This window comes from Bradyrhizobium sp. UFLA05-109 (assembly GCF_054185165.1).
Map to the genome: position 1 here is coordinate 113949 of NZ_JBBIAR010000001.1, position 109093 is coordinate 223041.

General features: G+C 63.2%; 111 protein-coding genes, 1 tRNA gene and 2 pseudogenes (2 of these 114 only partly in view). 62 read left to right on the forward strand and 52 right to left on the reverse strand.

Annotated features, from left to right (window positions below):
* The 3 genes from Q3C01_RS00530 to Q3C01_RS00540 all read right to left on the reverse strand — a co-directional run.
* Nucleotides 1-194, reverse strand: partial view of a DUF6892 domain-containing protein gene (locus tag Q3C01_RS00530; protein WP_458143015.1) — the start only. The gene continues 913 nt to the left of window position 1, outside the view; 194 of the gene's 1107 nt are visible here — the first part of the coding sequence; it begins with the start codon at nucleotides 192-194; its stop codon lies beyond the left edge, outside the window.
* A 415-nt stretch (nucleotides 195-609) separates the two neighbouring features.
* A complete protein-coding gene (locus tag Q3C01_RS00535; RefSeq protein ID WP_458143016.1) occupies nucleotides 610-1155 on the reverse strand; it encodes a hypothetical protein in 546 nt (181 codons plus the stop codon).
* A gap of 38 nt (nucleotides 1156-1193) precedes the next feature.
* The gene (locus tag Q3C01_RS00540) at nucleotides 1194-2498 is read right to left on the reverse strand and encodes a YadA-like family protein (RefSeq protein ID WP_458143017.1); all 1305 of its coding nucleotides are present in this window, start codon (nucleotides 2496-2498) and stop codon (nucleotides 1194-1196) included.
* A 294-nt stretch (nucleotides 2499-2792) separates the two neighbouring features.
* Here Q3C01_RS00540 and Q3C01_RS00545 point away from each other — a divergent pair, with 294 nt between their 5' ends.
* On the forward strand, nucleotides 2793-3803 hold the full coding sequence (locus Q3C01_RS00545) for an AraC family transcriptional regulator (RefSeq protein ID WP_458143018.1): 1011 nt from the start codon (nucleotides 2793-2795) through the stop codon (nucleotides 3801-3803).
* 140 nt (nucleotides 3804-3943) lie between these two features.
* Here Q3C01_RS00545 and Q3C01_RS00550 read toward each other — a convergent pair whose 3' ends face one another.
* Nucleotides 3944-5503: a hypothetical protein gene (locus Q3C01_RS00550; RefSeq protein ID WP_458143019.1), complete on the reverse strand. Its 1560-nt coding sequence runs from the start codon at nucleotides 5501-5503 to the stop codon at nucleotides 3944-3946.
* Between the two features lie 182 nt (nucleotides 5504-5685).
* On the opposite strand from Q3C01_RS00550, the gene Q3C01_RS00555 reads away from it, so the two are divergent.
* The gene (locus Q3C01_RS00555) at nucleotides 5686-6531 is read left to right on the forward strand and encodes an FkbM family methyltransferase (RefSeq protein ID WP_458143020.1); all 846 of its coding nucleotides are present in this window, start codon (nucleotides 5686-5688) and stop codon (nucleotides 6529-6531) included.
* 3 nt (nucleotides 6532-6534) lie between these two features.
* Nucleotides 6535-7320 carry a class I SAM-dependent methyltransferase gene (locus Q3C01_RS00560; RefSeq protein WP_458143021.1) on the forward strand — a complete coding sequence of 262 codons (786 nt, stop codon included), beginning with the start codon at nucleotides 6535-6537 and terminating at the stop codon, nucleotides 7318-7320.
* A gap of 227 nt (nucleotides 7321-7547) precedes the next feature.
* Here Q3C01_RS00560 and Q3C01_RS00565 read toward each other — a convergent pair whose 3' ends face one another.
* Nucleotides 7548-10460, reverse strand: coding sequence for a tetratricopeptide repeat protein (locus Q3C01_RS00565; protein ID WP_458143022.1), 2913 nt, complete (start codon nucleotides 10458-10460; stop codon nucleotides 7548-7550).
* A 398-nt stretch (nucleotides 10461-10858) separates the two neighbouring features.
* Nucleotides 10859-11596 (reverse strand): DUF599 domain-containing protein, encoded by a 738-nt coding sequence (locus Q3C01_RS00570; protein ID WP_458143205.1) that lies wholly within the window; start codon nucleotides 11594-11596, stop codon nucleotides 10859-10861.
* 125 nt (nucleotides 11597-11721) lie between these two features.
* Here Q3C01_RS00570 and Q3C01_RS00575 point away from each other — a divergent pair, with 125 nt between their 5' ends.
* The 5 genes from Q3C01_RS00575 to Q3C01_RS00595 all read left to right on the forward strand — a co-directional run bounded on the left by Q3C01_RS00575 (nucleotide 11722) and on the right by Q3C01_RS00595 (nucleotide 14888).
* Nucleotides 11722-12381 carry a glutathione S-transferase family protein gene (locus tag Q3C01_RS00575; RefSeq protein WP_458143024.1) on the forward strand — a complete coding sequence of 220 codons (660 nt, stop codon included), beginning with the start codon at nucleotides 11722-11724 and terminating at the stop codon, nucleotides 12379-12381.
* 121 nt (nucleotides 12382-12502) lie between these two features.
* Nucleotides 12503-12871, forward strand: a complete 369-nt coding sequence (locus Q3C01_RS00580; RefSeq protein WP_458143025.1) for a YidB family protein — start codon at nucleotides 12503-12505, stop codon at nucleotides 12869-12871.
* 194 nt (nucleotides 12872-13065) lie between these two features.
* Nucleotides 13066-13269 (forward strand): hypothetical protein, encoded by a 204-nt coding sequence (locus Q3C01_RS00585; protein WP_156944292.1) that lies wholly within the window; start codon nucleotides 13066-13068, stop codon nucleotides 13267-13269.
* Nucleotides 13270-13418: 149 nt separating this feature from the next.
* Nucleotides 13419-14405, forward strand: coding sequence for a hypothetical protein (locus Q3C01_RS00590; protein WP_458143027.1), 987 nt, complete (start codon nucleotides 13419-13421; stop codon nucleotides 14403-14405).
* A 42-nt stretch (nucleotides 14406-14447) separates the two neighbouring features.
* Nucleotides 14448-14888, forward strand: coding sequence for a DUF1489 family protein (locus Q3C01_RS00595; protein WP_458143029.1), 441 nt, complete (start codon nucleotides 14448-14450; stop codon nucleotides 14886-14888).
* 7 nt (nucleotides 14889-14895) lie between these two features.
* Here Q3C01_RS00595 and Q3C01_RS00600 read toward each other — a convergent pair whose 3' ends face one another.
* Complete coding sequence (locus Q3C01_RS00600) at nucleotides 14896-15645, reverse strand: hypothetical protein (protein WP_458143031.1); 750 nt, start codon at nucleotides 15643-15645, stop codon at nucleotides 14896-14898.
* Between the two features lie 70 nt (nucleotides 15646-15715).
* Nucleotides 15716-16567: a pantoate--beta-alanine ligase gene (gene panC, locus Q3C01_RS00605; RefSeq protein WP_458143033.1), complete on the reverse strand. Its 852-nt coding sequence runs from the start codon at nucleotides 16565-16567 to the stop codon at nucleotides 15716-15718.
* Nucleotides 16568-16868: 301 nt separating this feature from the next.
* Between panC and Q3C01_RS00610 the strand changes: the two genes are divergently transcribed.
* The 3 genes from Q3C01_RS00610 to Q3C01_RS00620 all read left to right on the forward strand — a co-directional run bounded on the left by Q3C01_RS00610 (nucleotide 16869) and on the right by Q3C01_RS00620 (nucleotide 19883).
* Nucleotides 16869-17792 carry a division plane positioning ATPase MipZ gene (locus tag Q3C01_RS00610; protein WP_458143035.1) on the forward strand — a complete coding sequence of 308 codons (924 nt, stop codon included), beginning with the start codon at nucleotides 16869-16871 and terminating at the stop codon, nucleotides 17790-17792.
* A gap of 344 nt (nucleotides 17793-18136) precedes the next feature.
* Complete coding sequence (locus Q3C01_RS00615; RefSeq protein ID WP_458143037.1) at nucleotides 18137-18997, forward strand: alpha/beta fold hydrolase; 861 nt, start codon at nucleotides 18137-18139, stop codon at nucleotides 18995-18997.
* Between the two features lie 130 nt (nucleotides 18998-19127).
* Complete coding sequence (locus Q3C01_RS00620) at nucleotides 19128-19883, forward strand: VWA domain-containing protein (protein WP_458143038.1); 756 nt, start codon at nucleotides 19128-19130, stop codon at nucleotides 19881-19883.
* Here the strand turns inward: Q3C01_RS00620 and Q3C01_RS00625 are convergent, their stop codons facing one another.
* Nucleotides 19884-20282, reverse strand: coding sequence for a DUF302 domain-containing protein (locus Q3C01_RS00625; protein ID WP_458143039.1), 399 nt, complete (start codon nucleotides 20280-20282; stop codon nucleotides 19884-19886).
* A gap of 125 nt (nucleotides 20283-20407) precedes the next feature.
* On the opposite strand from Q3C01_RS00625, the gene Q3C01_RS00630 reads away from it, so the two are divergent.
* Nucleotides 20408-21133 carry a DnaJ domain-containing protein gene (locus Q3C01_RS00630; protein WP_458143040.1) on the forward strand — a complete coding sequence of 242 codons (726 nt, stop codon included), beginning with the start codon at nucleotides 20408-20410 and terminating at the stop codon, nucleotides 21131-21133.
* Nucleotides 21134-21360: 227 nt separating this feature from the next.
* On the opposite strand, the gene Q3C01_RS00635 is transcribed toward Q3C01_RS00630, so the two are convergent.
* Nucleotides 21361-23178 carry a serine hydrolase gene (locus tag Q3C01_RS00635; RefSeq protein WP_458143041.1) on the reverse strand — a complete coding sequence of 606 codons (1818 nt, stop codon included), beginning with the start codon at nucleotides 23176-23178 and terminating at the stop codon, nucleotides 21361-21363.
* 435 nt (nucleotides 23179-23613) lie between these two features.
* Here Q3C01_RS00635 and Q3C01_RS00640 point away from each other — a divergent pair, with 435 nt between their 5' ends.
* Nucleotides 23614-23952 carry a phasin family protein gene (locus Q3C01_RS00640; RefSeq protein ID WP_458143042.1) on the forward strand — a complete coding sequence of 113 codons (339 nt, stop codon included), beginning with the start codon at nucleotides 23614-23616 and terminating at the stop codon, nucleotides 23950-23952.
* Between the two features lie 7 nt (nucleotides 23953-23959).
* On the opposite strand, the gene Q3C01_RS00645 is transcribed toward Q3C01_RS00640, so the two are convergent.
* The gene (locus Q3C01_RS00645; protein ID WP_458143044.1) at nucleotides 23960-24244 is read right to left on the reverse strand and encodes a hypothetical protein; all 285 of its coding nucleotides are present in this window, start codon (nucleotides 24242-24244) and stop codon (nucleotides 23960-23962) included.
* A 422-nt stretch (nucleotides 24245-24666) separates the two neighbouring features.
* On the opposite strand from Q3C01_RS00645, the gene clpS reads away from it, so the two are divergent.
* Entirely contained in the window at nucleotides 24667-24999 is a 333-nt protein-coding gene (clpS, locus tag Q3C01_RS00650; RefSeq protein WP_458143206.1) for an ATP-dependent Clp protease adapter ClpS, read from the forward strand.
* Nucleotides 25000-25267: 268 nt separating this feature from the next.
* Nucleotides 25268-27682, forward strand: a complete 2415-nt coding sequence (gene clpA, locus Q3C01_RS00655) for an ATP-dependent Clp protease ATP-binding subunit ClpA (protein WP_458143045.1) — start codon at nucleotides 25268-25270, stop codon at nucleotides 27680-27682.
* A gap of 74 nt (nucleotides 27683-27756) precedes the next feature.
* Here the strand turns inward: clpA and Q3C01_RS00660 are convergent, their stop codons facing one another.
* The 7 genes from Q3C01_RS00660 to Q3C01_RS00690 form a co-directional block, all read right to left on the reverse strand.
* Nucleotides 27757-27936 (reverse strand): hypothetical protein, encoded by a 180-nt coding sequence (locus Q3C01_RS00660; protein WP_458143046.1) that lies wholly within the window; start codon nucleotides 27934-27936, stop codon nucleotides 27757-27759.
* A 204-nt stretch (nucleotides 27937-28140) separates the two neighbouring features.
* The gene (locus Q3C01_RS00665; RefSeq protein ID WP_458143048.1) at nucleotides 28141-29562 is read right to left on the reverse strand and encodes an MFS transporter; all 1422 of its coding nucleotides are present in this window, start codon (nucleotides 29560-29562) and stop codon (nucleotides 28141-28143) included.
* Nucleotides 29563-29665: 103 nt separating this feature from the next.
* A complete protein-coding gene (locus tag Q3C01_RS00670; protein WP_458143050.1) occupies nucleotides 29666-30004 on the reverse strand; it encodes a c-type cytochrome in 339 nt (112 codons plus the stop codon).
* Between the two features lie 5 nt (nucleotides 30005-30009).
* Nucleotides 30010-30171 carry a hypothetical protein gene (locus Q3C01_RS00675; protein ID WP_458143051.1) on the reverse strand — a complete coding sequence of 54 codons (162 nt, stop codon included), beginning with the start codon at nucleotides 30169-30171 and terminating at the stop codon, nucleotides 30010-30012.
* Nucleotides 30172-30280: 109 nt separating this feature from the next.
* Nucleotides 30281-30514 (reverse strand): hypothetical protein, encoded by a 234-nt coding sequence (locus tag Q3C01_RS00680; RefSeq protein ID WP_458143052.1) that lies wholly within the window; start codon nucleotides 30512-30514, stop codon nucleotides 30281-30283.
* 125 nt (nucleotides 30515-30639) lie between these two features.
* The gene (locus tag Q3C01_RS00685; RefSeq protein WP_458143054.1) at nucleotides 30640-31794 is read right to left on the reverse strand and encodes a transporter substrate-binding domain-containing protein; all 1155 of its coding nucleotides are present in this window, start codon (nucleotides 31792-31794) and stop codon (nucleotides 30640-30642) included.
* A gap of 15 nt (nucleotides 31795-31809) precedes the next feature.
* Nucleotides 31810-32766, reverse strand: a complete 957-nt coding sequence (locus Q3C01_RS00690; protein ID WP_458143055.1) for an AraC-like ligand-binding domain-containing protein — start codon at nucleotides 32764-32766, stop codon at nucleotides 31810-31812.
* A gap of 194 nt (nucleotides 32767-32960) precedes the next feature.
* Between Q3C01_RS00690 and Q3C01_RS00695 the strand changes: the two genes are divergently transcribed.
* A complete protein-coding gene (locus Q3C01_RS00695) occupies nucleotides 32961-33977 on the forward strand; it encodes a carbon-nitrogen hydrolase family protein (RefSeq protein WP_458143056.1) in 1017 nt (338 codons plus the stop codon).
* 30 nt (nucleotides 33978-34007) lie between these two features.
* On the opposite strand, the gene Q3C01_RS00700 is transcribed toward Q3C01_RS00695, so the two are convergent.
* Nucleotides 34008-34655, reverse strand: coding sequence for an HAD family hydrolase (locus tag Q3C01_RS00700; protein WP_458143057.1), 648 nt, complete (start codon nucleotides 34653-34655; stop codon nucleotides 34008-34010).
* A gap of 111 nt (nucleotides 34656-34766) precedes the next feature.
* On the opposite strand from Q3C01_RS00700, the gene Q3C01_RS00705 reads away from it, so the two are divergent.
* The 4 genes from Q3C01_RS00705 (at nucleotide 34767) to tsaA (ending at nucleotide 37577) form a co-directional block, all read left to right on the forward strand.
* On the forward strand, nucleotides 34767-35738 hold the full coding sequence (locus Q3C01_RS00705) for a transglycosylase SLT domain-containing protein (protein WP_458143058.1): 972 nt from the start codon (nucleotides 34767-34769) through the stop codon (nucleotides 35736-35738).
* A gap of 234 nt (nucleotides 35739-35972) precedes the next feature.
* On the forward strand, nucleotides 35973-36713 hold the full coding sequence (locus Q3C01_RS00710; protein ID WP_458143060.1) for an AzlC family ABC transporter permease: 741 nt from the start codon (nucleotides 35973-35975) through the stop codon (nucleotides 36711-36713).
* The gene (locus Q3C01_RS00715) at nucleotides 36710-37054 is read left to right on the forward strand and encodes an AzlD domain-containing protein (protein ID WP_458143062.1); all 345 of its coding nucleotides are present in this window, start codon (nucleotides 36710-36712) and stop codon (nucleotides 37052-37054) included. The genes Q3C01_RS00710 and Q3C01_RS00715 overlap by 4 nt, the downstream gene beginning before the upstream one ends.
* Nucleotides 37055-37085: 31 nt before the next feature.
* On the forward strand, nucleotides 37086-37577 hold the full coding sequence (gene tsaA / locus Q3C01_RS00720; RefSeq protein WP_458143063.1) for a tRNA (N6-threonylcarbamoyladenosine(37)-N6)-methyltransferase TrmO: 492 nt from the start codon (nucleotides 37086-37088) through the stop codon (nucleotides 37575-37577).
* A 132-nt stretch (nucleotides 37578-37709) separates the two neighbouring features.
* Here the strand turns inward: tsaA and Q3C01_RS00725 are convergent, their stop codons facing one another.
* From Q3C01_RS00725 to Q3C01_RS00740, 4 genes are all read right to left on the reverse strand, one after another.
* Complete coding sequence (locus tag Q3C01_RS00725; protein WP_458143064.1) at nucleotides 37710-38138, reverse strand: HIT family protein; 429 nt, start codon at nucleotides 38136-38138, stop codon at nucleotides 37710-37712.
* A gap of 50 nt (nucleotides 38139-38188) precedes the next feature.
* Nucleotides 38189-39430: a GNAT family N-acetyltransferase gene (locus Q3C01_RS00730; RefSeq protein WP_458143066.1), complete on the reverse strand. Its 1242-nt coding sequence runs from the start codon at nucleotides 39428-39430 to the stop codon at nucleotides 38189-38191.
* A gap of 122 nt (nucleotides 39431-39552) precedes the next feature.
* Entirely contained in the window at nucleotides 39553-40299 is a 747-nt protein-coding gene (locus tag Q3C01_RS00735) for a glycerophosphodiester phosphodiesterase (RefSeq protein ID WP_458143067.1), read from the reverse strand.
* Between the two features lie 16 nt (nucleotides 40300-40315).
* The gene (locus Q3C01_RS00740) at nucleotides 40316-40783 is read right to left on the reverse strand and encodes a RidA family protein (RefSeq protein WP_254095771.1); all 468 of its coding nucleotides are present in this window, start codon (nucleotides 40781-40783) and stop codon (nucleotides 40316-40318) included.
* A gap of 248 nt (nucleotides 40784-41031) precedes the next feature.
* Between Q3C01_RS00740 and Q3C01_RS00745 the strand changes: the two genes are divergently transcribed.
* Together Q3C01_RS00745 and Q3C01_RS00750 are read left to right on the forward strand one after the other, a co-directional pair.
* Nucleotides 41032-41880, forward strand: a complete 849-nt coding sequence (locus Q3C01_RS00745) for a cell envelope integrity EipB family protein (protein ID WP_458143069.1) — start codon at nucleotides 41032-41034, stop codon at nucleotides 41878-41880.
* Nucleotides 41881-42131: 251 nt separating this feature from the next.
* Nucleotides 42132-42533 carry a RidA family protein gene (locus tag Q3C01_RS00750; protein WP_458143070.1) on the forward strand — a complete coding sequence of 134 codons (402 nt, stop codon included), beginning with the start codon at nucleotides 42132-42134 and terminating at the stop codon, nucleotides 42531-42533.
* Nucleotides 42534-42720: 187 nt separating this feature from the next.
* Here the strand turns inward: Q3C01_RS00750 and Q3C01_RS00755 are convergent, their stop codons facing one another.
* Together Q3C01_RS00755 and Q3C01_RS00760 are read right to left on the reverse strand one after the other, a co-directional pair.
* Entirely contained in the window at nucleotides 42721-44013 is a 1293-nt protein-coding gene (locus Q3C01_RS00755; RefSeq protein WP_458143071.1) for a DNA polymerase IV, read from the reverse strand.
* Entirely contained in the window at nucleotides 44010-44309 is a 300-nt protein-coding gene (locus tag Q3C01_RS00760) for a DUF3572 domain-containing protein (RefSeq protein WP_254095767.1), read from the reverse strand. The genes Q3C01_RS00755 and Q3C01_RS00760 overlap by 4 nt, the downstream gene beginning before the upstream one ends.
* A gap of 231 nt (nucleotides 44310-44540) precedes the next feature.
* On the opposite strand from Q3C01_RS00760, the gene Q3C01_RS00765 reads away from it, so the two are divergent.
* Nucleotides 44541-44906, forward strand: coding sequence for a response regulator (locus tag Q3C01_RS00765; protein ID WP_027523000.1), 366 nt, complete (start codon nucleotides 44541-44543; stop codon nucleotides 44904-44906).
* Nucleotides 44907-44918: 12 nt separating this feature from the next.
* Nucleotides 44919-46292: a PleD family two-component system response regulator gene (locus tag Q3C01_RS00770; protein ID WP_458143072.1), complete on the forward strand. Its 1374-nt coding sequence runs from the start codon at nucleotides 44919-44921 to the stop codon at nucleotides 46290-46292.
* A 134-nt stretch (nucleotides 46293-46426) separates the two neighbouring features.
* On the opposite strand, the gene Q3C01_RS00775 is transcribed toward Q3C01_RS00770, so the two are convergent.
* Nucleotides 46427-47053 carry a TetR/AcrR family transcriptional regulator gene (locus Q3C01_RS00775; protein ID WP_458143073.1) on the reverse strand — a complete coding sequence of 209 codons (627 nt, stop codon included), beginning with the start codon at nucleotides 47051-47053 and terminating at the stop codon, nucleotides 46427-46429.
* A 169-nt stretch (nucleotides 47054-47222) separates the two neighbouring features.
* On the opposite strand from Q3C01_RS00775, the gene Q3C01_RS00780 reads away from it, so the two are divergent.
* A complete protein-coding gene (locus Q3C01_RS00780; RefSeq protein WP_458143075.1) occupies nucleotides 47223-48449 on the forward strand; it encodes an MFS transporter in 1227 nt (408 codons plus the stop codon).
* A gap of 139 nt (nucleotides 48450-48588) precedes the next feature.
* Nucleotides 48589-48885, forward strand: a complete 297-nt coding sequence (locus Q3C01_RS00785; RefSeq protein ID WP_458143076.1) for an HU family DNA-binding protein — start codon at nucleotides 48589-48591, stop codon at nucleotides 48883-48885.
* A gap of 302 nt (nucleotides 48886-49187) precedes the next feature.
* Here Q3C01_RS00785 and rpmG read toward each other — a convergent pair whose 3' ends face one another.
* Together rpmG and Q3C01_RS00795 are read right to left on the reverse strand one after the other, a co-directional pair.
* Nucleotides 49188-49355 carry a 50S ribosomal protein L33 gene (gene rpmG, locus Q3C01_RS00790; protein ID WP_027522986.1) on the reverse strand — a complete coding sequence of 56 codons (168 nt, stop codon included), beginning with the start codon at nucleotides 49353-49355 and terminating at the stop codon, nucleotides 49188-49190.
* 124 nt (nucleotides 49356-49479) lie between these two features.
* On the reverse strand, nucleotides 49480-50805 hold the full coding sequence (locus Q3C01_RS00795) for an LLM class flavin-dependent oxidoreductase (protein ID WP_458143207.1): 1326 nt from the start codon (nucleotides 50803-50805) through the stop codon (nucleotides 49480-49482).
* A gap of 228 nt (nucleotides 50806-51033) precedes the next feature.
* Between Q3C01_RS00795 and Q3C01_RS00800 the strand changes: the two genes are divergently transcribed.
* Nucleotides 51034-51582, forward strand: a complete 549-nt coding sequence (locus Q3C01_RS00800; protein WP_458143077.1) for a hypothetical protein — start codon at nucleotides 51034-51036, stop codon at nucleotides 51580-51582.
* A gap of 11 nt (nucleotides 51583-51593) precedes the next feature.
* Here Q3C01_RS00800 and Q3C01_RS00805 read toward each other — a convergent pair whose 3' ends face one another.
* Genes Q3C01_RS00805 through topA form a run of 4 tightly spaced genes read right to left on the reverse strand, consistent with a single transcriptional unit; the run spans nucleotide 51594 to nucleotide 57912 of the window.
* Nucleotides 51594-52343: an NUDIX hydrolase gene (locus Q3C01_RS00805; RefSeq protein ID WP_458143079.1), complete on the reverse strand. Its 750-nt coding sequence runs from the start codon at nucleotides 52341-52343 to the stop codon at nucleotides 51594-51596.
* 31 nt (nucleotides 52344-52374) lie between these two features.
* Nucleotides 52375-52815 carry a DUF983 domain-containing protein gene (locus Q3C01_RS00810; RefSeq protein ID WP_458143081.1) on the reverse strand — a complete coding sequence of 147 codons (441 nt, stop codon included), beginning with the start codon at nucleotides 52813-52815 and terminating at the stop codon, nucleotides 52375-52377.
* Nucleotides 52803-55151: a ribonuclease R gene (gene rnr / locus Q3C01_RS00815; RefSeq protein WP_458143083.1), complete on the reverse strand. Its 2349-nt coding sequence runs from the start codon at nucleotides 55149-55151 to the stop codon at nucleotides 52803-52805. Before rnr ends, Q3C01_RS00810 begins: the two co-directional genes overlap by 13 nt.
* Nucleotides 55152-55158: 7 nt before the next feature.
* Nucleotides 55159-57912: a type I DNA topoisomerase gene (gene topA / locus Q3C01_RS00820; RefSeq protein WP_458143084.1), complete on the reverse strand. Its 2754-nt coding sequence runs from the start codon at nucleotides 57910-57912 to the stop codon at nucleotides 55159-55161.
* Nucleotides 57913-58139: 227 nt separating this feature from the next.
* On the opposite strand from topA, the gene Q3C01_RS00825 reads away from it, so the two are divergent.
* The gene (locus tag Q3C01_RS00825; protein WP_458143085.1) at nucleotides 58140-58379 is read left to right on the forward strand and encodes a hypothetical protein; all 240 of its coding nucleotides are present in this window, start codon (nucleotides 58140-58142) and stop codon (nucleotides 58377-58379) included.
* Nucleotides 58380-58416: 37 nt separating this feature from the next.
* Here Q3C01_RS00825 and Q3C01_RS00830 read toward each other — a convergent pair whose 3' ends face one another.
* The 6 genes and pseudogenes from Q3C01_RS00830 to Q3C01_RS00855 form a co-directional block, all read right to left on the reverse strand.
* Nucleotides 58417-59406, reverse strand: a complete 990-nt coding sequence (locus Q3C01_RS00830) for a ketopantoate reductase family protein (protein WP_458143087.1) — start codon at nucleotides 59404-59406, stop codon at nucleotides 58417-58419.
* A gap of 271 nt (nucleotides 59407-59677) precedes the next feature.
* Entirely contained in the window at nucleotides 59678-61123 is a 1446-nt protein-coding gene (locus Q3C01_RS00835; protein ID WP_458143088.1) for an adenylate/guanylate cyclase domain-containing protein, read from the reverse strand.
* Nucleotides 61124-62182: 1059 nt separating this feature from the next.
* Nucleotides 62183-62296 (reverse strand): annotated as a pseudogene (locus Q3C01_RS00840) (DUF5939 domain-containing protein); the annotation flags it as partial.
* 13 nt (nucleotides 62297-62309) lie between these two features.
* Nucleotides 62310-62684 carry a VOC family protein gene (locus Q3C01_RS00845; protein WP_458143089.1) on the reverse strand — a complete coding sequence of 125 codons (375 nt, stop codon included), beginning with the start codon at nucleotides 62682-62684 and terminating at the stop codon, nucleotides 62310-62312.
* Between the two features lie 433 nt (nucleotides 62685-63117).
* Complete coding sequence (locus Q3C01_RS00850) at nucleotides 63118-63759, reverse strand: DUF6151 family protein (RefSeq protein WP_458143091.1); 642 nt, start codon at nucleotides 63757-63759, stop codon at nucleotides 63118-63120.
* Nucleotides 63760-64283: 524 nt separating this feature from the next.
* Nucleotides 64284-65288: an ABC transporter substrate-binding protein gene (locus Q3C01_RS00855; RefSeq protein ID WP_458143092.1), complete on the reverse strand. Its 1005-nt coding sequence runs from the start codon at nucleotides 65286-65288 to the stop codon at nucleotides 64284-64286.
* 460 nt (nucleotides 65289-65748) lie between these two features.
* Here Q3C01_RS00855 and Q3C01_RS00860 point away from each other — a divergent pair, with 460 nt between their 5' ends.
* Entirely contained in the window at nucleotides 65749-67152 is a 1404-nt protein-coding gene (locus Q3C01_RS00860) for an invasion associated locus B family protein (protein WP_458143093.1), read from the forward strand.
* 332 nt (nucleotides 67153-67484) lie between these two features.
* On the forward strand, nucleotides 67485-68663 hold the full coding sequence (locus Q3C01_RS00865) for an OpgC domain-containing protein (RefSeq protein ID WP_458143095.1): 1179 nt from the start codon (nucleotides 67485-67487) through the stop codon (nucleotides 68661-68663).
* 158 nt (nucleotides 68664-68821) lie between these two features.
* Here Q3C01_RS00865 and Q3C01_RS00870 read toward each other — a convergent pair whose 3' ends face one another.
* Complete coding sequence (locus Q3C01_RS00870; protein WP_458143096.1) at nucleotides 68822-69784, reverse strand: alpha/beta fold hydrolase; 963 nt, start codon at nucleotides 69782-69784, stop codon at nucleotides 68822-68824.
* A gap of 344 nt (nucleotides 69785-70128) precedes the next feature.
* On the opposite strand from Q3C01_RS00870, the pseudogene Q3C01_RS00875 reads away from it, so the two are divergent.
* A pseudogene (locus tag Q3C01_RS00875) lies at nucleotides 70129-70945 on the forward strand (IS5 family transposase).
* A 33-nt stretch (nucleotides 70946-70978) separates the two neighbouring features.
* Here the strand turns inward: Q3C01_RS00875 and Q3C01_RS00880 are convergent.
* On the reverse strand, nucleotides 70979-71446 hold the full coding sequence (locus tag Q3C01_RS00880; protein ID WP_458143097.1) for a winged helix-turn-helix transcriptional regulator: 468 nt from the start codon (nucleotides 71444-71446) through the stop codon (nucleotides 70979-70981).
* Between the two features lie 106 nt (nucleotides 71447-71552).
* Here Q3C01_RS00880 and Q3C01_RS00885 point away from each other — a divergent pair, with 106 nt between their 5' ends.
* A complete protein-coding gene (locus tag Q3C01_RS00885; RefSeq protein WP_458143099.1) occupies nucleotides 71553-72326 on the forward strand; it encodes an SDR family NAD(P)-dependent oxidoreductase in 774 nt (257 codons plus the stop codon).
* 163 nt (nucleotides 72327-72489) lie between these two features.
* Entirely contained in the window at nucleotides 72490-72672 is a 183-nt protein-coding gene (locus tag Q3C01_RS00890) for a hypothetical protein (protein WP_458143101.1), read from the forward strand.
* A gap of 72 nt (nucleotides 72673-72744) precedes the next feature.
* On the opposite strand, the gene Q3C01_RS00895 is transcribed toward Q3C01_RS00890, so the two are convergent.
* Complete coding sequence (locus tag Q3C01_RS00895; protein ID WP_458143102.1) at nucleotides 72745-73350, reverse strand: FMN-dependent NADH-azoreductase; 606 nt, start codon at nucleotides 73348-73350, stop codon at nucleotides 72745-72747.
* Nucleotides 73351-73445: 95 nt separating this feature from the next.
* Between Q3C01_RS00895 and Q3C01_RS00900 the strand changes: the two genes are divergently transcribed.
* On the forward strand, nucleotides 73446-73844 hold the full coding sequence (locus Q3C01_RS00900) for a winged helix-turn-helix transcriptional regulator (RefSeq protein ID WP_458143104.1): 399 nt from the start codon (nucleotides 73446-73448) through the stop codon (nucleotides 73842-73844).
* Nucleotides 73845-74088: 244 nt separating this feature from the next.
* Here the strand turns inward: Q3C01_RS00900 and dprA are convergent, their stop codons facing one another.
* On the reverse strand, nucleotides 74089-75231 hold the full coding sequence (gene dprA / locus Q3C01_RS00905; protein WP_458143105.1) for a DNA-processing protein DprA: 1143 nt from the start codon (nucleotides 75229-75231) through the stop codon (nucleotides 74089-74091).
* A gap of 90 nt (nucleotides 75232-75321) precedes the next feature.
* Between dprA and Q3C01_RS00910 the strand changes: the two genes are divergently transcribed.
* Nucleotides 75322-76563 (forward strand): amidase, encoded by a 1242-nt coding sequence (locus tag Q3C01_RS00910; RefSeq protein ID WP_458143106.1) that lies wholly within the window; start codon nucleotides 75322-75324, stop codon nucleotides 76561-76563.
* Here the strand turns inward: Q3C01_RS00910 and Q3C01_RS00915 are convergent.
* The 4 genes from Q3C01_RS00915 to Q3C01_RS00930 form a co-directional block, all read right to left on the reverse strand.
* Nucleotides 76555-77742 (reverse strand): patatin-like phospholipase family protein, encoded by a 1188-nt coding sequence (locus Q3C01_RS00915; protein ID WP_458143107.1) that lies wholly within the window; start codon nucleotides 77740-77742, stop codon nucleotides 76555-76557. The two genes, Q3C01_RS00910 and Q3C01_RS00915, sit on opposite strands and share 9 nt — an antisense overlap.
* A gap of 148 nt (nucleotides 77743-77890) precedes the next feature.
* On the reverse strand, nucleotides 77891-78487 hold the full coding sequence (gene plsY / locus Q3C01_RS00920) for a glycerol-3-phosphate 1-O-acyltransferase PlsY (protein ID WP_458143108.1): 597 nt from the start codon (nucleotides 78485-78487) through the stop codon (nucleotides 77891-77893).
* A gap of 98 nt (nucleotides 78488-78585) precedes the next feature.
* Nucleotides 78586-79887, reverse strand: coding sequence for a dihydroorotase (locus Q3C01_RS00925; RefSeq protein WP_458143208.1), 1302 nt, complete (start codon nucleotides 79885-79887; stop codon nucleotides 78586-78588).
* A gap of 5 nt (nucleotides 79888-79892) precedes the next feature.
* A complete protein-coding gene (locus tag Q3C01_RS00930) occupies nucleotides 79893-80846 on the reverse strand; it encodes an aspartate carbamoyltransferase catalytic subunit (protein WP_027522965.1) in 954 nt (317 codons plus the stop codon).
* A gap of 188 nt (nucleotides 80847-81034) precedes the next feature.
* Here Q3C01_RS00930 and Q3C01_RS00935 point away from each other — a divergent pair, with 188 nt between their 5' ends.
* From Q3C01_RS00935 to Q3C01_RS00950, 4 genes are all read left to right on the forward strand, one after another.
* Entirely contained in the window at nucleotides 81035-81784 is a 750-nt protein-coding gene (locus Q3C01_RS00935; protein ID WP_458143109.1) for a M15 family metallopeptidase, read from the forward strand.
* 20 nt (nucleotides 81785-81804) lie between these two features.
* Complete coding sequence (locus Q3C01_RS00940; RefSeq protein WP_458143110.1) at nucleotides 81805-83448, forward strand: acyl-CoA dehydrogenase family protein; 1644 nt, start codon at nucleotides 81805-81807, stop codon at nucleotides 83446-83448.
* Between the two features lie 146 nt (nucleotides 83449-83594).
* Complete coding sequence (locus Q3C01_RS00945) at nucleotides 83595-84365, forward strand: CPBP family intramembrane glutamic endopeptidase (RefSeq protein WP_458143111.1); 771 nt, start codon at nucleotides 83595-83597, stop codon at nucleotides 84363-84365.
* Nucleotides 84366-84881: 516 nt separating this feature from the next.
* Entirely contained in the window at nucleotides 84882-85271 is a 390-nt protein-coding gene (locus Q3C01_RS00950) for a CPBP family intramembrane glutamic endopeptidase (RefSeq protein ID WP_458143113.1), read from the forward strand.
* On the opposite strand, the gene Q3C01_RS00955 is transcribed toward Q3C01_RS00950, so the two are convergent.
* Together Q3C01_RS00955 and ruvX are read right to left on the reverse strand one after the other, a co-directional pair.
* Nucleotides 85268-86197 carry an AEC family transporter gene (locus Q3C01_RS00955; RefSeq protein ID WP_458143115.1) on the reverse strand — a complete coding sequence of 310 codons (930 nt, stop codon included), beginning with the start codon at nucleotides 86195-86197 and terminating at the stop codon, nucleotides 85268-85270. The two genes, Q3C01_RS00950 and Q3C01_RS00955, sit on opposite strands and share 4 nt — an antisense overlap.
* Before the next feature lie 3 nt (nucleotides 86198-86200).
* Nucleotides 86201-86692 (reverse strand): Holliday junction resolvase RuvX, encoded by a 492-nt coding sequence (ruvX, locus tag Q3C01_RS00960; RefSeq protein ID WP_458143116.1) that lies wholly within the window; start codon nucleotides 86690-86692, stop codon nucleotides 86201-86203.
* A 47-nt stretch (nucleotides 86693-86739) separates the two neighbouring features.
* Here ruvX and Q3C01_RS00965 point away from each other — a divergent pair, with 47 nt between their 5' ends.
* Nucleotides 86740-86955, forward strand: a complete 216-nt coding sequence (locus Q3C01_RS00965; RefSeq protein WP_458143117.1) for a hypothetical protein — start codon at nucleotides 86740-86742, stop codon at nucleotides 86953-86955.
* Here Q3C01_RS00965 and Q3C01_RS00970 read toward each other — a convergent pair.
* Entirely contained in the window at nucleotides 86942-87832 is an 891-nt protein-coding gene (locus tag Q3C01_RS00970) for a LysR family transcriptional regulator (RefSeq protein ID WP_458143118.1), read from the reverse strand. The two genes, Q3C01_RS00965 and Q3C01_RS00970, sit on opposite strands and share 14 nt — an antisense overlap.
* A gap of 53 nt (nucleotides 87833-87885) precedes the next feature.
* Between Q3C01_RS00970 and Q3C01_RS00975 the strand changes: the two genes are divergently transcribed.
* The 8 genes from Q3C01_RS00975 (at nucleotide 87886) to Q3C01_RS01010 (ending at nucleotide 95688) form a co-directional block, all read left to right on the forward strand.
* Complete coding sequence (locus Q3C01_RS00975) at nucleotides 87886-88908, forward strand: NAD(P)H-dependent flavin oxidoreductase (protein ID WP_458143120.1); 1023 nt, start codon at nucleotides 87886-87888, stop codon at nucleotides 88906-88908.
* 16 nt (nucleotides 88909-88924) lie between these two features.
* Nucleotides 88925-90001, forward strand: coding sequence for an NAD(P)H-dependent flavin oxidoreductase (locus Q3C01_RS00980; RefSeq protein ID WP_458143122.1), 1077 nt, complete (start codon nucleotides 88925-88927; stop codon nucleotides 89999-90001).
* A gap of 171 nt (nucleotides 90002-90172) precedes the next feature.
* Nucleotides 90173-90460: an Asp-tRNA(Asn)/Glu-tRNA(Gln) amidotransferase subunit GatC gene (gatC, locus tag Q3C01_RS00985; RefSeq protein ID WP_458143123.1), complete on the forward strand. Its 288-nt coding sequence runs from the start codon at nucleotides 90173-90175 to the stop codon at nucleotides 90458-90460.
* Nucleotides 90461-90484: 24 nt separating this feature from the next.
* A complete protein-coding gene (locus Q3C01_RS00990) occupies nucleotides 90485-90697 on the forward strand; it encodes a hypothetical protein (protein ID WP_458143125.1) in 213 nt (70 codons plus the stop codon).
* Entirely contained in the window at nucleotides 90694-92169 is a 1476-nt protein-coding gene (gene gatA, locus Q3C01_RS00995; protein WP_458143126.1) for an Asp-tRNA(Asn)/Glu-tRNA(Gln) amidotransferase subunit GatA, read from the forward strand. Before Q3C01_RS00990 ends, gatA begins: the two co-directional genes overlap by 4 nt.
* 2 nt (nucleotides 92170-92171) lie before the next feature.
* A complete protein-coding gene (locus Q3C01_RS01000) occupies nucleotides 92172-92462 on the forward strand; it encodes a hypothetical protein (protein WP_458143127.1) in 291 nt (96 codons plus the stop codon).
* On the forward strand, nucleotides 92459-93937 hold the full coding sequence (gene gatB / locus Q3C01_RS01005; RefSeq protein WP_458143128.1) for an Asp-tRNA(Asn)/Glu-tRNA(Gln) amidotransferase subunit GatB: 1479 nt from the start codon (nucleotides 92459-92461) through the stop codon (nucleotides 93935-93937). The genes Q3C01_RS01000 and gatB overlap by 4 nt, the downstream gene beginning before the upstream one ends.
* A gap of 1484 nt (nucleotides 93938-95421) precedes the next feature.
* The gene (locus Q3C01_RS01010) at nucleotides 95422-95688 is read left to right on the forward strand and encodes a hypothetical protein (protein ID WP_458143129.1); all 267 of its coding nucleotides are present in this window, start codon (nucleotides 95422-95424) and stop codon (nucleotides 95686-95688) included.
* Between the two features lie 64 nt (nucleotides 95689-95752).
* Here the strand turns inward: Q3C01_RS01010 and Q3C01_RS01015 are convergent, their stop codons facing one another.
* Nucleotides 95753-97762: an O-linked N-acetylglucosamine transferase, SPINDLY family protein gene (locus Q3C01_RS01015; RefSeq protein WP_458143130.1), complete on the reverse strand. Its 2010-nt coding sequence runs from the start codon at nucleotides 97760-97762 to the stop codon at nucleotides 95753-95755.
* 344 nt (nucleotides 97763-98106) lie between these two features.
* On the opposite strand from Q3C01_RS01015, the gene Q3C01_RS01020 reads away from it, so the two are divergent.
* The 4 genes from Q3C01_RS01020 to Q3C01_RS01035 all read left to right on the forward strand — a co-directional run bounded on the left by Q3C01_RS01020 (nucleotide 98107) and on the right by Q3C01_RS01035 (nucleotide 100664).
* Nucleotides 98107-98200 (forward strand) — tRNA-Ser (locus Q3C01_RS01020).
* A 135-nt stretch (nucleotides 98201-98335) separates the two neighbouring features.
* Nucleotides 98336-99637, forward strand: coding sequence for a tyrosine-type recombinase/integrase (locus Q3C01_RS01025; protein ID WP_458143131.1), 1302 nt, complete (start codon nucleotides 98336-98338; stop codon nucleotides 99635-99637).
* Between the two features lie 142 nt (nucleotides 99638-99779).
* Nucleotides 99780-100262, forward strand: a complete 483-nt coding sequence (locus Q3C01_RS01030) for a Panacea domain-containing protein (protein ID WP_458143132.1) — start codon at nucleotides 99780-99782, stop codon at nucleotides 100260-100262.
* Between the two features lie 141 nt (nucleotides 100263-100403).
* Nucleotides 100404-100664, forward strand: a complete 261-nt coding sequence (locus Q3C01_RS01035) for a hypothetical protein (RefSeq protein ID WP_458143133.1) — start codon at nucleotides 100404-100406, stop codon at nucleotides 100662-100664.
* 13 nt (nucleotides 100665-100677) lie between these two features.
* Here the strand turns inward: Q3C01_RS01035 and Q3C01_RS01040 are convergent, their stop codons facing one another.
* Together Q3C01_RS01040 and Q3C01_RS01045 are read right to left on the reverse strand one after the other, a co-directional pair.
* Entirely contained in the window at nucleotides 100678-101718 is a 1041-nt protein-coding gene (locus tag Q3C01_RS01040; protein ID WP_458143134.1) for a ParA family protein, read from the reverse strand.
* 852 nt (nucleotides 101719-102570) lie between these two features.
* On the reverse strand, nucleotides 102571-102954 hold the full coding sequence (locus Q3C01_RS01045) for a hypothetical protein (RefSeq protein WP_458143136.1): 384 nt from the start codon (nucleotides 102952-102954) through the stop codon (nucleotides 102571-102573).
* Between the two features lie 586 nt (nucleotides 102955-103540).
* Between Q3C01_RS01045 and Q3C01_RS01050 the strand changes: the two genes are divergently transcribed.
* From Q3C01_RS01050 to Q3C01_RS01095, 10 genes are all read left to right on the forward strand, one after another.
* Entirely contained in the window at nucleotides 103541-103981 is a 441-nt protein-coding gene (locus tag Q3C01_RS01050; RefSeq protein WP_458143137.1) for a hypothetical protein, read from the forward strand.
* A gap of 162 nt (nucleotides 103982-104143) precedes the next feature.
* Nucleotides 104144-104740, forward strand: a complete 597-nt coding sequence (locus tag Q3C01_RS01055; protein WP_458143138.1) for a hypothetical protein — start codon at nucleotides 104144-104146, stop codon at nucleotides 104738-104740.
* 74 nt (nucleotides 104741-104814) lie between these two features.
* Nucleotides 104815-105033, forward strand: a complete 219-nt coding sequence (locus Q3C01_RS01060; RefSeq protein ID WP_458143139.1) for a MerR family transcriptional regulator — start codon at nucleotides 104815-104817, stop codon at nucleotides 105031-105033.
* Nucleotides 105034-105035: 2 nt separating this feature from the next.
* Nucleotides 105036-105314 (forward strand): transcriptional coactivator p15/PC4 family protein, encoded by a 279-nt coding sequence (locus Q3C01_RS01065; protein WP_458143141.1) that lies wholly within the window; start codon nucleotides 105036-105038, stop codon nucleotides 105312-105314.
* Nucleotides 105311-105880, forward strand: coding sequence for a hypothetical protein (locus Q3C01_RS01070; protein ID WP_458143142.1), 570 nt, complete (start codon nucleotides 105311-105313; stop codon nucleotides 105878-105880). Before Q3C01_RS01065 ends, Q3C01_RS01070 begins: the two co-directional genes overlap by 4 nt.
* Before the next feature lie 227 nt (nucleotides 105881-106107).
* Entirely contained in the window at nucleotides 106108-107157 is a 1050-nt protein-coding gene (locus tag Q3C01_RS01075) for an AAA family ATPase (RefSeq protein ID WP_458143144.1), read from the forward strand.
* Nucleotides 107158-107756: 599 nt separating this feature from the next.
* A complete protein-coding gene (locus Q3C01_RS01080; RefSeq protein WP_458143146.1) occupies nucleotides 107757-108500 on the forward strand; it encodes a hypothetical protein in 744 nt (247 codons plus the stop codon).
* Nucleotides 108478-108630, forward strand: coding sequence for a hypothetical protein (locus Q3C01_RS01085; protein ID WP_458143148.1), 153 nt, complete (start codon nucleotides 108478-108480; stop codon nucleotides 108628-108630). Before Q3C01_RS01080 ends, Q3C01_RS01085 begins: the two co-directional genes overlap by 23 nt.
* 12 nt (nucleotides 108631-108642) lie before the next feature.
* Nucleotides 108643-108975, forward strand: coding sequence for a hypothetical protein (locus Q3C01_RS01090; protein ID WP_458143149.1), 333 nt, complete (start codon nucleotides 108643-108645; stop codon nucleotides 108973-108975).
* Nucleotides 108972-109093, forward strand: partial view of a hypothetical protein gene (locus tag Q3C01_RS01095; RefSeq protein ID WP_458143151.1) — the 5' end (the start) only. Its footprint extends 484 nt past the window's final position; 122 of the gene's 606 nt are visible here — the first part of the coding sequence; its start codon is at nucleotides 108972-108974; its stop codon lies off the right edge, out of view. Before Q3C01_RS01090 ends, Q3C01_RS01095 begins: the two co-directional genes overlap by 4 nt.

The following is a 109093-nucleotide window of genomic DNA, read 5'->3' on the forward strand; positions in this document are numbered from 1 at the left end:
TCGACGCGGCCGACCACCCCGCTGACGTCGATCTGGGCGACGAAAGCGTGACTGTGCCGGAGGCACATGACCTTGCCTTGCTCTTGCGGCAGAGGTCCGCGCCATCTGTCGCCCATGAGCTGACGCAGCGATTGCAGGGAATCTCCAGGCCGAACGGCCGCGAGCGATCGCAGAAAATTCAGCTCATCCGACATCAAGCAATTCCAACTGGGTGCGATGCCCCGTTGGTCGTCGGCGGGCTCAACAAGGTTCGAATTACGGTAAATTGCGGGGACAGTGCAGTTAATTGCCATCGCTTCACCTGCCTGGCCTTCGTGCGGCTTCGGTCCGTGCCTTCCGGGGCCCGCGGCGAGATGCCGAACGATGCAAGCTCAAGACCGGGAAAGTGAGCGTAAAATTGCCTCGCAGTGAAAGGGTGCGTTGTAGACCGGCTCCATACCCACTTTCATGAACCTCCGGCAGCAGGGTTCGCGCCACTGCGCGCTCCGGTCGCTCTCCGGCAGGGGGAGAGGAATTCACGAGGTATGCCAGCTTGCGGCAATAGACGCAGCCCAGTCGCATGACAGTGCGAAGGGTTCAGCGCAAATCGCGAGCTTGGACATGGGGCTCTCACTGCGGCCTTGCCGCTGGGACGGGCTGCGCTTTCTGGTTCGCGGCCAGCGGAGGCGGCTTGGCACTGGCGGAAGGAGGCTGATTCACCGGAGCAGGCATGGGCGCGGCGGGAACCGCCGATCCGATCGAGACCGAAATACCGAACAAGCGCCATTGCCCCTCGACTGGCGCATAGATGAGGTCAAAGAAGATTTGCGACGGCACCGAGGGAAAAAAACCAGCCAGGCGCATCAGGCCGTTGGCTTCGATCTGCGGGAGCAGGCTGAGTTGAGGATCGATTGCGACGACACCCGAGAGATCGAGGTGCTCGGCGCGTTGCCTGGCGAAAATCTGGGAAAGTTGTTCAGCGCTGTTGACCCTAAAGCCGGGCGCGCCGAGCTCGCGCAGCACCGTATAGTTGCCGGTCTTGTTGGCTTGATCGAGCGCGATCAGCGCGGTGCGAACCAGGATCAGAACCCCATTTCGATCGATCTGCACTCGCGGCGCCTGTGTCGGCGTCGCAGCCTGCACGCCTGCCCAGCACGTGAGGATGACGACCAGCACTGCGAGGTGTGGCGCGGAACGACAGAGAGCGCCCAATCTCACCACGCGAATGTAACGCCGACCCTACTTCCGATGCCGCCCTGTTGGAATCCCGCGCCGACGCCGGCATTTAACACCGCATAATCATTAAGGCGCATCTGCGCGACGACGCTGGCGGCATTCTGGCCACGAAAATTGCCCCAATTGGTGGAGACGGCGAATTTCTTGTCGGCCGGCAACGCGCTGCCGCCCATTGAAATGGCGATCGCGGTTCCCTCGAACGACTGCTTCATCTCCTGTTGCAGGATGCCGACGCTAGACTGGAGTCCCGAGACGGTAGACTGCAATCCAGAGACGGTGGACTGCAATCCGGAGATATCCGGCACCGTCAGGTTCGTCGTTGCCAAGTGCCCCGCCGCATCTGTCGTCACCAGCGAGACAGGGCCACTTTGCGCGGCAAGGCTCGCGGCCGACGTGAGGCCTGCAAGCTTGTAGGTATTCGATGCCGTGCCGACCGCCACCTGGTTGGTCGCTGTCGCGGTCGCGCCGTAGCCGAACGCGGCGGAATTGGCAAAGCCCGCCGCCGCACCATTACCCACCGCCGTAGCGCCGTAGCCGCTGGCCGTGCTGCTCGCTCCAAAGGCCGAGCTGCCTGTACCGCTCGCTACGCTATTTGCGCCGCTGGCAGTCGCATTCGCTGCATTCGCCTGGGCACTATAGCCGACGGCCGTGGCGTTGGTTTGACCCGCAGCGGTTGAGCCGGCCGCGGCAAACGAGCCAATAGCCGTGGTCCCGTCGTTCGCCCACGAATCACCCGCCGACACAAAGCCGCCGAGCGGCCCGCCGGCCAATGTCCAAGCGCCCAATGCGGTCGAGCCCTTGCCCGTTGCCTGCGAAATAGCGCCTACGGCCGTCGAATTTCTTCCAGAGGCCTGGGCGGAGGCATAGGGGCTGTCTCCGCTGCCAACCGCGGTACTGTTATCACCAGTCGCAGTGGCGAGTACGCCAACGGCCGTCGCTGAGGCTACCTGTCCTGCCAGAGCCGTCGATCCTGCGCCGCAGGCAAATTCGGTGTTGCTGTTAGCGTTCTCTACGCAGGTCGCCGTGGTGCCGGAGCCGGTAACTTGCTGCGCCCGCGCGCCAATGGTCAACGCGGTCGACAAGAGTGCCGCCCCCGCCGCAAGCGCCAAAGCACGCATCAATCCTCCAGAGATGGCGCGGATGCGGAAACCGGTCCAGTTGCATGGCTGCGCAAGCGGTGCCTTGCTGTAGGTGGCCGCGGGCGAGCCTCCGGCGGCTGCTACGCCGATGCCAAGGCTCGCGCCACTGCCGATGTTGGACGCGATAGATCTTGAAATTCGCACGAGAATTCTCCCACCGGCGATAGGTTCGGCTGTGACTTATCGGATGCGGAGACGAAGCTGTCTTGGTGAAACCGGAACAGCCGATAGGCCAATCCGGCCCTCTGGCTGCCTGCGAGCGGCTTGTGGCTCGATCGACACAGGTCAAGCATTGTCCCAAACGGAACGCTGCATGGGCGTTACGGCGAGATGTAGCGATCGATTAGGCGTTGTCGCATGATTGGAAATCATGCGACGACGCGTCGGCGCGTCGGCCATTTGAACCGGCAGCCGCCCGGGTGCGACCGAGGACGACGAGTGCTCTTACAGGCCGGGGGGCCCATGCAGGATCTACAACCGTTTCGGCACGTTCGGATTTCCACGCAGGACATTCCCGAAAAAAAACGCCTCGCCACCTGGCGCGAGATTTATGGGCGAGGGATTGCCAGTGTCGATATCGATCCGATCGGCGATGCGCCGTTCCATGCCGATGTCACCTTCAGCCTGATGCCGGACGTCTACATTGCAGCCGGCTCGCGATCCCCCGCGCACTACCGCATCACGCGCGAGCTTGCGGGGCGGAGCCGCGATGGCATCACGATCAGCATCTTGCGGAGCGGAGCCGCCAGCGCCACGCAATTCGGCAAGGAACTGATAAGCGGAGTTGGCAGCGCCAGCGTGTTGACGTCTGACGCTCCGTCGACGAGCAGTTTGCATTCTGAGGGGAGCTTCATCACTCTTGGCTTGTTGCGCCCGGCTATTGCCGCGCTTGTTCCGAACCTTTCGTCGGCCTTCGGCCGACCGATTCCGAGCGAGAACCGGGCGTTGCGTCTCCTGACCAGGTATCTCGATATCGTCCAGACCGGCGATGAATTGGGGAATCGCGAAATCGCCCATAGCGTGTCGACGCACATTCTTGATCTTGCCGCGCTCGCGCTTGGTGCTCGTGGCGACAGCGCCGATATCGCCAAACAGCGTGGGGCAAGGGCTGCACGCCTTGCGGCGATCAGGTCCGACGTCCTGCGCAGGCTTGGTCATGGCGATCTATCCGCAGAGGGCATCGCTGCGAGCCACAGAATATCATCGCGCTATCTGCGCAAATTATTCGAGGAAGAGGGCTCGTCGTTTTCCTCGTTCGTCCTAGCCGAACGCTTGATTGGAGCCCGGCGCATGCTGATTGATCGGTATTATGCCCATCTCAACATTGCGCAGATCGCTCATGAAAACGGCTTCAACGATATCTCCAATTTCAATCGGGCGTTCCGTCGCCAGTTCGGTGCCACGCCATCTGATTTCCGTGACGCCGCAAAACGGGAATGGCTGACCTGACGCTTCAATTGCGCCATCGAGCTCCACGAACCTGTCAATCGATCGCAGTAGATGATTGGGCTGAGCGTGCCGCGAGTCCAGTGCTGTCACCGTAATTGCGGTCGCGACGCCACACGATGCTTTGATCGGCGGATGACCAGCTACTTCTGCACCTGCACCTCAAACCCGCGAAGCGGCGCGACACATGTCGCACAATACTCCGCCCGCACAATGTCCGCGCCCGTGCAGGGCGGGTCCACCGCCATCAGGAAGCGCATGGGCTGGGTGATGAAGAAGCTGGACGACTCGACCCGGCAATAGCTCCGCGACTTCAGATAATCCGTGAGCGCACCGAGCTTCATGAAATGGCGGGAGGTGTCGGTGTAGCCGGCATAGTTGAACAGCTCGATTGGCGGCCGGTCATCTTCGCGAAGGGCTTCACGGAACGCCGTGACTTGCGCGGCGACAAACCCGACCAGCAGCAACGCGATGACGGGAGCTCGCCAGATCGTGCGAAGGTTGCCGAGACCTGAGGCTATCGAAACGAAGAGGAGGAACTGCGGTATGATGTAGTAGCGATCGGCAACGCTGGCGATCGAGAGCCGCAGCGCGGGGAAATAGGCAATCGTCCACAAGACGAACAGCGGCAGGATCAGTTGCTCCGGCGCGCTTCGTTTGGAGCGGAACGCTCCGAGCGCGGTCGCCGCGAATAGTGCGAGAAGCAATGCCATGCGCGCGTGCAGCGCGATCATCTCGACCGGGCCGGGCAGGTAGGAGACGACGCGCTCGAGCAGGATCACGCCCGATACCGTCCCGATAAAGCTGACATCGCCGATCGGCGAGGCGGCCAGCGAGAGCACCACGAAGCCGACAAGCAGCACATTGACGTATCTCGCGACGCGCCGCTCGGTGATCGCCCTCAGCACGTGCGGAAGAAGGCGGCATTCCAGACGAAGATAGGCATGCGTTGCGTACGCGACCAAAGCGAGGCCCACCAGCATCGCCGGCAGCGCCCGGCACACGAAGTTGCCGTCGCCGATGAAATATCTGGCGGACAGGACGCATTGAACAAGCAGGTTCAACTGCCCGATCAGCAGCAGCCTCGCGCTGCCTTCACCCGGCCATTTGAGCGCGACGAATGTTGCCGCCGCGGCAAAGGACAGCGCGGCAGCGGCAAAGATCGCGTGACTCCAGCATCCCAGCGAGAAGGTAAAGAGAAGAAGAAAGAGCCATTTCGGTCGGCTTCGACCTGGCTCCAGCACATGCGGGAGCGCCAGGAGTACGAGCGATAGCAGAAGGTTCTGCAATGCATTCACTTCCCAGGCGATACGACTGTAGAAGAGGAACAGGAGCGAGGACCCCATCAGCAGCACGAAGTAGATTGCTGCAGCTCCTCTTCTCCCGAGAGCAAGAACGGTGAGGCCCAGGGCCAGACTGTTCAGAACGACGCCCGCCAGCCGCAGGCTGCCGACGCCGGGCGAGATGATCGAGAAGATCACCGTCACGATCTCCGGGAAGAGCGATCCCGTGTAGCCGTTCATGCCCCGGAGCGTGAACATCCCGCGCGCCTCCTGCTCGAACGCGCGCAGGCCGACCCAGGCTTCGTCGCCGTGAAGACCGGGAAACGAATTCAGCCGAACGGACAGGGCGGCCGCGACAACGGCAATGATCACTGCCAGCAGGCCTGCGCAGGCGGTGTGCTTGTAACGACGCGGCTCCACGCCAGGGTGTGCAGAGGCCGGCCAAAGATGAGGATGCATGCGCGCCGGCCGCCGTCTGAATTCGCCGACGGTAGGCATATGTGGGAAAAGATCCCACGTCAAGCTAGCCGATCTCGGGATCAGCTTCGCACAAGCGGGCATTGGAATAGTGGCATCTGATCTAGGTTAAAGGAGATTCTGCAATGCCTATCGCGGGGCAAAAGCTGGCCTTTGTCTTGGCCTCGTCCAACCATGGAACGATGATAGTCAATCGATTCGACTATCGCATGGTCAGTCCTGACCGTGGCTACGGCGTGGGGTTTCAGATCCTGGAAACGGCCGCCTTCGATCCAGGCGAAGTGAGGGCAGCTCTCGACTTGTTGGCATTACGACGGCGGCACCACGGTGACGGAGTGATCGCCATTGATTGTGGCGCGAATATCGGCGTGCACACGATCGAATGGGCCTCGTCGATGACAGGCTGGGGTTCGGTGATTGCGATCGAAGCCCAGGAGCGGATCTACTATGCGCTGGCGGGCAACATTGCCATTAACAACTGCTTTAATGCGTTAGCGGTGCATGCTGCCGTTTCCTCCGAATCCGGCACGATGCAAATTCCAAATCCAAACTATCTTACGCCTTCCAGCTTCGGCAGCCTGGAATTGCGGCAGCGCCCGGGTAACGAATTCATAGGTCAGTCGATCAACTATACCGACAACACGGTGCCCGTACAAAAAATGACGCTGGACGAGCTCAACCTGCCTCGAGTCGATTTCATCAAGATTGATATCGAGGGAATGGAAATGGAAGCCCTTGCGGGTGCTTGGGAGACGATCAAGAAGTATCGCCCGATGCTGTTCATCGAAAAAATCAAGACGGATAACCGGCAACTCGAGCATTGGCTACGGGACAACGGCTACCAGTCGTTGGCTCTCGGCATCAACATTCTGGCAGTACATCAAAGCGATGAGTGTTCGAAGGATATCAACGGACTTCAAGGCTCCGGCCAGCATCCTGAAGCACGCGGCGTCGCGGAAGCAAATGCGTAGAGCATGTCAGTAGCTGAACTGGGACTCAGGCCGGTCTCGAAGGCGCACATGGCCTGCAAGATCTGCGGCGGCCGATCGCCGCTCTATGGCGTCGTCGACATGAACCGCCCTTGTGAGATTTCGAGAGACCAGCACACCCCGCTCTCGGGCATCCCGATCTATTATCGCCGGTGTGCAACCTGCGGCTTCCTGTTCACCGATGCGTTCGACGACTGGGGTCTCGGCGATTTCAAGACCCACATCTACAACGACGACTACCACATCTTCGATCCTGACTATCGCAGCAAGCGTCCGAGCGGAAACGCCGATTGGGTGGCCAACCTGTGGGCTCCTCACAAGGCCGGCATGAGGGTGCTCGACTACGGCGGCGGCAACGACGTGCTTTGTTCCAGATTGAGGGCGCATGGCTTCAAGGAAGCCGTCACCTACGATCCGATGGTCGAGGAGCATGCAGGTCAACCCAGCGGGAGGTTCGACTTGGTGACGTGCTTCGAGACGCTCGAGCACCTGCCTGATCCGGTGGACGGGATCGGCAGGATCGTCGAATTCGTGGGCGAGCCGGGTGCCGTGCTCTATTCCACGCTGACCCAGCCCGAGGACATATGCAATTCCGGTGTCGCCTGGTGGTACGTCGGGCCGCGCAATGGTCACATCTCGATCTTCACCAAACAGGCGCTGGCTGCGGCTTGGGGCAAATACGGCTTCAAGACGGCTTCCCTCAATGCTGGGGTCCATCTGGCCTTTCGCAATCTTCCCGCCAGCTGGGCGCTGAGGACGTCGCAAAGCTAGGCGAGGGCGCTGGTGTGCGGCACACCGTTGGGTCGATCGCGTCGTTGTGACACTGGTAAGACGACTCTGGTCTAGCCATGTCGCAATCGGGTCATAAAGCGAAATCCTCGGCGCAAGCACAAAGCTTCTACTTTGCCCCCGAGAGGGGGCAAAGACGTTGCACAACGAGCTGAGGCAGCATCTCGGGGGGGCTTCCCAATTCCTAAGGCCCCGGCTTTGCCGCGGGATTACTCTGCGCCGATCGTCCTTTTCTCCGGGCTCCAGCCAGCAATGACCTTGCGCAATTCGGTGCGCACCTGCTCGATGACTCCCGACCATTCGCGCGGCGCGTTTTGCCTGAACAGCCTCATGGACCGATACCACGGGCTGTCGTCGCGGTTCAGCAGCCAGCGCCAATCCGGGTTGAAAGGCAACATGGTCCAGACGGGAGCGCCCAGCGCGCCGGCGAGGTGAACGACGCCGGTGTCGACCGAGATCACCAGATCGAGACAGGAAATCAGTGCCGCCGTGTCGCTGAAATCCGTGAGCTGTTCCGTCAGGTCCACTGTGTTGGAACATTCGCCGAGGAACGCCCGGTCCTGATCCCGGACGCCTTTTTGCAGGCTGACGAACTGGACGTCGCAATCCAGGAGAGGAGCGAGCGTGCGCAGTGCCATCGACCGGTTGTGATCGTTCTTGTGATCCGGATTCCCCGACCAGACAAGACCGACACGGAAGCGATTGCGGGGGCCAATCCGGTCTTCAAGCCTGTTTTCCCAGGCCTTCACGCGCGCCCCCGGAGGCGCAGGAAGGTACGGCTCGGCGAACGGGATCGTATCGAGCCGCGTCCCGAACGCCAGCGGCAGGCTTCCAAGAGGACAGTGCAGGCCGAACGGCAGCGACGTCGAAGACGATCGGGCAGTACACGTTGCGACGCCGGGCACCCCGGCCAGGAGCCGCTGGATCGGAGGCTGGACCTCCAGGATGACTCGAGCGCCGAGCGCGGCCACCATGGGCACATAGCGCGCAAACTGAATTGCATCGCCCAATCCCTCGTCGGCATGAAGCAATATGGTCTTGCCTTCGATCGGCTGGTCACCAAGCCAAAGGGGGCGGGAAAAACCGCGACCGGCGAGGCCGAGGGACGATGCTTTCCAACGGGCCTCGCGTCCCAGCCAGCCCCGCGCAAAGTCTCCGGTCAGCAGCTGAAGCAGAGCGAAATTGAAAATCGTCGGCGCGCGGTCTGGGTCGATCGCCAAGGATCTGTGAAAGGTCGCGAAAGCTTCATCCAGCAATTGCAGATCCAACAATATCCATGCCTTGTTGGAAAGCGCTGCGGCAAAATCCGGACGAAGCTCGAGCGCGCGAGCGAAGCTCGCGAGTGCCTGCTCGATCCGGCCAAGTCTCGAATGAAGCAAGCCAAGGTTGTTGTGCGTTTCCGGCAGACCGGAGTCCAGTGCAATAGACTTCCCGTAGTCGGCCTCCGCTTCCTCGAACCGGTTCGCCTCTTGGAGGCAAACGCCGCGCATTTGATACAGAACTGCGGAATTCGGATTCAGTTTCTCTGCTACGTCCAGGTATTCCAGGGCTTCCGCATATCGGCCGAGATCAAACAGCAGCTTGCCGCAGTTATTCGCTGCCTCCAGGTATTGCGGATTCAGTTTCAGCGCCCGCTGGAAATGCAGCACAGCCTCGTCCATGCGCCCGAGTTGCCAGTGCTGATAGCCGAGGTAATTCGAGAGGAGCGCATCCTGGGGTTTGGGGGGCAAGGCCTTGCCCGGGTGTTGCCGCGGTTCCGACTGCCGCGCGGAAACCAGGCCCTCCAGTTCGAGGCGAACGCTGTCCACGACGCTGGCCCAGTCGCCTCTCCTGGGTTGCCTGAACAGCCTCATGGACGAATACCACGGGCTGTCGTCGCGGTTGAGCAGCCAGCGCCAATCCGGGTTGAAAGGCAACATGGTCCAGACGGGAGCGCCCAGCGCGCCGGCGAGATGGACGACGCTGGTGTCGACCGAGATCACCAGATCAAGGCAGGAAATCAGCGCCGCGGTGTCGCTGAAGTCCGTGAGCTGGTCCGTCAGGTCGACGATGTCGGAGCGTTCGCCGAGGAACGGGCGGTCCTGATCCCGGACGCCTTTTTGCAGGCTGACGAACTGGACGTCGCAATCCAGCAGGGGAGCGAGCGTGCGCAGTGCCATCGATCGGTTGTGATCGTTGTTGTGATCCGGATTCCCCGACCAGACAAGACCGACACGGAAGCGATTGCGGGGGCCAATCCGGTCTTCAAGCCTGTCTTCCCAGGCCTCCACGCGCGCCGCCGGAGGCGCAGGAAGGTACGGCTCTGCGAACGGGATCGCATCGAGCCGCGTCCCGAACGCCAGCGGCAGGCTTCCAAGAGGGCAGTGAAGGTCGAACGCCAGTGATGTCGAAGACGATCGGACGGTACACGTTGCGACGCCGGACACCTCAGCCAGGAGCCGCTGGAGCGAAGGGGGGACCTCCAGGATGACCTGAGCGCCGAGCGCGGCCACGATGGGCACATAGCGCGCAAACTGAATTGCATCGCCCAATCCCTCGTCGGCATGAAGCAATATGGTCTTGCCTTCGATCGGCTGGTGACGAAGCCAGAGGGGCTGCGAAAATCCGCGATCGACGAGGCCGAGAGACGCTTTCCAACGGGCCTCGCGTCCCAACCAGCCCCGCTCAAAATCCCCGGTCAGCATCTGAAGCAGCGCGAGATTCCAGATCGTGTGGGCATTGCTCGGATCTACCGCCTGCGATTTGTGGAAGGCCGCGAAAGCCTCATCCAGAAATTGCAGACTCCACAACGCCCGTGCCTTTTCGTTGAGCGCTGCGGAAAAATTCGGACGAAGTTCGAGCGCGCGATCGATGCTCGCTAGTGCCTGCTCCATCCGGCCAAATCTTGAATGGAGCGTGCCAAGGTTCTTGTGCGTCTCCGCCTCGCCGGGGTTCAGCGCAATGGACCTCTCGAAATCGGCCTGCGCCTCCTCGAACCGGCCCAACCGCTGGAAGCAAAGGCCGCGCGTTTGATGCAGAGCTGCGATATTCGGATTGAGCTTCTCGAACAGGTTGAAGCACTCCAGGGCTTCGGCATACCGGCCGAGATCAAACAGCGATTTGCCCTGCTTCGCGGCCTCCAAACTTCGTTTTGCGGCCTCCAGATTTTGCGGTGCGATCTTCTGGGATTGTTTGGCCGCAGCCCGGCGCTCTTGACGGTTCATAAGCTGACCAGGAAAAAGTGGACAACGTCGGATGGCTCGCCGATTTTCAGTCACGCGAGAAGGGGGCGTCCGTCGCACTTGCCTTCTCGTTCCGTCAGTTCGCGTTCAGCAATGCTGGCGGAGTCCACCGAGCGCGACCGTAGCATCCCGTTGAGGTCGTTTACGGCGCGAAGCTGGCGCGAAGCTGGCGCGGTTTCCTCGCAGGTCCTGTCCGCAGCGCAAATGCTGTCTCACGTCGGCAATCGGCCGCGCTGCACCTCGGCCGTTCATCCTTCGAGGCTCCCAGCGCAATGCTTTTGCACTGCGCGGCTCGCACCTCAGGATGACGGTTCACCGCCTTGCCATGACGATTGATCTAGCCCCTTCGGCGCCGCCCGCTCAGGCGCCATCGCCGCCCACGCGCTGGATGCAAACTGCCTTCGCCAGGTCACGATCACGACGGCCGCCGTCGTCACGAACAGCACCCAGGGGCTGACGAACCAGCCGAGATAGCCGAGCGCGAAGAAGAAGGCGCGCTGGCCGCGGTTGAAGTGCCGGCCCGCTGCCTCGAACAGGCGCGTGGTGCGGATGACGTGGGCCTCAGCCTCCGGCGTATCGCGCTGGGAGGCCGGCGGCATGCCGCCGAACAGGATCGCTACATAGTTGAAGAGCCGGTAGGCCCAGGCGAACTTGAAGAAGGCGTAGACGCAGATCAGGACGAGGCCGACGCACTTCAGCTCCCACAGCGCGGGCGAGGGGCTGAGATCGACGGGCAGCGCGCTCAGGATGGTGAGCGCGTCGTTGGTCGCCCGCAAGAGTGCCAGCGCGCCGCCGATCGCGAACAGGCTGGTGGAGGCGAAGAAGGCGGTGCCGTTCTGGAGCGAGGCCATGATCTGCATGTCGACCATGCGCGCCTCGCGGTCGAGCAGCCGGCGCACCCAGACCTCGCGGTAGCGGTTCATGCGCGCCGACAGGCTGTCGCGGCCATAGGCCGAGTGCTCCAGCGTGATGGCGTAGACAAACCATTCCAGCACGAAAAAGCCGACCGCGGCGATGTCGACCCAGTATCCGCTCATTGTGACCCCCTCATTGGCGCGCAGGATTGCCATGCATGTTTCGCCGCGGCAACGATTGATTGCGTGCAGGCGATGGCGTTAAAAGCAGCGGCTTGATGGACCAGCGTTTGAGAAGGACCAGTCACATGGCGCTAAGACTCGCGATCGGCAACAAGAACTATTCGTCATGGTCGATGCGCCCCTGGCTCGCGCTGCGCGCCAACGACATCCCGTTCGAGGAAGTCGTGATCCCGCTCTACACCGACAATCCCGCCGACAAGCAGCGCATCATCTCCTTCAGCCGCGCCGGCAAGGTGCCGGTGCTGGTCGACGGCGACGTCACGGTGTGGGATTCGCTCAGCATCATCGAATACATCGCCGAGCGCTTTCCGGAGAAGAAGCTTTGGCCCGACGACGTCGCGGCGCGCGCGCATGCCCGTTCGGTGTGCGCCGAGATGCATTCCGGCTTCATGGCGCTGCGCGGCGAATGCGGCATGAACCTGCATCGGCCGGTGCGTGCCGTGACGCTGTCGGCGGATGCGCAAGCCAACATCGCGCGTGTGCAGGAGATCTGGCAGCAGTGCCGCGAGCGCTATGGCGCGGGCGGACCGTTCCTGTTCGGCCGCTTCGGCGCGGCGGACGCGATGTATGCGCCAGTTGTGCACCGCTTCCGCACCTATGCGATCGAGGTCACGCCGCAGACGCGTGCCTATATGGACACCATGCTGGCGCAGCCAGCATTCCAGGAATGGACGCGAGACGGGCTCGCCGAAACGCTGGTCATCGAGAAGTTCGAAACCGCGTAGGCGAGGCGGGATCGGCGCGCAGACAGGAATGTGATTGGGCGCGGCTTGACGGCAGGTCGGCAGGCGGCGCTCAATCGGCGACGAGAAACGCGCATCGGGCGCAAGGGGAGAGAGACGGGCCATGGGAATCTTCGACGCGCTTGAGAACAACCCCGCATTCCGTAGCGCGCTCGGCCAGCTTGGCGCAGCGGTGCTGCCGGCCGTGCTCAACGAGGTGCTCGGCAGCAACAACCAGGGCGGCCTGGGCGCCATCGTCGCCAAGCTCGAGCAGGCGGGCTTCGGGGATCAGGTCAAGTCGTGGCTCGGCAACGGCCAGAACCTGCCGATATCGGCCGACCAGCTCCGCCAGGTGCTCGGCAACGACACGGTCAGGCAGCTTGCCGCGCGCTACAACATCCCGGTCGACCAGATCAGCCAGATCCTGGCCCAGGAGCTGCCCAAGGCTGTGGATAATGCGAGCCCCGACGGAAAGCTGCCCCACGGGGCCTGAGGCGGTCGGCGGTTCCAGACGGTACCCCTGGCGGACGATCTGCCCGCTATCGTGCTGAAAATATTACCAAAATCACACATTTGCCATAGTGGCATAGCGCTGGCCAAGAAGGCCGGCCGCGTGCTATACACGCGCCGGGCTTCCGGCCGGCCGCCGCAGCGGGACACGTGGGCGCGGCAGGCGTTGTTTGAGTGATGGAGAGGGTGTTGAAGCACAAATTCCCGGTGGGCGCGCGCGTCCTTTTCACGGCCAGCAATATCGCGCGCCCGGCTGCCAGTGGTACCTACGAGGTCATTCGCCTGCTGCCGACCGAGGGTGACGATTGTCAGTATCGGATCAAGAGCTCGACCGAAGCCTTCGAACGGGTTGCCAAGGAAAGCCAGCTCGCCTTGTCGTGACAGGGTACGCAAGGGTGGGATGACGAATTGGAGGTCGACCCGCCGTCAAAAGGCCCGGTTCAAGTCGACATCGTGAGCGGGCTGCTGCTGCTTTGCGGGCAGCTACCATCACTGAATTTCATCTCGGCTCGCGTGAGGGGACGTCGCGCATGAACTGGGCATGGACCAATTCGCTCGACGAAGTCTGGCGCTCGGCGGGCTTTCCGATGTGGCTGACGCTGGCCGCCGCCGGCTTCTTCGGCCTGATCCTTCTGATCACGCTGCTGCGCGCCGAGCGATCGGTCGCCAATGGAGCGCTGACCGTGATCACGCTGCTCGCGATCGGCATCGCGGTCGCGGCGACCATTCGCGCCTACACACCGAGCGGAGAGGGACCGGCGAGCGAAGCCCGCGCGCGGCCCGTGACGACCGCCGCGCTGCCCGCGCTGTCCTGCATTGACGATCTGGCCGGCGACACCGTTCTGGCGGCCTGCGAGAAGGCGCTGTTCGGCTCGCCCGAAGCGACCGCCGCCGCCGTCTCCTACACCGCGGCCCAGATCGGCCGTCTCACCGCGCTCGGCGATGTTGCGGCCGCCGGCAAAAACCTGAGCCCGGAACTCAAGGCGTTGCGACGGGCCATCGAGCACGACCGCTATGGCCTCGTTGCGCAGGTGTTGGTCGCCCGCGACGGTTGCACGCAATTCGATTGCCCCGCGTTCCGTTCGCTGACGGATCAGCAACGGGTCGCCGCCAACATGGACGCCCATGTCTATGAGGGGCTGGTCGCGCGCTACGCATCGAGCTGGAACACGCCGGTGGCGGCGATGCCGGGTGCGGTCGCCGCGCTGCCGCCTTCCGTGCCGACCGGCAAGCCGACCAATGCAGAGTTCCCGAGCGCCGCGAATACGCCCGCGGTGAGCATCATGGCGCCGGAGCCAGCCACGCGGCCGGCCCCGCCATCGGGAACCGCAGCAGCGCCGGCTGCGCCGCGCGCGCCTGCTGCGGCAACTTCGGCGCAAGCCTCGGGGCCGCCGCCGGCTGCCAAGAAGCCGCCTGCTCCGAAGGCTGCGCGTGCGCCTGCGGCTCCGCCGGTTCAGATCGCGCCGGCTGCGCAGCCCGCTCCGGCTTCGGCTCCCGCGGCTGCGGATAACAATTAGTTCGGCTTTCAAAGCCGCGGCCGGCCCGCTAATGCTGGGGGCATGTCACTACATCTGATCAAGCTCGCCGTCGGTTGCGACTCCGTCAAGGAATTGAAGGAGTGGATCGCCGAGCGGATGCAGGCCGCCAAGAAGAAGGGGCTGCCGCAACACCACGTCCACGTCACCCGCATGGTGCCCAAGCGTGGCGACGAGATCCTCTCGGGCGGATCGCTCTACTGGGTGATCAAGGGCGAGATCGCCGCGCGCGAAAAGATCATCGGCATCGAGCCGTTCCGCGACAAGGACGGCATAGGACGTTGCCGCATCGTGATGCAGCCCAAGGTGATCTCGGTGTCGCCGCGCCCGATGCGGCCGTTCCAAGGGTGGCGCTATCTGACGGAAGATGCCGTGCCGCCCGATCTCGGCAAAGCCGCTGCCGGAACCATCGCGGCGATGCCCGAGCCGATGCGGCGCGAGTTGCGCGATCTCGGATTGCTGTAGGTGGCCGCTAAGGCGGCGTGACGAGATGCAGCCGCGCCCAGTCGGTTGACGGCATCTCGATCCCGCGCCCGCCTTCGCCAAGACTGTCCACGATGTCGATCAGCTCCGGCTCGACCCCCATATCGTGCAGGTATCGGCGGTACTGCTCGCCAAAATGCGCCGTCAGGCTCTCGCGCTGCTCAGCCGAGACGTTGGGCGCAACGCGGTTGCGGATAAAGCGTCCCGTCAGCACCACCTTCGCGCCCTGCGGCAGGCTGCGATGCACGCCGCCAGCGAGCATGAGCAGGCAGGCGAAGTCGCAGGCCGGGTTCGGTACCGTCACCCTGGCGTCGAGCGGTCCGCCCGGGCGCTTCAACACAAAGCATTCGGCCTCGGGCTTGCCGGCGCAGGCCTCGACCTCGGTTGCACCGGCGGTGGCGTCGAGGCCGTGGTCGCGCAGGATGCGGCCGAGGCTGGTCGCGACATTGAGATCGGACTCGCCCCAGCTATGGATGACGAGCGGGAGCTTTCGGCCTTGCTGGCGGTCGAGGATCGCGATCAGTCGCTTGTAGCTGTCCCATTGCACGGTGCCCTCGGCGGCGATCCAGTCCGAGCAGCCGGGTCCGCAGGCGCCGGCGGGACCATGGGCGACATAGAAGATCATGGCGTTCGGCGGCGAGCCGAACACGCCGATCGGCGGCCGCTGCTGCGCTTGTGCGATGCCGCCGGCGGCGAGCGCCAGCACACAGCTCGCGATGATCGTGCGGATGGATGACATGCCCTGGCTTTCCACGCCCGCGCCGATCATCCATGCAGGCGAGGAACCGCGCAAGCGCAACCTGGGCGTCCTACACGGGGATATTGTCGATCAGGCGGGTGGTGCCGAGTCGCGCCGCCACCAGGATGCGCAGTGGCCCGTCCTTGCGCGAGGTGACCGGCGCCAGCGTCTCGGCATGGCGGGCTTCAAAATAGTCGGGCGCAAAGCCGGCCTTTTCGATCATCCCGGCGCCATCCGCCATCACCGACGCGATCGCTTCGCCGGCGCGGATCCGCCCAGCGCTCTCCGTCATGGCTCGGTAGAGGGTGGGGGCGAGCTTGCGCTCCTCGGCCGACAGATAGACGTTGCGCGAGGACATCGCGAGCCCGTCGCGCTCGCGCACCGTGCGCGAGCCAACCACTTTGACGCCGAGGTCGAGATCCCCGGCCATCTGCGTCACCACCCGCAGCTGTTGAAAGTCCTTCTCGCCGAAGATCGCGACATCCGGGCGACACTGCGTGAACAGCTTGGCGACGACGGTGGCGACGCCGCCGAAGAAATGCGGCCGGAAGCGATCCTCCAGTCCGGCGAGCGCCGGTCCCTGCGGCACGATGCGGGTGGCAAAGCCCTCCGGATACATGGCCTCGACAGTCGGGTGCCAGACGAGGTCGACATCCTCCGCCGCGAGTTTGGCGATATCGGCGTTCCAGGTGCGTGGGTAGGCGCCGAAATCCTCGGTCGGCGCGAACTGAGTGGGGTTGACGAAGATCGAGACGACGACCCGGCTCGCGCGTCGCCTGGCGAGGCGCACCAGCGACACATGCCCGTCATGGAGCGCGCCCATCGTCGGCACCAGTGCGACCGTGGCCTTCCGCTTGCGAAGAGCATCGAGGCTGCGCCGCAGGGCAGGGACCGTGCGGGCGATCAAGGGGCTTCTTGGCATCGCAACTCTTGGCTTCTGGAGTCTTGGCTTCCGGAGTCTTGGCTGAAGTCGTGGCCGCCGGGCGACGTTCCGCGGAACAGGGGCTAACCTTAACAAGCGGCACTGGTGGACGCCATGCACCCCGCTGGAGTCAGAGAATGTTTCGCGCGAGCAACAATGCAGCTGGATCACAGACGCGAAATGCGTGTGCGATTCATGATTAAGAACTGCGCGTTGCGATTTGCATTTCCTGTCACGCATTTCACTTGACCGCAGACGCGGTCAAGTGAAGATAATTGTTCGGGGCGTCGAGGATTCCTACATGCTTGTGCAGGCTAGCCAAGGCCAATTGGGCTCGGCGCACGTTGTCGTGCTCGGCAACGAGAAGGGTGGCTCTGGGAAATCCACCACTGCCCTGCACATCGCGGTCGCGCTGCTGAAGGCCGGCCAGCGCGTTGCCACCATCGACCTCGACTGCCGCCAGCAGAGCTTTACGCGCTACATCAACAACCGTTCCGCCTGGGCGCGCCGCACCGGCCTCGCCCTCGAGTTGCCGGTGCATCGTTGCATCAAGCTCGGCGAGACGATGCAGATCGCCGACAACGAGAACTCCGAGTTCCTCCAGTTTATGGAGGCGGTCTCGGCGGTCGAGAGCAACTTCGATTTCATCGTGATCGATACGCCCGGCACCGACAGCTACCTGATGCGGCTCGCGCATTCGATGGCGGATACGCTGGTCACGCCGATCAACGACAGCTTCCTCGACTTCGATGTGCTCGGCACCGTCGATCCCGCCAACTATGCGGTGACCGGCGAGAGCCACTATGCCGAGATGGTTCGCGACACCCGCCGCAAGCGCCGCCAGCTCGACGGCTCGACCTCCGACTGGATCGTCGTGCGCAACCGCCTGTCGATGCTGGGCTCGCGCAACAAGCAGCTCGTCGCCGACGGATTGAAGGAATTGTCGCTTCGGCTCGGCTTCCGCTATGTCGACGGCTTTGCCGAACGTGTCGTCTACCGCGAATTTTTTCCGCGTGGCCTGACGGCCCTCGACGATATCGATGAAGCGACCCTCGGCATGCGGCCCAATCTCGGCCACGTCACCGCCCGCGAGGAGGTGACCAGCCTGCTCCGCCAGCTCAAGCTGCCGCTCGACGAGCGCGGACGCCGCCGCGCCGCGAACCGCGCCGAATGGTTCAGCCAGGTCGACAAGCCGCTCGAACTTCACGACATCCTCGGCGCCTGACCGGGCGCGGTACGCAGCTACTTCCACTGAAGATTATTTCGACGGAGCCGACGGTTCCACGGGAACCGGGTGGGGCAGTCGCGATTGAACCCCGCGCAGACAGGTTGCGTCAAAAGGACCATAGTACCGAACGTAGTGGTCTTTGTGGTCTTGGAATACCGTGCCCGCTAGACGAGTGCAGCGCACAACGAAAGGGCTGCCAGTTCACAATATTTAGCCTTCCCGTCACGTCACTGTGACATATATTAGGGAATAACCGACAAGAGGCCCAAGAGCCTTCAAGCAACACAATTTCAAACGGGAGTTCAGGCCAGAAGAGCCTGAGCGTGAGGCTGAGGACGAACATGAAGCGTGGAATTGCCGTTCTGGTTTCCGTCACCGCCCTGGTAGGCGTTGCCTATTTCACGATGGCGAAGTGGGCCATCAAGCACGAGACGATCACCTTCTACGATGCCTCGCGCGACAACCGCCCGGTGCCGGTTGATATCGCCGTCCGTCGTGACCGCGAGATGCAGGCGGATAGCGGCTTGATCACGCTGCCGGTCGCAGTGATCAACCACGGCAACACCGTCAAGAACACCGAGTACGGCTTCCTCGCCAACGTCTTTGCGATGCGCGGATATCTCGTGGTCAGCCCGCAGCATGATCTGCCGACCGATCCGCCGATGGTGACCAAGCCGGGCGAACTCTATGTCGGCCGCCTGCCGCAGATTTTGCGTGGTGTGGCCAACATCCATCTGGCGCTGCACGAAATGAAAGGCGTCCAGCCCAACGCCAACTACGACAGGGTGACCATGGTCGGCCATTCCATGGGCGGCGACATCACCATGTATTTCGCCAAGCAGTATCCGGACGAGGTCAAGAAGGTCGTGACGCTCGACAATCTGCGCGTTCCGTTCGTCACTGCCGGCAAGTTCAAGATCCTGTCCTTCCGCTCGAAGGATCCGCAGTTCAAGACTGATCCCGGCGTGCTCCCGACGGACGAGGAGTGCGAGAAGGCGGGCATCACCGTCGTGAAGACGGACTTCCAGCACAACGACATGCGCGACACCGGACCGGATGGCGCGAAGAGCTCGATCCAGGGCATGCTCGACAAGTTCCTGGCGGACACCGACAGCGAAGTGGCGCCGGTTGATACCCTCAACGCGCCGCCCAAGGTGCTCGAGCCAGGCCCGGTCGCGCTGATGGGACGCTCCAAGAGCTGACGCTTCCGTCGGCGGCGAATTTTTCTCATTGCCAGGCCTCCGCTGCTGACTGCCGCGGAGGCCTTTGCACATTGACCGATCATGGCGCGCTCGCCACATATTGGCGGTGTAGTCCAGTGTGCGAGCAGGGATGTCCGGCGAACCGACCAAACCACGAAGCGGCGATGCCGTGTCGGCGCGGGCTGAGGCCGACGGCAGCTTGCCGCAGGCCAAGACGTCGACCAGCGACGACATCGCGGCCTTCGTCGCCAAGGCGCGCGCGATGTCGCCACATGCGCCGGGCGCGAAGGGGCGGTTGATTTTCGCGCTTGACGCCACGATGAGCCGGCAGCCGACCTGGGACATGGCCTGTGCGCTCCAGGCCGACATGTTCCGCGAGGCGGCCGCCCTCGGCAGCCTCGACATCCGGCTCGTCTACTACCGCGGTTTCAACGAGTGTCGTGCGACAGGATGGATCTCCGACAGCACCAAGCTCGCGCGCCTGATGAGCAAGATCGATTGCCGCGGCGGCGACACCCAGATCGGCAGGGTGCTTTCGGAGGCGCGACGCGAAGCGGCATCCTCAGGCGTGCGTGCGGTGGTTTTCGTCGGCGATGCCATGGAGGAGAAGGTCGACGAGCTCTGCGCCAAAGCCGGCGAGCTCGGCATGCTCAAGGTCCCCGTCTTCATGTTTCAGGAGGGCCATGATGCGACCGCCGAGCAGGCGTTCCGCGAGATCGCACGGCTGACCGGCGGGGCCTGGTGCAGGTTCGATCCGGGCGCGGCGGCGCAACTGCGCGAGCTCTTGCGCGCGGCAGCGGCCTACGCCGCCGGTGGCCGCGAGGCGCTGCTCAGGCTGGCCAAGACGACGAGCGGCGCGGCCAAGCTGATCGGCCAGGTGAGGTAGTCAGGCGGCCGCCGTATCCACGACCGCTCGGATCGCCGCACTCATCCTGCCGACCGCCTCGGCAGCATCGGCGCCGACCTCGTGCCGTCGGGCGAGCCATGCGGGATCATTGTAGGACAGCCAAGTGTCGCCGGACGCATCCTGCCAGACCAGCGCCTTCAGCGGCAGGTCGATGCCGATGGTCTGAACGGACTGCATCAGCGGCGTGCCGGCCCTGGCGTTGCCGAAGATCAAGACCTCGGTCGGCGGCAGCGACAGCCCGGCCTCCGCGGCGCCGGCGGCGTGGTCGATCCGCGCGAAGATCCGCATGCCCTTCGCCTTCACCTCGGCTTCGAGCCGGTCCATCGTTTCCCTTGGCCCGTGATGGCTCGATCGGGTCACCAATCCCTCGGCGCTCATCGCACGCTCCGTTCTGCGCTGCGTCGGCCCCACTTTCCGGCGGAAGAGCGCCCGCGGCAAACGAACTTCTCGTGTGTCGGAAGGTCGTCCATGCTTTTTGCGAGCGGGCAGACTATATTCGGATCATGCCGACCCTGATTGCCGGCGCTGTCGCCGTTGTCACGCTTTATCTGCTGCTCCAGATGTTCCGTTCCGCCAATCCGGCGGTGCTCGCGCGTGCCATCAAGGTCGGCGGCGGGGTCGTGGCGCTGGCGGTCGCGGCGTTTACGGGGCTGCGGGGCGAACTGGCGGTCGCAATCCCGCTCGGCATCTTCGGTGCAGGCCTGCTTGGCTGGACGCCGCTCGCGAACTCCAGCTTCGGCAATATCGGCGGGCTGTTCGGCGGTGCGACGCGCTCGCCCGGGCAGACCTCGCGCGTCCGCTCGCAATTTCTGGACATGCGGCTGGACCACGAATCCGGCCAGCTTGCGGGCGAGATCGTCGCCGGGCCCTATGCCGGGCGTTCGCTCGACGAGTTCGATCTCGCCGCGCTGCTTGCGATGTGCCCCGCCTTCGATGCGGAGAGCGTCGCGCTACTCGAAAGCTATCTGGACCGCCGGTTTCCCGCCTGGCGTCAGAACGCGCAGGGAGATGCGGCAGGGCGGCAGGGACGCGCGGCGCCGAGCGGCAAAATGACGGCGGAGGAAGCCTATCAGATCCTTGGCCTGCAGCCGGGAGCGGGGCGCGAGGAGATCGGTCGGGCCCACAAGACCTTGATGAAGAAACTGCATCCCGACCAGGGGGGCTCGACGTATCTCGCTGCCCGGGTAAACGAGGCCAAGGATACTCTGCTTCGCACGCATAACGGCTAACTCCGGCAACTAACGCTACAAACGCCCGTACCGCGTCAGCTCCGTACTGCTCTGTCTGCCGTCGCCCCGATGTCGCCCGCCATTGTCGGCGTGGTCGATCCTTTGAGCAAAAACTTAACCGTAAATCGTTGACGAGAGGTTGTTGCGAAACGGCCTTCGCGCTTGCCTGAAACGACGATGCCCGCGCACGAGGCGCGGGCATCGGGATCGGGTCTATTTAGTCACCGTCAGTTGCGGACGGTGATGCAGGAGATGTCGGCGCGCTTCAGCGTCCGGCAGACCGCCTCCGCCTGGTCGCGCTCGAGCCCGGCAAAGCGGGCACGGAACAGCTTGCGATTGTCCTTGGCGACGACCTCGGTGAACGGATCGGCCTTGCTGAGCAGGCCGCGGGCCGAACTGCGGGCGGCTTCGATGCGCTGCTGCGCCTCGTTCTCGCTCTCCAGCGCGCCGACCTGGACGATCCAGCCGCTGTGCGTGACGACCGGCTTGGTCGTTGCGCTCATCTGGATCGGCTGCGGGGCCGGCTCCGCCGAGGCGAGTTTTGCGGCAGGCGCGGGCGCGGGAGCCGCGGCGCTGGACGCCGGCAGGACGCCGAGGATGCCGTTGCCGGTGCCAAAGCCCGGCGGCTGCGGCGGCATCTCGCTGCGGGCGACTTCGGGCTTGGCAATGACGTCCGGCTTGTTGACGATGTCGGCCTTGGCGACGACGGCGCCGGAGGTTTCCGCGACTTCAGCACGCGCGCTGGAGATCGTGTTGGTGATTGGCGGGGCCGGTTGCGACGGGGCGGCGGAAGCGACCTTCACGGCGCCGGCCTTGACCTGAACCGTCTTTACCTTGACCGGCTTCATCGGCTCGGAGGAGCCCGGAATGATCGAGAGCGGCTGGCTCGAGATCACGCCATTGGTCAGCGGCGCGGGTTCGACCTTGGATTCGACTGCCTTGGGCTCCGGCTTGGCGGCCGGCGGCATCGCCGCGGTGGCAGCGGCAAGCGCGGCGAGGCGCGAGGGGCGCGGCGCGGGCGCTTCCGGAGCGGGGGCTGCGGCGGCCTGGACCTGCGGTGCTGCACGCGCTGGCGTGTCGGAGGCGTCGGCGACGTCGGTGCTGGTGTCGGCACCATTGCGCTCGGTGATGGCGGCCACGGTGCGGGTGCCCGCGCCCTTCTCGAGGTTCTCCGCGAGCAGGTTGCGCATGATGGCGTCGCGCGAGCCGCCGCTGCGGCCGCCCAGGACCACGCCGACCAGGAAGCGGTTGCCGCGGTGAATCGAGCTGACGAGATTGAAGCCGGACGCACGGGTGTAGCCGGTCTTGATGCCGTCCACGCCCTCGACGCTGCCGAGCAGGTGATTGTGGCCCGTGATCGTCCGGCCGCGGAAATTGAACGCCGTGGTCGAGAAGTAGCGGTAGTAGCGCGGGAAGCGATCCTGGATCGCACGGCCAAGCGTGGCCTGGTCGCGCGCCGTTGTGTTCTGCTCGTCGTTGGGAAGGCCTGAGGCGTTGCGATAGACCGTCCTGGACATGCCGAGCGCACGCGCCTTGCGCGTCATCATGCTGGCGAAATCGTCCTCGGTGCCGCCGATATATTCGGCGATGACGACCGCGGCGTCGTTGGCGGAACGGGTGACGAGGCCCTTGATCGCGTCCTCGACCCGGATGGTCTGGCCGGGCCGCAAGCCCAGCTTGGTGGGATCCTGATCGGCCGCATGTTCAGACACCGGCATCTCGGTGTCGAGCTTGACCTTGCCGGACTCCAGACGCTCGAACAGCAAATAGAGCGTCATGATCTTGGTGAGCGAAGCGGGGTGACGAATTCCGTCGGGACTCGTCGCTTGCAGCACCGCGCCGGAATTGCCGTCGACGATGATCGACGCGAATTGCGGGCTGTAGCTCTCACCGGAGTCGCGATGCACGCGGTGCGCATAGTGCCGGCTGCGATGGCGCCGCGCCTCGGCAGCATCGGTCGTGAAGATGACCGCGGTGGTGATTGTAAGAAGCCCGAAGACCCCAGCCCGCGCCAAGCGCGAGGAAGACCAGTTCTTACGAAGCATGAAACCCCGTCCCCGTTTCTGACTTGATCACCGGCTCGTGAGGCAAAATTGTGCCCTCCAGATCCGGGACCATGACCTGCTTGATCCGCCAATCCGCCGGCGCTCATCGTCGGCAATTGGGGCTCAAGCCGCTGTTCTGGCTAAGGCGATGTTCTCAAACGGTTTTGACCGCTTGTCGGAAGCTGAACACGTCCAGGGAATCAGGGTAGGGGCGCTCGGTTTCCAAAAGCTTAAGGAACCCTTGCGTAGATATCCGAGAATCACCTCAAGTTGCATGCATTATTGTGCGTCGCACAAGATTCTTGACTTTTTTGTGCGTTGCACTAATTATGGGCAGCGTCGGGCGGCCCCAAGGAGAACTCCAAGGCTTGAGAGATCCAAGGCTTGAAAAATCTAAGGCTTCCGGACGAGAGCCAGGGAAAAAAGGATTCCATGATGTTCAAGGTTGAAGACTTTCAGAGCTACGGGAAAGAGCAGTTCGAGCAGTGCGTCGCCTCCGCGACCTCGGTGCAGCACGGCATCCAGGCGATCGCCAGCGCCTATGGCGACTACACCAAGAAGTCGTTCGAAGACACCAAGTCCTTCGTTGAGAAGCTTTCCGGCGTGAAGTCGCTGGACAAGGCGCTTGAAGCGCAGACCGATTTCGCACGCTCCGCCTACGAGACCTTCGTTGCGGAATCGCAGAAGATCGCCGGCCTTTACAACGACCTCGCCAAGCAGGCGTTCAAGCCGGTCGAGACCATCGTCTCGAAGTTCACCCCGGCCGCTCAGTAACACTTCGTCAAGTCCTGGAATCGGAAAAGCCCGGCTGGTTCAGCCGGGCTTTTTTCGTGGCCGCGTTCGCGAGGCCTATTTGCGAGACCCAGAGCTTGCTGAGCGCAATGCGGACCTTGTTGAAGGTCGTCGCGATCGCGGTCGAACTCGGCAGCATGAAGAACTTGTCTGAGCTGCTCGCGCAGTTCTGCTGCTGCTTGCGCTCGTTGATTTGATGGTCGCTGCAGTTCGTGACACGGGCTGTCGCCGGCGAGGCTTTGCCGGTGAAGAGCGCGATTGGATGGCTGGTCAATTCGACCGTAGAAAACCGGAGGTGCCGGCCTGCGAAATGGTTGCCGCGGGTTGACGTCGGGTTCCTGGAAGAGGGCAGAAAAATCTGCCGATCGATTTTTTTGTCAAATGGGTCCGGATTGATTAACCTTGGTCAGGATCGCCAGGGACCGGGAATCGGGACCGCTGCGGCCGCATAGGTCGGGTCTTTGCAAGCTTGCGGCGGGCCGGAGGCAGGCCCATATTCACCGATGTCGTTCCGGTGAGGACCGGACCGGTCGGGAGCGGCGATCGAACAAGAAGGCTCGCCTATGCGAGGCTCCGACGGCGGAGCAGCGCAGCGGGTTGCCATACGCTTCCGTGGGGATTTTGAACGCCTGTGCCATGCCGCAACTAACTTCCAGCCTCGATCTGCCCGCGTCAGCCGTCGCCTATGCTCCCCGGATGAGCGGTGACGAGAACCGTTCTAATGCTCCGTCCGGCCCGAGCACCTCGGTCATCACCAAGGTCAAGCCCAAGACCAAGCGGCCCAATCTTTACCGGGTGCTGATCCTGAACGACGACTACACGCCGATGGAGTTCGTGGTGCTCGTGCTGGAGAAGTTCTTCAACAAGGACATCGAGGCGGCGACCAAGATCATGCTGCACGTCCACCATCACGGCATCGGCGAATGCGGCGTCTTCACCTACGAGATCGCCGAGACCAAGGTCACACAGGTGATGGACTTTGCCCGCAAGCACCAGCACCCGCTGCAATGCGTGATGGAAAAGAAGTAGGCGCGTCCCGCGTCCTGTGCGCCTTCTGACATCCATGACACCCGGTCGTATCCTCACGGCCGTCATGGCCGGCGAGCTGCCGGAGTAGCGGGGACCGGCGCCACCTCCGCCCAAATCGGAACGGGTTTTGCATCGAAAATACCGCGCGTGAGTCCAGCGTCGCGGAACCGCTCTTTCGCCGCGATCTTGTATAACTATATGTGACAAAGGTTGTTGTTGCCTGACCGGGCGATGGCGATCATGATGGTGGGGGCCACAGAGGACGCGAATGCCGACTTTTTCTCAAAGCCTTGAACAATCCCTGCATCGTGCACTGGCGATCGCAAATGAGCGTCATCACCAATACGCGACGCTCGAACATCTGCTGCTGTCGCTGATCGATGACTCCGACGCAGCAGCCGTCATGCGGGCCTGTAGCGTCGATCTCGACAAGCTGCGCACCAGTCTCGTCAACTATCTTGAGACCGAATTCGAAAATCTGGTGACTGATGGAGCCGACGACGCCAAGCCGACGGCCGGTTTCCAGCGCGTGATCCAGCGCGCGGTGATTCATGTGCAGTCATCCGGCCGCGAGGAAGTGACCGGTGCGAACGTTCTGATCGCGATCTTCGCCGAGCGCGAGAGCCATGCCGCGTATTTCCTGCAGGAGCAGGACATGACGCGCTACGACGCGGTCAACTACATCAGCCACGGCATCGCCAAGCGGCCGGGCGTCTCCGAGGCGCGCCCCGTTCGCGGCGTCGACGAGGAAACCGAGACCAAGGGTAACGAGGACTCCAAGAAAAAGGGCGAGGCGCTCGAGACCTACTGCGTCAACCTCAACAAGAAGGCGCGCGACGGCAAGATCGATCCGGTGATCGGCCGCAATTCCGAGATCAACCGCGCCATCCAGGTGCTGTGCCGGCGGCAGAAGAACAACCCGCTGTTCGTGGGCGAGGCCGGCGTCGGCAAGACCGCGATCGCAGAAGGCCTTGCAAAGCGCATCGTCGACAGCGAGGTGCCGGAGGTTCTGGCGGCTGCAACCGTGTTCTCGCTCGACATGGGCACGCTGCTCGCGGGCACGCGCTATCGCGGCGACTTCGAGGAACGCCTGAAGCAGGTGCTGAAGGAGCTCGAGGCGCATCCCAACGCCATCCTGTTCATCGACGAGATCCACACCGTGATCGGCGCGGGTGCGACGTCGGGCGGCGCCATGGATGCGTCGAACCTGCTCAAGCCGGCGCTCGCCTCGGGCACCATCCGCTGCATGGGTTCGACCACCTACAAGGAATATCGCCAGCATTTCGAGAAGGACCGCGCGCTGGTGCGGCGCTTCCAGAAGATCGACATCAACGAGCCGACGGTCGAGGACGCGATCGCAATCCTCAAGGGGCTGAAGCCTTACTTCGAGGACTACCACCGGTTGAAATATACCAACGAGGCCATTGAAGCGGCGGTACAGCTCTCCTCGCGCTACATCCACGACCGCAAGCTGCCGGACAAGGCGATCGACGTGATCGACGAATCCGGCGCGGCGCAGATGCTGGTTGCCGAGAACAAGCGCAAGAAGACGATCGGCATCAAGGAGATCGAGACCACGATCGCCTCGATGGCGCGGATCCCGCCGAAGAGCGTGTCAAAGGACGATGCCGAGGTGCTCAAGCATCTCGAGCAGACCTTGAAGCGCGTCGTGTTCGGGCAGGACAAGGCGATCGAGTCGCTGTCCGCCTCGATCAAGCTGGCGCGAGCCGGCCTGCGCGAGCCGGAGAAGCCGATCGGCTGCTACCTGTTCTCTGGTCCGACCGGCGTCGGCAAGACCGAGGTCGCAAAGCAGCTTGCGTCCAGCCTCGGCGTCGAGCTGTTGCGCTTCGACATGTCCGAATACATGGAGCGGCACACGGTGTCGCGCCTGATCGGCGCGCCTCCCGGCTATGTCGGCTTCGACCAGGGCGGCCTGCTCACCGACGGCGTCGACCAGCATCCGCACTGCGTGGTGCTGCTCGACGAGATCGAGAAGGCACACCCTGATCTCTACAACGTGCTGCTCCAGATCATGGACCATGGCCGGCTTACCGATCACAACGGCAAGCAGGTCAACTTCCGCAACGTGATCTTGATCATGACCACGAATGCCGGCGCGGCCGATCTTGCCAGGCAGGCCTTCGGCTTCACCCGCTCGAAGCGGGAAGGCGACGACCACGAGGCGATCAACCGGCAATTCGCGCCGGAATTCCGCAACCGCCTCGACGCCATCGTTTCCTTCGCCCATCTCAATGCCGACGTGATCGGCATGGTCGTGGAGAAGTTCGTGCTCCAGCTCGAGGCGCAGCTCGGTGACCGCGACGTCACGATCGAGCTGTCCGAGGAGGCCAAGGCCTGGCTGATCAAGCACGGCTATGATGAGCAGATGGGTGCGCGGCCGATGGCGCGCGTGATCCAGGAGCACATCAAGAAGCCGCTCGCCGACGAGGTCTTGTTCGGCAAGCTCAAGGGCGGCGGCCATGTCCGCGTCGTGCTGGTCAAGGACGAGGCCGACGCCGAGAAGGACAAGATCGGATTCGAGTTCGTCGAGGGCCCGGTCACGCCGAAGCAGGAGAAGCTGCCCGGCGCCCGCAAGCGCCCGCCGTCAGGCAAATCCAGGCCGGGCGGTCCCGGCGGCCCCTCCAAGGGGCCGACCTCCAGAGGCCCGCTGGTCAAGGTTTGACCGGGAGCGTCATGAACTGAAAGGGCCGGCTGCGAAGCCGGCCTTTTTGTTGCGAACGAGCAAACGTCGCGCGCTCATATCTGCGGACGGGCCAGCGCAAGAAAGCCGGCTCGCCGTGCGGTTGCGGCCTCAAGACCATGGCGTGCCTCCGCAGGCAACACGCTCTTCGCCTCGGCCGCCGCAAAGTGCGGCTGAATGAGCGCATGCTCGCGCTCGTCGACGAACAAACCGATCCACCAATATTCGAAGGCCACGCGTCACCCCAATGCAGTCTCGCGGATTGGCGGTGCCAGATGGCCGATGGGCTCTGTTGCCAAGCGCCAGCCGTGTACAGGACTGCGTGTTGGTCGCGGCAGACGAGCGACCGGTTCGCGTCAATCGTCGCGCCTTAGCTCATTGTCTGAGCATGCAGGCGGTCGGCACTTCCAGCCGCACAAGGCTGTGCCACCGGGGTAGCGCTAATCCCCCTTCATCTGCTGCCCGTCCTGAACCCGCACACGCTCCGCCCCGCGGGCGCCGGTGGGCGACAGTCTCAGCATGCTCAGGAAGGCGCCGCAGAGGGCGAAGCCGACGCCGGTGAGGAGCGCGACCCGCGTGCCCTCCTGTGGGTAACGGCCAAGAAACAGCGCGACCAGCCCGGCGCCGGTGGTCTGGCCCAGCAGGCGCGCGGTGCCGAGCATGCCGCTGGCGCCCCCCGTGCGCTCGCGCGGTGCGGCTGCGATCATGGTGCGGTTGTTGGGCGTCTGGAACAAACCGAAGCCGAGACCTGCGAGCGCCATGCGCCAGGCGATATCCAGCGGCCCGGGTACGGCTGGCAGCAGGGCAAGCGAGGCGAGCCCGCCTGCGAACAACACGAGGCCGATGCCTCCGAGCAGGCCGGCCGGATAGTGCTCGACCAGCCGGCCTGCGAGCGGTGCCGCAAACGCCACGGTGATCGGCCAGGGCGTGATCAGGAGCCCCATATGCACGGCGGAATAGCCGAAGCGGCTTTGCAGGTAGAAGGGGATTGCGACGAAAGCCAGCATCTGGGCGCAGAACGAGGCGATCGAGGTCGCGATCGAGAGCGCGAAGATCGGAATGCGCAACAGATCGATCGGCAGGAGCGGCACGGCCATATGCGTCTCGCGCCAGACGAGGACGGCGCCCGCGATGGCGGCAACGCCGAACTCGATCAGGCAAATGAGGAGCGGCTCGCCATGGCCGACGCTGTCGATCGCAAAAATACCGACGCCGAAGGTAACCGCACTGAGGCCCGCGCTCTGCCAATCGAAGCGATGCTCCGCAAGGCGCGTGTGCGGTAAGCATTGCCAGCCGAGCCCGAGCGCTACCATGCCGATCGGAACGTTGATCGCGAACAGCCAGGGCCAGGTCGCGAGCGCCAGAATGCCCGAAGCAAGCGTCGGCCCGACCGCAGCCGACACCGCCACCACCAGCGCGTTGCGGGCGATGCCGCGTCCGAGCAAGGCGTGCGGATAGGTGAAGCGCACCAGCGCAGCGTTGACGCTCATGATGCCGGCCGCGCCAAATCCCTGGACGATGCGCGCAACCGTCAGCATCGCAAGCGCGTGCGAGACGGCGCAGAACACGGAAGCAAGCGTGAAGAGAAGCAATCCGGCGAGATAGACGCGGCGATAGCCGAGGATCTCGCCGAGCGAAGCCAGCGGCAACAGCGAGATCGTGATCGCAAGCTGATAGCCGTTGACGATCCAGATCGAGAATGCCGGGCTCGCGTCGAGATCGGCCGCGATCGTCGGCAGCGCCACATTGGCGATGGCGCCGTCGACCACCGCCATGAGCAGGCCGAGCGCGATGGTGAGGATCGCCCAGCGGCGCTGCGGCAGCGGCAGGCCATCGGCATGCTCGATGGTGGTTGTCGACATCGTGAACGGCGTTTGGTCGCGTGAGCGGCTGTCGCTGTCGCAACTTGGTCCGCCCCGGCATAGTTCCAGTGCAAGCGAGGGCATTTCGCGCGCTGTTTCGGCGCTAGTTTGACTTCCGCGGCTCCTGAATCGCCTTGAGGTAGTTGACCACGGCCTCGGCGTCGGCACGCCCGAAACGGAAGGTCGGCATGAAGCGATGAATGCTGCTATAGCCGTTCTGCAGGCGTTGCACGAAGTCGGTGTCGTAGAGCTTGTTCTCGCCGAGGGTGCGGAACGGCGGGGCCCGTCGGTTCCGGCTCGCGCCGGAGGTGCCCACCGCGTGGCAGCGTGCGCACATTCTTTGCAGGAGGGCTTGGCCGTGCTGCTGCTCGGCATCCAGCGCGTGGCTCGGCGAGCCCGACAGCACGGCGAGGATCGCAAGTAAAGGCAGCAATCGCTTCATGCGTCCTACCAGCGCGACGTTGCCTTGCCGAACACATAGAGCGCGATCAGACCTGCAGTCACCAGCGTCGAGAATACCAGGATGTTGCGATCCCAATCGATCCGCTTCCTGTCCTCTCTGTTGAGGCTGAGGGCGGTGAACAGTGCCTTCATGGCAAATCGGCGCATCAGCAAATCCTCGCCCGTGTACGAATGACACAGGCCGGCGAAGATCGGCTTGATGCACGTCAATGCGTGACTCGCATGCAACCGGGTGACCGGCAGCACGCGATGTCAGCTAGCCGCCCCAGTTCTTGTAGGGACTGTCAACCGTCGGATCGGGTTGATCGCTCGGCACGTACAGATAGGGGGCCGGCGCCCGAGGCGGCGCATAGCCAAAACTCGACATGGGATCCCTATACGCGCGAGGGGCACGGTCAACGGCATAGTGCCGGTGCGTGTGATGCACCGGAGCGGCGCTGGCAGCACTGGATAGCGCGATCAGAAGGCTCAAGAGCAAGACGGGACGCATTGCGTTCTCCCCGGGTGGAACCTGATACCGGCCTTAGGTGAGGTTCGCGTTGCGGTGCCGCAATCGCTCGCGGCTTCACGATCGGTCACATCGGCGGCATCGGGCGGCGCTGTGGCGTCATTGGCCTAGCGCTTGCCGAACCATTCCTCGTGCATCCGCTGATACGCATCGCTCTCGCGCAGCGCGAGAAGCGCTTCGTTCACGTGCTTGCGCAGCGGGCTGCCGGTCGGAAAGACGATGCCGTAGTCTTCCCGATGGAAGACGCTCCCGACGGTTCGTGCCAATCCCCTGCCGTCGTGAGCTGTGTAGTAAAGCAGCGCAGGTGAATCGAAGACGACCGCGTCGATCTCCTGATCGAGCAGAGCCTTGTAGAGGTCATCGACTTTATCGAACTCGCGGACCTCGGCCTTGACCTCGTTCAGATAGAGTGTGGCCGTGCTTCCCCGTGTCGTGCCGACGCGCTTGCCGACGAGATCCTGAGGACTGTTGATCGGTCCCCTGATCTGCTGGACCGTCAGCGATGCCGTCAGTTGTGCCGTATAGAAGGCCACGAAGACCACGCCCGTGAACATCCAGAGCACGGCGACGATGCGAGCGATCCAGTGCCGGGGCATTTGATCCGCCTGGGTCGCCAGCGTGCCTGCGGCCCAAAACATCGCATGGAAGATTCCCGGAAAATACCGGCTCGTTGGAATGATTCCGTTGTGATGATGTCGCTCCACCAGGAAAATCAGATGCGCTGGAATGAGGATCAGGAGCAGCGCAATGCCAAGCCAGATCAGGAGAGTGCGGGAGAAGAACAACTCCACGAACTCGAGCAGCGGATTCGGCTCGACATTCGCAGCGGTACCGCGCACCAGGATCTGTAGTCCCGAATTCAGGATCGGCTGGGAGAAGTCGAACCTGTTCTCGCGATCTGATGTGATCGAGATGGCTGCGATCCCGAGATCTGCCCGCCCGCCTTCCACGGCCGCAAGCAATTCACCGACATCGGGCGTGACGACGTACTCGGTCTCGCGATGCAGTCGCTCCCCAATGCCGTTCCAGAGCTCAATGCTGAAGCCGCTCAGGGTGCCGTTCTTCTCGATGACCAAGGGAGGCACGATGCGGGTCGCGACCCGGAGCTTGGTGGTCCCTTCCTGGGCCATGGAGCCGGAGATGCAGACAAATAGCGCCAACGCCAGCCCAAGGGCTGCGTCGAGCGCCGCGCAGCGCACGAGCATCAGGAAGAGCCGGACGGTCCCTGCAGGAAAACGGACCGCGAGATTGGCGCAAAGCATCAAATCATTTCCAGTCTAGTGCGGCAATTGGCTCTGCCGGAAGTCGCGCGGCGACATTCCGAAATGCTCGCGGAAGACGCGGCCGAAATGCGAGAGGTCGTTGAAGCCCCAGGCGAACGCAATCTCGCCGACATGGCGGTGGGCGAGCATTGGTGAGGCGAGGTCGCGCCTGCATTGGGCGAGGCGTTCGGCGAGCACGTAGCGCTGGAACGACGTATGCTCATCGGCGAGGAGATCATTGACATAGCGCGGCGAGATTCGAAGCGCGGCTGCGGTGTCGGACAGCGACAGATCGGGATCGGCGAGGTGACTGCGGACATGTGCCTTCAGCCGGTAGAGCAGGGCCGAGCGGTGCGTCGAGGAGGGCGGCGTCGTCTTGCCGAGCCGCTCGCTCAGGACCATGGCGACGAGATCGACCGCCTGCTCGGAGAGCGCGACGGCATGCTGCGGATCGATCTGATCGGCGCTGTGGCAAAGCTTGAAGATGAAATCGTAGGCGAGTTTTTGCAGTGGCGCGTCGGAGCCGAACGAGATCGCAGTCAGCGTCTCGGTGGCTCCGAGGCGCCGCTGCAGCATCTCGCGCGGCACCTTGAAGATGGTCTGCGTGAAGGCGTGATCGAACCTCAGCTCATAGGGGCGCGTGGTGTCGTAGAGTGCGAACTCGCCGGGATGGATCACGGTCTCGCGGCCGTCCTGCACGACGCCGCCGGCGCCCTGATTGCCAAGCGCGACGAGAACGAAATCCAGATCCGAACGGGCGATCCGCGACGGCGTGCGGAAGACGTGCTGGCGGTCCGAGCAGACATCCGAACAGACCGCGCGCCCAAGGGAAGCTTGCGTCACCGAGCCGCGGAAGGCGCTGCCGAGATCCGACCTGCAGTCGAGCTCGACGAAGACGTCGCAGACGATGTCCTGCCAGAGCGCGAGGCGCCGGTGGCCGGGGCTGCCGTCCGTCGTGAACTGGATGGTCATGCGCGGGCCTCGCTTTCACACTCCGAACATGGATTGGCCCCGGCGCAGGGAAATTCGGTGCCGCCGTCCGGTCGAATTTTCATGCCGTGGCAGTCGAGCAGGCCTGGTCCAGCCGTGGCTCAATAGACTGCATCGGACGTCTGCCGCGATCAACCGGAAAGCGGCGTGTCCTGGTGGATCACGTGGAGGCGGGAATGGGCATCCAACATCCGAAATACAAAGTCGCGGTGGTGCAGGCGGCGCCGGCCTGGCTCGACCTCGACGCGTCCGTCGACAAGTCGATCGCGCTGATCGAGGAGGCCGCAGGAAAGGATGCGAAGCTGATCGCTTTCCCGGAGGTGTTCATCCCCGGATACCCCTGGCATATCTGGCTGGATTCGCCGGCCTGGTCGATAGGCCGCGGCTTCGTGCAGCGCTATTTCGACAATTCGCTCGCCTACGACAGCCCGCAGGCCGAGAAGCTGCGGCAGGCCGTGCGCAAGGCCGGCCTGACCGCGGTCATCGGGCTCTCCGAGCGCGACGGCGGCAGCCTCTACATCGCGCAATGGCTGATCGGGCCCGATGGCGAGACCATTGCAAAGCGTCGCAAGCTGCGGCCGACCCATGCCGAGCGGACCGTCTATGGCGAGGGCGACGGCAGCGATCTTGCCGTGCACGAGCGCCACGACATCGGACGTATCGGCGCGCTGTGCTGCTGGGAGCATCTCCAGCCGCTGTCGAAATATGCGATGTACGCCCAGAACGAGCAGGTTCATGTGGCGTCCTGGCCGAGCTTCTCGCTCTACGACCCCTTCGCGCCCGCCTTGGGAGCGGAGGTCAACAACGCCGCCTCGCGCGTCTATGCGGTGGAGGGCTCGTGCTTCGTGCTTGCACCCTGCGCGACCGTCTCGGAGGCGATGATCGACGAACTCTGCGACCGCCCGGACAAGCATGCGCTGTTGCATGCCGGCGGCGGCTTTGCCGCGATCTACGGCCCCGACGGCAGTCAGATCGGCGACAAGCTGGCGCCGGATCAGGAGGGGCTTCTGATCGCCGAGATCGATCTTGGCACCATTGGCGTCGCCAAGAACGCGGCCGATCCTGCCGGGCACTATTCGCGGCCCGACGTGACCCGGCTCTTGCTCAACAAGAAGCCCTACAAGCGCGTCGAGCAATTCGCGCTGCCGGTCGACAGCGTCGAGCCGGCGGACATCGCGGCGGCAGCGAGCTAACCAGGGATGGCGACCGTCAGTGCCTGACGTTCAGGCGCTGCGCGTCGCGCAGTGGGCGAGCAGCTCGGGATGCGCGGCGCAGATATGATGCGCGCCGGCGTCCCTGAGCTCGGCTTCGCTGCCATAGCCATAGAGCACGCCGATCGAGGTCATGCCGTTCTTCCGGGCGCCGACCACGTCGTGGCTGCGGTCGCCGATCATGACGGCCGTTTGCGGGTCGACCCTGGCGGTGTCGAGCGCGTAAGCCAGGAGGTCGCCCTTGTCGACGCGCGTGCCGTCGAGCTCGGAGCCGAACACCTGCTCGAAATAATGCTTGAGCCCGAAATGATCGACGATCCGGGTCGCGTACACCGCCGGCTTGCTGGTCGCCACGAACATGCGCGCGCCCGTTGCCGACAGCGCGGACAAGGTTTCCTCGATCCCGTCATACGCCTCGTTCTCGAACAGGCCGACATCGGCAAACCGCTCGCGATACAGCAGCAGCGCACGGCCCGCGAGCTCGTCGGTTCCGGTGAGCTTCTTCAGGCTCGCATGCAGCGGCGGCCCGATGCACCAGGTCAATTCGTCCTCGCTGGGGATGTGCTGTCCGAGCCGTTCCAGCGCATACTGGATCGAGCGGGTGATCCCCGGCTTCGGATCGGTCAGCGTGCCGTCGAGATCAAAATAGATTGTTGCCATTCCGCCCCCGCCTGCGTTGATTATGCCGCCAGTTGCTAGTTGGCTTGGCCTTGGAATTCAAGGGCCTTGGAGTTCAAGGCCGATTTGTCCGATATCGCCGGTATCCTGCCAATGACACGAGCCCGATATGCGCTCTGCCAGGCCGCCGCCGCGCTGTTCTTGGTTGCGCCGGCTGCGGCGTGGGACAATTCGCCGGCGAAGACCGACGTCGCCGTGCCGAGCGTCGAGGAGCTCGCGATGCCGCCGGCAAAGCCTGCCGAGGCGGCGCGCGAGAGCGACACGCGGGAATCGATCTGCCTGATCATCGAGGCGGCGGCGCGCGATGCCAGCCTGCCGCTCGAATTCTTTGCCCGCGTGATCTGGCAGGAGAGCCGGTTTCAGAGCGACGCGGTGGGCCCGGTGACGCGCAGCGGCGACCGCGCGCAGGGCATCGCGCAGTTCATGCCGGGCACCGCCAGCGAGCGCGGACTGCTTGATCCCTTCAATCCGGTGCAGGCTCTGCCGAAATCGGCGGAGTTCCTGAACGAGCTGCGCAACCAGTTCGGCAATCTCGGGCTTGCAGCGGCGGCCTACAATGCAGGTCCGCGCCGCGTGCAGGAATGGCTCGCCGGCACCGGCGGCATGCCGGACCAGACCCGCCACTATGTGGCCGCCATCACCGGCTCGACGGTCGAGGACTGGAAGGCGGCCGGGCGCGGCGGCAAGACGCCGCAAAGCTCACCGCCGACGAGCTGCCGCGAGCTGATGGCGCTGCTCAAGCGTGCGCCCAATCCGTTCGTCGCCGGGCTCGAGCAGCACATCGAGCTTGCCGCTGCAAAGATCTGGGGCGTGCAGCTTGCCGCCGGCTTCGACCGCAACAAGGCGCTCGCGATGTATTCGCGCGCGGTTACGCGGCTGAGCTCGGTGATCGGCGGCCGCGACCCGAGCTTGCTCTCATCGGTGATGCGCAGCCGCGGCACGCACGCCTTCTATCAGGTGCGCATCGGCGCCGACACCCGGCCAGAGGCGGACGATCTCTGCAACCGCATCCGGAAAGCGGGCGGCGCCTGCTTCGTGCTTAGGAACAGGGGCGTGACGGGTTAGGGGTCTTCTGCCTCCCCCTCGTCATTCCGGGGCGCGACGAAGTCGCGAGCCCGGAATCCATCGCGCAGCAACATCTGTGGCCCTATGGATTCCGGGCTCGCGCCCAAGGGGGCGCGCCCCGGAATGACGAAGGGGTGGCGTGCGCGTGCATGCCAGCCCCGCCGCGTGGTTCCTTGACGTGTCGCCTCGCATTGCCCGTTATGCAGGCACGATTCCTCTCCCGGCCAAGACCCCGTGGCGCTTCCTCCGCTCGATTCTCCCGAATGGCACAGTGCCTTTCGCGCTTTTGCGTGGGGGCTGCGCTCGATCACGCAGACCATCCTCACCGTCGTGCTGTTCGTGACCTATCTCGGCATCGGGGCGCTCGCGCATGACACGCATTTCAGCCTGGCCTGGGCGCTGGCCTCCACGCTGTTCGTCTGGGCGGGGCCGGCCCAGATCATCCTGATCACCACGCTCGGCTCCGGCGCGACCGTCATCCAGTCGGCGATCGCAGTGACGGTCAGCGCCATCCGCCTGTTTCCGATGGTGGTGTCGGTCCTGCCCTTGATGCGCACGCCGAAGACAAAACGGCGCGAGCTGATCTTCGCGGCGCATCTCACCGCCGTGACGCTATGGGTCGAATGCCACCGCTTCCTGCCGCAGGTGCCGCGCGAGCGGCGGATCGCCTTCGTCCACGGGCTCGGCTGCGGTCTGGTCTCGGTGTGCCTGACCGCCAACACGGTCGGCTATTTCCTCGCCGCCAACCTCACGCAGACGCTGGGCGCCGCGATCCTGCTGCTCACGCCGCTGTCGTTCCTGTTCTCGACCGCGCGCAACAGTCGCGAGGTCGCCGATGTCGTCGCGCTGGTGCTCGGGCTCGTGCTCTACCCGCTGGCCGCGAAAATGAACAGCGGCCTCGACATCCTGGTCAGCGGTGTCGTGGCGGGCACCATCGCCTATGGCGTCCATTTCTGGCGGGAGGCGCGCACATGAGTGGCTTCATCGGCGACTGGCATGCGCTTGCCGTGCTGTTCGTGGCCGGCGTTATTCCCAACCAGATATGGCGCATGCTGGGCCTGTGGTTCGGTGGCGGCATCGACGAGGGCTCGGAGCTCCTGGTCTGGGTGAGGGCGGTGGCGACCGCGATCCTGGCCGGTGTCATCGCCCAGATCGTGGTCCAGCCGCCGGGCGCGCTCGCCGGCGTGCCCGATGTCTTGCGCTATGGCGCGGTGGTCGCGGGCTTCATCGTCTTCATGCTGACCCGACGCTCGATCTTCGCCGGCGTCGTCGCCGGCGAGCTGTTCATGCTGGCCGGCACGTGGTGGCTGGGCTAAAACCGCCAGCAAACAGCAAGGAACAGGAAAAATGGTTCGCGAAAATGAGCTCCGCGAAGGCGAGGTGGCTATCGAGCTGCCGGCGACGCAGGATGCCGGCCTCGTCTTCATCGGCCGGATCCGCACGCCCTGGACCTCGCGGCTTCAGACGCCGCGGCAAGGACGGCATGACGGACCGGTATGCCGGCTTGAGATCTTCGAGCCCTTCGTGCCGGCGATTAAGGGCGTCGACTTCTACAGCAATCTCGAAGTGCTCTACTGGCTCGACCGCTCGCGCCGCGACATCGTCCTGCAGAGCCCGAAGAACAACCAGAATACCCGCGGCACCTTCTCGCTGCGCTCGCCAGTGCGGCCCAATCCGATCGGCACCTCGATCGTCAAGCTGGTCGGCATCGAGGGCGACACGATCCTGGTGCGCGGCCTCGACTGCATCGACAACACGCCGCTGATCGACATCAAGCCCGACCGTTGCGAGTTCACGCCGCTGGCCGCGCCGCAGCCGGGGGATTTCGAGACGGAGTGAGTCTCTCTCCGATGTCATTCCGGGGCGACGCGCAGCGTCGAGCCCGGAATCCATCGGGCCACAGAGATCGTTGCGAAATGGATTCCGGGCTCGCGCCAAGAGGCGCGCCCCGGAATGACGATGGGGAGAGTCTTAGGCCTTCTTCAACGCCGCCATCAGCTTCGTCGCATGCTCTTCCAGCACCTTGCCGTCTTCCTTGCGGCTCGCGGGCGGCAGCAGCGCGACACCGTCGTGGCGTGGCATCACATGCATGTGCAGGTGAAACACGACCTGCCCACCGGCGGGCTCGTTGAATTGTTGCACCGTGATGCCGTCGGCGTCGAAGGCCTTCATCGCTGCAGCTGCGATCTTGTGCGCGCCGCGCGCGACATGGGCGTAGTCGTCCGGCTTGATGTCGAGGATGTTGCGGGCCGGGGCTTTCGGGATGACAAGCGTATGTCCGGGCGAGCGCGGCATGATGTCGAGGAACGCGAGCACGTGCTCGTCCTCATAGACCTTGTAGCAGGGGAATTCGCCGCGCAGGATTTTCGCGAAGATATTGTTGGGATCGTAGGCGGTCATGCGGCAGCTCCTGAAGTTGCGGCCTTACTGTCATCACCTCTAAGAAGGCGTCAAGGCGCCTCTTCGGCGCCCTTGCGGAACGGGCCCAACTCGGCGAGCTCGCGGCCGGCTTCCGCGACATAGGCACGTTCGCGCTTGAGGTATTCGTCGATGGCGCGGCGCAGGCCCGGATCGGCGATGAAATGCGCCGAATGCGTCGTTCGCGGCAGATAGCCGCGCGCGATCTTGTGCTCGCCTTGGGCGCCGGCCTCGACATATGTCAGGCCGTGTTTGATCGCAAAGTCGATCGCCTGATAGTAGCAGACCTCGAAATGCAGGAACGGATGATGCTCGACCGCGCCCCAGTTGCGGCCGAACAGCGTATCCGAGCCGATGAAGTTGATGGCGCCCGCGATCCAGCGGTGATTGCGGCGGGCCATGACCAGCAGCACGTCGTTGCTCATGGTCTCGCCGATCAGCGAGAAGAATTCTCGCGTCAGGTACGGCCGGCCCCATTTGCGCGAGCCGGTCTCCATGTAGAAATCGAAGAACGCGTCCCAGGCCTCCTCGGTGATGTCGCTGCCGGTGAGCCAGTGGATGGTGATGCCGGCTGCCAGCGCATCGCGCCGCTCGCGCTTGATCGACTTGCGGTGGCGCGAATTCAACGTGGCGAGGAAGTCGTCGAAGGATGCGAAGCCCTCGTTGTGCCAATGGAACTGCTGGTCGGTCCGTTGCAGGAAGCCGTGCTCGGCGAGCAGCCTCCATTCGGCCTCGCGCGCGAAGGTGACGTGCACCGAAGAGGCCTTGCTCACCCCGCACAGCGCGATCAGTCCGCTCGCCAGCGCAGACGCAATGCGCTCATGATCGACGCCATCGCGGATCAGAAGGCGCGGGCCGGTCGCGGGGGTGAAGGGAACCGAGACCTGCAGCTTCGGATAATAGCGCCCGCCGGCGCGCTGATAGGCATCCGCCCAGCCGCGGTCGAACACATACTCGCCTTGCGAATGCGATTTCAGATAGCAGGGCACGACGCCGGCGACGCGGCCATCGAGCTTGGCAACGAGATGCCGCGGCCCCCAGCCGGTCCGCGCCGTGGCCGAACCCGAATTCTCCGCTGCGGACAAAAAGGCATGGGAGACGAAGGGGTTATAGGCGGGTTTTGAGAGCGCGAGGGAGGCGCCGGGCAGCCCGGATGAAGTTCCTGCGTCCTTGCCATTGCAGACACGCGCAGGATTGGCGCAGGCGTCCCAATCCTCAGCGCAAACGTCGCCAATGGAAGGCACGGCCTCGAGCGTGATTTCGGATGATGCCATTGCGTGTCTTGAAGAACCCACTAGCCGAAGATCGTGCATTGCAGCAGCGACTTCAAGGGGCGGGAACTGACGCTCTCGTGCCCGGATGCAGCGCAGCGCGCCCGGGACACGTGACGGGCACGCTACGGCACAAACCCCTCGAAGATCATCTGGTCCGCATATTGCCCGGCCCGCGTCAGCTGCTCGGGCGTGCGCACGGTCCAGCCGAGCAGCGCGCAGCCGAACATGTTGCGCGCGATCCAGGGCGCGGGCGCCGGCAGATGGTCGACCTTGAACGCGACGAAATGCGGCTGGGTTTGAAAGCCGTGCCGCAAGTACAACATGCTGTCGCGCTGGGCTTGCGTCAGCTTCGCCCAATATTCGTCCTCATAGGTCCGCTGCGCGACGATGCCGCGCGGGCGCGAAGGCAACAGCTCGCGCAGCGCCAGCACCTGGTCCGGATCGAAGGACATGCCGACGGCGGGCCCGTCATAGGAGGCCAGCACCTCCGCCATCCGCTTCACGAGCTTGCGGTCGCCGTCAAAATGGCTCTTGACCTCGATCACCAGCGGAACCCGCCCGGCGACCATCGTGCAAAGGTCGGACAACGACATCATCCGCTCGGACGTGTCCTTGAACTTGACGGCCCTGAGCTCGGCCGCGGTCTTTGCGATCAGGTCGCCGTCGCCCTCCGTGAGCCGGCCGAGCGCATGGTCGTGATGCACCATGGCTTCGCCGTCGGCGGAGAGCTGGATGTCCACCTCGATGGCGAAATTGCCCGCGATCGCAGCCTGCACTGCGCCCGGCATGTTCTCGACGATCCCACGTGAAATGTCATGCAGGCCGCGATGGGCGACCGGCCGCGCCGTCAGCCAATCCGGAGCACGCACGCCTCTTGCTCCCGGATCAGGCGACCTCGAACAGGCCCTCGACCTCAACTGCGGCGTCCGCCGGCAGCGAGGCAACGCCGACGGTGGTTCGGGCGTGGCGGCCCTTGTCACCGAAGGCCGCCACCATCAGGTCGGAGGCGCCGTTCAGCACCTTCGGCCCGTCGACGAAATCCGGCGCCGAGTTGATGAAACCGCCGAGCCGCACCACGCGCACGACCTTGTCGAGGTCGCCGAGCGCCGCCTTGACCTGCGCCAGCAGGTTGATGGCGCAGCCGCGCGCCGCCGCCGCACCCTCTTCGATGGAGACGCCGGCGCCCAGCTTGCCCTTGGCGATCAGCTTGCCAGCGGGATCGAAGCAGACCTGGCCCGAGACGAAGAGGAGGTTGCCGGTCCGCACGAACGGCACGTAATTGGCCACGGGAGTGGGGGCCTCGTGCAACTTGATGCCCTGTTCCGCCAGTTTCTGCTCGACCGTGCCCGCCATGTTCCGACCTCGATGTCTTCTGGAAAATTCTGCCCGGCCTCAAGCCGGCCAGCGCGCCTGTTTCGCCGATTGCGCAGTGACATGCAAGGCGGCGAAACGGTGGCCCGGGCGCCCGGCAGTGTTGCATGTTTCCGAGGCAAGGCAGCGATTTTCGGGGGAAAAGCGCAACTTTCCGTGAAGCGGCCGCAGTTGCGACGTAATGCGACGGTCATTAAAATGACGAATCTCGATTTCCCCAAGGAATATTCATGGTGCACCTTTTCCGGACGTCGCTCGGTGTCATGGCGCTCGCGGTTGTCGCTGTTGGCGTTTCTGGCGGGGCTGAGGCCGCGAATGGTCCGTTCCTCTCGCATCAGGCCCTGTACGATTTAAGCCTGGTCAAGTCGCGTTCGAGTTCGATCAACAGCGCGCGCGGGCGCATCCTCTACAGTTTCGCCGGCAATTCCTGCGAGGGCTACACGTCGGAATTCCGCCAGGTCTCCGAGCTCGACAGCGGCGAGGGCAAGGTCACGCTCAGCGACCTCCGCTCCAACTCCTGGGAGGATGCGGCCGGCAAAAGCTATCGTTTCAAGATCGAGACGCGGATGAACGACGCCGACTCGAGCCAGGTCGACGGATCGGCCGAGCGCGATGGCGACCACATCAACGTCAAATTGAAGCTGCCGGTGACGAAGAATTTCACGCTCGACGGCACGACGGTGTTTCCGACCGAGCAGATCCAGCGCATCATTGCCGCCGCCAAGGAGGGCAAGTCGGTGCTCGAGCTCTCCGTCTATGACGGCTCCGACAATGGCGAGAAGGTCTACAACACGCTGACCGTGATCGGCCAGCCGATCCCCGCCGACCGCGCAGCGTCCTCGCCCGATCCGTCGACGTCCGACGAGCACATGAGGTCGCTGACGCGCTGGCCGGTCACCGTCAGCTATTTCGACCGCGAAGCCCAGCAGAAAGAGGGCGAGCAGACTCCGGTCTACGCGATGTCGTTCGAGCTCTACGAAAACGGCGTTTCCCGCGCGCTGGTGCTCGACTACAACGATTTCGTCATCTCGGGTGCACTCGGCAAGTTCGACGTCAAGGATGCCAAGCCTTGTAATTGACAAAGCGTCGTCCTTCCGGGGCGCGCGAGATCGTCCAACCTTGATTCCTCATCCTGAGGAGCGCGGAACGCGCGTCTCGAAGGATGAAGGCTCCGCTGGTGGCCTCGCCCTTCGAGACGCGCGCGAAGAGCGCGCTCCTCAGGCCGAGGGTCCGGCACTTCGTCGCTTTGCTGTGTTCGCAATGACGGTCTGGCTTTGAGCACTGTCCCCCGCTACGCTCCCTCCCAACCACAAACGTCAGGGAGGCACACATGCCGAAGATCGATCATCTCCGCCCGAGCGGCCTGCACCACAATCCGGCCTATTCCCACGTCGTCACGGCCGCCGGCGCGCGCACCATCTACATCTCGGGGCAGGTATCGACTGACGAGGAGGGCAGGATCGTCGGCGAAGGCAATCTCGCCGCGCAGACGACGCAGGTGATGCAGAACCTCGGCCTGGCGCTGAAGGCTGCGGGTGCGAGCTACGCCAACATCGTGAAGATCACCACCTTCGTGGTCGGCTACAAGCCGGAGCTGCGCCCCATCATCGGCAAGGCCCGCTCCGCCTTCTTCGAAGGCATGGAGCCGCCGGCCAGCACGCTCGTCGGCGTCACCGCGCTCGCGGCGCCGGAATGGCTGATCGAAATCGAGGCGGTGGCAGTCGCGGATTGAGGGGTTGCTATTTCGACGTCGTCCTGGCGAAAGCCAGGACCCATTACCCCAGGGAAAAGTTGCGGCGCCGAGCTGTCGACAACGAATCTTCGCCAAACCACGGCCGGTGGAAATGGGTCCTGGCTTTCGCCGGGACGACACCGAGGCACGTGGCGATCGGCCATAACCACAGCAACAGGCGCGCTGCTCACTCCCGCTCCGTCTTCTCCGGTCCGTCATATGCGATGCCGCGGATCACGGCGGCGCTGCCGAACTTCTTCCGCAAACTGTCTACCGCCCGTTCGGCGTGGGCGGCGCGGCGGTCGAGCATGTCGGTGTCGTCGGCGGCCGAGCCCGTGCGCAGGGCGCTGACGCCGGCGCCCATCAGGCGGAAGGCGGTGCCGTCGATCTCCTTGGCCAGCATCTCGCGGCAGATCGAAAAGATTTTTGCGGCGAGCTGCGTCGGCGCGTTGATCGACTGCGAGCGGGTACGCTGGCGGAAGTCGGCGGTCTTCAGCTTCAGCGTGATCGTGGAGCCCGCAAGCTCGCTGCTCTTGAGCCGTGACGAGGTTTTCTCGCAGAGCCGCCACAAGATCTTCTCCAGCGTGGCGAAGTCGCGGATGTCGCTCTCGAACGTGGTTTCGCTGGAAATCGTCTTGGCGCCGCGGTCCGGCTCGACGCGGCGATCGTCGATGCCGCGAGCGAGCCGCCAGAGCCTGCGGCCATCGCTCGGAAACTGTCGCATCAGCTCGATCTCGTCCGCCTTCTGCAGGTCGGCGATGATGCGGAAGCCGCGCTGCACCAGCCGCTCCTGCGTCGCCGGCCCCACGCCGAAGATGAATCCGACCGACCTCGAAGCCAGCATCAGGTGCGCTTCCTCCTGGTCGAGGGGCGCAAAGCCGCGCGGCTTGTCGAGGTCGGAGGCGATCTTGGCCAAAAACTTGTTGCAGGACAGCCCGACCGACACGGTGATGCCGATGTCGCGCTCGACGTCGCGGACGAAGCGCGCCAGCACCTTTGCCGGGATCATGCCGTGAACGCGCTCTGTGCCGGAAAGATCGAGAAAGGCCTCGTCGATCGAGAGCGGCTCGACCAGCGGCGTCAGCGCCTGCATGGCGTGGCGCACCTCGCGGCCGACGCGGACGTATTTCGCCATGTCGGGGCGGATCACGATTGCATGCGGGCAGGCCTCCAGCGCCTTGAACATCGGCATCGCCGAGCGCACGCCGAAGGTGCGCGCGATGTAGCAGGCGGCCGACACCACGCCGCGTTTTCCCCCGCCGATGATCACTGGCTTGTCGGCGATGTCGGGATTGTCGCGCTTCTCGACCGTCGCGTAGAACGCGTCGCAGTCGATATGGGCGATCGTCAGCGCGGCGAGCGCGCGGTGGCGGACGAGGCGCGGGGAGCCGCAGGCGGAACAGCGCCGCGCTGAAATGCCCTGGTCGGCCAGGCAATCCCGGCAAAAGCAGCGGGGCCCGGCCGCCTCGGGCGCGCTCACGGCACGTCGCGCTCCCAATGCGGGTCGCCCAGAACCTGCCGGGCGGCGGCAATGTTGGTCGGATGCAGCTCCGAGGCGCTGGCAAAGGCCTTCACGGTTGCGTCATCGCGCAGCACGAAATCGAGCACGCTGATCAGGAAATTCGGGTCGGAGGCGGCGTTCCGCAGCGTCTCCGGGCCAATGCCTGTCTCGGCCAGAAACAGGCCCAACCGCTCGGGGTCGCCGGCGACGAAGGATAATGCCTGAATCGCAACGATTTCAGCCACTTCGCGGGGGTTTTGAACAGGCTTTTTCAAGCGGACGATTTGCCTTTCCGTTAACTTTCGGGCTCTAATTTGGAATCATCATGCCCGAGTCTGGTGAGCCCAGACAAGCAACTGGAAACCAAATCGCGGAAAGTTGGCCCTCGGGTTTAACGAAACTAGAGCGAATCTGACGCTAGTTTGAATCCAGTTTTCGAAGCGCCGGCGGAAGGCGCCTGAGGCGTTACATGTCGAACAGGTCTCCTGACAATGGGGAGGAACGGGATGGCTAAGACCGTCCTGATCGTGGAAGACAACGAGCTCAACATGAAGCTCTTCCGCGACCTGTTGGAGGCGCACGGCTATCAAACGTCGGGCACCAGCAACGGCTACGAGGCGCTCGATCTCGTTCGCAAGATGCGTCCCGATCTCGTGCTGATGGATATCCAGCTGCCGCAGGTGTCGGGGCTGGAGGTGACGCGCTGGATCAAGGACGATCCGGAATTGCGCAACATTCCCGTCGTCGCGGTGACCGCATTCGCGATGAAGGGTGACGAAGAGCGCATACGCGAGGGCGGCTGCGAGGCGTATCTTTCCAAGCCGATCTCGGTCGGCAAGTTCATTGAGACGGTCCGGCGTTTTATCGGGTAGGGAGTAATTCTGGTGTCCGCGCGTATCCTCGTCGTCGACGACGTCCCTGCCAACGTCAAACTGTTGGAAGCCCGCCTCTCCGCCGAATATTTCGACGTGATGACGGCCGCGAACGGCGCCGAGGCGCTGGCGATCTGCCGAAGAGCCGAGTGCGACATCATCCTGCTCGACGTCATGATGCCCGACATTGACGGGTTCGAGGTTTGCCGCCGGCTGAAAACCGATCCGGTGACGCATCACATCCCCGTCGTGATGGTGACCGCGCTCGACAGCCCCGCCGATCGCGTGCGCGGGCTGGAAGCCGGCGCCGACGATTTTCTCACAAAACCCGTCTCCGACGTCGTGCTGATCGCGCGCGTGCGCTCGCTGACGCGGCTGAAGATGATGACGGATGAGCTGCGCATGCGCGCCATCACCTCGCTCGAGATCGGCGTGCAGGCGCCCGAGCGCAGCGCGGTGGCCGATACCGGCAAGGGCGGCCGTATCCTCCTGGTCGACGACCGCCAATCCTCCTATGAACGGCTGGCGAACCTGCTTGCCGCCGAGCACACCGTCGACGTCGAGTCCAACCCGACGGAGGCGCTGTTCCACGCCGCCGAGGGCAATTACGACCTCTTGATCGTCTCGCTCGACCTCAACAATTTCGACGGGCTTCGGCTATGCAGCCAGGCGCGCTCGCTGGAGCGCACCCGCCACGTGCCGATCCTCGCCATTGCCGACGCCGACAGCGGCACGCGGCTGCTCCGCGGGCTCGAAATCGGCGTCAACGACTATCTGCTCCGCCCCGTCGACAAGAACGAGCTGCTCGCCCGCGCCCGTACGCAGATCCGCCGCCGCCGCTACACGGATCATCTGCGCGACAATGTGCAGAACTCGATCGAGATGGCGATCACCGACGCGCTCACCGGCCTGCACAATCGCCGCTACATGGAGAGCCATCTGGCAACGCTTGCCGAGCAGGCCTCGACGCGCGGCAAGCCGCTGGCGCTGATGATTCTGGACATCGACTATTTCAAGTCGATCAACGACAATTACGGCCATGATGCCGGCGACGACGTCTTGCGCGAGTTCGCGGTGCGCGTGCGCAAATCGATCCGCGGCATTGATCTCGCCTGTCGCTATGGCGGCGAGGAATTCGTGATCGTGATGCCGGAAACCGATTTGCACGTCGCCGGCATGGTCGCCGAGCGCCTGCGCCGCTCGATCGCGGGCGAGCCGTTCTCCGTCCACAAGGGCAGCAAGCGCATCGAGGTCACGATCTCGATCGGCTTGACTACGCTGGAGCAGAAGGGCGAGTCCGTCGCCGACGTGCTCAAGCGCGCGGATACCGCGCTCTATCGCGCCAAGCACGACGGCCGCAACCGCGTGGTGTCGCAGGCGGCGTGACGCGGGCGATGTCCTGCACGACGGCCGTGCAACAATTTCGGTGTCGTCCCGGCGAAGGCCGGGACCCATAACCCCAGGGAGAGGTTGTGGCGCACACAGCCAACCGCGAGTCTTCGCCAAACGACTTCCTGGGGTTATGGGTCCCGGATCTGCGCTTCGCTTGTCCGGGACGACGGAGATGAATTTGGCGAGCACTTGCCTCGCTTCGCTGCCGGCGCCGCCGCATCCCCCACATCCACCCCCGCATTCCGCAGCAGCACCTTCGCGGCTTCCTTCGCCGCCCGCGCCATCGCCGGATCATCGCGCACGAGATCCTGTGCGATCGAGCCATCGACCAGGAGCACGAGCTGTGTCGCAAGTGCCTCGGCCTGAGCGACGCCAAGCTCATTCAGCCGATCGCGAAACCAGAGCCGCCGGCTTTCCTTGAACGCCTTTGCGATCTTCTTCACCGCGCGATCCGCAGGCCCGAGCTCTGCCACCGCATTCACGAACGGGCAGCCGCGAAAATCCTTGGCGGCGAAGCGGCGCTCCAGCGAATCGAAGGTGGCGAGGATCTGCTCGGCCGGCGGCTTATCCGATGGACGGGCGTGAACGAAACGTCGCTCGAGATAGGCGGCGATCAGCGCGTCCTTGGACTGGAAGTGGTTATAGAGCGTGCGCTTGGAGATGCCGATCTCGGCCGCGATCGTATCGACGCCGATGGCGCGGATGCCCTGAAGATAAAACAGCCTATCGGCGGTCTCGAGGATCCGCTCCTTCATATCCGTTTTTGTGGTAGCAGCCATTACACAGATCTGTTTACTCGGCGCTTGACAGCCATTCCATCTTCCAATCTTAATTACACAGACCTGTGTAATCAAGCCGGACGCGGTCGCAGGCCGCGGCTTCGGGAGCAATCCTGCGGCCGAGACAAGAAAAGGGAGAACGACCATGCCGTTGCTCCAGGCGCTCCGCCCAACGCTCCCGATCCTGATCGGCGCCTCGCTGATGCTCACCCTCAGCATGGGCCTGCGGCAATCGCTCGGCATCTTCATGCAGCCGCTGACCCATGACGTCGGCATCTCCATTTCCGACTTCACCCTGGCGATCGCCGTGCAAAACCTCGCCTGGGGCTTCCTGCAGCCGCTCGCCGGCGCGCTCACCGTGCGCCACGGCTTTCGCGCGATCATGATGACTGGTGCGCTCATTTACATTGTGGGCCTTGCGCTGATGGCGAGTGCGCAGGGCATGATTTTCGTGATGCTGGGGGCAGGGGTGCTGATCGGCACCTCGCTCGCCTGCACGGCGGCGGCGATGGCGATGTCGGTGGCCGCGCGGGCAGCACCCGAGACCGTGCGTTCGACGGTGCTCGGCATGGTCTCGGCCGCGGGCTCGCTCGGCGCGCTGTTGTCGGCGCCGACCGGACAGGTGCTCAGCGAGGGCTACGGCTGGCGGATCGGGCTCGCCGGTTTCGTGCTGCTCTCGCTTCTGATGCTGCCGGCGGCCTGGTTCGCCGGGCGCATCGATCGCATTCCGCTGCCGAAGACGAGCGGGCTCGGCAACGTGTCGGCCGCGACTGCGACTGCCACGGCCTTCGGCAACGCATCCTTCTCGGTCATGACGGCGGCCTATTTCGTCTGCGGCATGCAACTCGTCTTCATCACCACGCACCTGCCGTCCTACCTTCAGATCTGTGGCATGGACCCGATGCTGAGCGCCAAGACGCTCGGCGTGATCGGCGGCTTCAACGTGCTGGGCTCGCTGTTCTTCGGCTGGGCCGGCCAGCGCTGGAACAAGCTCGCACTCTTGGGCGGAATCTACGTCGCGCGCTCGCTAGTGCTCGCCTGGTACTTCATGCTGCCGCCGACCGAGGCTTCGACGCTGGTGTTCGGTGCGCTGATGGGATTCTTGTGGCTCGGCGTCGGGCCGCTCGTTGCGGGCGCAGTGGCCGAGATGTTCGGCCTGCAATGGCAGGCAATGATCCAGGGGCTCGCCTTCATGAGCCACCAGATCGGCAGCTTCGTCGGCGCCTATGGCGGCGGACTGATCTATGACGCGCTCGGCTCGTACAACATGGCCTGGCGTATTGGCGTCGCGGTCGGGCTTGCCGCCGGCATCGTCCAGATCGCGTTCGCCTTGCTTCGGCCGACGGCGCCGCCGGTATTGCGGACCGCCTAGGGGGGCGTGTGCTCGCGGGTTCTTCGGTGAGAAGTGGCGCGCAAGGGCCGATGAAATTGGCATCATTACTTGGCTTTGAACCTCGATCCGGACGGCGGCGTCAAAGACCTATGCTTTTGTGGAGCATAGACTCGGTACGATGATAGCCAAGGTGCAAGATCCAATGCAGCGGGAACTGATTGATTGGGTAGCCCGGCAATCCGGCATCGAGTCGGACAAGGCAGAAGTGGCAGTCGAGGCTTTGGTAACGTTCATCGAGAGCAGACTCGCGAAAGGCGAAGCCGTTTCGGTTCCGGGGCTTGGAAAATTCGCGATTGAAAAGCGTGAGGGCACCGAGATCCGCAATCCTGCAACTGGTGCTGTGATCAAGGTCAGGGCTTACAATAGGCCGCTGTTTTTTGCAGCCAAATCATTGAAGGACGCAGTCAACGAGTAGCAGGGACCCGTGCACGGCATCGCCGCCTCACGTGACGATCGGCCGAACGTTCCTCTGCGTCGGGGCAGGATAGGCGAACCATAGCGCCACCCCGGCAGTGCCAAGCTCGCAAGAAATGGGAGCGTGCACAACGTCGCGATGTGTTTTCTAATCTGCGTTCCAAATCCCCTTATTGAGCTTGCGCCAGCCTATGAGTGAAAGGACTGCAAACAATACGGCTGGACCAACAGCCGCAAATAAAAACGGCCGCAAATAAAAACGGGGCCCAGAGGGCCCCGCAAACTCTACGCGCCTAGCCGATCTTACTTGATCTTGGCTTCCTTGAATTCGACGTGCTTGCGCGCGACCGGGTCATACTTCTTCTTGACCAGCTTTTCGGTCATGGTGCGCGAATTCTTCTTGGCGACGTAGTAGAAGCCGGTGTCAGCCGAGGACACGAGCTTGACCTTGATGGTGACCGCTTTGGCCATGTTCAGGACCTCTGAAAATAGGGGATTGAGGAGCCGGCCAAACGGCCCGCGTTGGCCGGCAACCTAGCCACAAACCGCCCAAAGTCAAGGTTTTGCGGCCAGAAACTCGCTCAAATCGGCCCGATTAACCCTCGAAGAACCGGTTTTTCGGCCGCGGCAGGCCCAGATTCTCCCTCAAAGTGGGCCCTTCATACTCTTTCCGGAAAATCCCGCGCCGTTGCAGTTCCGGGACGACCTTGTCGACGAAGTCGTCGAGGCCCGCAGGGACGAACGGGAACATGATGTTGAATCCGTCGGAGCCGCGACTGAGGAGCCATTCCTCCATCTGATCGGCGATGGTTTTCGCCGTGCCGACGAAGGCGAGCCCGCCATAGCCGCCGACGCGGTGCGCGAGCTGGCGCACCGTCAGCTTGTCGCGCGCCGCCAGATCGACCATCCGCTGCCGGCCGCTCTTGCTGGCGTTGGTCTCGGGGATAGGCGGCAGCGGCCCGTCGGGGTCGAAGCCGCTCGCATCGGTGCCCAGGATCACCGAGAGCGAGGCGATGGCGCTGTCGTAGTGCACGCGGCTGTCGAGCAGCGCGCGCTTCTCCTTGGCTTCATCGACGCTATCGCCGACCACGACGAAGGCGCCGGGCAGGATCTTGAGATGCTCTGGATCGCGGCCGATCTTCTCCATGCGGCCCTTGATGTCGGCATAGAGCTTCTGCCCGTCGGCAAGGCTGCCGCCGCCTGTGAACACGGCCTCTGCCGTTTCCGCCGCGAGCTGCTTGCCGTCCTCGGACGCGCCGGCCTGCACGATCACCGGCCTGCCCTGGACCGGGCGGGCGATGTTCAGGGGCCCACGTACCTTCAGATATTTGCCCTGGTGGTCGAGCACGTGCATCTTGGCGGGATCGAAGAACAGGCCCTGTTCGACATCGCGCAGGAAGGCGTCGTCGGCGAAGGAATCCCAGAGGCCCGTCACGACATCATAGAATTCGCGCGCGCGCTTGTAGCGCTCGGCATGCTCCATGTGGTCGTCCAGACCGAAATTCAGCGCCGCGTCCGGATTCGAGGTGGTGACGATATTCCAGCCCGCGCGACCTCCGCTGAGATGGTCGAGCGAAGCAAAGCGACGCGCGACGTGATAGGGCTCGTCAAAGGTGGTCGAGCCCGTCGCGATCAGGCCGATGCGCTCGGTCACGGCGGAGAGTGCTGACAAAAGCGTGAATGGCTCGAATGACGTCACGGTGTGGCTGCGCTTGAGCGCATTGATCGGCATGTTCAGCACGGCGAGGTGATCGGCCATGAAGAAGGCATCGAACTTGCCTGCCTCGAGTTTCCTGATCAGCTGCTTGATGTGCCCGAAGTTGAAATTGGCGTCGGGCCAGGCGCCGGGATAGCGCCAGGCGCCGGTGTGGATGGAGATCGGGCGCATGAACGCCCCGAGCTTGAGTTGCCGTTGTGCCATCGCCCCGTGTCCGTGCTGGGTGTCGTTCGACATGACATAGGTGCGGCGCGGAGTTGCGCCATCGGCCATGCGCAGAACAATTTTTTGTTTTTCGCTCGCAATTCAGCACGTTCGTCATTCCGGGGCGCCGCATAGCGGCGAGCCCGGAATGACAGGGAGGAGGGGACTCCTCTCGAACCTGTCAGCCGTCCCGGCCGACAAAGTCTTGTTTCCGCGAGACGAGAGCCAATGCCCATCGCCGACGCAACCATATTGGACGGCACAATTCGCATCGATCGGCCGATGCCCTGGATCGGCCGGCTGCTGTCGCTGCCGCTGCTGGCGGCGAGCGCATACCTGCTTTGGAACGTCGCCCTTGGGCTGCGACAGGACCTGTCCGGCTTCGGACGGCTGGCCGATGACTGGGTGCCTGTGCTGGTTTTCGCTGGGCTCGGCCTTGCGGTCGGCATTCCCGGCCTCATTTTGCTGACGTTCCGCTATTTCATCGTTCTGAACGACACACAGCGCCGGGTTGTCATCACCAGACAGTTCGGTCTGCTGAATATCCGCAGCCAGCGCAACCTGGCGGACTATCATTTCATCAGCATCACCGATGACGGCGATGCGGAGCTGACGACGTACGACGTCAACCTCTGCGGCGACAAGGGCACCACGCCCATCACGCTGTCGAGCTTCACCAGGCGCGAAGACGCGACCGACTTTGCGAATGAGCTCGGTCGCAAGATCAAGCTTCCGGCACGCGACTATGTCGGCACGGAGCCTGACGCGGACGAGTGATCCGTCTCAGGTCAGCCCAAAATATCCTTCTGCATCTTGCCGCCGTAGAAATGGAAGAACGGCACCGGCGCGTCGTGACGAAGCGGGCCGGTGGCGAGCCGTCTGTCCAGCTCGTTGAGCACGTTCCGCGTCATCGGATGCAGGTCCGCGAGCGGCTGTGAGCCGAGCTCGACCCAGACCAGCTCGACCAGTTCGGCATCGGCATGCACCACGCCCTCGACGCGATGGGTGATTGCGGAGGCATCCGCGGTGAAGAAGCGCGTGTCGAAACGCTTGACGCGGCCGGGCGGCGTGATCGCGCGCGCGATCAGGAACAGGCCGGAGGGATCAGGCAACAGTCCCGCATCCGCAAACGGCTTCCAGGGGCCGTCAAGCTTTGGCGCCTTGCCGTCGTGCTGACGCCCAAGGCAGAGACCGGTTTCCTCGCAGGCCTCGCGGATCGCCGCGATCGCCAGCGATTTTGCACGCGAGGCCTCCGTCTTCGGGCTGCCCTTGAACAGATTAGCCTGAAGCTCCGGCGTGATCGGCGCCGCGCAGGGCACGCGATAGTCGGCCTTGTCGACGCGGCCGCCGGGGAACACGAACTTGCCGGGCATGAACACCACCTTGTCGTGGCGCTTGCCGACCAGCACTTTTGGAATGGATCCGCTGCGATCCACGAGGATCAGGGTGGCAGCATCCTTCGGCCGAAAATAAGGATGGTGATCGGGCTCCTTCTCGTCGTGAACCTTCTCTTTTTCCGCCTGCGCCGTATCCGTCATTTCCTCACCGAACGTGTTTTGCTTATTGTGATTAGACCGGCGGAATACCATCCGGCGGGTTCTCGTCAAAGCCGTGCATGCGCAGGGCCCATTGCAGGCCGACCACGGCGCCCTTCACAGGTTGCAGCAGCGCGAGCGAGGCGACGAAGGTGAAGGGCAGATAGGCGGCAAAGCTGATCCAGGCCGGCGTGGTGTAGTTGGTCTCGATCCAGAGGATGGTCGGCACCACGATGTGGCCGACGATGACGATCACGAGATAGGCGGGCAGGTCGTCGGCGCGATGCGGCGTGAAGTCGAGCCCGCAGGCCGAGCAGTTGTCGGCGGTTTTCAGGAACGCGCGGAACAGCTTGCCCTGGCCGCAACGCGGGCAGCGGCCGCGGAAGCCGCGCTTCATCGCATCCCAGACGTCGCGCTTCTCGACGAGGCCGGTCTCACGCGTCCAGATCTTCGGCGCGGTGCTCATCGCTTCCATGCCTTGTTCTTTCCCTTGCCTTTCGCGCCCTTGCCCTTCTTCCCCTTGCCGGACTTCCTCTGCTTCTCCGGCTTGTGCTTCTTCTCGGGACTGCGTCCTGGGCGCGCCTTCGCCGATTTGCGCGATGTGCGAAAATCCCTGCGGCTGCGCGGCGCGCTCTCGCCGGCCGATAGCAGTTCGAAGCGCAGCGCACCGGCAATGGGAGCAGCTTCTATCAGACGGACGTCGACGACATCACCCAGCTGGTGCATGGCACCGCTGCGCGAGCCGACGAGGGCGTGGCGGCTCTCGTCATAGTTGAAATATTCCGTGCCAAGGGATCGGATCGGGATCAGGCCGTCGGCGCCGGTGTCGTCGAGCTTGACGAACAGGCCGGCGCGCGTGACGCCGGACACGCGCCCCTGGAACGTCGCGCCGATGCGATCGGCAAGATGATGCGCAATCAGGCGATCGACGGTCTCGCGCTCGGCCTTCATCGCGCGCCGTTCGGTGACCGAAATATGCGCGGCGACTTCGCTTAAGGTTTCCGGCGTCTCGCTGTCGGGCAGCGCGCCTTCGCCAAGGCCCAGCGCGCGAACCAGCGCGCGATGCACCACGAGGTCGGCGTAACGGCGGATCGGCGAGGTGAAATGCGCGTAGCGGCGGAGGTTGAGGCCGAAGTGGCCGTAATTCTCCGCCGAATATTCCGCCTGCGCCTGTGCGCGCAACACCACCTCGCTCACCAGCGGGTAGTAGTCGTGACCCTCGAGCTGGGCCAGCACGCGGTTGAACAGGGTCGGGCGCAGCGGGCCGCTCTTGGCAAAGGGAACGTCGAGCGTCTCCAGAAACTCCTGGAGCGCGTGGACCTTTTCCAGCGTCGGCTCGTCGTGCACACGATAGATCAGCGGCAGCGACTTCTTCTCCAGCATCTCCGCCGCCGCGACATTGGCGAGGATCATGAACTCCTCGATCAGCCGGTGCGCGTCCAACCTTTCAGGCACGACGACGCGATCGACCGTGCCGTCGCTCTTGAGCAGGATCTTGCGCTCGGGCAGATCGAGATTGAGCGGATCGCGCTCGTCGCGGGCGCGCTTGACGCAGGCATAGGCGGCATAGAGCGGCTTGAGGATCGGATCGAGCAGGGGACCGGTGGTGTCGTCCGGCCGGCCGTCGATCGCGGCCTGCGCCTGCGCATAGTGCAGCTTCGCCGCGGAGCGCATCAGGATGCGATGGAACGAGTGCGAGCGCTTGCGGCCGTCGGGACCGATCACCATCCGCACCGCAAGCGCGCCGCGCGGCTCGCCCGGTACCAGCGAGCACAGATTGTTGGAGATCCGCTCCGGCAGCATCGGCACGACGCGATCGGGGAAATAGACGGAGTTGCCGCGGTCGATCGCGTCGCGGTCGAGCGCAGTGCCCGGGCGGACGTAGAAGCTCACATCCGCAATCGCGACGTTGACGATGAAGCCGCCTCTGTTGTTGGGATCATCGTCCGCTTGCGCATGCACCGCGTCGTCATGATCCTTGGCGTCGGGCGGATCGATGGTGATGAGCGGGACGTCGCGCCAGTCCTCGCGTCCCTTCAGGTTCGCCGGCTCCGCCGCTTCTGCCTCGCGCTCCGCGGTGGGGGAGAATTGCAGGGGGATGTCGTGGGCGTAGATCGCGATCAGGCTGATCGCCTTCTCGGACTTGACCGAGCCGAGCTTCTCCTTGACCCGGCCTGATGCAAGGCCAAAGCCACGCGAGCGCACGATGTCGACGCTGACGAGGTCGCCGTCCTCTGCTCCCTGCGTCTCGGTCTTGGCAATGTTGAGCTCGCGGTCAGCGAACTTCTTGTCGACCGGCACGAGCCGCCCGCCGCCTTCAGGCAGGCTGCGGAAGACGCCGAGGATGCGGCTCTTGGCCTTGTCGATGACCTTGATGATGCGGCCGCGCCAAGCGGGGCCTTCGGTCTCGTCGGAGCGCTCGATGCGAAGCAAAGCGCGGTCGCCGACGCCGGCCGCCGTGCCCGGCTTCGGCCGGCGCGGCATCTCGATGAGGATCTTTGGCGGTTCGCCGCTCTCGACCTCGTCCCATTCGGCGGGGGAGGCGATCAACTCGCCATCGCTGTCGCGGCCCGTGATGTCGGCGAGCAGCGTCGGTGGCAGGCTGTCCGGCTCCGAAACCTTGTGGCGCTTTTTTTTGATGATTCCGTCGTCGGCGAGCTCGCGCAGCATGCGCTTGAGCTCGACGCGATCGGCGTTTTTCAGGCCGAACTCGCGTGCTATTTCGCGAGTGCCGACCTTTCCTGGATTTGCCTTGATGAAGGCGACGATGGCGTTCCGATCGGGAAAGCCATGGTCATTCTTACGTTTCACTTAACCTCTAATTCTTGCCGGCACTCTTCTTGGCCGGTGCCTTGGCTGCGGCAGGTCCCTTTGTCGGCGACGTCTTGGCGGTCGACGACACGGCTGCGCGTGCCTTGCTGGTTGATTCAGATTTGGTTTTGGCCGCGGCTTTTTTCGCGGCCGGTTTCTTTGCCGGCTTGGGCGCGTCCTCGCCCTCGGCGGTCTTTGCCGTGGTCTTGGTCGCCTTCGCCTTCTTTGCTTTGGCCTTGCCGCCAGCCTTTCCACCGCCCTTGGCCGCGCGCTCGTCGATTAGCGCGATCGCCTGGGGCAGGGTGATCGCGTCCTTCTCGAATTCGGCAGGGATCGTCGCGTTGACGCCACCTGCCGTGACATACGCGCCGTAGCGACCGCTCTTTACGGTGACGGTGCCGAGTGTCGGATGATCGCCAATTGCCTTGCCGGGATCGGCGCCGAAGCGGCGGCTCGGGCCCTTCGCGACCTTCTCCGCGATCAGCGTCACCGCGCGGTTGAGGCCAATGTCGAATACCTCGTCGCCGGCCTCCAGGCTGGCGTAGGTCTTCTCGTGCTTCACGAACGGTCCGAAGCGGCCGAGACCTGCGGTGATCGGCTGACCGGTCTCCGGATGCTTGCCGATCTCGCGCGGCAGCGACAGCAGTTTTAGCGCAAGCTCGAGATCGACATCGCCGGGCGAGGTGCCCTTCGGGATGCCGGCGCGCTTCGGCTTCTCGCCTTCCTCATAGTCCTTCTGCTCACCGAGCTGGATGTAGGGCCCAAAACGGCCGGCCTTGACCCAGACCTCGAAACCGGTGTCGGGATCCTGGCCGAGCGAGCGGTCGGCGCTGGCTTCACCGTCCGCGGCGAGCTGGCGGGTGTAACGGCATTCCGGATAGTTCGAGCAGCCGACGAAGGCGCCGAACTTGCCGGCCTTCAGGTTGAGCCGGCCGCTGCCGCAGCTCGGGCACTGCCTGACGTCGCCGCCATCGGCGCGGGGCGGATAGATGTGCGGCCCGAGCATCTCGTCGAGCACGTCGAGCACCTGCGCGACGCGCAGATCCTTGATCTCGTCGACGGCGCCGATGAAGTCGCGCCAGAAATCCTTCAGCACCTGTTGCCAGGAGATCTCGTTGTTGGAGATACGGTCGAGCTGTTCTTCCAGATCAGCGGTGAAATCGTATTCGACGTAGCGGCTGAAGAAGCTCTCCAGGAACGCGACCACGACGCGGCCCTTGTCCTCGCCATGCAGGCGCTTCTTCTCGAGCTTCACGTAGCCGCGGTCCTTCAGGACCTGGAGGATCGAGGCATAGGTCGAGGGCCGGCCGATGCCGAGCTCTTCCATGCGCTTGACGAGCGAGGCTTCGGAGAAGCGCGGCGGCGGCTCGGTGAAATGCTGGGTGACGGACAGCGACTGCCGTTTCACGGCTTCGCCTTCGCTCATCGCGGGCAGGCGGCGGGAGTCCTCGTCCTCCTCGTCGTCGCGGCCCTCCTGGTAGAGCGCCAGAAAGCCGTCGAACTTGATGACCTGGCCGGTGGCGCGCAGCTCCAGCGTGCGGGAGCCTGCCTTTGCCGTGATGTCGACGGTGGTGCGCTCGAGCTCGGCCGCCTCCATCTGGCTCGCGATGGTGCGCTTCCAGATCAGCTCGTAGAGTTTTGCCTGATCGGCATCGAGCCTGCGGGCCATGCTGGCGGGCCGGCGGGAGAGGTCGGTCGGGCGGATGGCTTCGTGCGCTTCCTGCGCGTTCTTGGCCTTGGTCTGGTACTGGCGGGGGCTGTCCGGCACGTAGGCGTTGCCGTAGTCCTCGCCGATCACCTTGCGCGCCTGGGTGATCGCTTCGCCGGCGATCTGCACGCCGTCGGTACGCATATAAGTAATGAGTCCGGTGGTCTCGCCGCCGATGTCGATGCCCTCGTAGAGCCGCTGCGCGATCCGCATCGTATGCGCCGGCGCAAAGCCGTATTTGCGGCTGGCTTCCTGCTGGAGGGTGGAGGTCGTGAAGGGCGCCTGCGGATTGCGCCGGGCCGGCTTGGCGTCGACCGCAGTCACCGCGTAGGTGGCCAGTTCCAGCGCCTTCTTGAACTCTTCCGCTTCCGCGCCGGTGCCAATGTCGAGCCGCTGGATCTTCTTGCCGTCGGCGCCGACGAGACGGGCCTCGAAGGCGTCGCCGCGCGGCGTCAGCAGGGTCGCGATCAGCGACCAGTATTCACGCGCGACGAATTTCTCGATTTCGAGCTCGCGGTCGCAGACGAGGCGCAGCGCCACCGACTGCACGCGGCCGGCCGAGCGGGCGCCCGGCAGCTTTCGCCACAGCACGGGGGAGAGGGTGAAGCCGACCAGATAGTCCAGCGCGCGGCGCGCCATATAGGCGTCGACCAGCGCGCCGTCGATCTGGCGGGGATTCTTCATCGCTTCCGAGACCGCCTGCTTGGTGATGGCGTTGAACACCACGCGCTCGATCTTCTGGTCCTTCAGCGCGCGCTTTTCCTTCAGCACCTCCAGCACGTGCCAGGAGATCGCCTCGCCCTCGCGATCGGGGTCGGTGGCCAGGATCAGGCGGTCGGCGCCTTTCAGGGACTTGGCAATGTCATTGAGCCGGCCGGCCGCCTTGGGGTCGACCTCCCAGATCATCTTGAAATTTTCGTCCGGATCGACCGATCCGTTCTTCGCCGGCAAGTCCCGGACATGGCCGAATGAGGCCAGAACCTCGTAGGACGAGCCCAGATACTTGTTGATCGTCTTGGCTTTCGCCGGCGACTCCACAATGACGATATTCATGTAGTTCCAGTAACTTACGGGAGAAATTTAGGCCAAATTCGAAGGGACTCGGGTCGGCCGTTTCGACCCGAACATGGGTGGTGAGGCCGTCCCTGTCAAATCGAGCGGTGTAGAAGAGGCCGAAAATGAGCAAAGTTTCATATCGGATAAGTTGTAAAATACCGCCTTTGAGTTGTGAGGCGGGGCGGCGTAGAGTTGGAGGCGAGCAAGGATTCGGATGGGGTCTGGTGACAAAACCAGCAAGGAAGCGGACGCAGGCCGCCTCGGCCGGAGGAAAGCATTCGCGGAGTGAGGAACCGGGTGAGGGCGGGGCGGATGAGGCTGTCGCGTTCATCGCCGAACAGGTGGTTCATCTGCGGCAGGTCGCCGAGCGCCACAAGCTCGACGTGTTGCATTATCTCCTCGGCATGACCCAGTTAGAGGCCGACGAGCACCTCCGCCTGCGCAGCAAGCGCAAGCTGTCGTGAGGAGCCGAATCGAGGAATTCAGCGCTGCGCTAATAATCTAGACTTCTGTAGGATCACGCCTGAGTTGGTCGGCCGATCTTCGCGCAGTGGCTGCACGCCAGTCGATATGCCGTACGAGCGCCAGGATCGTACGAGTAATTGGGGCTGCTACGCCCCGCTCGTCTGCGCGGCGGACCACCGCGCCACATATCGCCTCGATCTCGGTGGGTCTACCTGCAATCACATCTTGAAGCATGGAAGGCTTATGATGGATGTGGTGTGCCAGTGCATCGGCCAACATCACCTCCACATGCTGCCGCTCAACCGCAAAGCCGCAGGCGATCGCCGTGGTACAGACCTCCGAGACAATCTGAAAAGCCAACGCCCGCGTTTCCGGGTGAGCGCCGATTTGCCCCACCGCTGAGCCGGTGATTGCGCAAAGGCCGTTCAATGCGGCGTTGAACGCCACTTTTTCCCAAATCGCCGCTTCGGCATGTGGATCGACTACTGCATCGAGCCCGCTGCGCGCGAACAGGTCGGGTAGGAGGTCCAGTGTCGGCGAGGCTGGTTCGCCTGCCGCCGCAAGCCGGGCAACGCCGTGACCATGAGATTCGACGCGGCCCGGCCCCTTGAGATCGGCGGGGTAAGTTGTAATGCCGATCAGCACATTTTTGGGATCGGCGAACTCCGTGAGAACAAGCTTGTTATCGAGTCCGTTTTGCAGGCTCAATAACGCCGTGTTTGGGCCGATCGCGCTACGTATGGCGGTTAGTGCCTGTCTCGTGTGCATCGCCTTCGTGAAGACGATCACGAGGTCGTAGACCCCACTCACCTCCGAGGGAAATAGAACCGGGACGTGAATGCGGCGTTCGCCTGCGTCCGTCTTGAGGTTGAGGCCGTTCTTGCGGATCGATTCGACATGAGCGACGTCGAGGTCGATTAGGGTAACATTTGCTCCGCCCTCGAAGAGACTGCCCCCGAACAACGATCCCATTGCACCGGCTCCGAGAACGGCGATACGGAGTGACTGGTTGCTCTCGCCGGACATCGTTCCTCTTTTCATATTATCACACCGAGCATTTTCGCTTAGCCGCCGCCCGATCTTGACTTAGATCAAGCAGCAACGCGCAGCGCGGTGGCTATTCAGCGCGTGCATCGCAGTAGCCAAAGTTCGCGCTTGGCGAATTGCGCGGAAGGCTCGGGTACTGACCAAACGACAATAAGGTCTGCCGTTCCCTGGCCGGCGAACGAATCTTTCCGCGGTGACAGTCTGGATTGCAATCGCTGCGCTCGCAACGACTGAGCAGGGCGGCTGCGGTCTACATGTCCGTCACGCGATAGACGCAGGCGGCTCCCTCGACTCCCCGAAGCGGTGCGTCGAATGCGACGACGTTGCGGCCGGCGAGGAGCTGACTTACCCCTGGTGCCGAATAGAGCGCTTCCGAAAGGCAAATTTCTCCGGCATCGGCCAGTGCTTGGACACGCGCCGCAACATTTACGGTCTGCCCGAAATAGTCGAGGTTCTCGTTCAACGTGACCGCGATCGAGGGGCCGCAATGGGCTCCTATCTTCAGGATGATGCTGGGATCGCCGTGCTCGGCATTGTAGCGCTCGATGTCTGCCAGAATATGCAGCGCAGCCGAGACGGCATCGGCCGGGCGGGAGAACACGGCCATCACGGCGTCGCCGATCGTTTTGACGATGGCGCCAGAATGCTCCTGCACGGTTGAGCCCAGCAGGGCGAAGTGCTCGCGTACCAGCGCATAGGCATTGAGGTCGCCAAGCCGCTCGTACATGGCGGTCGATCCCTTGAGGTCCGTGAACAGCAAGGTCACCTGCCGGATGCCAAGGCCTTCCTTTTCATCGACGCGCTCCGATCGGAACAACCGTCGGAAAGTTTGTCGGGCGAGCAGCATGCCGCCCGACAAATAGGGATCGAAGTCGAGCGCGGGCTTGACTGTCTGCGCCAGGATCTCCGGCGGCCAGTTGATCAGGAGCAAGGAGCCGCGTGTGTCGGAGCTATTCTCCACCTCAACCACCACCGGTCCGGGCGGCACGGCGGATGTGAGCGGAGAAAAACGGTGTCCATCATACTTGATTGGCAAGCGCGCCGGAGCCGATGCGGGCTCGCCGGCCACACTCACTGCGAAGCTGGCCTGCGTCTGCACATTGACCCCGGCGAGTGCGCCGGGGCCGAGCTCGACCATGAGCGACGTGGCGGAGCCCGGAGGCAGGAACGACATGCCGCGAACGAGACCGCGCAGAACGTCGAGAAAGCGGATCGGCTGACCCGGCAAGCGCCCGTCGGCAAGAAAGCGGGCCTTCCAGTGGAAATCTTCGACCGAAAGCGACGCCAGATCGTGGAACGGAAGCCTTCGAAGCTGCGGGGATACCGTAAAAGTCACTTCGATGAAGTCGTCGAGGTCCGTATCGCCGGTGACATCGCACAGACCGCAGACGTAGTGAGTTTTCAGGGTTCGCAAGGCGCCGAAACTGTCGAGCACCATGCCGGACTGCGGGCAGACGACATCCCAGCTCATGTCGAACAGACCGCTCCGCGTTGCATGGAGAAACAGGTCGATGCTCTCTGCTTCGCTAACGGCGCGGTCACGCGCAAAGGAAAGCGGATTGACGCGATAAAGCGAGAGGTCGTCGCCACCTCGGATCAAGCTTTCGAATTTGGAGATGACCCGCGGGCTCCAAGGCCGGGCCTGCTCGACCTCGGTCATCCTGCTTTCGAGGAGCCGCTCGTGAACGTGATGCATTTTCCCACCCAAGTCGTCGAGGAAGTTGAACGGGACTTCACGTGTCGGCGAAGATGGCGCCATCCTCCGACCGCCCGAGAGTAGCATAAAACTCCAGGGACAGGTGCATGCTTTGGGGGCCGGGCCAGGGGTAACATGAGCAAATCTGGTCCGCTTCGCTGAGAGGACCTCAACGAGATGTGCCGCCACGTCGCTCATGGGCCAACAAGCGACGCAAGAAAAAGGCTGCCCCACTGAGGCGGACATATAAAAATTTTGGGTGCCACGTAGTGGCACCACCAGGTGGCATTAGAGATTATGCCTTATCGTGCGCGTACTTCTCCAAGACCAGCCGATTATACTCATCTCTCACAGCTCTCCGTGAAATATGCCCTTTTCGGTCTTTGGCAATCTTCAGAAGATCGGGATCAGTCGGTGCCCGTGATTTTCGTCTGAATCTGCCAAAGAGCTGGCTAGTAGGCCCCGAGGTTCTTCCAAACAGCCGGTCAAACCATCCCATTGTGTCCTCCCGGTCAGACTGCGAACTACGGCACTGTCACCGTGGCGCCCGAGACAGCGGCCTGCATGTCCATGGAGTATAGGTCATGTGGCCGCGCGGTCAAAACCCGCGTGACGATAGGTGACATTGTTTTTGTCGCAAAGACACGTCGTTTTGAGAGGGAATTTTATCGATCGTATGCGCTCTCGATGGAGGCCAGCGCATGGTTGAGCTTTGGAACAAATGTTACGAGACCTTGGCCTCGATCGAGGCGCTCGCCACTGTCGTCGTTATTGCCGTGGTGGCTGCTGGTCTTATCACGCTAGTGGAAGGACGGCGGCGTCCGACAAAACACTGATCTGGGGAGACGCCGGCAAACCGATGACCCAGACGAGAGTAGGTTCGGCGTGGGCTCGCCGGCATCCTCGTGAGACCGCTTGGACCAGTCGCTTCCGGTGCACCTCAACTCCAGACATCTCGCCGCACTGCGCTAGCTATCGCGATGCGCCAACAGGGGACATTGACCCGTTCCCGACTCGATGTCGGCACTATTCGCCGCGACCGATCCCAGTTGCTGCTGCCGAAAGCGACGTCGGATCGTGAAAGGGAAGCCTTCGAAGCTGCGGGGATACCGTGAAAGTCACTTCGATGAAGTCATCGAGGTCCGTATCGCCGGTGACATCGCACAGAAACGGACGTTGATGAATTTTATTTGGCAAGAGCGCCGCGGAAGACCGCCTCAATGTTGTTGCCATCTGGATCGAGCACAAAGGCAGCATAGTAATTCGGACTCCGCAGACCGGGCGCTCCATTTTCGACGCCACCTGCCTTGAGGGCGGCGGTGTGGAACGCATCGACTTCGGCTCTGCTTTTGGCCGCAAAGGCGGTGTGCTGTTTGACCGAGTGTTGGTGAAATCGGTCAATCCAGTAGACAGGATACTCGAAACCGTAGCCGACGCCATCAGTCCCCCTATCATCGGGTATCTGCATCACTCGGCGCATACCTAGCGCTCCCAATGCCGCATCGTAGAAGGTGGCCGAACGCGCGACGTCCGCCACTCCAATGCCGGTGTGGTCAATCATTGCGGCCCTCTCCTCAATTCTGGAAAAGTCGTGATTCATCATTCTCCAAGCCGGAGAGGTTGTTAGCGATGTTTGACTTGAACTTCGCACCTTATCTGGAGCGAAGCGAGGTCTCTTTTGGGTCAGAGCCGGGCATGCCCTAACGAGCGAAGCGTTTCCGCTCTGCCGAAAAAAAGCTGACATCCGCTAGCCTGCGCTCCGGTTCCGCCGTGGCCGCGGTTGCAGCTGCTGCAGGGTGGGCACACTTCGCTTTGCCCACCCTGCGAAGGACTTCGGCTTTGGGGCAAAATGCGAAGAACGCAGTGCGAACCAAATCTAGTCCGCTCTGCCCCCTATTCGGACCTCGACGAGGCGCGGAGCCACTTCTCTAAGGGCCACAGGCAGACATCGTGTCCCGCCCAGCGGCATCAAGATCGTCGCGCGAATGTAGCAATCAATGTCCCGGGGGACGGTGCATTGGGTCGTTGGCGAAAATGGCCCGTTCACTTGGCGCAAATATACGCGGCACGGAGAGTGGAGCGTTCGTATGCTCGTCAAAGAACGGGTTCGGCCGACCGAGCCCGCGCAACCACCAGGCGAGAAGAGTCGGTAGGCGAAGGGCGATGAGGCTTAGCGAACGTGGCGGAGGCGCGTTTGGCGGGAGCGGCCCGACGGCAGAGTGCTCGAAAACTCGGCACAGTGGCGCGCCAAGCATCTCGTTTCGGGCGGGAGCATCAGCATCATGGTTCATGAAAGAATGAATGAGGCCGACAACCGGAAATCGCGGGCCAGCAGTGTTGGCGACCGGTGTTTGGCAACAATCAGTGTACCAGCGGAAGACGCGGCTGGAGAAGTGGAGGCAGCGCAAGCTGTCCGTGCCTGCGGTAAGCTTAACCCGGCCCGCTGGCATGTGAAAGATATCAGTTCCGCCCGCTTCATCGAGCACGTCCGGCCGCTCGAGGAAGCGCGCAAATGCTTGGCAGTCGTGGCAGTAGCAGACGAAACGGAAGCCGGACTTTGGCGCAACGCTGTTTGCGGTCCCGCGCACGTGGCCGCACCGGCAGCGAAGCGGGAGATTCCTGGGGGCCTGTGTCATTGGCGCAACTCGTTGATCCAACACACTGAGCTTGTCCGAATACCTTGGAGCACGCTCCAACTCAATTGCATCGGTGGGTTACGAGGTTGATGGCTTGTCAAGGAGGCTCGGGAAAAAGGGGGCCACTTCGCGATTGTCCCTCATGGGTCAGCGCGGGCATGCTCTGACGAGCGGAGCATTTCTGCTCCGCCGGGAAAAGCTGACATCCGCCAACCTGCGCTGCGGCTCCGCCGCGGCATCAGCTGCTGTAGGGTGGGCGAAGCTTCCGCCTTCGATCGAAGAGCGAAGGCGGAAGTGCGCCCACCACTTCCGCCCCTCTTGCGTAGACAGAATTGGTGGGCACGCTTCGCTTTGCCCGCCCTACGGGTGCTGACCACGCGGCGTGCTTGGGAGGACTTCGGCTTTGGGGCGAAAAAATGCGAAGAACGCAGTGTGACCAATCTAGTCGTTATGCCCCCGTGTCCGAACCCCGACGAGGCGCGGAGCCACTTCTCTGATTGGCCCATAACCAGACCGTTGCTTGTTCACTCAATGACCTTGTCGGCGCTCGCGGCGAGTGCAGGAGGTACCGAAAGGCCCAGTTGCTTGGCCGTCTTCAGGTTGATGGACAGATCGAATTTGGTCGCCTGGTAGAACGGAATGTCGCCAGGCTTTGCTCCGCGAAGAATTGCGCCGATGTCGTTGGCCGCGCGCGTATACAATTCGATCAGGTCGAAGGAATAGGCCATCAAGCCCCCGGCCTCGACGGATTCAGCTACTCCGAAAATCGCCGGAAGATTCGCGTCAGCAAGCAACTTGGCGATCAAAGTGCTGTTTTGAAAGGTCTCAGGCGAATCGACCACCATGACCGCATTTGCGCCGTCTCGGGAGAGCCTCTCGACCGCCGCCCGCCAGTCTTTTTCTTTGGCACCAACCTCCAGTAAGGACACTGCGATAGGGAGACCCGCCGCCTCGGCTGCCGCGGGGATTGGGGAATCCGTCGAGAGCCCGTTGTATTGAATGCGAAGAGCGAGAAGGCCGAGTTTCGATATCGCCGGAAACATCTCGCGCAACAGTGCGATCCGTTTTCCATGAATCGATGGACCGGCGTCAATGCTGACTCCCGTGATATTGCCGCCAGGGTGAGCCAGACTTTCGGCAACCCCCTGACTAACGGGGTCGGCAGTTATCGTTACGATCGGAATCCGCGATGTCAATTTTTTGAAGATGAGTGCGCCAGGGCCACCGACAAGTACAACATCCGGGTTGCTCCGAACGATTTGCGTCGCCAGGGCTTCGGGGCCGGACGTGTTTTGCTCTCGACCATAACTTTCGACCGTGAGGGTTTGTCCCTCGATCTGTCCCAACCGTCGAAGCTCGGCGAAAACGGCTTGAGAATATTTGTTTTCGCTATGCTCGTGCCAGTCCGCGCTCGGCTCGGACGGGGCGAAGATGGCCAGACGTTTCTTGTTGGTGCTCTGCTGCGCCGCCGCAGCGAGCGGCCATGCCACCGCACCACATACGCCACCGAGAAAAGCCCGCCGCCTCATGGCCGCTCCGAAGTTTTAGGAAGGCATATTACCGGCTCGAGCAGGCACTTTGGAGACCAAAGGTGATTTGGCGATGTCCGCTCCGGGCCGGAGCCGGGTATCCTCCGACAACCGGAGCGTTTCCGCTCCGCCGGGAAAAGCTGACATCCCTAACCTGCGCTTCGGCCCCGCCGCGGCCGCGCCTTGAGCGTGGTGTCGACGGCACTCAGCACCCGTCCATTCTCCGCGCGCCGCTCGAGCTTCTTTACCGGCGAAGCTTGTTCGTTTGACCATCGTGGCGTCTCCATCGTGCGCCGATCACGCGCGCCCTGCCGGGCTTGATCTATGTCAAAGGGCTCACGGCGCAGCTACTTAGCCTCGAATTGACCAATTGAGCAATGGAACGAACATTCCGATAAATTTCCTGCACACGATCCTTCTGCTCCTTGCGGCAATTGATCCTTGTGAACGGAGTAAGAAGATGCTGAAGCGCCTTCTGATTGCTCTGACTTTGCTGGCATCTCTACCGGCTTCTTATTCCCCGGCCGCCGCAGAAGACGTTGCAGCAGCGCCAACAATCCAAGAGGAAATCTGGGCACTCCCCTTCCCACTTCCTATGCTTGCCTTCGTGGTAAGGCCGATCGGCGATGGCCCATTTCCTCTTGTAATCATGAATCACGGAATTGCGCTCGGCCTTCAGGAACGGACGATGTTCCCAACCATCGAGTACCGAGCGGCAGCGCGGTGGTTCGCGAGTCGCGGTTATTTTGTCATATCACCGGTGAGATACGGAGCCAGCAGCCTGGATGACAAAGATCAGGGGCTCTATGGAGCGGTCTTTGCGCACATCGGCACCTGCAACAACCCGAACTTCAAAGGCCCGGGACTTGCCATCGCCACCATGAATGAGTGGGTCATCGATTACATGAGCAAGAAGAAGGCGATTCAGCCCGGCAAGGTCGTCGTGGTTGGTCAGTCCGGCGGAGGATGGGGATCGATTGCTCTTGCGAGTTTGAACCCATCGTCAGTTCAAGCCGTCATTACCTTTGCGGCGGGACGTGGAGGCAGAGTAGATGGCAAACCGAACAACAACTGCGCTCCCGACGAACTCGTCGCAACTACAAGCGAGTTCGGCCGGTCGGCGCGAGTACCGATGCTATGGATATACACCGAGAACGACACCTATTTCGGGCCAGAGCTGACGAAAAGGATGCATGACGCTTTCGTAGCGGCGGGAGGAAACGCCGAATATCACGTGCTGCCGGCATTCGGAGGCGACGGCCATTTCATGATCGATTCCCCCGACGCAGTACCCATCTGGTCTCCGCTCGTAAGCCAATTTCTTGAGAAGCATTCAGCAACGAGCAGCGCGCAGCAACAAATGGGCAGTACCCGTTCCGGTGCGGAGCTACAAGCAAAAGCTCCCAGAGTGAGTCTACCTCAAACGATTCAGTACTCCGCTTGGAGAAAGCTCTGTTTCAATTCCAGTGATGGGACTGCGATCTGCCGTACGACATCGACCGGCACCGACGATCTTGGTCAGGTCGTAACCAGAGTCGATCTGATCCGGCGCGCGGACGGCGCTGCTCGCATGCAACTTTTCGTTCCACAAGGGGCGAACCTGCAAAAGGGCGTCAAAGTCAGCGTGGATCAAGGCCTCCCGACTCAGATTCCCTTCAATTGGTGTCTGACCAACATCTGTATTGCAGCCGCCCCGGTTAACTCTGATCTCATCGCGAAACTAGACTCTGGAAAGCAATTGAAGCTCGAACTTGCGGACCTGAACTCTTCATCCATCGCGCTGACGCTATCGCTCGATCAATTTGGCACCGTTCGGAAAGGAGCACCCGCAGAGACATTTGACTTCGGCATGGATCAGGAATGAGCCGTTTTCGGGTGTCTTAAAATAAAGCGTCAAAGCCCGCCAACCGTAGTCGACTTTGGCTCGCGTCAGCTCGCGACATAGGCGGGCAACAGCGGAGCCGCGACGCTGACATTCCAAGCCACGCCCCGAGATACGGACCATTTTGGTTCTTGATGTGCTTCCATCCCTCATGGGGGCATCAAAGGCACGGTTGGATTGGACTCCAGTCAGATGCGAACGTTGTTAGTAACACGCTCTGACGGTTGACTTGAATCAAACGTCCAAAAGAAACGGGAGGTACGATTTGCAGTCGAACGCGCTGCGTTGCTTTCGATTGAGGCTCACGAGCCAAGATGAAGATTAGAACCGTCTTTCCTTCCCGGGGCCGCGACCTGCGTCTTGATTTGCTGCGAGGCGTGGCAAATTGGGCGATTTTTCTCAATCACATGCCGAATAACGTGGTCAACTGGATCACCACGCGCAACTACGGCTTCAGCGATGGGGCCGATCTATTCGTGTTCATATCAGGATACACGGCAGCGCTCGTCTTTGGCCGCATGATGCGGGACCACGGGTTTGTCGTCGGTGCGACGCGGCTATGGAGGCGCGTTTGGCAACTCTACGTCGCGCATGTCATGGTGCTTGTGATCTACATCGCGACGGTCGGATATGTCGCCTATCGCTTTCAATTTGACACCCTTGTCCATCAATTCAACGTCGCAAGACTGGGCGACAGGCCTTTCACGACGCTGATAGAAGGCCTCCTGTTGCGGTTCAAGCCGGTCAACCTCGACGTCCTACCTCTCTACATCGTATTGATGGCGCTGTTTCCGTTGGTGCTATGGATCATGCTGCGACGCCCTAGTCTCGCGCTACTGGCGTCGTTCTTGCTCTATCTCGCGGCCCGTCATTTCGGCTGGAATCTTGCCGCCTATCCTGAAGGCTCTTGGTTCTTTAATCCCTTCTGTTGGCAATTCCTGTTCTGTCTGGGCGCGTGGACTGCGCTCGGTGGAGGCTTAGAAATCCGACCTTTCCTCATTTCACGGTGGGTCGTAAGCTTGGGCATCGGCTATCTGGTTTTTGCTCTCATCCTGACGCTGGCGGCTTCCTTCGGAAGCGTCAGGCAGATCGTTCCAGACTGGCTGATTGATGCCGTCAACCCGAACGACAAGACAAATCTTGCGCCTTACCGGGTCCTGCATTTCATCGTGATCGCATTACTCGTGATCCGCTTCATGCCAATGGATTGGAAGGGGCTGAAGAGCCCCATTTGCGATCCGTTGATCAAATGCGGTCAACAATCCCTGCGGGTGTTTTGCGTCGGCATATTTCTCTCGTTCCTCGGCTATTTCCTGCTGACGATCAGTTCAGGAGCGCTGCTCACTCAGATCCTGATTAGCGCCGCGGGGATCGGAATTCTATGCGCCTTGGCCTACTACGGCGACTGGTCGAAAAAGATCGACAAGATTGTCAAGCGGCCACGCAATGAAGCACCCTTTGCGCCCAAGTCGGGTGAGAAAATGGTAGCTTGATTCTAGGCCGTGAACCCATAAATCTGCCGAGCGGACGGCTTGCCAGTGTCCGCTATTCACCAATAGCGACCAAATTCTGCAGCGCAGCTAAATGACGCGATGGGCCAAAACGCGACGCTGCGTTGCTTGCCGCGTCTACGCAAATCCCCGTTCGCGATCTATAACGGTTTAAGGAATTCCAGGAGCGCATTGCTTACGTCTTTGGCGCGCTCTTGCTGAGTCCAATGACCGCAACCTTTCAAGACTATTGTCTCGCGAAGCAAGGGCACGAACTGTTTCAGGCTAGGGACGAGATGGCTCCAACTCGGCGATCTGTAAACCCCGTCTCGATCGCCAACGACATAGAGTGCCGGGACCTGAACCTGTGCGCCGGACCATGGTGCGAGCAACTCCCAATTGCGATCAACGTTGCGATACCAATTCAAACCTCCTCCAAAGCCGGTGCGCTTGAACTCCTCAACGTAAAATTCGATGTCACTTTTTGTGAGCCACGTCGGCAATGATTGGGTTGTAGGCTTCCCATCAAGCCACCCCCCCTCACAAGGAAGCATCGTGAGCGACGCAGGATCTTCAACCGGCGCATCGCCAGATAGGGCGAACAATGTCGTCTTGATTGCGTTGTGGACGTCTTTTTCGAGTTCTGCCTCGGCAACGCCCGGCGTCTGGAAATACAGTTGATAGAAGCACTGCTTTTCGGCCCTCGGCATGACAGTGCTTGGTCGGTCGGGACCACGTACCGGAAACGGCACGCTCAAGCCAACGACGGCCCTAAATCGATCCGGTCTAAACAGAGCGCAGCGCCAAGCGACCGGCGCTCCCCAATCATGTCCGACAACGACTGCTTGATCCGTGCCGATCGCGTCGAGCAATCCGACCATGTCTCCGGTCAAATGCAATAGAGTGTATTGATCGATCGCATCCGGTTTGTCCGTCTGCCCGTAACCACGCATGTCGGGCGCGATGGCGCGATATCCGGCGGCAGCGAGCGCTTCCAATTGGTGCCGCCACGAATACCAGCACTCCGGAAAGCCATGGCAGAGAAGCACGGTGGGGCCGCTCCCTGCTTCGGCCAGGTGCATTCGAATGCCATTTGTCTCGATAAATCGATGCGAGATCCTCATTGCCAACCTCCGCAAGATCATTGATCTGATAGCTAGTCAGTCACATTGTGAGCTCCAGCCACAACCGAAGTGGCTCCGCCGACACGCAGTCGAACGGCGGACCGCCAAAACGACATGCTCTACGAATTTATTTTCGAGCCCGCACCGCGCCTCCGGCAGCATCGGCGCAAGGTCGGCTTCGGGTCATTCGCGACTGGGGCGAGCCAGCAGAGAGTCCAGTCACGTCCGCTGTGCCGCCGAAAGCGGAAGTAAATTCAGAACATTAGCGGCACTCCCACCGGGCGTTGCCGGTTGATGGCTCTGCCCGAGACGTGATTCAAGCTCCGAAACCGGAGCCTCGAATCATGCGCTACGAACTCAGCGATTACGAATGGAGCGCCATCAAACCGATGCTGCCGAACAAGCCGCGCGGCGTTCGGCGCGTAAATGACCGTCGCGTGCTCAATGGCATCTTTTGGGTCCTGCGTTCAGGTGCGCCATGGCGCGACCTGCCGGAGAACTACGGTCCCCGCACCACTTGTTACAATCACTTCGTTCGGTGGCGGCGGGCTGGCGTCTGGGACCGGATCATGGATGCACTGGCCGCCGGTCGTGACGCGACGGTGCAAATGATCGATACCTCGGTCGTCCGCGTGCACCAGCACGGAGCCTGCATCACCGACAATAATCATCAAGATATGGGTCGCTCGCGAGGGGGCCTGACCAGCAAGATTCACGCGGTGGTGGACACCAATGGCCTGCCGGTCCATCTCGCGCTCACGCCGGGTGAGGCGCACGACAATCGGCTGTGTTCGGTTCTCCTCAGCGCCTTGCTTCCACAAACGATGCTGCTCGCGGATCGTGGATACGACCGGATTGGATCAGGGAGCTTGCCCGCCAGCAAGGCGCGTGAGCCAACATTCCGCCGAAACGCAATCGCAAAGACCCGATCTGCTTCAGCCCGTTTCTTTATCGCGCGCGCGCAACTTGATCGAACGGTTCTTCAACAAGATCAAGCAATGTCGGCGTGTCGCGACCCGATATGACAAACTCGCGGCCAACTATCTGGCCTTCATCGAGCTCGCATCAATCCGCATTTGGCTACGTGCTAATGAGTCCGCGCCCAACTATTGGATTGCTCAGTGGGCCGATCTTCTCTGGTCAGAGCCGGGCATGCTCTGACAAGCAGAGTGTTTCCAGAAAAGCTGACATCCGCTAACCTGCGCTCCGGCTCCGCCGCGGCCGCGCCTTGAGCGTGGTGTCGACGGCACTCAGCACCCGCCCATCCTCCGCGCGCAGCTCGAGCTTCTTCACCGGCCGTCCCTTGTCGCGATCGACCAGGATGGTCGCGATCTCCTCCGGGTGGTCGTCGAATTCCTCGCTCCATTGCCGGAGCGCGACCAGGACCGGGAAAACACCGCGGCCCTTCGGCGTGAGCACATATTCGGAATAGGCGCTGCCGTCGGAGGCGGGCGCGATCTTCAGGATGCCGTGGTCGACGAGGGCGCGCAGCCGCACGGCGAGGATGTTCTTGGCCATGCCGAGCTTGGCCTGGAACTCACCGAAACGGCGTACGCCAAAGAGCGCCTCGCGAATGATGAGAAGCGACCACCAATCGCCGATTGCTTCCAGCGATCGCGCGATCGGGCAGGAGTCCCCCTCGAAGCTCGTTCGTTTCACCATCGTCTCGTTCCCGCTATCGCGCGGATCACGCGCTTGTGTGGTTGCATTATAAAACCAAATAGCCTAAATGGCAATCCAGTTTCATTATGCAACCAAGGAGACGAGCGTGAGACTGAAAGGCAAGACGGCATTCATCACCGGCGGCAACAGCGGCATCGGTCTGGCAACGGCAAAGCTGTTCGTGGCCGAGGGCGCCAAGGTCACCATCACAGGACGCAACAAGGAGACGCTCGAGGTTGCCGCGAAGGAGCTCGGGGTCAACGGTCTTGCGGTCGAAGCCGACATCAACGACGTCGCCGCGACCGAGAAGGCGATCGCGCGCGCGGTCGAAAAATTCGGCCAGCTCGACGTCGTTTTTGCCAATGCCGGCATCCCCGGCGACACGCCGCTCGGCGGCACCACGCTGTCCGCCTTCGAGCAGGTGATCCGCACCAACATCACCTCGGTGTTCTTCACCGTGCAGGCGGCGCTGCCGCATCTCAATGACGGCGCCTCCATCATTCTCAACGGCTCGGTGATCTCGGTGCTCGGCAATCCCGGCTATTCCGCCTACGCAGCGAGCAAGGCCGGCGTGCGTGCGATGGCGCGCGTGATGGCGTCCGAACTGTCGCCGCGCGGCATCCGTGTCAACGTCGTCGCACCTGGCGGAACCCGCACACCGATCTGGAACGGCCGGGCGCCAAATGAGCAGGCGTTTGCCGTGCTGGAAAACCGCATCGCCAAGACGACGCCGCTCGGCCGAATTGGCGAAGCAGATCACATTGCGAAGACCGTGCTGTTCCTCGCCTCCGATGATTCCGCGCACGTCCAGAGTGCTGAGATCTTCGTCGATGGCGGCGCGACCGGCTCGCCTGCGGGCGCGCCGATCTTTCGCGGTTGATCGAATGAAGTGAAAATTGAACCGGCCTCGCGCGGTTGCGCCGGCCGGTTCCCTCATCTCTGGGACGTATTTCCAAAACAGTGCGTGATGCGTTGAACCTTGGCGTGCGCTGCGCAGACATTTCTACGGGCAGGGTCATAAGACCCCTTTAAGGGAGCCCGTTATGCCGAAAGCAGCGCGTATTTTTTCTTCGATTTCAGCACCGCGTATTTACACCGAACGTTCCGCCATTCCCGCGAAGAAATCCGACACGCATCAGCTCGTTGCGGTCGCATTGTTCTCGTGCATCGGACTGTTCATCTCGCTCGTCGCCGTTATCCTCGGCATTCAGGGGATGTGGTTTTAGCATGGCAAGAGAGGTGCTGATGCAACTGCCGCCGCCTGCATGTGGCGGCGACAGATGGCGTTAGCGTGAAGCCTATGCCGCGCGCAGGCTGGTCGCGGCCTGAAGCGCGCCTGCGATGGCCTTCTCGCGGTGGTCCGGCCCGACCTGAATGCCATCAGCGATGATGAACTCCGGGCTGATCCCGATAAAGCCGAACACGCTGCGCAGGTAGGTTTCGAGGTGCTCCAAAGCAGCGAGCGGCGTGCCAGCGCCGTAGTAGCCGCCGCGGGAGATCGCCACGATCACGCGCTTGCCGCCGGCGAGCCCTTCAGGTCCGGTGGCGCCGTATTGAAAGGTCTTTCCTGCCACGATGATGCGGTCGATCCAGGCCTTGAGCTGGCTCGGGATGGTGAAATTGTACATCGGCGCACCGATCACGACGATTTCGGCGGCGAGAAATTCATCCAGCACGGTTTTGCTGGCGGCGAGGTCGGGCCCGAGTTCGGCTGGCGCCGGGCCGCCTTGCGCAGCGGCGAGATGCGATCCGGAGAGGTGCGCGAGCGGCACCTGGGTCAGGTCGCGATAGACGACGTCGAGGGACGGCGTGGCCTGGCGCAGCCGGTCGACGACGGCCGCCGAAACCTGCCGGCTGACGGAGTGGGGGCCGAGTACGCTGGAGTCGATGTGGAGGAGTTTCATTTGGGTCACCCATGGTATAGATTTGTAACCCGCACTACATGAGTGACTACCGAAATCCCCGCAAGAACGCACTTTCTTGAGCCGAGGGCACATTTTTGAAACCGACACACAGCCATTTGCCTGCCTTGCCGGTGCCACATCCGGACCATTCCGACTGCCGTGGCGTTGCCTCGATCCTCGCCCGGGTTGGCGACAAATGGAGCGTGTTCGTGATCATGATGCTCGGCGACGGGCCGAAGCGCTTCAATGAGCTCAAGCGCATGATCAACGGGATCTCGCAACGGATGCTGACCCTGACGCTGCGCGGGCTGGAGCGCGACGGGCTCGTCACGCGCACGATCTTCCCGACCATTCCGCCGCGCGTGGATTACGAGCTGACCGATCTTGGCCGTGGGCTGGCGCGCCCGGTCGAGGCGCTCGGGATGTGGGCGAAGGCGCACCAGACCGAGATCGAGGCGGCGCGGGCGCGGTTCGACAAGCGCAATGAGGGCTGATGCGAGCTGTTGGGCTGAATCACGTTTGGTTGGAGCGATTTAGCCCGGGGTCACCTCCGGGGCGGCGCGAAGTCCTGCGACGCCCGCCCGCGGCGGGCTTTCTACTTTGCATGGGGTTGTTTTCGACCTTTTCGATCGTGCCTTAGAGCATGATCCGGAAAAGTGTGGAGCGGTTTTCCGAAAAGATCATGCTCAAACAACTAACCTAAAGCGCAATGACGATTCATCCCAATCTCATCGCGCTTTAGAGCAGCGAGACCAGACCTCCGCCGTGACGCTCCAGGCGTCCCGCGAGTTCGAGTTCGAGCAGTATGGTGCGGACGATAGCAGGCGAGGCGCCGGACATCCGCACGAGATCGTCGATCGAGATCGGTACGGGGCCGAGCAGGCCGGTGATCTCTTCGCGATCGTGTCCTTGCGGATCTGTTTCAAACGGCTCGCTGTCGGGCTCGCCGGCAGGATGCATGACTGGCCGTTCCATGATCGGCTGTACCGCATTGACGATGTCAGCGGCTTCGGTGACGAGCGTGGCGCCCTGCTTGATCAGATCATTGGCGCCGGCGGCGCGCGGATCGAGCGGCGAGCCCGGCACGGCAAAGACCTCGCGGCCCTGTTCCGCGGCCATGCGCGCAGTGATCAGCGAGCCCGAACGCTGCGCGGCCTCGACCACGACCACGCCGAGCGAGGCGCCCGAGATCAGGCGGTTGCGGCGGGGAAAGTCGCGGGCGCGCGGCTCGTGGCCGAGCGGCATCTCGGAGATGGCGGCGCCGCTCTGCTCGAGGATCGCGGCAAGCAGATCCCCATGCTCGGGCGGGTAGATGCAGTCATGTCCGCCGGCGAGCACGGCGACCGTTCCGCTCGCGACGCTAGCGCGATGTGCGGCCTGGTCGACGCCGCGCGCTAACCCTGAGATGATCACGAAGCCGGCCTCGCCAAGCTCGCGCGCGAGCTGCCCTGCAAATTTGAGCCCGGCGCCGGAGGCGTTACGTGAGCCGACGATCCCGATCATCGGCCGCATCAAGCCGGCCGCATCACCGCGCACCGCGAGCAGCGGTGGCGCATCGTCGATCGTCGCAAGGCGCGGGGGATAGCCGTCCTCGCCGGGCGCAAGCCAGCTGATGCCGAACTTTCGGCTTGCCGCGAGTTCGGCTCTCGCTTCGTCAGCGGAACAGATGCGTCCCGATCGCGCCGCGCCGCCGCGCCGCGCGAGATCCGGCAGCCGCTCCAACGCGGCGCGCGCGCTGCCAAAATGATCGACCAGCGAGCGGAACGTGCGCGGGCCGACATTGTCCGAGCGGATCAGCCGCAAGCGGTCGATCCTGTCGGCCTCGGTGAGGGGTGTTGTGGTGGTGATGGCGTCCACGGCGTCTCCTTGCGGATGCAGCATGGAACAACCTGGGCGCGTGGGCAACAGGGCGCTGCGCTTGCGCGACCTCCGCGCGATGCTAAAAGCGCACCCAACAAGAAGGATTTGGCCATGATCTCACTCGCCGACCTCCAGCGCCGCATCGAGAGGGGCGAGCTTTCGCCGGATGCGGCGATCGCGCAGTCGCTGGAGGCGATCGAGACGCGGGAGAAGGAGGTCCGGGCCTTCGTCTGCCACGCCAAGCCGGCGAACACGGCAGCAAAAGGTCCCCTGCGGGGCGTCGCGGTTGGCATCAAGGACATCATCGACACCGCGGATTTCCCGACCGAGATGGGATCGGCGATCTATCGCGGGTGGCGGCCGCGCGCGGACGCGCCTGTGGTGATGATGCTCAAACGCGCGGGCGCGACCATCATCGGCAAGACTACAACGACGGCCTTTGCCTCGCGCGATCCGACCGTCACGCTCAATCCGCACAATCCCGGCCACACACCGGGCGGATCTTCCGCGGGCTCGGCGGCGGCGGTGGCTGCCGGCATGATCCCGCTGGCGCTGGGCACGCAGACCGGCGGCTCGGTGATCCGGCCCGCGGCCTATTGCGGGGTTGCCGCGATAAAGCCGTCGTTCCGCCTGCTGCCGACGGTGGGCGTGAAGTGCTTTTCCTGGGCGCTCGACACCGTCGGCCTGTTCGGTGCCGGCGTCGAGGACGTCGCGCGCGGATTGTTCGGGATGACCGGCCGGACGGAGTTTTCCGACATCGCTGCTGCGACCTCGCCGCGCATCGGCGTAGTCAGGCAGGCCTTCGCCGGTCCGGTCGAGCCCGCAGCCGAGCAGGGGCTCAACGCGGCGATCAAGGCCGCCGCGCGCGCCGGCGCGAGCGTCGAGGATATCGACCTGCCGGAGATGGTGCAGGAGGCCTGGCGCATTCACCCCGTGATCCAGAATTTCGAGGCGCATCGTGCGCTCGCCTGGGAGTTTTCCGAGCGTCACGACGAGATCGCGCCGATGCTGCGCGCGACCCTGGATGCGACCGTCGGGGTCACGCCGCGCGACTATGACGCGGCGCGCCGGATCGGCCGTCGCGGCCGTCGTGAGCTCGGCGAAGTTTTTGAGGGCGTCGACGTGCTGCTGACCTATTCCGCGCCAGGGACCGCACCAAAGGGGCTCTCGTCGACCGGCGATCCCCGCTACAACCGGTTGTGGACGCTGATGGGCAATCCTTGCGTCAACGTGCCGGCGCTCAAGGTCGAGGGCCTGCCGGTCGGCGTGCAGGTCATCGCGCGCTTTGGCAATGATGCGGGCGCGCTGGCCGCAGCGCGCTTCCTCGAGAACGCACTCGCGGCGTCAAGCTAACACGGGCTCGGCGGCCGTGCGCTGAACGGACCGCTCGCTAGACGTCTCCTGCCGCAGCCAGCGATCGGCAGCAGTGCGGCCGCTCCGATGCAACAGGCGGATGAAGCCGCGGCCAAGATCGGTCGATGACCGCTGCGCCAGCCCCTCGATCTCGTCTTCCGCCGCGATCCTGAACAGCCGTAGCGCGGGTGCCGAGCCGGCCCGTGCCCATTCCACCGCGGCGACCTCGGCGTAGAGCGCGGCGTTGGCAGCGATCTGGTCGAGGCGGCGGTCGATCGCGGCGAGCGTGATCGGCACGTAGCTGTCGCGCGATGGCGTCACCTGGACGACCAGCACGTCGGACGCGCGCGATTCCTGCACCAGCCGCACCAGCGGCGGATTGCCGCCATAGCCGCCGTCCCAATAGGCCTCGCCATCGATCTCGATGGCGCAATGCACCAGCGGCGGGCAGGTCGAAGCCAGCGCGACGTCGGTGGTGATGGCATCGTTCGAAAATACCTGCTGGTGCCCGTCGCTGATACGCGTCGCCGCGATGAGAAGTTTCGGGCAGGCCTTGCCACGCAGCGCCCCAAAATTGACGTCGCGCGACAGCGCGCGCCGCAGCGGATCGAGATCGAACGGATCGAACTGGCCGGAGCGCAGCGTCGGCCCGAATGCCACGGAGCTTCCCGCCGGCGAAAAGCCGCCGACCAGCATCAGCGAGCGGAACGAGGCCTCGTGCATCAGCCGCACCCAGAACCGGTCGAGGCGGGCCCGCGCGCCCTCGCGGCCGCCCTCGGCGAGGCCGCAGCCGACCAGCAGCGCGTTGATGGCCCCCGCACTGGCGCCGCTAATGGTGTCGAATTCGATTCCCGGCTCTTCCAGCAGGCGTTCCAGCACGCCCCAGGTGAAAGCAGCAAAGGTGCCGCCGCCCTGGAGCGCCAGCGACAATTTTCGCGGCGGCCATTGCTCGGAGGGTGTCGCGCTCGGCGCGACGGGGGTCACAGCTTCGATTGGGGGAACTGTCGGCGCAACACGAGCAGGCGGCGACGGCGCCGATGCGGGCGCGATCTCAGCGACAGGAGGCGGAGAGGGCTCGCTAGACCAGATGTCCGCGGCGGAGAGCAGCATGCTTGCGGGCGTGCGCGCAGCACCCTGCAAGCGACCCTCGTCATGCGCGCCGACAATCTTCTCGCTCATTCTGAGCTACCGCGTAACGCCATTTCTGCCGCCAGAATGACAGGCTTGGAACCCGTTGACCACTCCGGCCGGGAACAGGCCGAAAGTTGCGAACAGGAATTGGCATATATTGCGGAAGAGGTGCGGCGATATCCGTATTTTTTCCGGATTAGGATCTTTGACCGATCCGGCTCTCGGTGCCCGATTGCAGCCGCTTGATGTTCTCGCGGTGCATGTAGAACAGGAGCAGCGTCAGCACCGCGGACAGCGAGGCGAGTGCGAGGTGGCCGAACCACCACAGGAAGATTGGCGTCACGAAGGCTGCGACCAGCGCCGAGAGCGAGGAATAGCGGCTGGTGAAGGCGGTCGCGAGCCAGAGCAGGCAGAAGAACAGCGCGCCCGGCCAGAACAGGCCAAGCAGGATGCCGATATAGACCGCAACGCCCTTGCCGCCTTTGAACTTGAGCCAGACCGGGAACAGGTGGCCGAGGAAGGCACCGAGCCCGGCGATCATCGCCGCATCGGGCCCGGCGAGATAGCCCGCGATCACCACCGCCGCGGTGCCCTTGAGCGCGTCGAGCAGCAGCGTTGCCGCGGCAAGCCCCTTGCGGCCGGTGCGTAGCACGTTGGTGGCGCCGATATTGCCGGACCCGATCGAGCGGAGATCCTGCGTGCCGGCAAGCCTGGTCAGCAGCAGCCCGAACGGGATCGAGCCGAGGAGATAGCCGATGACGAAGGCGACCGGCAGGAAGGCTTCAAGTCCCATCGTCGCATCTCCATGTCCGGCGTATTTCCCACGCATCGCCTTGTCCTGACGCGTTTTCTTGACGCGAACCGGTATGCACTTCGCTTGAAAACGCTACGCTAGACATGCTCGAACACCGTCCGCCCGCCGACGATGGTGCGCACGACCCGTCCCGAGAAGCGGGCTTCGTCGAAGGGCGTATTCTTGCAGGGCGATTTGAGATCGGCGGGATCGAGCACCCAGGGTGTGTCGGCGTCGATCACGATGACGTCGGCCGGCGCGCCGGCGCGCAAGGTGCCGCCGGGCAGGCCGAGCAGCTCGGCCGGCCGCGTCGACATTGCCCGGATCAGCGTCTTCAGTTCCATCTCACCATTATGCACCAGCCGCAGGCCCGCCGACAGCATGGTCTCGAGGCCTACCGCGCCGGGAGCGGCTTCCGCGAACGGCAAGCGCTTGCCCTCCACGTCCTGCGGATTGTGGTCGGACATGATGACGTCGATGAGGCCGGAGCCGACGGCCGCAACCAGCGCCCGGCGGTCGTCCTCGGTGCGCAGCGGCGGCGACAGCTTCAGGAAGGTCCGGTAAGGCCCGATATCGTTCTCGTTCAGCGCGAGGTGGTTGATCGAGACGGAGGCGCTGACGGCAAGGCCGGCGTCGCGGGCGCGCTTGAGAATATCCAGTGAGTCGATGCAGGAGAGCGAGGCCGCGTGATAGCGGCCGCCGGTCAGCGCTACGAGGCGCATGTCGCGCTCCAGCACCACGGCTTCCGCAGCGTTCGGGATGCCCATCAGGCCGAGGCGGGTTGCGAACTCGCCCTCATTCATGACGCCTTCGCCGACGAGGTTGGGATCCTCGGTGTAATGCACGATCAGCGCGTCGAAATCGCGGGCATAGGTGAGGGCGCGGCGCATCACCTGCGCATTGGTGACACTCCTGTCACCGTCGCTGAAGGCGACAGCGCCGGCGGCTTTCAGGAGACCGAACTCGGTCATCTCCTCGCCGCGCATCCCCTTGGTCAGCGCAGCCATCGGCTGGATGTTGACGATCGCGGTGTCACGGGCCCGGCGCATCACGAAGTCGACGGTCGCCGAATTGTCGATAACGGGTAAGGTATCCGGCTGGCAGATCACGGTGGTGATGCCGCCGGTCGCGGCCGCCTGGCTCGCGCTCGCAAAGGTCTCGCGATGGCCATAGCCTGGCTCTCCAGCGAAGGCGCGCATGTCGATCAGACCGGGAGCCACGATCTTGCCGGAGCAGTTGACGATGTCGGTGCCCTCGGGGACGCCGGCCGCGCCGATGCCGCGGCGGGTCTCGCGGATGGTGCCGTCGGCGATCAGGACGTCGCCGACGCCGTCAAAATCCCTGGAGGGATCGACGACGCGGGCGTTGGCGAGCAGGATCGGGCGGCGGTCGGTCAGCATGGGCATCACGCGTTCGGCAGGTTACGGGCGAGCGCTTCCAGCACCGCCATGCGCACGGCGACGCCCATCTCCACCTGTTCGCGGATCAGGGACTGCGCGCCGTCGGCGACCGCGGTGTCGATCTCGACGCCGCGGTTCATAGGACCGGGATGCATCACCAGCGCATCGGGTTTGGCGTAGGCGAGCTTTTTCTGGTCTAGTCCGAAATAGTTGAAGTACTCGCTGGTGGACGGCACGAAGGAGCCGTTCATGCGTTCGCGCTGGAGCCGCAGCATCATGACGATGTCGGCGCCTTCCAGGCCCTCGCGCATGTCGCGCGCAACTTCGACGCCCATCCGCTCAATGCCGGGCGGCAGCAGCGTGGAGGGCCCGACGACGCGGACGCGGGCGCCCATCGTGTTGAGCAGGATGATGTTGGAGCGGGCGACTCGCGAATGCAGCACGTCGCCGCAGATCGCGATCACGAGGCCCTCGATCCGGCCCTTGTTGCGGCGGATGGTCAGCGCGTCCAGCAGTGCCTGCGTCGGGTGCTCATGCGCGCCGTCGCCGGCATTGATCACGGAACCGTCAACCTTGCGGGCCAGAAGTTCCACCGCGCCGGAGGCGTGATGCCGCACCACCAGGATGTCCGGATGCATGGCATTCAGCGTCACCGCAGTGTCGATCAGCGTCTCGCCCTTCTTCATGGAGGACGAGGAGACCGACATGTTCATGACGTCGGCACCCATGCGTTTGCCGGCGATCTCGAACGAGGATTGGGTGCGGGTGGAAGCCTCGAAGAACAAGTTCACTTGCGTCCGTCCACGCAGGACGGCGCGTTTCTTGTCCACCTGGCGGTTCACCTCGACATATTCTTCGGACAGGTCAAGGAGGCCGGTGATGTCGGCAGCGGAAAGGCCCTCGATGCCCAGCAGATGCCGGTGACCAAGGACGAAGGTCGATTTCGATGCAGGGGTCATTAAAAGCAGAGCTATAGGCGGGGATGGGTAAGGGGGCAAGGGCCAAAGGTAGGGAAGTGAGTTATCCCCTGATCTGTCTGATACACCGTCATTCCGGGATAGCGCGTAAGCGCCAGACCCGGAATCTCGGGATTCCGGGTTCGATGCTTCGCATCGCCCCGGAATGACGCGAGAAAGGCTCGATGCACATGAAGGCGATTTTCACTCTATTTGTTGCGATCATCTCAATCGCTTGCGTCTCAGCCCAATCGCTCCCCGGCGGCTTCGTGTATTTGCGCGACATCGATCCCACCATCATCCAGGACATCCGCTACGCGACTTCGAACAATTTCACCGGCCATCCGCTGAGAGGCTACAGTGCCGGCGAATGCGTGGTGAAGCGAGAGGTGGGGTTGCGGCTGAAGGCCATCCAGCAGGAGCTTGCCGGCCAAAACCTCTCGCTGAAGATGTTCGATTGCTACCGGCCGGTGCGCGCATCGCTCGATATGGTGGCGTGGGCGCAGAACGGTCGCGAGCCGGCGGCCGAGCGGCGCTACAACCCGAAGATTCCCAAGACGGACCTGTTCCGGCTCGGCTACATCGCGAGCCGCTCGCAGCATTCCACCGGCGCGGCGCTCGATCTGACGCTCGTCGATCTCAAGGCTGACAACTCCGCTAAATACGATCCCGCGAAGGCCTATGACGACTGCACGGCGCCGGTCGAGGCTCGGCCGCCGGAAGGCAGCGTCGACATGGGCACGGGCTATGATTGCACGGATGCGAAGGGCCATACCGCCGCGCCGATGATCACGGCCGATCAGCGCGCTTGGCGCAAGCGGCTGGTCGCTGCGATGGCCCGGCAAGGCTTTGTGAACTATTCGAAGGAGTGGTGGCATTTTTCCCTGCCGGGGGCGGGCGGGGCGGCCTATGATTTCCCCATCCAGCCGCGGCGGAACTGATTCCGGTCCAAGGACACGTCATGACCCAGCCGAGCTTCGCAACCCACGAGGTCTTCAACCAGTCGCCGCCCCTGGAGGACGTCGACTTGTTTGCTGCGGACCGGCCGCTGGTCGAGGCGGTGAAGGCCAATGGTGGGACCGCTGCCGAACAGGAGCTATCCGCGTTCGGCAGGCATTGGGGCTCGGCAGCGATGGCCGAGCGTGGGCGCATCGCCAACGAAAACACCCCCAAACTCCGCACCTTTGATTCCAAGGGCAACCGCCGCGACCAGGTTGAGTTTCATCCCGCCTATCACGAGCTGATGGCGCACAGCGCGCATGCCGGCGTGCACAATTCCACCTGGGCTGCGGACGGAAAACCTGCGGGCGATGCGGCCGAGGTCATCCGCGCGGCAAAGTTCTACGTCGCTTCGCAGGTCGAGACCGGACATCTCTGCCCGATCACCATGACACGCGCTTCCGTCGCGGCGCTGGCGATGCAACCCGACCTGCTTGCGCGCGTGATGCCGGTGCTCTCGACGAAAAGCTACGATCCCACCTTCGCGCCGTGGTGGGAGAAGCGCGGCATGACGCTCGGCATGGGCATGACCGAGAAGCAGGGCGGTACCGACGTGCGCGCCAACATGACGCGCGCGGTGCGCGATGGGAACGCTTACCGTATCACCGGCCACAAATGGTTCATGTCGGCGCCGATGTGCGACGCCTTCCTCGTGCTGGCGCAGGCCGAGGGCGGGCTGACCTGCTTCTTCATGCCGCGCTTCGCACCGGACGGATCGGTGAACGCGATCCAGTTCCAGCGGCTGAAAGACAAGCTCGGCAACCGCTCCAATGCCTCCTCGGAGGTCGAGTTCGTCGGCGCCCATGCCGAAGCCGTCGGCGAGGAGGGCAAGGGCATCCGCACCATCATCCAGATGGTGCAGCTGACGCGGCAGGATTGCGCGATCGCCTCGGTTGGTCTGATGCGTTCGGGGCTTGTGCATGCGCTGCACCACGCGCGTCACCGCAGCGTATTCCAGAAACATCTCGCCGATCAGCCGCTGATGCAGGCGGTGCTGTCGGACATGGCGCTGCATGTCGAGGCGAGCGTTGCGCTGGTGATGCGACTCTGCCGCGCCTTCGACCGTACGCCGCACGATGCGACCGAAGCCGCCTATATGCGGCTGCTGACACCCGCGATCAAATACTGGGTCTGCAAGTGTGCGCCGGCGTTTCTCTATGAGGCCATGGAATGCCTCGGCGGCAATGGCTATGTCGAAGACGGCATTTTGGCGCGCCACTATCGGGAGTCGCCGGTGAATGCGATCTGGGAAGGTTCGGGCAACGTGATGTGCCTCGATGTTCTCCGCGCCCTCGCCCGCGAGCCGGAGGCCGCGATGGCCGTGCTGCTAGACCTGGAGGCCGAGACCGAGGGGCTGCCTGGCTCAGGCGAAACGGTAAGCTTCCTCCGCAAGGCCTTCCGTCGCGCCGATAGCGAGCGCGTGGCGCGGCTTGCGGTTGAGAAGCTGGCACTGCTGTCGGCCGCCGCGGCGCTCAACATCGTCTCCCCCCGCAACGCCGAATTGTTCGCCGCGACACGCCTCGGCACCACCCACGCCAGCATGTATGGCGCGGTGGAGCTGGACGTGGACGATGTTCGCGGTCTTCTGGGGCGGGCGCTTCCTTGATCGGGGGACGCTCTCACCACCCGTCATGGCCGGGCTTGACCCGGCCATCCACGTGTCACAGCGCGGCGCGAAGGGCGTGGATGCCGGGGACAAGCCCGGGCATGACGATCTCTCGATAGTTTGCCGCGCCCAACGAAAGCCCCTTGATGGACACTCTCAATCCCGACCACCCGCCGCTCATCGTGACGCCTGCAGACGGCGCGCCGCGCGTTTGGAAATTCTGGGGCACGGCGCTGTGGGGCCTGTTCGTCTTCGCCGCGATGTTCGTCGGCCAGATCGGTACCATCGTCTATCTCGTCGCGCATCGCGGCGGCCCGATCGACATGGCGTCGCTTGAGTCCGTCGGCCGCGATCCACAGGCGCTGGCGCTGTCGGTGATCGCGGGCTTGCCGACGACGCTGGCCGCAGTATGGCTGGCCATTCGCCTGAAGGGAGCTTCCTTTGCCGACTACCTCGCGCTGCGCTGGCCATCCTGGTTGCAGATTCTGCTCGGTGCCGTCGGTCTCATCCTGATCGTGGTGATCTGGGAGACGTTGTCGCGTGCGCTGGGCCGCGAGTCGACGCCGGGATTCATGACCGATCTCTTGAAGTCGGGACGCGACAAGGGCGCGGCGACGATGCTCGTGCTCGCCTTCAGTATCGCAGCGCCGATGTCCGAGGAGGTGATCGCGCGGGGCTTCCTCTACCGCGGCTGGTCGGAAAGCTTTTTGCGCGTGCCCGGCGCGATCATCCTGTCGTCGCTGGTCTGGACCGCCGTGCATCTCCAGTACGACATGTACTTCCTTGCCGAGGTGTTCTCAATCGGACTGTGGTTCGGCTACATGCGCTACCGCGGCAACTCGCTGTGGCTCACGGTCGTGCTCCATGCGCTGAACAATCTGACGGCGGTGGTGCTGACGATGTGGCTGGGGAGCTAGCGAAGGGCTTGCCACTCGGGGTTCCGCGGCCCCCGCGGGCGCACTGCCGATGCGATTGCCATTTCTTATTAACGATCGGCAATACGCCTAGATACTCTGGGTAGAGGGGGGGGTTTAAATCCCCGAAAAGTTGTTGCGAAAATCCTTTATGACCGATCTCAAGAACGTAGGCGATCCAATCGTCGGCTCGCAGTCCGCGCCTCGGACGTGGGATTTTTGGGAGACGACGCTAGTTGCCTTGATTGCAGACGGCGCTTTCGTTCTCACAGGCTGGATGGTGTTGAATTTCATTCTGGCCGCGAGCCTCGGAGCGAAGGCCTTCGCGCCAGGAGAATTCCAGATGTTGGCGTCACAGGGACGCTGGTATGGGGTCTTCCTTGTTTCGGGAGCGCCGGCCGCCATCGCAGTGCTTTGGGTTGCCATCCGGATGGCTGGGAGAGAGTTCGGCGAATATCTCGCTCTGAATGGCCAACCGGGGGCGAAATCGTCCGTGCTCTCGCCATCACGATGATCTTTATGTCGATTGAAGGATTTGTGCTGTCGAAGATGAGCACGGGTGGATATCAATCCGACCCTACGCTCATCGTAGGGAGCGTTGGCGGATTGCTAGTGTGGCTTATTGGAGGCTGTATCGCTGGACCTCTTATGGAAGAGCTTGTGGTTCGCGGCTTCCTGTTCCGCGGTTGGTCGCAATCCTTTCTCGGTCCGATCGGAGCTATCTTCCTCACGTCGGCTGTCTGGGCGCTAAATCATACCCAGTACGATTGGTTCGGACGCACAATCATTTTCGCGTTTGGACTTGTTCTTGGCTATCTTCGATGGACCAGCAATTCCACATGGACCACAGTGGTGGCTCATTCGGCCTGCAACACCGTGATCTTCCTTACATTGGGGCGCTACGTCTAGCGCGCTGCCACCAGCGCGATCGCAATCGGCATCGTGATCGCCGCCAAAATCGTCTGCAGCGTGATGATCTGTGCCAGCAGCGGCGCATCGCCGCCCATCTGGCGGGCCAGCACATAGGCGCTGGGCGAGGTTGGTACCGCCGCACAGACTGCGATGATCGCAAGGCTCGTCCCGGTCAGTCCGAACCATAGCGCCAACAGAAGCGCGATTACGGGCATCAGCACGAGCTTGAAGGCGACGCCGATGGCAGCACCCACGCTCGGGCGGAGCAGGCCGTTCAGATGCAGGCCCGCGCCGGTGACGAGCAGGCCGATCGCAAGCGAGGAGCGGCTCAGCGCATCCGCCACCTCGTGCCAGATCTTTGGCAGCGGCAGGTGCAGGACGTTGACGAGAAGGCCAATCGCGCAGGCCCAGATCAGCGGGTTGCTCGCCACGGTCATGACGATGGCGCCGACGGACTGCTTGTTTGGCGAGGCGTAATGCGCGAGCACAGCGACGCTGAACACGTTGACCAGCGGAATGATCGCGACCATCGCAACGGAGGCGAGGGCGAGACCGACATCGCCGAACAGATTGGCGGAGACCGACAGCGCGACATAGGTCTGCCAGCGGGTCGCGCCCTGGAAGATCGAGGTGAAGGCGGGGCCGTCGATGTCGAGCCGCGCCAGGGCCGGGCGCAGCGCCAGGCAGAGCAGCGACATCGCGAGCGCGGACAGCAGCAACGCGCCGCCGACGCCTGCGACCGGCACCCGACTGAGATCCGCCTTGACCAGCGTCTGGATCAGCAGCATCGGAAACAGCACGTAATAGGTCAGCCGCTCCAGCCCGTGCCATTGCGTGTCGAGCCGCATCAGGCTGTGTTTCAGCGCCACGCCGAGCACAATGAGAATGAAGACCGGCAGCAGCGCCGCAATCACCACCGCCATGGGTCAGTCCGTCCCCGAGGTCGTGCGAAGATTGGCGAGGCGATCGAGCGCGCCTTGCAGGATGAAGATCGCGGCGTGCTCGTCGATCACCTCGGCGCGTTTGGCGCGGCTGACGTCCATGCCGATCAGCTCGCGCTCGACGGCCGAGGTCGAGAGGCGCTCGTCCCACAGGCCGATCGGCAGTGCCGTGAGGCCGGCGAGATTGCGGGCGAAGGCGCGGGTCGATTGCGCGCGCGGGCCCTCGCTGCCGTCCATGTTGATGGGCAGCCCGAGCACGAAGCCGACTGCCTTGCGCTCTGCGGCGATGGCGAGCAGGCGCGCGGCGTCCTGCTTGAACGCCTTGCGCTGGATGGTCTCGACGCCGGTCGCGAGCCGCCGGTCCGGATCGGAGACGGCAACGCCGATCGTCTTGGTGCCGAGATCGAGCCCGATCAGCGCACCGCGCGCGGGCCAGTGGGTTGCAGCGTCGATGAGAGGTAGGATAGGAGCCGGCATGGCGTTAGCGCATACCATGCGAAGCGCTGCGGAGTGAACCAAGAACAATGGATGCGCTGACCCTATTCGGCCTGTTCGCGGTGACGGCGATGCTGGTCTGCTATGCGCTGGAGGATCGCAGCCATTGGTTCGTGATGCTGTTCGCCGCATCCTGTGCGCTCGGCTCGGCCTATGGTTTCCTGCAAGGCGCCTGGCCGTTCGGCGTGGTGGAGGCGATCTGGGCAGTCGTAGCGCTTCGGCGTTGGTCGCTCAGGCCGCGATGACCTCGTCATCCCTGTTCAGGCAGGACACAAACCCCTTTAGCGCGCTGTACTGGTGGCCGGCGCGACGCTGGATGAACAGCGTCTCGACGCGCGCGTAGGCTGCGGGAAGCGTGTGGACCGACACGTTGTCGATCATCGCGCTGCGATCGACCACCGCGCGCGGCAGCAGCGTCACGCCCATGTCGGCGGCGACGCAGCCGATCATACCGTCGAGCGTGCCGAGCTCGAAGCGCGCGGCCGACGGCCAGCCGAACTCGACGAAGATCTGCTCGAGCCGCTGGCGATAGGTGCAGCCGGTGCGGAACACCAGCGCCGTCGGCCCGGATTCCGGCGTGCCGGCGCGCAGCTCCTTCAGTGATGCCCAGCGGCGCGCGCTGACCAGCACGAGCTCCTCGCGGAATGCGCTGACGGCAGTGAGATCGACATGTTCGATGGGACCCGCGACGAAGGCGCCGTCGAGCGCGCCATCGAGCACGGCGGCGACGAGATCGGCTGATGTCGCGGTGCGCAGGCTCAGCCGCACGGCGGGGAAGCGGCGATGGTAATCGGCGAGCAGCGGCGGCAGGCGCACGGCGGCGGTCGTCTCCATAGAGCCGATCGCGAGCGGACCCCTGGGCTCGCCGTCATCGCGCGCGGCGAGCACGGCCTCGCGCGAGAGCGCCGCCATCCGTTGCGCGTAAGGCAAAAGCCTCTTGCCGGCGCCGGTCAGCGTCATGCCGCGGCTGTGGCGCTCGAACAACGGCGTGCCGATCTCGGACTCCAGCGCCTTGATCCGTTGGGTGACATTCGATTGCACGGTGTTGAGTTCTTCGGCGGCGCGGGTGATGCCGCCGGTGCGGGCTACCGCGGCGAAGGTCTTGATATCGCTGAGTTCCATGGCGTCGTTTCGTTTTAGAGATGGCAGCGTTCGCAAGAATTCAATTTTCGAGAATGCTATTCCCACTTAGCCTTGCTGTCCATACGGGAGGAGCCATGTCGATCACCACACCACTGACCACGCTGCTCGGCATCGAGCACCCGATCCTGCTTGCTCCGATGGATATCATCGCGGGAAACAGCCTGGTGACGGCGGTGAGCCGCGCCGGTGGCTTTGGTGTTCTGGGGGGCGGCTATGGCGAGAGGGCTTGGCTGGAGCAGGAGACGGCGAAGCTGAACGCGCTGCGCGCGCCGTTCGGTATCGGCTTCATCACCTGGAGCCTCGCCAGGCGCCCTGAGCTTCTCGACATCGCGCTCGCAGCGCACCCCAACGCTATCATGCTCTCGTTCGGCGATCCCGCGCCATTCGCGTCAAAGATCAAATCTGCCGGCGCGCGGCTGATCTGCCAGGTGCAGGACGAGGCCATGGCGCGACAGGCGCTCGATGCCGGCGCGGACGTTCTCGTCGCGCAAGGCACCGAAGCAGGCGGCCATGGCGCATCCCGTACCACCGTCGACCTCGTGCCTGCAATCGTCGATCTCGCGGCGGGTCGCGTGCCGGTGGTCGCGGCCGGCGGCATCGCCGACGGGCGCGGGCTCGCCGCCATGATGATGCTGGGCGCAAGCGGCGTGCTGCTCGGCACGCGCTTTTATGCGAGCCAGGAGGCCGACGGCGCGGATGAGGCGAAGCGGCGCATCTGTGATGCAACGAGCGGCTCGACCGTGCGCGGCATAGTTTTCGATCTCTCCCGCAACAATGTCTGGCCGGCGCCGTTTACCGGGCGGTGCCTGATCAACGATCACGCCCGGCGCTGGATGGGCCGCGAGGTCGAATTGATGCAGAATGTCGCCAAGGTTGCGGCCGATTATGCCGCCGCAAAGGCGAGCGGCAATTTCGATGTCGCCGCTGTGATCGCGGGCGAGGCGGTCGGCCTGATCCATGATATTCCGCCGGCGGCCGAAATCGTCGAGCGGATCGCGACGGAGGCCGAGCAGCTGCTGGCCGGCCGGCGCAACTCGGTCGCTTCTGCTGCTTAAACAAGAGAGAACAACCATGTGGCCTGACCGTCGACTGATCAACCTCTTCAAGACCGAATTCCCGATCGTGCTGGCGCCGATGGCTGGCGTGATGGATGCGGAGCTCGTGATCGCGGCTGCGCAAGGCGGTGCGCTGGGCTCGCTGCCATGCGCGATGCTGTCGGCAGAGAAGGCGCGCGAGCAGGTCAATCTCATTCGTCAGCGTGTCGCTGCGCCGGTGAATATGAACTTCTTCTGCCACAAGCCTCTCGAACTCACGGCCGAGGCCGATGCGCGCTGGAAGCAGCGGCTCACGGGCTATTACAAAGAGCATGGTCTCGATCCGGCAGCGCCCATCAATGCCGCCAACCGCGCGCCGTTCGATGCGGCGTTCTGCGAGGTCGTCGAGGAGCTGAAGCCGGAAGTCGTCAGCTTCCATTTCGGCCTGCCGGCGGAGGCGCTGCTGAAGCGCGTCAAGGCGGCTGGCTGCCTCGTGATTTCCTCCGCTACCACCGTGAAGGAAGCGGTCTGGCTGGAGCAGCACGGCGTCGATGCCGTGATCGCGCAGGGCGCCGAGGCGGGCGGCCATCGCGGCATGTTCCTCACTGAGAATATCTCGGAGCAGCCCGGCACCTTCGCGCTGGTGCCGCAGGTGGTCGATGCCGTCAGGGTGCCGGTGATCGCCTGCGGCGGTATCGCAGATGGGCGCGGTATCGCGGCCGCCTTCGCGCTTGGCGCGGCCGGCGTGCAGATCGGCAGTGCCTATTTGCGCTGCCCGGAATCCAAGGTCAGCGCCGGCGGTCGCAAGGCGCTCGCCGAGGCGCGGGACGATTCCACGGTCATCACCAATGTGATGACCGGGCGGCCGGCGCGCGGCGTGCAGAACCGCCTGATGCGCGAAGCCGGCCCGATTTCGCCGGACGCGCCGGCCTTTCCCCATGCCGCGACCGCGCTGGGGCCGTTGAAGGCGGCAGCCGAGAAGCAAGGCAGGGTGGATTTCACCAATCTCTGGGCCGGGCAGGCCATCGGTATGGGGCGCGAGATACAAGCGGCCGAATTGACCCGGGATCTGGCCCAATCCGCGCAGGCCCGCCTGAAAGCGCTGGCCGGCTAGGCCCGATGAGATCCCGGAGGATCGTCATCGCGCTTTAGGCTATTGTTTGCGCATGATCTTTCGGAAAACCGCTGCGCACTTTTCCGGATCATGTGCCCAGCGCCGGTTGCGGCGCAAAACCGGCCTCTGCTATACGGCAGACCTGATTTCTGCCGTTCGAGGCCTTATATTATGTCCGTTGACGCCGCTACCGTCCGCCGCATCGCGCATCTCGCGCGCATTGCGGTTTCCGATGACGAGGTTCCGCATCTCCAGGGCGAGCTCAACGCCATGCTTGCCTTCGTCGAGCAGCTCTCGGAGGTCAATGTCGAGGGCGTCGATCCCATGACGTCCGTGACTCCGATGGAGATGAAGAAGCGTCAGGACGTCATCAAGGACGGCGAGATCGCCGACGATATCGTTGCCAATGCGCCAGCGACCGAAGGTCACTTTTTCCTGGTGCCGAAAGTCGTAGAGTGAGTTTCTAGTTCAGGACGCTGTTCGATGTGCCTGCTATGCGACGATGAGAAGGCCTATCAGGCCTATATGAACTATCTCGACGCGATGGAGCGGCAGGGCAAGGCTGCCGATCCCAACGTGGCCGTCAATGCCGTGCTCGACCAGCTCGAGGCGGCGGCGAGTGCGTCCACCAAGAAAGACGACCCGGCCAACGACAAGACCCTGTCTCCGTTCTTCTGTAGCCCGATCAATAAATGACCAATTTGACATCGCTGACGCTCGCCGAGGCCCGCAAGGGTCTCGCCGACAAGACATTCACGTCGCTCGAGCTGACCGACGCGCATCTGAGCGCGATGGAAGCTGCACGTGCGCTCAACGCCTTCGTCCTGGAGACGCCCGACCAGGCGCGCGCCATGGCGCGTGAAGTCGATAGCAAGATCGCCAGGGGTGATGCCGGCCCGCTCGCCGGCATTCCGCTCGGCATCAAGGACCTGTTTGCGACAAAGGGCGTGCGCACTACGGCCTGCTCGAAGATTCTCGGCAATTTCGTGCCGACCTACGAGTCGACCATCACCTCGCAGCTCTGGCGCGACGGTGCGGTCATGCTCGGCAAGCTCAACAACGACGAGTTCGCGATGGGCTCGTCGAACGAGACCTCCTGCTTCGGTCCGGTCGGCAATCCGTGGCGGCGCGAGGGCTCCAACACGACGCTGGTGCCGGGCGGCTCGTCCGGCGGCTCCGCCTCGGCCGTTGCAGCGCTGCTCTGCATGGGCGCGACTGCAACCGATACCGGCGGTTCGATCCGCCAGCCGGCAGCGTTCACCGCGACCGTCGGCATCAAGCCGACCTATGGCCGCTGCTCGCGCTGGGGCATCGTCGCCTTTGCATCCTCACTCGATCAGGCCGGTCCGATCGCGCGCAGCGTGCGCGATTGCGCGATACTGCTGCGCTCGATGGCGGGCCACGATCCGAAGGACACGACGTCCGTTGACCGCGCCGTGCCGGACTACGAAGCCGCGGTCGGCAAGTCCGTGAAGGGCATGAAGATCGGCATTCCCAGGGAATATCGTCTCGACGGCATGCCGGCCGAGATCGAAAAGCTTTGGGAAGCGGGCGCGGCCTGGCTGAAAGCGGCCGGCGCCGAGCTCGTCGAGGTGTCGCTGCCGCACACCAAATACGCGCTGCCGGCCTATTACATCGTCGCGCCGGCGGAAGCCTCGTCCAACCTCGCCCGCTATGACGGCGTGCGCTACGGCCTGCGCGAGCAGGGACGCAACATCATCGAGATGTACGAGAACACGCGCGCCGAAGGCTTTGGCGCGGAAGTGAAGCGCCGCGTCATGATCGGCACCTACGTGCTCTCGGCCGGCTATTACGACGCCTATTATCTGCGCGCGCAGAAAGTGCGCACTCTGATCAAGAAGGATTTTGAGGATTGCTTCGCCAAGGGCGTCGACGCGATCCTCACGCCGGCGACACCGTCGGCCGCCTTCGGCATTGGCGAGAAGGGTGGCGCCGATCCGGTCGAGATGTACCTCAACGACATCTTCACGGTGACAGTGAACATGGCGGGCCTGCCCGGCATCGCCGTGCCGGCGGGCAAGGACGCGCAGGGCCTGCCGCTCGGCCTGCAACTGATCGGGCGTCCCTTCGACGAGGAGACGCTGTTCTCGCTCGGCGAAGTGATCGAGCAGGCCGCCGGCCGCTTCACGCCCGCGAGGTGGTGGTGAACATGGCGGCGTACATCGCCAGCCTCGAGGGCGCAGCGCCCGCGCCGAACCTCGGCGTGCCGCTCGCAGGGCTCTGGTGGGCCGCCAAGGGCGACTGGGACAAGGCGCACAAGATCGTCCAGGACGAGGACAGCCGCGAGGCAGCCTGGGTGCATGCATACTTGCACCGCGTCGAAGGTGACCTCGGCAATGCCGGCTACTGGTATCGCCAGGCGGGCCAGCCGGCCGCGAAGGATTCATTGCAGGCGGAGTGGGAGCGCATCGCTGCCACGCTGCTCGGGAGCACGACATGAGCACGGCCACGCACAAGCTTCTGAAGGGCTCAACCGGCGACTGGGAGATGGTCATCGGCATGGAGATCCACGCCCAGGTGACGTCGAACTCAAAACTGTTCTCGGGCGCGTCCACCGCGTTCGGCGGCGAGCCGAACACGCATGTGTCGCTGGTCGACGCGGCGATGCCCGGCATGCTGCCCGTCATCAACGAGGAATGCGTCAGACAGGCTGTCCGGACCGGGCTCGGGCTGAACGCGAAGATCAATCTGCGCTCGGTGTTCGACCGAAAAAACTATTTCTATCCCGACCTGCCACAGGGCTATCAGATCAGCCAGTACAAGTCGCCGGTCGTGGGTGAGGGCGAGGTGCTTGTCGAGCTCGACGGCGGCCGCAGCGTCAACGTCGGCATCGAGCGGCTGCATCTGGAGCAGGATGCCGGCAAGTTAATGCACGACCAGTCGCCGACGATGTCCTATGTCGATCTCAACCGCTCGGGTGTGGCGCTGATGGAGATCGTCTCAAAACCGGACATCCGCGACGCCGAGCAGGCCAAGGCCTATGTGACCAAGCTGCGCTCGATCCTGCGCTATCTCGGCACCTGCGACGGCGACATGGAGAAGGGAAACCTGCGCGCCGACGTCAACGTCTCGGTGCGTCGTCCCGGCGGGCCGCTCGGCACCCGCTGCGAGATCAAGAACATGAACTCGATCAACTTCATTGGACAAGCGATCGAGTACGAGGCGCGGCGCCAGATCGAGATCCTCGAGGACGGCGGCGAGATCGACCAGGAGACGCGGCTCTACGACCCCAACAAGGGCGAGACGCGCTCGATGCGGTCGAAGGAAGAGGCGCACGACTACCGCTACTTCCCCGATCCCGATCTCTTGCCCCTGGAGTTCTCGCAAAGCTTCGTCGACGAGCTGAAAGCGAACCTGCCCGAGCTGCCGGACCAGAAGAAGACGCGCTTCGTCGCCGATTTCGGCCTGTCAGCCTATGATGCCAGCGTGCTCGTCGCCGAGCGCGAAAGCGCTGACTTCTACGAGACCGTACTGGACAGGCTCGCCAATCGAGCCCGCGACGGCAAGATGGCGGCGAACTGGGTGATCAACGAGCTGTTCGGCCGTCTCAACAAGGAAGGCCGGGCTATTGCGGGCTCTCCCGTCACGTCCTCGCAGCTTGCCGCGATCATCGATCTGATCGGCGAGGGCACGATCAGCGGAAAGATCGCCAAGGATCTGTTCGAGATCGTCTGGCAGGAGGGCGGCGATCCGCGCGCGCTCGTCGAAAGCCGCGGCATGAAGCAGGTCACCGACCTCTCGGCGATCGAGAAGGTGGTCGACGACATCATCGCTGCCAATCCCGACAAGGCGGCACAGGTCAAGGACAAGCCGCAGTCGCTCGGCTGGTTCGTCGGCCAGGTGATGAAGGCGTCCGGCGGCAAGGCCAACCCGCAGAGCGTCAACGACCTGCTCAAGTCCAAGCTCGGCGTCTGACCTTTGTGGTGACGGCGCGTGCCGTCACCACAATCCCGCCTTCGCGCATCCGTCGCGCGCACTGGCGACACCAGCGTCGCCTCGATCGCACCGTCCAAGCCTCACCGAATCGCCGTCTTCGATTCGTACAGAACGGCGGCTTCGAGTACGCTCCGGCGAGCGATCGCGCCGTTAAGCATGAAAATATTTTCGTTGCCAAAATTCACGACTCAGAGTCCGCGAAACGCGTTTCGTGCGCCTTCGCGCAAGACGCAACGCGCGACGGAGCGTCGATCGCGCGCAACGTGCGAATGCGGAATGGGCTTGCATCATAGGGTTTTCTTGCAATCGATGCTTTCGCTGGCGTCGATGCGGCAGGCACTTTCCGCATAGACGGTCGAACGACTCGTCGAGCGCGTGCGCGAAGCGCGAAGTAGTTGCGCGCTTTGCTGCGTCAACACTTCCTTAAGCGGGAAGATGTTTTTTTCGCCGTGTTGGTGTATTCGGGATGAAGTGCATTCGATCCCCGAATGCACGCAGCGATTAAAGCCATCTCACACATCGGAGGGCAACATGGCCAAGAAAGCGAAGAAGGCGAAGAAGGCGAAGAGCGCAGTGAAGAAGACTGCGAAGAAGACCCGCAAGGTCGCGAAGAAGAAGAAGTAACTTCGCTTCTGAAGTCGCCGGCCTCTCTGATGGCCGGCACGTCATCAGCGCCTTCTGCGATCTGGTTTGCCTTCGGCAGGACAGGTCTCGGTCAATTCGGCTCTGATCGGCGATAGAGGGTGTCGGCGAGACATCAGGTCAACGGTCGGATCATCCATCCTTGTCGAGCTTGCTCGTCAAGGTCTGGTCCGGCAGAAGAAACGAGTTTTCTTCGTTCGGTGCGGTTCGCCTTTATCGGCCCCGCAATTTCATGAGTAGCCTCGCGGCCAAAATGAAATCTGGTCCTGACGTGTTCGCCGACGCCCTCGTTCGAGTAGCCGGGATCCTCGCCGGCGTTTTCATTTCCCAAAACTTCACATCCCAGTCGCGATAGAGCAGCCGAACAGGCTCGCGATCGCCGTGGTCCGACTGCGCGCCCGAATTCTGAACTGTCATTCCCCGCGAAGGCGGGGAATCCAGTTCGCCGCGGCTTCTCTGTATGCGTCACTGCCTCTGGAATACTGGATCGCCCGGGCCGGGCGATGACGCCGGAATTTGGCTATGATCGTGCGCACCTCACCACACGTGATGGTTATCATCGTCCGAAGATCCAGACGGTAAACGAAGTCTGACGAATCGCAGAAGTGCTTGAGAATCCCGGACTTCTTGCATTTTCCTGGCCGTGCCGCGTGGCCTCGCGTTTACGTCCCCTTCATCGCGATACTTAAACTGCCATTCAAATTTGCTCGCCAAGATCGCCCTCAACAAGCCGGCAGGAACGGCATTGGGACGAGTTGAACAGTTTGGACGGGAGCCGCGCTCGGGGGAACGAGGCGGCACAACAATAAAGGGGATGCGACATGTTTCAGGGGACTTTCGATCTGGAGACCGCGACGCCGGTCGACGCGAGCGCTTTGTCGGACGTGCTGTTCGAGCGGGGGATGCATTGGGCGAGCGGCCGCTCCGGCCTCGTCGATCTCGTCGCCGCGCATAAATGGTTCAACCTCTCGGCGCTGAAGGGCCGCAAGGATGCGATTGCCCATCGCCAGGAAGTCGCGGCGCAGATGTCGGATGCCGAGATCGCGGCCGCGCAGCGTGAGGCGCGGGCCTGGGTCACCATGCACTGACCGGCTCACTCAAGGTAGGCAACCGAACTTTGACCGATCGGTGCGATTGCGCCGAGGCGACCTTCTAGACGGCAAACGAGGCCGGCGCTTCGCCGGCACGATGTCGGCGCCACATTTCAGTGAAGGCCTTCTCGATATGTCGCGTCATGCGGGCAGTATCGAAGAGAGGCCAAGTGGACCGATGCGTCGCCAGCTTGCTCTTGAGGGCGGTTCGAAGTTCGGGATCGTGCGCGATCCGAAGCGCCAAAGCCTCATATTCGTCCAGCGATCGCGTCACCAGCTCAGGAAGGCCTACGGCATTCAGGAGACTGGCTGCAACACGTCCCGCAAAGGCGGTGCCGAGGCAGGTCAGGACCGGCAGGCCAGCCCAAAGGGCGTCGCTGGCCGTGGTATGGGCGTTGTAGGGCAACGTGTCCAGGAACAGATCGGCGAGCTGGTGGCGTGCCAGGTGTTCGTCGATAGCGACGGGTGGGGCGAACACGATCCTCTCGGCGGCGATGCCGCGCGCAACGGCTTCACGCCTCAGGTTCTCGCTGGCGATCTGGCCCCCATCAAACAGCCAAAGGACGCTGCCGGCGGTCTTGGCAAGCAGCCTCATCCAGACGTCGAACAGCACGGGCGTGATCTTCAACGTTTTGTTGAACGCGCAGTAGACGAATGCATCGTCCGGCAGTCCGACCTCGCTCCGGGTCGGTGCATTCGGCAGGGGCGGTCGCCTCGCGTCGGTCGCCTGATAGCTGTCGGGGAGATAAATCACCTTCTCGGCGTAATGCTTCTGCTCGCCTTCGGGGATGACGATCCGGTCGGCCATGACGTAGTCGATATATGAGGCGCCCATCGTGCCGGGAAAGCCGAGATAGTTGACCTGGATGGGAGCCGGCCGGTGCGCGAGGATTTTTGGCCGCGCAAAGGCGGTGAAGCCTCCGAGATCGACGAGGACCTCGATGTCGAGCTGGCGTATCAGCTTGACCACGTCCTCGTCGGTAAGATGGTTGACGTCTTCAAAGCGTTCGAATGCTGCCTTCAGGCGGTTGCGCATCTTGCTGCCGTCATCCGGTCCGTAGGAGATGGCGCTAATCTCGAAGCGCTCGCGGTCGTGCTGCTCGAAAAGTCCGGCCATCAAATGCGCGGTGGCGTGATTGCGAAAATCGGCAGACACATACGCGACCCGCAGCCGGGAAGCCGGCGACGGCGTTCTTGGTATCGCTGCACCTCGCTCCGGGGCGACGTTGGCGACATATGTCTTCGCACAGGTCAATTGGTGTGCCGGAGAGGACGAGGCAAGAAGGAAGGTGAGGGGATCGATCGCCACGCCTGATTCGACGGCCTCGTCCAGGGCGGCCTGTTCACGTTCGAAACTGCGCCAGTCGGCACGGCTCTGCCTGGAACCAACGAGCTTGCTCAATGCGAATGGGAAAGCCTTGTTCAGTGCGACAGTTCTTTCGAGCGCTGCGATCGCTTCGTCGTGTCGGCCCATTTGGGTAAGAACCTCAGACAAGACGAAATGGTATTGTGGATTCGACGGCGCGAGCTCGACGGCACTTCGGTAACTATCATGCGCTTCGTCGAGCTGACCGAGCTGATGGAACGCACTGCCTCGGTTTGCGAATGCTGCGCTCGATGGCGCGATCGCAATGGCGCGATCGAATTCCGCGATGGCGCCGCGAAGCTCCTGCCGTGCAAGCAGGATCGCTCCGCGATTGAGATGCGCATCGGCGAAGTTAGGCGACAGGGCAATCACTTTCGCAAGCAAGGCGAGCGCATCGTCCGTCTTGTCCAGTGCACGCAGCACGTTGGCATAGTTGAAAAGAACGTTGGGATTGCCGGAGTCGACGCGGGCAGCCTTCTTGAGCAATGGCTCGGCGTCCGCGAAATTGCCGCGCTGGGCCTGCAACAACCCCAGCATATGGAGCGCGGTGGGATGCGTTCTGCTTGCCCTCAGGATGGTCGTGTAGCCCCATTCCGCATCCGACAGTTTGCCCGAACGGTGCGCCGCAATTGCCTGGTCCAGAATAGCCGACGGATGGAGAGAGGAGGGGGCCGAAGCTCCCTTGTTGCGGCCTTGCTGCGGCATGTGATTGGATTTCCGGACCCCGATGACGGGTCTGTGCTTTGGCGAACTGGTGCAAAAACTCTAGTCGCCTTTGCGGGTGAGAACAACGGCCGCGCCGCCCGCGCTTCAAGGCACGAAACGACCGCGCTCGTGCCGAGATTTCCCGCGCGACAATATAGATGCCGCCCAACTGATGCGATGGTTACCCTCGGGCGTCGACGGCCGTCCGGTGCTCCGGGCATCAAGCCGGTCCCGACTCGTCCTTGGCTACGGTCGCTGTCAAAGCTTTCATCTGTAAAGAAACCCGCTAGCCTCAATTCTGCCGCTTGCGGCTCGCCGCGGGGTCGGGCATACCCGGCAAAGCCGGAGACGTGGCCGAGTGGCTGAAGGCGGCGGTTTGCTAAACCGTTATAGGCTTGTAAAGGCCTATCGAGGGTTCGAATCCCTCCGTCTCCGCCAGAGCATAATTCGCCTCCGTTCGCTAGCCTCCGAAAACCCCCTGTAGATACACAACTTTCCGCTCTAGGTCATCCTTGCGCGTTCGCCGCCATTCGCCTAAATTCAGGGTTCCGGTGTGGGTACAGGAGGGGGTAAATGGCAGGCGGAAAGCTCACAGCCCTTGAAGTGACCAAGGCAAAGGCGCCTGGAATGTACGGCGACGGCGGCGGCCTCTACTTGCAGGTCAAAGGGGACGGCAAGGAGCGAATCTCGAAATCGTGGATCTTCCGGTATCGTCTCAACGGCCACACCAGCAAGACAGGGAAGCCGCTGGCGCGGGAGATGGGGCTGGGCTCGGTCGACACGTGGAACCTCGCAGAAGCCCGTGAGCGGGCCCGCCAGCAGCGCCAGCTCATCGACGAGGGGAAGGACCCCATCGAGGCCCGCAAGATCCAGGACCAAGCTAGCGCCCTGGAGAAGGCCAAGACGACGATCTTCCAGGATTGCGCCAAGGCCTACATCAAGGCCCACAAGTCCGGCTGGAAGAACGCCAAGCACGGCGAGCAGTGGGCGGCCACGCTGGAGACCTGGACCTATCCGATCATTGGCAAGCTGCCCGTCGGCGGCATCACCACCGATCTGGTGCTGAAGGTGCTCGAGCAACCGGTCGGTGACCAGGCGGAAGCGCCAACGTTCTGGACCGCGCGCACCGAGACGGCCAGCCGCGTCCGCGGCCGCATCGAGAACGTCCTGGACTGGGCCAAGGCGAAGAAGCTGCGCGATGGCGACAACCCGGCGCGCTGGAAGGGGCTGCTCGACAAGCTGCTGCCGGCGCCCTCCAAGGTCTCACCGGTGGAGCACCACAAGGCGCTGTCCTATGCCGACCTACCGCGCTTCATGGCTGATCTCCGCCGGCGGGATAGCCTCAGCGCCCGCGCGCTCGAATACACCATCCTCACGGCCGCCCGGACGAGCGACACGATCGGCGCCGTGCGGACCGAGGTCGACTGGGCGGTGACCGCCTGGACAGTCCCCGCGGCCCGCCTGAAGGGCAAGAAGGGCGCGCGCAAGCGCGACCATGTCGTACCGCTCAGCGACCGCGCGCTGGAGATCCTGGAGAAGCAGCCGGTACGGTCGGAGTACCTGTTCGCCAACGACGCCGGCGAGCCGCTGTCCAACATGGCAATGCTGGAGTTGCTCCAGGGCATGGACTTCGGCGAGGACCTGACCGTCCACGGCTTCCGATCGACGTTCAAGGACTGGTGCACCGAGCAGACGGGCTTCCCGAACGAGATGTCAGAGATGGCGCTGGCGCACACCGTGTCCGACAAGGTCGAGGCGGCCTACCGCCGCGGCGACATGCGGGAAAAGCGTCGACGGATGATGGCCGATTGGGCGACCTATTGCGCCAGTCCGCCGGCCGAGAGGTCGGACAACGTGAGGCCGATAAGGGCGTGAGGTGTGACAATAGGGGCTTGACCGTTTTCCGATCGTCCAGATTGTTTCGATCGAAACCGCTCGCCAAACGGGAAGTTAATCTTTATAGACGAACCTTGAAGTCGAGTGAATCGAGCCTATCTACGGCGCCCGAAGGTCGAACATGCCCAATCACTCGCCCGTTGCCATTGCAAACGAGTTTCTGCGCCGCCGCGCGAGCAGCGGCTGGCCGGCGCAGATGCAGTTGCAGAAGCTTGTCTACATCGCTCATGGCTGGAATCTAGCGATCAATGGCGAGCCGCTCGTGAACAGTCTGCCGGAGGCATGGGACAATGGGCCTGTGTTCCGGGAGATCTGGGATCATATTCGCGATTTCGGCTATCGAGGTCAGCATTGCGCGCTGACCGATCCATTCGATAACAGGGAAATTTCGGAGGAGCTTTCTTCGCAGGAGAAGGCTGTCATTGACCATGTCTGGAATAAGTATCGAGGGTTCAGCGGCCTCGCGTTGTCAAAGATGACTCACGAGCCAGGTACCCCGTGGTACCGGGCCTACTTTGGCGGAGGTCAGAACACGCCGCTGTCGAATGAGCACATAAAACATCACTACGTTGAACTGGCTTTAGCGGGTCGTGGGGCAAAATAAACCAGCTATTAGCGTCGACGATATTGATAAGGCGCCGGTCACCTTGCCGGCGCCTCATCATATGCCGCAACATGACGTCGACATGCTTCGCGAAGCCTTCAACCGACTTCGACCGAGAACTTCGAGCTGAAAGAGCAGAATTTGCTCTTGCGTCGCTCCAATAACACGCACGAGATCTTGGATAGTTTGCTGAGGCCCTATGCGAACCGCTCCTTTATTTTCATGTGCGGGTATTGCTCAATCGTCGCTCTGCTCATCATCGCCTGCGGGTTCAAGCTGGGTGGGTTTGAACTGCCGGGCAGCGTTCTGGAGGTCCTTGCCGGGAGCACCGCCGTGACCGTAATAGGATTGGTCGGCATGGTGCTCACCGGCATCTTTGTGGGTGCGCGTAAGCACCATTAGTTCCGAGTTCTGGCTAGATTCCCGCCATGTTTTGTACGCATGTTGCGAGATTGGCGAAAGTTGCTCTGAACTCGTCGCGGCTCTCGCTCATTGTCTGAAGGATCTTGCCCTTTTGCTCGATCTGAGTATCGGTCAGCGCAAACACCGGCACATTGAATTTTTGAGACTGCGCGATCAGAGAATTGAAGTCGGCGATGTTGGCCAAGTTGTAGGGACTGTCTCCGGGCTTGGCTTTCATGAAGTCGGCCTGGGAGATCGTCATCGACTCCATAGTCAGCACTGGGATCAGCTCGTTAAGAACTGTCGTCTTGATGATGTTGATCCACTGCTGGAACGATGAAGCCGGGCTTCCCGACCGAGGCCGATAGCGTTGCGAGATGATGCCGCAGAATTTCGGAGCCTTGCCAGGAAAGGGATATTGCAGGGTAGGGACGCGAAATGTCCCGACCGATGCATTCCACTTCGGGATGACACGTGCAAGCGAACTAATTGCCTGATTGCAGTAGTAGTCAGGAGAAGTTGGAATGATGAAGTAGTCCGCGCCCATCAAGAAACACTGATTTAGCGCGCCAACGCTAGGGCTCATGTCTACCAAAACAACATCGATTTTCTCCGCGGCGGCCGTCATCCGCAGTAGGGCGCAGATTGATCCAGGGATGTTTTGTAGGGCAGGAATGGCGGCGCTGGTCGAGAGGGCCACTGCAATTTGGGTCTCGTTTTCAGCCAGAGCGATGTTGCCAGCCAACAAATAAAGATTTTTGTTCGGCGTCTTGGTGACGCCCGCGGCCTTCAGCGGCGTGCCTGCACCGCTAAATACGGGTGTCAGCGCATCGCTGATGTTTGCATTCGGATTTTTCTTGTAGAAGTCAGCGAAGTCGTCGATGCCGTCGAAACCTAAGACGGTGCCGGTGAGATTGCACTGCGGATCGCCGTCGACGATCAAAACCTTCTTGCCGGCATTGGCGAGGGCCCAGCCCAAATTGAATGTTGTGGTTGTCTTGCTGACGCCACCCTTGTGATTGAACAATGCAATGATCGGAATTTGTTCGGCCATCTAATTATCCTCCCTGCGACCATCCATACGCAACCAGGGGGTGAGTGCAAGAGGGGTTTGCTTCAACGAATGGTGGATTGACGCGATCGCGCCTTTGACCCGCCGCGACTCAGGAGGCGCGCGCTCCGGCATTGTTTTGCCACGGGACAACCCCAACCGGAGGGCGAGCACAAGGGGTCTTCAGTGCAATAGCCTCCACACGATCGCCTCCACCAGTAGCGCCAGCATGCAGATGACCGTGCGGCCGCCGATGCGGTTCATTTGGTTTGCCGTGTTGTTGGGCTGGATGGGGTATTTTACTGCAAGCCTGACTTGCTGAGCTGAAGACAACGATCTCTGGCTTTATCGTGGTCCGCGTTGATCGTCGATGAAATTTGACGTGGCAGCGAACAGGTGGGCGATCCATCCTGGGGCGGGTAGATGCTGTCGCAAGTTGCCCTTTCCCCTGTGCACTCCGCGCGATTCTTACGCGTGCGGTCTGCCAATTGCTTGCAGGCAAAAGCCCAGGCTCTGTCGTATTCAGTTCGAGCAAACGACACGCAGGAGTCGTAGCCCGCTTGAATGGATGCTCTTTCGGCTGCCGCCTTCTGTTCTGCCGCGTCCCTTTCCATTTTCGCTCGTTCAGCTTCGTCTCGTCGCGCTAACTCCGTGCGAGCCCTTTCCATCTGCCGATCTCGATCGATCTGAGCGTCCCTTGCTGGGAGGTACACGGAATAGTAATAGCCAACGCTTCCCGCGGCCCCCAACAACGAGACCGCGAGACAGATCTTAAGAAAGTTGTCGATTGCCCCTGCCACCTTTGCCTCCCTCGCGGAGTTTCGGGCGAGACCGCCGTAGAGGATATGGAAATCCCTACTGTTTGGACGGTTCTTCAGCCTGCTGCTGCGTCGGAGTCGCTGCGGCCTGAGCTGGTGCTCGAGGCTTTGACTTCGCGCGGGGCTTAGATTGTGCGACCGGCGGTGGTGGCTCGGGCTCGGCCCCGGCCGCGGCCGCGCCATCAGGCTTGCCCTGGAATTGGATGTTGCACTTCCTGGCAATCGAGGCCTGCTCGATCGCGACCAACTGCCCTTTCATCTGCGCGAGCTCTGCGGCGGTCTGCTTGTCTCCACCGACAAGGAAAGCTGCAGGCCAGAAGATCACGACGGCGGCGGTCGTAGCGACAACATCCTTCGTGCGTTGGCTATCTTGCGCGCCCGATAAAGCTGCCGCTCGTGCAGAGACGGCCTGGGCTTCCATACCGAGCTGCTGGCAAGTGTAGCTCTGGTAAGTCACCGGCGAGACGTACGTGGCTGAGATATCGGCTGAAGACGAGGCACAGCCAGCGAGCGCGACCGCAATGGCCGCCAGACCAAAAAGACGCATAATTTATTTCCCCCCGGAAACAGTGGCATCCAAGCTCAACCACCGCGCGCGATCAATAGGACCTTCGCTGGACTGGTAAAAGTACGGGAGGACCATCCACAGAACGTGGACGCGCCGAAGCGCCCCGGGAAGGGGGTGGGTTTCTTATGGATTTCTCAATGCAAATCAGATGAGATGGTCGGCGGAGCCTAGAAACTCCCGCCAAAGGCCTTGCCGGGCCTGTTTGGCACCAGGGCGATGGCAGGGCGATCCTTGCCGGGATCAACTTCGCCATCGATTAGGACGCGCTGGTTAGCCGCCAGCGTGAACGGCAGCACTATGCCGGGAAGGCGGCGGCTATACAAGACCCGCAAGGGAAAGGCCGTCGCGCGTCGTCTCTGGCGACGTTTCTAGCTTCCCGGCGCCAGCGCTGATCGCTGGCAACCGGCCCTAGAAAGCCGGCCAAATCCAGAGCACCACCATGAAGAAAACCCCCAAGGCCAAGAGCAGCCGCCTCGCTACCACTCGTCGGCGCAATGCCGCTAAACGGCACCGAGAGTGGCAGGCAATGCCGGAAGGGAGGCTGCGCAACGACAGCGCAGTCTCGCCCTTCAACATGAACCGGCGCATCCTATGGCTCGCCCGCGAATGGCAGTTGCCGGCACCTCCGAAGGTCGGGCGCACCATGAGCAAAGAGCTCGCTTCCTACTGCCTCAGCCACAACATCAGCATGAATTGGCTGATCAGCGGCGAGCTCTTGGACCTGCAGCGTATGCTTCAGGAGCGTAAGTCGCAGCAGGTGCAGGCGCCGATCGTCCGCCAGATCATGGACAAGTACCACCGGCTTCCGCCCGGAATGCAGAAGATCATCGAAACCACAGTCGACCGGTTATTGGAGCAGCAGCACATGCCCACCGGCTGAGGCGGTAGTTTTCCACAACCCCGTGACGGCTCCGGATTGTTTCGTGGCCGTCACCGTCCATGATCAACTTCGCGCGGGGCCGGAGGGCCATCCGTCGCATCGTCTCTCACCGCGGCGATGCTGCCCCGCGCGATCCCTCTTCGCGGTGTGCGGTGAAAAAGGATGCCATCATTCACGATGGTGCTGGCCAATTGCCGTCAGCAAGTCTCGGCTGAAGCGCAGCATGAGTGGAAATCGTTTGACCTCGCGGTCGTTGATCGCTGGCGCGAGCATGCTTTTGTCGATGGTGCCTGGCAGGCTATCGAACGGGCTTCTTCGCGCGTTAGCGATAAGGCTCTCGAGCCCACCGGCCTCATCGAATGGGTTCTCGAACAAGCCAGGCTGCAGAAGCGGCTCGTGGACGAGGTCATTCCGCTTTCCGGGCCTCTCGAGAAGAGAGCGATTGCTGCAGCCGAGAAGGAATGGCGGGCGACCCGCGGCAAGCGGGGCGGAATATCGGCTGGCGCAAAAAGAGACCTGGCCCTGCACCACCGCGAAAACCGCATCCGCCTGCTAGGTCGACAGCCAAATCCCCGCAAAAGATTCATTCTGCTCTGCCGCGAGATGTTCATAGCAAATTGCGGGCAGCCACTGGATGACGTGACCGAGATGTTGGTCTTTGTGGTCTTCGGCGTCGCGGCTGGAAGTAACGAGGTTCGGGATGCGCTGAAACCAAGCACCCGTCTCGGTAGGACACCGAAACCCAAAAATAGCCGGTGAGTGTCCCATAGGAAATTGGACCAAATCGCCGAGGTTGGCCGCCGTACCGAATACACACGGATGCGAGCGGCACAATGTCAAATCCAGAGCTTCCCGGCTTTCTCGAGGGAAAGATCGTTTGCAGCCCGCAAGAGGCGCAGCGGGCGATCAACTGCAAAAACACACGGTTCTATGAACTGCTGAATGCAGGCGAGCTCCAGTCCTACATGGACGGGTCGCGCCGGCAGATCGTGGTCGCCTCGCTTATGGAATACGTGCAGCGCCGCCTCGAGGCTACCGGAAAGGCGGCCTGATCATGGGAGCGCGCAAACCTGAGCTCGCCGAGCCGGTCGTCGTCGACCAGTTTTGGGCCAACCGCCGCCACGACGCGATCATCGTCGACCTGTCGACGTTCAAGGGTCACAACCTGATCAACGTGCGCAAGCACTCCATGAACAGGGAAGGGAAGCTCGTCCCGACGGCCAAGGGCATCGCTATCAAGGTCACGCGGCTGCCTGACCTCGCCAAGGCGATCAACAAGGCTGTGGAGAAGGCGCGGGAGCTCGGACTGCTCGACGGGGAGGACGGCGAATGAACGCGCCGACAGAAACCCTCGTTGGAAAAGCGCTGGAAGACGCAATCTGGCTGCTCGAAACTCGCGCGTTGATCCGCGCCTATCTCGAGTATGAGCACCAGTACGAGCATCTCGCCGATGCGGTCGATCCCCTCCAGGAGTTTGCAGAGCGCTCTGGCCTGGTCGCCGCTATCGGTCAGGACCGAGTGCAGGAGCTCATTGGGGCACCCTTCGCACGCTTTCGGGCTATCGTAGCCGCCGAGATGGAAGAAGAGTGTGCGGTCGACGATGCGCCGGCTGACCTGCCTCCCGACTATGCGGCCCAACTTGTGCGCCAATGGGAGCTTGCTGATCCGCGCGATCGTTGGAGGCACACCGGCGAGTTGCCGCCTGCGCTGTCGACCGAGGTGAAGAAGCCCGTCGCCCACAAGCCGATGCATTCCACCGTCAACGCCTTCCTGCACGTCTCTCGGAACGGGAGCACCGAAAATCTGCGCGACTGGCTGGCCTCGCATCCGCTCGACGCGCCGTACCTCCTCGAACTCTGGACGCGCACATGCACGGCACCACAAAAGCAGATGTCCTAAAGGCGTTCGAGATGGTCGGGTTGAAGTCGGCCAAAATGCCGATTGAGGAGCCTGGCGATTGGGAATGCCTGGATACCGCGGGCGAATGGAAAGCCTGCAAGCCTCCGACGCCCGAGGAGTTGGCGGATCCGAGTCTGAGCAGCTTCTTTCGGCCGCTCCATGTGAGACCCGCGGAAGCTGTCCATGCGACCGCGGAGAAGACATTAGAAAAATTAACGTGGCTGGACATGGCCGGATGGGATGGCAGGGCCGTTCCCGAACGCCTGTGGGCGATCAAGGACCGCGTGCCGCTCCGGCAGACCGGCTTGTTCAGTGGGGAGGGCGGCACCGGCAAGTCCATCATCGAGCTGATGAAGAACGTTGCCCACGTCACCGCCAAGGATTGGCTGGGGACTCTCCCGGAGCCCGGGCCCGCGTTCTATCTCGGCGCCGAGGACGACCAGGACGAAATCCACATCCGCCTGGCTGCGATCGCCAAGCATTACGACGCCACGTTCAAGGACCTCACGGAGGGCGGGCTACACGTCCTGCCGCTGCTCGGCCGCGATGCCACGCTGGTGGCCGCCACCAAGGGCGGCAAGGTGGAGGTAACCGGCCTATACCGCCAGCTTTACGAGGCGGCCGGCGACATCAAGCCGCGAAACATCTCGATCGATACGCTCTCGCGCGCCTTCTCCGGCAACGAGATCGACCGCGTCCAGGTCTACGCCTTCGCGATGCACATGCAGGCCCTCGCCAAGGTGGCCGACGGCTCGGTGACCGTGCTCAGCCATCCCAGCCTCCAAGGCATCAATTCGGGATCTGGCTTGTCCGGCTCGACGGCATGGCACGGCGCGTTCCGCTTCCGGCAATACCTGAAAGCCTCTAAGGGCGAGGACGGCGAGCAGCCGGACAACGACCTCCGCGAGCTCGAGTTCAAGAAGAACCAGTACGGGCCCCGCGGCGAGACGCTCGTGCTGCGCTACCAGCGCGGCCTGTTCCTGCCCGAGGGCGGCGCCTCAAGCCTGGACAAGCTGGCCCAGGAGGCCAAGGCCGATCATCTCTTCCTGGACCTGCTGCGGCGATTTGCGGGCCAAGGGCGGAACGTCAGCTCGACACAGACATCGCCGACCTACGCGCCGACCGCCTTCAGCAAGGAAGCCGAAGCCCGTAACCTCGGTCTGCGAAAGCCCGACCTCGAAGCCGCGATGTCCCGCCTGTTCGCGGCCGACAAGCTCCACGTCGAGACGTACGGCCGGCCATCCCGACCTTATTCGAGGCTTGCGGTGAAGGCATGAGCTACAGCGTGCAACTCCCCGTGCAGCTGGTGTGCAGCTCTGTGCAGCTAAGCGTGCGTGCCACCCCCTGCCTAGCCATAGGAGAGCTGCACGCTCACACGCGTGCTGCACGCTCTCCCCACGGCATAGGCAGTTGCGAAAGGCGGAAAGGACCTCCTCAGCCAAGCATGCGTGGTAACTCGGAAGCCGGCGCTGACGGGCGGTGGATTATCCACCTGCCTGGTCGAGCAAATAACCTGTTACCCTCGTTAGGATCAGCAGGCGGACGGGGAATCCGCCGGAAGGCCTGCTTTGCTCGCGATTTGGCGCAATTGTCCGTTCTACCCACATCGCTGCCCACATTTCGGGAGGACATTTCGCGCGCGAGTGCCAACTCCGATCCCACTGTGTTGAAGCAGTGCGCGCGAGCCGCTCGCGAAATGCATGATCGCGGCGAAAAGGCCAACAGATCCGACGAAAAGACCCGGGTGGGTGGTGCCGGCAGGAAAAATCAAAGCCGGCCTCGATCATCGATATCTGTTCAAACTTTCGCGTCGGCTCCGAAAATTCGGCCGCTCCTCTCCGCAAACAACGTGCACATCCGCATCGCTTGAGCACGCATGACGACAGAACTCGATGTCCTGGAAGAGCTGGCGGATCAGATGAGCTTCAGCTTCGGCGCGAACGGTGGCGGGCACAAAGGGCGTCGCGGCGGGCTGTGGAGCGTTTCGCCGGCGCTGGAGCGCTCGAAGGTAGCCCGTGCGCCGAAAAACGAATCCACGACCACGGCAAGCCCGCCCAGGGCACAACGGCGAGCCGGCCGATCTGAGCTTGCGAACCCGCTCGCCAACGTGCCCACGGCCGGCGAGACCATCGCGACGGTGACGAGCTATCCCGAGCTTGTGGAAGCGTTCAGGGCGATCAAGGACCGCCTGGGCCTGAGCAACAAGTTCGTGGACGATGCCTGCGACTACGCGGACGGCATCACGGACAAGCTGCTCGGCCCCTCGCACACCAAGACGATCAATGCGTTGAGCTTCAGCATGTTCTGCGCGGTGTTCGCGGTGCGGTTCGAGATGAAGGTCGACCTCGAGGCGGTCCGGAAGATGGAAGCGCGTTGGGAGGGGCGCGAGACGCGCAAGGTCGCGCCGCCGGACTCGGTGCTGAGCAAGAAGCTTCTCGACAAGGCCCGGCCGATCATCCTGCGCGAGCTCGCGGAGGCGGGGTGCCGGTGTGGTCAGGTGGATGCGTCGGGTGCGTTGCTGCCAATCGTCCCCGATGGGAGGCTTTCGCCCACGTCCACACCTGAAAGCGACGACAGCGATGAACCCGAAGACCCACGTGAGTGTCCGCCTCAAGCCTGAGGTCGCTGCGTTCCACGAGGCCGAAGCGGCCAAGGAACGCCGGCCTGTCAGTCAATACATGGCGAACGTCTTGGAAGACGCGATGGTCGCCAAGCGGGCTGAAGCCCAACAGAGCGGCCATGCCGCGTAAGGAGCAGCGAAGATGACCACCGATCCTCTTGCAATCACCAGCATCCTCGGAGCCTCCGCGGCAACGTTGGATCAGTACGAGGCAATGAAACCGGCAGAGCGCGCGGCCTACGCCGCCGAGCGCGAGAAACGCGAGTTCGTCGCGCGGCATGTGGTTTTCGGTCATGACCACAAGCTCGACGAGAACGGCTCGCCGGTTGAGCAGGGCCATGGAGCCCCTGGCAGGGAATCTCCCCAGCATTGGGCCGCCCTGCTCCTGGCCGAGCGCCGTGGGGACGAGCCCGCCGGTACAACGGCACGCATGAAAGCCGAAGCTGAGCGCCGCAAGTCGGGAGCGAAAGCGTGAAAAACCCGTTCGCGCGCGACCCCGACGCGGCTCTCGATCGGGCACGTTCCGACCTCTTCAGCGTCGAGGCGCAGATCGGGGCGCTTCAGGTGGAGCGCGCGACCAAGTTGGCTGACGG

What these genes read in the sequence shown, in the direction of transcription:
- Q3C01_RS01030 (WP_458143132.1), top strand. Translation starts at nt 99,780, where the DNA reads ATGCCCAATCACTCGCCCGTTGCCATTGCAAACGAGTTTCTGCGCCGC.
- Q3C01_RS00610 (WP_458143035.1), top strand. Translation starts at nt 16,869, where the DNA reads ATGCTTGTGCAGGCTAGCCAAGGCCAATTGGGCTCGGCGCACGTTGTC.
- Q3C01_RS00690 (WP_458143055.1), bottom strand. Translation starts at nt 32,766, where the DNA reads ATGACCATCCAGTTCACGACGGACGGCAGCCCCGGCCACCGGCGCCTC.
- gatA (WP_458143126.1), top strand. Translation starts at nt 90,694, where the DNA reads ATGACCAATTTGACATCGCTGACGCTCGCCGAGGCCCGCAAGGGTCTC.
- Q3C01_RS00805 (WP_458143079.1), bottom strand. Translation starts at nt 52,343, where the DNA reads ATGACGGATACGGCGCAGGCGGAAAAAGAGAAGGTTCACGACGAGAAG.
- Q3C01_RS01050 (WP_458143137.1), top strand. Translation starts at nt 103,541, where the DNA reads ATGAAGAAAACCCCCAAGGCCAAGAGCAGCCGCCTCGCTACCACTCGT.
- Q3C01_RS01045 (WP_458143136.1), bottom strand. Translation starts at nt 102,954, where the DNA reads ATGGAAGCCCAGGCCGTCTCTGCACGAGCGGCAGCTTTATCGGGCGCG.
- Q3C01_RS00775 (WP_458143073.1), bottom strand. Translation starts at nt 47,053, where the DNA reads ATGAAGGAGCGGATCCTCGAGACCGCCGATAGGCTGTTTTATCTTCAG.
- Q3C01_RS00745 (WP_458143069.1), top strand. Translation starts at nt 41,032, where the DNA reads ATGGTGCACCTTTTCCGGACGTCGCTCGGTGTCATGGCGCTCGCGGTT.
- Q3C01_RS00625 (WP_458143039.1), bottom strand. Translation starts at nt 20,282, where the DNA reads ATGAGCGCCGAGGGATTGGTGACCCGATCGAGCCATCACGGGCCAAGG.
- Q3C01_RS01075 (WP_458143144.1), top strand. Translation starts at nt 106,108, where the DNA reads ATGGCCGGATGGGATGGCAGGGCCGTTCCCGAACGCCTGTGGGCGATC.
- Q3C01_RS00990 (WP_458143125.1), top strand. Translation starts at nt 90,485, where the DNA reads ATGTGCCTGCTATGCGACGATGAGAAGGCCTATCAGGCCTATATGAAC.
- dprA (WP_458143105.1), bottom strand. Translation starts at nt 75,231, where the DNA reads ATGCTGCATCCGCAAGGAGACGCCGTGGACGCCATCACCACCACAACA.
- Q3C01_RS00950 (WP_458143113.1), top strand. Translation starts at nt 84,882, where the DNA reads ATGTCGATTGAAGGATTTGTGCTGTCGAAGATGAGCACGGGTGGATAT.
- Q3C01_RS00855 (WP_458143092.1), bottom strand. Translation starts at nt 65,288, where the DNA reads ATGAGGCGGCGGGCTTTTCTCGGTGGCGTATGTGGTGCGGTGGCATGG.
- Q3C01_RS00575 (WP_458143024.1), top strand. Translation starts at nt 11,722, where the DNA reads ATGGCGCTAAGACTCGCGATCGGCAACAAGAACTATTCGTCATGGTCG.
- Q3C01_RS00695 (WP_458143056.1), top strand. Translation starts at nt 32,961, where the DNA reads ATGGGCATCCAACATCCGAAATACAAAGTCGCGGTGGTGCAGGCGGCG.
- Q3C01_RS00780 (WP_458143075.1), top strand. Translation starts at nt 47,223, where the DNA reads ATGCCGTTGCTCCAGGCGCTCCGCCCAACGCTCCCGATCCTGATCGGC.
- topA (WP_458143084.1), bottom strand. Translation starts at nt 57,912, where the DNA reads ATGAATATCGTCATTGTGGAGTCGCCGGCGAAAGCCAAGACGATCAAC.
- Q3C01_RS00670 (WP_458143050.1), bottom strand. Translation starts at nt 30,004, where the DNA reads ATGAAGCGATTGCTGCCTTTACTTGCGATCCTCGCCGTGCTGTCGGGC.
- Q3C01_RS00810 (WP_458143081.1), bottom strand. Translation starts at nt 52,815, where the DNA reads ATGGAAGCGATGAGCACCGCGCCGAAGATCTGGACGCGTGAGACCGGC.
- plsY (WP_458143108.1), bottom strand. Translation starts at nt 78,487, where the DNA reads ATGGGACTTGAAGCCTTCCTGCCGGTCGCCTTCGTCATCGGCTATCTC.
- Q3C01_RS01025 (WP_458143131.1), top strand. Translation starts at nt 98,336, where the DNA reads ATGGCAGGCGGAAAGCTCACAGCCCTTGAAGTGACCAAGGCAAAGGCG.
- Q3C01_RS00880 (WP_458143097.1), bottom strand. Translation starts at nt 71,446, where the DNA reads ATGGTGAAACGAACGAGCTTCGAGGGGGACTCCTGCCCGATCGCGCGA.
- Q3C01_RS00570 (WP_458143205.1), bottom strand. Translation starts at nt 11,596, where the DNA reads ATGAGCGGATACTGGGTCGACATCGCCGCGGTCGGCTTTTTCGTGCTG.
- Q3C01_RS00975 (WP_458143120.1), top strand. Translation starts at nt 87,886, where the DNA reads ATGCTATTCCCACTTAGCCTTGCTGTCCATACGGGAGGAGCCATGTCG.
- clpA (WP_458143045.1), top strand. Translation starts at nt 25,268, where the DNA reads ATGCCGACTTTTTCTCAAAGCCTTGAACAATCCCTGCATCGTGCACTG.
- Q3C01_RS00630 (WP_458143040.1), top strand. Translation starts at nt 20,408, where the DNA reads ATGCCGACCCTGATTGCCGGCGCTGTCGCCGTTGTCACGCTTTATCTG.
- Q3C01_RS00800 (WP_458143077.1), top strand. Translation starts at nt 51,034, where the DNA reads ATGCCCATCGCCGACGCAACCATATTGGACGGCACAATTCGCATCGAT.
- Q3C01_RS01090 (WP_458143149.1), top strand. Translation starts at nt 108,643, where the DNA reads ATGACCACCGATCCTCTTGCAATCACCAGCATCCTCGGAGCCTCCGCG.
- Q3C01_RS00715 (WP_458143062.1), top strand. Translation starts at nt 36,710, where the DNA reads ATGAGTGGCTTCATCGGCGACTGGCATGCGCTTGCCGTGCTGTTCGTG.
- Q3C01_RS01000 (WP_458143127.1), top strand. Translation starts at nt 92,172, where the DNA reads ATGGCGGCGTACATCGCCAGCCTCGAGGGCGCAGCGCCCGCGCCGAAC.
- Q3C01_RS00585 (WP_156944292.1), top strand. Translation starts at nt 13,066, where the DNA reads ATGGAGAGGGTGTTGAAGCACAAATTCCCGGTGGGCGCGCGCGTCCTT.
- Q3C01_RS00635 (WP_458143041.1), bottom strand. Translation starts at nt 23,178, where the DNA reads ATGCTTCGTAAGAACTGGTCTTCCTCGCGCTTGGCGCGGGCTGGGGTC.
- Q3C01_RS00730 (WP_458143066.1), bottom strand. Translation starts at nt 39,430, where the DNA reads ATGGCATCATCCGAAATCACGCTCGAGGCCGTGCCTTCCATTGGCGAC.
- Q3C01_RS01015 (WP_458143130.1), bottom strand. Translation starts at nt 97,762, where the DNA reads ATGCCGCAGCAAGGCCGCAACAAGGGAGCTTCGGCCCCCTCCTCTCTC.
- Q3C01_RS00865 (WP_458143095.1), top strand. Translation starts at nt 67,485, where the DNA reads ATGAAGATTAGAACCGTCTTTCCTTCCCGGGGCCGCGACCTGCGTCTT.
- Q3C01_RS00850 (WP_458143091.1), bottom strand. Translation starts at nt 63,759, where the DNA reads ATGACACAGGCCCCCAGGAATCTCCCGCTTCGCTGCCGGTGCGGCCAC.
- Q3C01_RS00895 (WP_458143102.1), bottom strand. Translation starts at nt 73,350, where the DNA reads ATGAAACTCCTCCACATCGACTCCAGCGTACTCGGCCCCCACTCCGTC.
- Q3C01_RS00870 (WP_458143096.1), bottom strand. Translation starts at nt 69,784, where the DNA reads ATGAGGATCTCGCATCGATTTATCGAGACAAATGGCATTCGAATGCAC.
- ruvX (WP_458143116.1), bottom strand. Translation starts at nt 86,692, where the DNA reads ATGCCGGCTCCTATCCTACCTCTCATCGACGCTGCAACCCACTGGCCC.
- Q3C01_RS00590 (WP_458143027.1), top strand. Translation starts at nt 13,419, where the DNA reads ATGAACTGGGCATGGACCAATTCGCTCGACGAAGTCTGGCGCTCGGCG.
- Q3C01_RS00700 (WP_458143057.1), bottom strand. Translation starts at nt 34,655, where the DNA reads ATGGCAACAATCTATTTTGATCTCGACGGCACGCTGACCGATCCGAAG.
- Q3C01_RS00675 (WP_458143051.1), bottom strand. Translation starts at nt 30,171, where the DNA reads ATGCGCCGATTTGCCATGAAGGCACTGTTCACCGCCCTCAGCCTCAAC.
- Q3C01_RS01065 (WP_458143141.1), top strand. Translation starts at nt 105,036, where the DNA reads ATGGGAGCGCGCAAACCTGAGCTCGCCGAGCCGGTCGTCGTCGACCAG.
- Q3C01_RS00830 (WP_458143087.1), bottom strand. Translation starts at nt 59,406, where the DNA reads ATGTCCGGCGAGAGCAACCAGTCACTCCGTATCGCCGTTCTCGGAGCC.
- gatC (WP_458143123.1), top strand. Translation starts at nt 90,173, where the DNA reads ATGTCCGTTGACGCCGCTACCGTCCGCCGCATCGCGCATCTCGCGCGC.
- Q3C01_RS00765 (WP_027523000.1), top strand. Translation starts at nt 44,541, where the DNA reads ATGGCTAAGACCGTCCTGATCGTGGAAGACAACGAGCTCAACATGAAG.
- Q3C01_RS00685 (WP_458143054.1), bottom strand. Translation starts at nt 31,794, where the DNA reads ATGCTTTGCGCCAATCTCGCGGTCCGTTTTCCTGCAGGGACCGTCCGG.
- Q3C01_RS00620 (WP_458143038.1), top strand. Translation starts at nt 19,128, where the DNA reads ATGTCCGGCGAACCGACCAAACCACGAAGCGGCGATGCCGTGTCGGCG.
- Q3C01_RS00965 (WP_458143117.1), top strand. Translation starts at nt 86,740, where the DNA reads ATGGATGCGCTGACCCTATTCGGCCTGTTCGCGGTGACGGCGATGCTG.
- Q3C01_RS01080 (WP_458143146.1), top strand. Translation starts at nt 107,757, where the DNA reads ATGACGACAGAACTCGATGTCCTGGAAGAGCTGGCGGATCAGATGAGC.
- Q3C01_RS00640 (WP_458143042.1), top strand. Translation starts at nt 23,614, where the DNA reads ATGTTCAAGGTTGAAGACTTTCAGAGCTACGGGAAAGAGCAGTTCGAG.
- Q3C01_RS00980 (WP_458143122.1), top strand. Translation starts at nt 88,925, where the DNA reads ATGTGGCCTGACCGTCGACTGATCAACCTCTTCAAGACCGAATTCCCG.
- Q3C01_RS00925 (WP_458143208.1), bottom strand. Translation starts at nt 79,887, where the DNA reads ATGCTGACCGACCGCCGCCCGATCCTGCTCGCCAACGCCCGCGTCGTC.
- Q3C01_RS00955 (WP_458143115.1), bottom strand. Translation starts at nt 86,197, where the DNA reads ATGGCGGTGGTGATTGCGGCGCTGCTGCCGGTCTTCATTCTCATTGTG.
- tsaA (WP_458143063.1), top strand. Translation starts at nt 37,086, where the DNA reads ATGGTTCGCGAAAATGAGCTCCGCGAAGGCGAGGTGGCTATCGAGCTG.
- Q3C01_RS00845 (WP_458143089.1), bottom strand. Translation starts at nt 62,684, where the DNA reads ATGATTGACCACACCGGCATTGGAGTGGCGGACGTCGCGCGTTCGGCC.
- clpS (WP_458143206.1), top strand. Translation starts at nt 24,667, where the DNA reads ATGAGCGGTGACGAGAACCGTTCTAATGCTCCGTCCGGCCCGAGCACC.
- Q3C01_RS00785 (WP_458143076.1), top strand. Translation starts at nt 48,589, where the DNA reads ATGATAGCCAAGGTGCAAGATCCAATGCAGCGGGAACTGATTGATTGG.
- Q3C01_RS01055 (WP_458143138.1), top strand. Translation starts at nt 104,144, where the DNA reads ATGCCATCATTCACGATGGTGCTGGCCAATTGCCGTCAGCAAGTCTCG.
- Q3C01_RS01040 (WP_458143134.1), bottom strand. Translation starts at nt 101,718, where the DNA reads ATGGCCGAACAAATTCCGATCATTGCATTGTTCAATCACAAGGGTGGC.
- Q3C01_RS01010 (WP_458143129.1), top strand. Translation starts at nt 95,422, where the DNA reads ATGTTTCAGGGGACTTTCGATCTGGAGACCGCGACGCCGGTCGACGCG.
- Q3C01_RS00910 (WP_458143106.1), top strand. Translation starts at nt 75,322, where the DNA reads ATGATCTCACTCGCCGACCTCCAGCGCCGCATCGAGAGGGGCGAGCTT.
- gatB (WP_458143128.1), top strand. Translation starts at nt 92,459, where the DNA reads ATGAGCACGGCCACGCACAAGCTTCTGAAGGGCTCAACCGGCGACTGG.
- Q3C01_RS00930 (WP_027522965.1), bottom strand. Translation starts at nt 80,846, where the DNA reads ATGACCCCTGCATCGAAATCGACCTTCGTCCTTGGTCACCGGCATCTG.
- panC (WP_458143033.1), bottom strand. Translation starts at nt 16,567, where the DNA reads ATGCCAAGAAGCCCCTTGATCGCCCGCACGGTCCCTGCCCTGCGGCGC.
- Q3C01_RS00615 (WP_458143037.1), top strand. Translation starts at nt 18,137, where the DNA reads ATGAAGCGTGGAATTGCCGTTCTGGTTTCCGTCACCGCCCTGGTAGGC.
- Q3C01_RS00890 (WP_458143101.1), top strand. Translation starts at nt 72,490, where the DNA reads ATGCCGAAAGCAGCGCGTATTTTTTCTTCGATTTCAGCACCGCGTATT.
- Q3C01_RS00940 (WP_458143110.1), top strand. Translation starts at nt 81,805, where the DNA reads ATGACCCAGCCGAGCTTCGCAACCCACGAGGTCTTCAACCAGTCGCCG.
- Q3C01_RS00600 (WP_458143031.1), bottom strand. Translation starts at nt 15,645, where the DNA reads ATGTCATCCATCCGCACGATCATCGCGAGCTGTGTGCTGGCGCTCGCC.
- Q3C01_RS00970 (WP_458143118.1), bottom strand. Translation starts at nt 87,832, where the DNA reads ATGGAACTCAGCGATATCAAGACCTTCGCCGCGGTAGCCCGCACCGGC.
- Q3C01_RS00705 (WP_458143058.1), top strand. Translation starts at nt 34,767, where the DNA reads ATGACACGAGCCCGATATGCGCTCTGCCAGGCCGCCGCCGCGCTGTTC.
- Q3C01_RS00935 (WP_458143109.1), top strand. Translation starts at nt 81,035, where the DNA reads ATGAAGGCGATTTTCACTCTATTTGTTGCGATCATCTCAATCGCTTGC.
- Q3C01_RS00945 (WP_458143111.1), top strand. Translation starts at nt 83,595, where the DNA reads ATGGACACTCTCAATCCCGACCACCCGCCGCTCATCGTGACGCCTGCA.
- Q3C01_RS00725 (WP_458143064.1), bottom strand. Translation starts at nt 38,138, where the DNA reads ATGACCGCCTACGATCCCAACAATATCTTCGCGAAAATCCTGCGCGGC.
- Q3C01_RS01070 (WP_458143142.1), top strand. Translation starts at nt 105,311, where the DNA reads ATGAACGCGCCGACAGAAACCCTCGTTGGAAAAGCGCTGGAAGACGCA.
- Q3C01_RS00750 (WP_458143070.1), top strand. Translation starts at nt 42,132, where the DNA reads ATGCCGAAGATCGATCATCTCCGCCCGAGCGGCCTGCACCACAATCCG.
- Q3C01_RS00835 (WP_458143088.1), bottom strand. Translation starts at nt 61,123, where the DNA reads ATGCATCACGTTCACGAGCGGCTCCTCGAAAGCAGGATGACCGAGGTC.
- Q3C01_RS00915 (WP_458143107.1), bottom strand. Translation starts at nt 77,742, where the DNA reads ATGAGCGAGAAGATTGTCGGCGCGCATGACGAGGGTCGCTTGCAGGGT.
- Q3C01_RS00860 (WP_458143093.1), top strand. Translation starts at nt 65,749, where the DNA reads ATGCTGAAGCGCCTTCTGATTGCTCTGACTTTGCTGGCATCTCTACCG.
- Q3C01_RS01060 (WP_458143139.1), top strand. Translation starts at nt 104,815, where the DNA reads ATGTCAAATCCAGAGCTTCCCGGCTTTCTCGAGGGAAAGATCGTTTGC.
- rpmG (WP_027522986.1), bottom strand. Translation starts at nt 49,355, where the DNA reads ATGGCCAAAGCGGTCACCATCAAGGTCAAGCTCGTGTCCTCGGCTGAC.
- Q3C01_RS00560 (WP_458143021.1), top strand. Translation starts at nt 6,535, where the DNA reads ATGTCAGTAGCTGAACTGGGACTCAGGCCGGTCTCGAAGGCGCACATG.
- Q3C01_RS00665 (WP_458143048.1), bottom strand. Translation starts at nt 29,562, where the DNA reads ATGTCGACAACCACCATCGAGCATGCCGATGGCCTGCCGCTGCCGCAG.
- Q3C01_RS00580 (WP_458143025.1), top strand. Translation starts at nt 12,503, where the DNA reads ATGGGAATCTTCGACGCGCTTGAGAACAACCCCGCATTCCGTAGCGCG.
- Q3C01_RS00595 (WP_458143029.1), top strand. Translation starts at nt 14,448, where the DNA reads ATGTCACTACATCTGATCAAGCTCGCCGTCGGTTGCGACTCCGTCAAG.
- Q3C01_RS00740 (WP_254095771.1), bottom strand. Translation starts at nt 40,783, where the DNA reads ATGGCGGGCACGGTCGAGCAGAAACTGGCGGAACAGGGCATCAAGTTG.
- Q3C01_RS00680 (WP_458143052.1), bottom strand. Translation starts at nt 30,514, where the DNA reads ATGCGTCCCGTCTTGCTCTTGAGCCTTCTGATCGCGCTATCCAGTGCT.
- Q3C01_RS00795 (WP_458143207.1), bottom strand. Translation starts at nt 50,805, where the DNA reads ATGGCACAACGGCAACTCAAGCTCGGGGCGTTCATGCGCCCGATCTCC.
- Q3C01_RS00555 (WP_458143020.1), top strand. Translation starts at nt 5,686, where the DNA reads ATGCCTATCGCGGGGCAAAAGCTGGCCTTTGTCTTGGCCTCGTCCAAC.